Origin of the sequence: Odoribacter sp. Z80, assembly GCF_009935865.1 — a bacterium.
Taxonomy (GTDB): Bacteria; Bacteroidota; Bacteroidia; order Bacteroidales; family Marinifilaceae; genus Odoribacter.
In genome coordinates this window covers 1-115,343 of sequence record NZ_QWEL01000002.1, presented here as the reverse complement: position 1 = coordinate 115,343, position 115,343 = coordinate 1, and the positions used below count along the sequence as shown (strand labels likewise).

Here is a 115,343-nt window from a genome sequence, read left to right as displayed (position 1 = left end):
TACAGGAAAAGTATTTTCATCCAGGTTTAATGTTTGGAAAGCAGGTGGTAACCAGGCTCCGATAGCTTTCAAATGGGCGGTACAGGCTTCTTCCATTTCGATTTGAACGGAGCGGTTGCGCGGGTCCACATAATCGAACTGTTTTTCTCCGGAGAGACGGTAGTCGTCTTCCTCTACTGCATATAAAAATTCGGGCAGATGAAAAATCCGGCCTTTTTGGGAAATCTTTAACCTTAAGTCGTAGAGGGCGGCATAATGATAATCCCGTTTCATGTTTTGCACTGCTTCAGAAAAAGCTGCTCTCCGGTAGAGCAGGAGAGGACCGAAATGAAAATCGTCCCTTACGCTTCCGGTTTGATATTCTATGGTGGGTTGGGGGAGGAGTTGTCCTTCCCTGATTTTGTAGTAATCAGAATAAATCAGGTCTGCCTGACTCATCTGTGCCGCTTGTATAAGCCGTTCGGCGGCTTGCGGTAAGAGACGGGCAGGTGTTTTTCCCAAATACAGCAGGATATATTCCGTTTGGGCTTCCGCAGCTATTTTGCGGAGAAGGGTGGTATCCGGCAGACGCTCTGAAATGGTCATGGAATGAAACGTGTCTGCCGGCAGAAAGTCTTTTTTCAGAAAAAAAGCATGAATCAGGCACATGTTTACTAATTTTAGTCCAAAACTATAAAAAATACGAAACAGAAACTAATTTTTGGCTGGCTTGTCAGTGCGAAATTTCAGTTGCAGGTGAAGGTTACTTACCGTATATCCGTCTTTTATTCGTCATCTGAAGGAAAAGCCGGGTTGAGCCGGTTGATGCAATGAATGACTGTGTCGTAATCAAATCCTTTGCCTAAAGCGAAACGCATCAGCTTTCCTTTTGTTTTATAAGGTTCTTCCGGAGGCAGTGTCCTGAGTTTTTGCCGCAGGATTTCCAGGCAATTTTCGGCATAAGCGGCAGGGGCTATTCCGGAAAGTGCTTCGGTAATGATTTCTCCCGGGATGCCTTTTTGCCGGAGCATCCGGGTTATTTTTTGTTTTCCCCAGTGATTAAAGCGAAACTTATCTTCCGCATAGATTCTGGCATAACGACGATCGTCAATAAATTGATGCCGGATGAGAAAATCCATGATTTGCGAAATGTCTTTTTCCGGAAGTTCCCAATTCTGGAGTTTCTCACGGATGGCCTTGCTGCAATATTCTTTTTTGCTGCACAGGCTTGCTGCCAGATTCAGGGCTTTTTCCGGGTGTATCTGTTTCATGGTTAGAGGTCGTTTTTCTGTGCTCTGAGCATTCTGTCTTTGCCGTAGAGGTCTTTCCGGAGTTCGATGTTCCGGTAGTCATAATGTTTTAACAACTCTACGGTTTCCTGCCCGAAAGCTTCGTTGATTTCAAAAAATAATTCTCCGGATTTTTTTAAATATTTGTTTCCGAATTCTGCTATTTTACGGTAAAAGAGCAAGGGGTCCCGGTCCGGAACAAACAGGGCTGCGGAAGGTTCGTAGTCCACTACCCGGCTGGCCATATCCGCTTTTTCACATTCCCGGACGTAGGGAGGATTGCTCACGATGCAATCGTAGATGTCCCAAGAGTAAAGTTCGTAGTGCAGGATGTCCCTTTGGAGAAACCGGGTTTTAACTCCTTGTAAGCCGGCATTTATGCCGGCTGTTTCCAGAGCTCCGGACATTACATCTATGGCTGTGACTTCGGCAGCAGGGCAGAGCCGGGCCAGGGTGATGGCTATGCAGCCGCTACCTGTGCCTATATCCAGCAGTTTTTTCCCTGCTGTGAGAGATTCGTTTACCCAGTAGACCAATTCTTCGGTTTCGGGCCGGGGAATTAAGGTGGAGGAATTCACTTTAAAGGTTTGTCCGGCAAATATGGTGGTGCCCAGGATGTATTGCAACGGTTGGCCGGATTTTAATAAACCGATAATTTCGTAAAATTTATTTATAAAGCTTTCCTTTAAAATTTCGTTTTTTCTCAGATGGATATCTATATTTGTAAACTGTAAAACATCCATATAGATAATTTTACAGAGCCATTGGATTTCATATTCGGAATATGAATCTTTTAGTTCTTGTAAAGCGTATTGTGATAATTGACGAATTGTATGATTCATAATACAAAGGTAAAATTTATTGGAAGACACTGAATCGAAAGAGCAGGATAAAATTGAAATATGCCCTGGCTGAAAATAACCATATCTGTTTTCGTTGCTTTATATTTTCTGACTGTAGCGAGTGTTGTATTCAATGTTATTTTGGAGAACCGTAATCCTGTGCGTACTTTGGCGTGGATTATCGTTTTGGTGACCATCCCTTTAATCGGCTTTGTGTTTTATTTGTATTTTGGGGTAAACTACCGGAAGAATAAGATGTTTTCGATGAAGGGGCTGGGAGATATGAAATGGCTGCAGTATATGAGTGAGGACCAGAAACAACTGCTCCAGAAATCGGAATTTTTAAAAAGGCGGGAATCTGTGGAAGTGAAGAAGTTGATGACTTTGCTGCTCAATAACAGCAAGGCTTTGCTTACCCGTTACAATCAGGTGGAAATCCTGAATAATGGTGAGGAGACTTTTCCGGCCTTGTTTAAAGCTTTGTTGCAGGCCCGGAAGTTTATTCATCTGGAGTATTATATTATCGCGGAAGGAAGTTTGGCTACCCGTCTGAAAGAAATATTGCTGCAGAAGGCTGCAGAAGGAGTGGAGGTGCGGGTGATTTATGACGATGTCGGTTCGTGGAGTTTATCTAAATCTTATCTGAGGGAGCTGCGGGAGGCTGGAATCCAGATCTTTCCTTTTTTACCGGTGCGTTTCCATCATTTCGCCAATAAGGCGAATTACCGGAATCATAGGAAGATTGCTGTGATAGACGGAGAGGTGGGGTTTGTCGGAGGGTTGAATATTGCCGACCGGTATATGGATGGAGTGGCGGAGATCGGAGTATGGAGGGATACTCATTTGCGGGTGGTTGGTGAGGTGGTGACTTCCTTGCAGGTGATTTTTTTGATTGACTGGTATTTCGTTCGTCGGGAGTTGTTGCTGGATAAGGACGAATATTTGCCTTATGTCCGGACTGAGGGGAATGTAGTTGTACAGGCAGTGACTTCCGGGCCGGATAGTGACTGGGCTTCGATACAACAAGCTTATTTCACATTGATTAATATGGCAAAGAAATACGTTTTTATTTCTACGCCTTATTTTATGCCGGGCGAGACGACTTTGAATTGTTTGAAAACGGCTGCTATGAGTGGAGTGGATGTCCGTATTTTATTGCCGCATAAGTCGGATTCCTGGCTGACGCATTGGTGTACCCGTTCTTTTGCGGAGGAACTGCTGGAAGCGGGAGTGCGGATTTATTGGTATCAGAAAGGGATAAACCACAGCAAGGTTATTGTAGTGGATGGTATTGTGGCGAGTGTGGGGACCGCTAACATGGACCTCAGGAGTTTTGAACAGAATTTTGAGGTGAGCCTGATTATCTATGACCGGGAAGTGGTGAAACGTTTGGCTGCCGATTTTATAGAAGATTTAAAAGTGAGTTCGGAAGGAACCATACAACGGTGGAAATTCCGGCCGAAAAGAAATAAAGTGCGTGAATCCATTGCCCGTTTATTTGCTCCGGTTTTATAAACAGGTAAAAACAGTAGTTATAAAATGATGTATTGCAGTAAGGAAATTGCAGAAATCTTGAATGGCAGGGACTGTCAGGCGGGAGACTCCAAAATAGTAGAAGTGAGTGTGGATAGCCGTTCGGTGAATAAGCCCGGATCCACCTTGTTTTTTGCTTTGAAAGGAGTGAATCACGATGGTCATGATTATGTGAAAGAGTTGTACGGCCGGGGAGTCCGGCATTTTGTGGTGGATGAGAAACGGGAGGCAGACGTATATCTTGAAGGAGCCTGCTTTTATGCTGTTCCCGACGTCTTGGCGGCTTTACAAAGATTGGCGGCCTGGCACAGGAAACATGCTGCGGCAGAAGTGGTGGCCATTACCGGCAGTAATGGCAAGACGATTGTGAAGGAATGGTTGTATCAGCTGTTGTCGAACGAGCCGGGCATTTATCGCAGTCCCCGCAGTTACAATTCTCAGGTTGGAGTTCCTTTGTCCCTGCTGGGTATAGAGTCCGGCACAAGGTTGGCAGTGATTGAGGCGGGCATCTCTTTGCCCGGGGAAATGATAAAATTGCAGCAGATGATTTGCCCTCAAATCGGTATATTTACCCATTTAGGTGATGCTCACGGGGAAAATTTTATTTCCTCTCAGCAAAAACTGGAAGAGAAAGCTTTGTTGTTTCGTGATTGTGAGGTGATTATCGGCCGTGAAGGGGAAGTGTTGGATTATGTCTTTTCAGTTGCGAAACCGCAGGTCCGGAGAATGACCTGGGGAGAGAGTGAGGGGGCTTCGGTGAGGGTAGTGAACCAGCAGGTTGCCGGTAATTTCCGGGAGGTTACCCTTGACTACCGGCAGCAAAGAATTGTGTTACAGCTTCCTTTTGCTGACGAGGCTTCGTTTGAAAATTGTATGAATGCTGTCTGTGTTCTATTGTTAAAGGGGAAAACGGCTGAATACATTGCAGAACGGGTGAAGCAGTTGCAACCTATTGCCATGCGGATGGAAATCAAGGAAGGCATCAACCATTGTGTTTTGATTAACGACTATTATAATTCGGATGCCGCTTCTTTTCAATTGGCCCTGAACACCCTGTCTATGCAGGATGCCGGCCGGGAAAAAGTGGTGGTTTTGTCTGATTTTATAGATACCGGGACGGATGAAAAACAATTGTACCGGGAGGTGGCTTCTCTTTTGCGGAAGGCCGGAGTATCGGTATTTATCGGCATCGGTGAGGCAATTCTCCGGTATAAAGCTTATTTTTTAGTACCTCATTGCCGTTTTTATAAGGACACCGGACAATTCCTGCGTCAGGAAAACCGGGATGATTTTAAAGAACAGGTTATTCTGATTAAGGGAGCCCGGAAATTCAGGTTTGAGTACATTGCCGGTTTTCTGCAAAAGCAATCTCATTCTACGGTGTTGGAAGTGGATTTGGATGCGATGGTGCATAATTTGAATTATTTCCGTTCACTTCTTCCGGAACGGACCAAGATGGCAGTGATGGTGAAAGCTTTTGCTTATGGCAGTGGAGCCGGGGAAATAGCAAGTTTGTTGCAATATCAAGGGGTGAATTATCTGATGGTGGCTTTTGCTGATGAAGGGGTAGTGCTTCGGGCTGCCGGTATTCATATTCCGATAGGAGTGATGAATCCCGAGCCGGAGGCTTTCGATAATATGATTGAATTTAATCTGGAGCCGGAAATCTATTCCCTGGAATTGCTGGAAGGCTTTGACCGGGCTTTGGTGAAACACGGGATAGAACAATATCCCGTCCATTTGAAACTGAATACAGGGATGAACCGGTCCGGGCTCGATCCTGAGGAATTGCCGGCACTGCTGAAATTCTTTGGTGTGAAACGCAGGGTGATGCTTCGTTCCGTATTTTCTCACCTGGCAGGAAGCGATGAGGCGGTACATGATGATTATACTTTATTGCAAATCAATCGGTTCAGGGAGATGACGGAAGAGATACAGAAACATTTCGAATATCCGATTATCCGTCATATTTTGAATTCTGCGGGGATAGAACGTTTCGGACAGTATACTTTCGACATGGTGCGTCTCGGAATCGGACTGCACGGAATCAGTGCTGTCGGGGCTCCGCTGAAACCGGTAAGCTCTTTTAAGACTTATATTGCTGTCATCCGTCAGGTGAAGGCGGAACAGACAGTCGGGTACGGGAGGAAAGGTGTTCTGTTGCGGGACTCCCGTATTGCAGTTATTCCGGTAGGGTATGCGGACGGATTGGACCGCCATTTGAGCCGGGGTGTCGGGGAAGTGATGGTCAGGGGAAAGCGGGCTCCTATTGTAGGAAATATCTGCATGGATGCCTGTATGATAGATATTACGGATACGGATGCGCAGGTGGGGGATGAAGTGGAGATTTTTGGCAAGCACATACCGGTGACAGAACTCTCGGATAAGTTGGGAACTATTCCTTATGAAGTGCTGACCAGTGTTTCCCAACGGGTGAAACGAATTTATTTTAAAGAATAAAGCCGGAAGAGAGGCAACTATTTCTTATCAGGAAGATAGTTGCCTCTCCTGTTTTCAATCCAATGAGGATAAGTCGTTTTCCAGTTCTGTTATTGTGGTCGGTTTTGCGATGATGTGATCGTTTTCGTCAATCAGGAACATGGTCGGTGTGGCAAACAGGTTATATTCTTCTGCCAGGGGATTTTCGAAACTACCTTCAATGTGAGTGTTGACCCAGTCTAAGGGGTGGGTGGCTGAATATTTCAACCATTCTTCCTTGTTTTCGTCAATGGATATTCCGATGATTTTGACCTGATGTTTTTGGAATAACCCTTTTTGAATCAGTTCTGGTAATTTTTCCAACAGAGCCTGACAGTGGCCACAACCCGTATGCCAAAAGAGAATGAGCTGGTAGGGCTCCATGCGGCTGTATAGATTGACCGGGTTGTTGTTGATATCCAAGATGGTAAAATCCGGTACTTTTTGTCCGACGGCCATTTTCCGGTAGCCTTCCAGCCGGCGTTGAATCAATTCGCGGGAGCTGCCGCATTGTTGGATGTAATTGGCGGAAATGTGGGCCAGTACTTCTTCCATTTGCATGCTTTCAAAGCCGTTGATTAAAAATTGCAGCAAGTGTTGCTGGATGGCAGGGTTGATTTCCAGACGGGGGATAAGCCGGTCCAGGGCGCGGATGCAATTGGCTTCATTTTCCCGGAGTCCCGCCTCTCTTTTCATGTGCATTTGAATGTACTGGAAGACTTTGTCTGTGTAGACGTTGGTATAGAGTAAGGTCGTATCGTTGAAATCGATTTGGTCTAAGAACCGGGTGCGGAAAATAGAATCCCTTTCGGCGTTGGTCATCTGGTCGGCCGTGAAGGGAAGTTTCTGGTTTTTGATGATGCGGCCTGCTAAGGTATTCCGGTGGGAAGCATAGGTTTTGTCGATGAGTTTGCTCCGTTCTTGCTGGAATTTCCGGTAAAATTCCAATGATTTTAAGTAGAATCCGTCATGTTCCGGATAGTTCATGACGGTCTGTTCCAAAAGTCCCAGTTTTTTAAAAAACAGAAGATCCTTTTGGATAAAATCGTAATAAATCCGGTTCTCTTCTGATTCAAGAACTTTAGCTGTGCCTGCGGGATTCTGGTAGTCGGCGGAGATTTCTATATTTTCTCCGGTGAACAGGACATCTAATGATACGGGTTGGCTGTTCGTAAATTGAGCATAGGGAGGTATGCCCAGGATGGTCCGGAATAGGCCGTGCGGAGTATGGGAGGGAATACGGAAAGTCAAGGTAGAGGAATCCCGGACGGCGATGCTGTCGACAATAAAAGTATTGCCATTGTATACCCGTAACAGCATGGGGGTTGCATCTTCCGGCAGATGGGTGATGTGCAGTTTTAACTGGTAGTCTCCTGCATAGGAGCAGAGGGGAAAGAGAAGAACAATAAACAGATATTTCAGCATAGAATTTTTGTTTTAGAGTGTTGAATTAGACGAATACTAAGTTTTGAGGGGTATTGGCTAACCACATTTCAATATTTTTCACCACGATTTCCAGCCGGTTTTTAAAAGCTTCTTTTGTGGCGAATCCCATGTGGGGCAACATTAACAGGTTGGGGGCGTTGAATAGTTCGTCATTGGCCGGTAATGGCGGTTCCCGGTCATAGACGTCTACTGCCGCTCCTGCAATCCGGCCTTTTTTCAAAGCATTATACAGGGCATCTTTGTTGACAACCGGTCCACGGGCCGTATTGATCAATATGCAGTGAGGCTGCATCCGGGCAAAGTCGGAGGCAGTGATAAAATCCGCCGTTTCTGTAGTCAGGGGAAGGTGTATAGAGATGATGTCTGACCGGCTCAGAAGAGTGGGTTTGTCTACCTGGGTGATTCCTGTGATGTTCTTGTGGCTGCGATTATAGGCTAAGACTTGACAACCGAAAGCCAGGGCCAATTGTGCCACTCTTTGCCCGATAGCTCCCAGGCCGATAATGCCCACCGTTTTCCCGTAGAGTTCGCATCCTACGATGTTTTGGCGGCTTTCGCAGATGCGGGTGAGGGCATCTCCTCCTACGATTTTCCGGTATACTGCAATCATCATCCCGATGCTCAGTTCTGCAACCGCCTGGGTAGAGTAACCGGCGGCATTGCAGACCGCGATTCCCCTTTTCCGGCATTCTTCCAAGTCAATGTGGTCCACCCCGGTGAATGCAACTGATAGCATTTTCAGCCTGGGACAGGAGTCGAAAAATCTTTTACGAAGCGGGATATTGCTGACAACCACGATTTCTGCCTCTTTAGCCCTTTCGATTAGTATTTCTTCATTTTCGGTCCGGTCCGGATAACAGGTGATTTGATGGCCTTGCTGTTTCAGGTATTCTGTCCCGTTTTTTACGGCCTCTTCGCACACTCCTAAAGATTCGATGAATACAATGTTCATGTTTTAAATATTCTTGTTGTTCGGCAGCACTAAGGTAGGGAATATTTTTTTAAATGGTTTTCTCTTGTATTGAAATCATCGGGGGAAACTGCTTCGTATTTGTATTTTTTCCGAAAAAGTGTTGACTTTTATTTTTTCTTACGTATACACGGATAAAGTCAGAGTATTTAATTTATAAACAGGAGCATAATGAAACGGGAGGAATTGATAAAAAATATATCCGATACTTCAAAGGTTTGGGATATGGTAGTTGTCGGCGGGGGATCTACCGGTTTGGGGGTGGCTGTTGATGCTGCAGCCCGGGGATTCAGCGTTGCTTTATTTGAATGGGAGGATTTTGCCAAGGCGACTTCCAGCCGGAGCACCAAACTGGTGCATGGGGGCGTTCGTTATCTTGCTCAGGGAGATGTCTCCCTGGTTCTGGAGGCTCTTCATGAGAGAGGGTTGTTGAAGAAAAATGCTCCGCATCTTGTAAAAAATCAATCGTTTCTGATACCGAATTACAGCTATTGGGATAATTTTTTGTATACGGTCGGGCTTACTGTTTATGATATATTGGCCGGAGGACTTAGTTTGGGCCGTTCCAAATATGTTTCCCGGAAAAAGACAGAACAATATTTGCCGACAGTCCGGGTGGAAGGTTTGAAGGGGAGCGTTGTCTATCATGACGGGCAGTTTGATGATTCCCGGCTGGCTGTGAATCTGGCGCAGACTTGTGCAGAACGGGGAGGATGTCCGCTCAATTATATGAAGGTGGAAGGAGTATTGCATGGGGAAAACGGGATGGTAGCGGGAGTGAAAGTAAAAGATTTGATTTCCGGCAGGGAATATGAAGTGAGGGCCAAAGCAGTTGTAAACGCTACCGGAATTTTTGTGGATGGTATCATGGAAATGGATGTACCGACCCATGAGCATATGGTACAACCCAGCCAGGGGGTGCATGTCGTGTTGGATAAGACATTCTTGCAAAGCGATTATGCCATTATGATTCCTAAAACGGATGACGGACGGGTGTTGTTCGCTGTGCCTTGGCATGATAAAGTGGTGGTGGGAACTACCGATACGCTCCGGGAGAAGCCCGAGTTAGAGCCTCAGGCCCTGGATTCTGAGATTGAATTTATCCTGAATACTGCCGGTCGTTATATGAGTCGTAAACCGCAACGCAGTGACGTATTGTCGGTTTTTGCCGGATTGCGTCCTCTGGCTGCACCTAAAAAAGAAGGTAAAAGCACCAAAGAAATTTCCAGAAGCCATAAAATTTTTGTCTCTAAAAATAAGTTGGTTACTATAACGGGAGGGAAATGGACCACCTACCGGAAGATGGCGGAAGATACAGTGGATAAGGTGATCGGACTGGGGCTTCTCGAAAAAAGAGAGTGTGTGACTAAAAATCTGCAAATTCATGGTTATCAAACCAATCCGGATTTGAATGACCACCTGTATATTTATGGATCTGACCAGCAGGCTATCCGGAATCTGATGGCGTCGGATGAGACTATGGCGGAGAAGTTGCATCCCAGGTATGATTATACTGTGGCTGAAGTCGTATGGGCTGTCCGGGAAGAGATGGCGTTGACGTTGGAAGATATTTTGGCCAGAAGGGTGCGCCTGTTGTTTCTGGATGCCCGGGTTGCTGTGGAAGTTGCCCCTAAAGTGGCCGGAATTATAGCTGACGAATTGGGGCTGGGGCAGGATTGGGTTGAACGTCAGGTGGAGGAGTTTACCGAATTGTCTAAACATTATATTTTGTGAGCATGAAACAATATATATTATCGCTGGATCAAGGTACAAGTAGTTCCAGGGCTATTGTTTTTGATCAGAAAGGAGAAGTGAAAGCGGTTGCTCAGAAGGAGTTCAGGCAGATTTTTCCACAGTCCGGTTGGGTAGAACAAGATCCTCAGGAAATCTGGTCTTCTCAGGCATCGGTCATTGCCGGGGCGATTGCTTCCATTGGAATCAACGGGTTGGATATTGCAGCTATCGGAATCACCAATCAACGGGAAACGACAATTGTGTGGGACAGGGATACGGGGGAAGTGGTATATAATGCGATTGTATGGCAGGACCGGCGTACTGCTGCTTATTGTGATGCGCTGAAAGCTGAGGGGAAGACGGAGTTTATCCGGGAAAGGACCGGTTTGATCATTGATGCTTATTTTAGCGCTACCAAAATAAAATGGATTCTGGACCATGTGGAAGGAGCACGGCAAAAGGCTGAACAGGGGAGATTGATGTTCGGAACGGTTGATACCTGGCTGATATGGCGGCTTACCCGGGGAGAAGTACATGTGACGGACGTGACGAACGCTTCCCGTACGATGTTGTATAATATCCATCGGTTGTGCTGGGATGAGGATTTGTTGGATTTGTTTGATATTCCGGCGGCTATGCTACCGGAGGTAAAGTCTTCCAGTGAGATTTACGGGCATACGAAAACCACTCTTTTTGCTCATAAGGTACCGATTGCCGGCATTGCCGGAGATCAGCAGGCCGCTTTGTTCGGTCAGATGTGTGTTGATCCCGGGATGGTAAAAAACACTTATGGTACCGGTTGTTTCCTTTTAATGAATAGCGGGGATAAGCCGGTTTATTCAAAAAACAACTTGTTGGCGACTATTGCGTGGAAGATAGGAGATAAAGTGACTTATGCGTTGGAAGGCAGTATTTTTGTCGGAGGGGCTATTGTTCAGTGGTTGCGGGATGGATTGGGTATTATTCGCTCTTCTTCGGAAATTGAGGGCCTGGCTAAACAGGTACCTGATACGGGAGGCGTATATTTTGTGCCGGCATTGACTGGTTTGGCCGCTCCGTATTGGAATCAATATGTCCGGGGAGCCATTTCCGGTATTAGCCGGGGTACTACGGCAGCCCATATTGCCCGGGCTGCTTTGGAAGGCATCGCTTATCAGACGATGGATGTCGTGAATGCCATGCAAAAGGATTCGGAAATAGAATTGAAAGAACTCCGGGTGGACGGAGGTGCTGCGGCTAATAATCTACTGATGCAGTTCCAGGCTGATATTTTGGAATCTGTTGTTATCCGTCCGAAAATTATAGAGACGACAGCCTTGGGGGCTGCTTATCTGGCGGGTCTGGCTGTCGGGTACTGGCCCAGTATAGACGATATAAAGAAACAATGGCAGGCAGACCGCCGGTTTGAGCCTGCCGGAGAGCCTGAAAAAATGGATAAGGCTAAGGCGGGATGGAATAATGCCATAAGAAAGGTATTGAATCCTGATTGACGGTTGTACGAGGTTTTACTTGCTAAAGGGAATAAAATGATAGATTGTTCGTTATGCGTGAAAGCATGGTTTGAGTTTATCGGTACAGCTGTTTTGATTCTGTTGGGTGATGGGGTTGTCGCTTCCAATATTCTGAAAGGTTCGAAGGGATATAACGGAGGTTGGGTGGTGATTACAATGGCCTGGGGATTTGCTGTAATGTGCGGCGTATTTATTGCAGGTCCTTATTCCGGGGCTCACCTGAATCCGGCTGTTTCAATCGGACTGGCTGCTGCAGGGGTATTCCCGTGGGCTTTTGTTCCGGCTTATATTGCAGCCCAGTTATTGGGTGGTTTTGCCGGGGCTGTGCTGGTTTATCTTTTTTATAAAGACCATTACGATATTACCGATGACTCCGCTACTAAGCTCGCCACTTTTTGTACCATGCCTGCGATTATGAATAAACCCCGGAATCTGTTTTGCGAGGGGGTAGGCACTTTTCTGTTGGTTTTTGTGATTTTGGCTTTTACCATTGGTGAGAACACGCCTGAAATCGGGATGGGTTCTTTAGGGGCTTTTCCTGTTACTTTCTTGATTATGGCAATAGGCATGTCGTTGGGAGGGACTACCGGTTATGCTATTAATCCGGCCCGGGACCTGCCTCCGCGTTTTGCCCATTTTCTGTTGCCTATCCGGGGAAAGGGACCGAGTGGTTGGGAATATAGCTGGGTTCCTGTTGTAGGGCCTGTTTTGGGCAGTCTGATGGCTGCCGCAGCCTTTGTGCTGGTATTTTAAATCAAACAATAATTTTACTATGATGGAAATGTTCGTTAAAATTCGTAAAGCAGGGATAACCTTGGTTTGGTTAGTTACTTCCCTGATGTATGCGGGAGCACAGAGTTACAGTTATAAACCGGTAAAAGGTTTTTCCGATGAGACAAATGCTCAATTGGAAGCTTTTTTCGATTCTACCGTACCGATGAAAATCCGTAAAGTGGCTGTTTTCGACTGCGATGGCACCTTATTCGGGCAGGTTCCTTATTATCTGGCAGATGAAGCCTTGTATGAATTTGCTCAAAAAAACTATGCGGGCAAGTCCGATAAGAGGTCCAAAGAGAAGATGGCTATTGTAGATAAATTATTGCATGGAAATAATGTGGGGGTAGAGTATGTTCAAAACCGTATTCAATTTTTATCGGGCCTGACTCCGGAAGAGATTGCTGAAATCGGCCATGTGATGTTTCAGGAAAAATACCAGAATAAGATGTATCCTGAAATGAAGCAGTTGTTGGCTAATCTGAAGGATTATGATTTTGAGGTATGGATAGTGACCGCTTCGCCGGAGTTTTTGTATGAGAAATTTTGTGCGGAACAATTGGGAATACCGCAGGAACGTATTCTGGGGGTAAAATCTTTGGTCACGGCAGACGGAGTGACTACCGGACAGTTGGTCTATCCGGTTCCGCAAGATAATGGAAAAGCGGAGGTGGTGAATACGTTTATCAAAACCAAACCTTTGTTTGCAGGGGGGAACAGCCGGGGAGATATGGAGTTAATGAATACTTCCGTGGGGTTGAAACTGATTGTAAATCCGGATGACAAAAAGGTTGAAAAAGAGATGGGTAACAAGACCGTAAAGCAGTACTGGGACAACGATCCGCGTGCCATTACCGTGTATTGCAATGATGTGCCGGAGGGAGATTATCAGTATGTGACCGGTGAATGGGGGGTAAAGAAAAACGTTGCGAATGCGAAAACGGATAAAATTGTAATCGGGTATTGAGTATGAAAAAATTTGTGTTTGCCTCTGCTATATTATTGACGGGGACTTTGGCGTTCGGACAAGTCTTGCCGGAAAAATTGCAGGGGGTGGTGAGCGGACGTGTCTATTTTGACGGTACGGCATTCTTTAAAGATAAGACTCATTTGGGCAGCGGAGCTACGATCAGTGATTTGCGCCTGGGAGTGAGCGGGAAATACGGGGATTTTACCGGAAAGATAGACATCGGTTTTGCTAAGAAAGGGATTTCTTTGAAGGATATTTTTATTCAGTATAATTTTCAGGAAAATTCTTATGCCAGAGTGGGACATTTTGCAGAACCGTTCGGTATTGATTATATGGAAAGTTCGGGAAACATTCGTTTTATCAATGCCGGATGTGTGACGGAAGCTTTTGCTCCCGGCCGAAAACTGGGTTTGGAGTATATCGGATGGTGCAAGAATTTCTGGTATGCCGCCGGTGTTTTCGGAGATACCCATTTTGATCAGCGTCTGGATTATAAAGGGAATGACGGATATGCTGTAACCGCCCGTTTGGTGTATAACCCGTTGAAAGAGAGGGGTAAAATATTTCATGCCGGTGCTGCCGCCACTTTCCGGGTTCCGGATGCAACCAAGGATGGGGCGGTACGTTCGGTCAGTTATGGAGCTAATTTGGGCAGCATGGTGAACTCTACCAAATTTGTTGAGGCTACCGTTCCGGATGCTAAAAATTCGGTCAAGGCTGCCGGTGAGTTGATAGCGGCTGTGGGGCATGTCAGTTTGCAAAGTGAATATTTTTACGTGCAGACTGACCGGAACCAACACCAACCCCGGTACCGAGCCTGGGGGACTTATGCCCAGGTAGGAGTGATAGCTGTCGGTAACAGTTACGCTTATTCCACTTCCTGGGCCCGCTATGCATTGCCTGGGCCAGGCTCTTTGGAGTTTGCCCTGCGCTATTCTTGCCTGGACCTGAGCAATTCGAATGCAGAAATTTACGGTGGCCAGCAGCAACAGATAACGGTGGGGTGTAATTATTACTGGAAGGAGTTTATTCGTTTGCGTTTGAATTACAATTTTGCACACATGAATAAATGTGCTTTGAACGGTGAAGAAAATTTCAATTTTATTTCCGGACGTATTCAGGTATTCTTTAATTAACGAATTTTATTCAGGTGGTCAGACAAAGCCGTCGGAAAGGTAACCAATCCTTTTGGGCGGCTTTGGTGTTGGTAATATTCATAAATCCATATAACTTTGCGAAGTTTAATTAGTAAGGGGAAGGTGAATACAAAGGATTTACTGCAAGAATACCGGTTTGCAAAGGTCGTGGACAAACTGACTGCCAGGTTGGTTTCAGCAGGCGACAGGAAATATAAGCTGTTGAACAATGCCGGTTCTGTTACTCCGTTAATTATCGGGGCTATGCGGATAGCCCGTCCGGGACTCCGGGTTGTTGTTTTGAATGACCGGGAGGAAGCGGCCTATTTTTATAATGATGTACTTTCTTATGCCGAGGAAAAACAAGTGGTTTTTCTGCCTTCTTCTTACCGCCGGTTGATGCGGGAAGAGGAAAAAGACCATGATTCGGTGCTGGTCCGGACCGAAGTCCTGAATAATCTGAGCAAAGGGATGATAGATACCCTGATTACCTATCCGGAGGCGTTGGCAGAACGGGTGGTGGACCGGAAGATATTGGATGAGATGTCTATGGTGGTGCATCAGGGGGATAAATTATCCATTTCTTTTGTTGAAAGTCTTTTGATGGAGTATGGTTTTGAGCGGAATGATTTTGTGTACGAACCCGGTCAGTTTTCAATAAGGGGGTCTATTGTAGACGTTTATTCTTTTGCTGAAGAGCAACCGGTTCGCATAGATTTTTTTGGTGATGAAGTAGAGTCTGTCCGTTTTTTTGATGTGGAAACCCAGTTGTCTGCTCAACGGGTGGAGAAGGTCTCTGTGGTTCCTGATTTAAGCGGTAGTACAGAAAATGCGGCTTATCAGCAGACGGATTTGTTTGCGTATTTTTCGGAAAAGCCGGTTTGGTGGATAAAAAATGGTATGTTTCTGCACGACCGGGTAAAAGCGTTGCAGGCAGACGCGGAGGACGGATTGATTACCGGCAGTGAAGAGTTGATGCGTTATATAGACCTTTGTCCGGTGGTGGAATGGGGACCGGATGTGTATTTCCGTGGCGAGACGATTGATGTGGGATGTGAACCGCAGCCTCCTACTAATAAGCATTTCGATTTATTAGGTGAGACGTTGCAGTCTCGTCAGGCGAATGGCTATAAATTGTATATCTGTTCGAATAACGAGATGCAGATTCAGCGTATTCGTGATATTTTTGCGGATAAGGGTTTTGAAATCAATTTAACGTGGGTGGAAGGAGTAATTCATGAAGGATTTTCGGATGAAAATGAGAAGATTTGTGTTTACACTGAGCATCAGATTTTCGACCGTTATCATAAATACCGTTTGCAGACCACCCGAATCCGCCAAGGCAGGGAATCCATTACTTTAAGCGAGTTGCAGAATCTTCATCCGGGAGATTATGTGGTACATATAGACCACGGTATCGGGCGTTTCGGAGGTCTCGTAAAAATTAATAATGACGGTAACGAACAGGAAGCCATTCGGTTGGTGTACAAGAATAATTCGGAGTTGTATGTAGGATTGCATTCTTTACACAAAATCTCAAAATATAAAGGCAAGGATGGAGTGGCCCCGGTGGTCAATAAGCTGGGAGGAGATGCCTGGAATAAGCTGAAGCAAAAGACCAAGAGCCGGGTGAAGGATATTGCCCGTGAATTGATTGCTTTGTATGCCCGGCGGAAGCAGGAACCTGCTTTTGCTTTTTCTAAAGACAGTTATTTGCAGGAAGAGATGGAAGTTTCTTTTATGTATGAAGAAACTCCGGATCAGATGAAAGCGATTGAAGCGGTAAAAACAGATATGGAAAAACCCTTGGTGATGGACCGGTTGGTTTGCGGGGATGTGGGGTTCGGAAAGACTGAAGTGGCGATCCGGGCGGCTTTTAAGGCGGTTGCAGATAATAAGCAGGTGGCGGTGCTTGTGCCTACAACCGTATTGGCATATCAGCATTATAATACTTTCCTGAAACGATTGGAGGGTATGCCTTGCCGGGTGGAATATGTCAGCCGTATGAAAAAAAGCGGGGAGATAAAAAAGACCCTGAGTGATTTGAAAGCGGGGAAGGTGGATATTATTATCGGCACACACCGGCTGACAAGTAAAGATGTCGAATTCAAAGATTTAGGCCTGCTGATTATTGATGAAGAACAGAAATTCGGTGTGGGAGTGAAAGAAAAGTTGAAAAAGCTGAAGTTGAATGTAGATACTTTAACGATGACGGCTACTCCGATTCCCCGGACTTTACAGTTCTCGCTGATGGGAGCACGGGATATGTCGATTATCCGGACTCCTCCGCCTAACCGTTATCCTATCGTTACTGAATTGCACCGCTTTGACGAACAATTGATAAAGGAGGTTATTCTTTATGAGTTGTCCCGAAACGGACAGGTGTTTTTTATTCATAACCGGGTCGATACCATCCGGGATATACAGGGCATGTTGCAACGGATTATACCCCAGGTGAAGACGTGTGTTGCTCATGGGCAGATGGAGGGAGAAGAGCTGGAGAAGGTGATGCATGATTTTGTCCGGGGAGATTATGATGTGTTGATTGCAACGACTATTATCGAATCGGGATTGGATATTCCCAATGCTAATACTATGATTATTAATCAGGCCCAGAATTACGGGTTGAGTGATTTACACCAATTGCGGGGACGGGTGGGACGGTCCAATAAAAAAGCTTTTTGTTATTTGTTGACGCCGCCTTTGGATATGGTGAATCCGGACGCTCGTCGCCGGTTAAAAGCAATAGAAGATTTCAGTGGTCTGGGTAGTGGTTTTAATATTGCCATGCAGGATTTGGATATCCGGGGAGCCGGAAATATCCTCGGGGCGGAACAATCCGGTTTCATTGCCGAAATAGGTTATGAGACTTATCAGCGTATCCTGAATGAAGCCTTGCTTGAATTGCGGGAGGAAGAATTTCCGGATTTACAGTCTGAAAGCGGGGAGAAGCACAAGGCGTATGTCACGGATTGTGCCATAGAATCGGATTTCGAAGTATTGATACCGGATACTTATGTCGAGAATGTCAGTGAGCGTGTCCGGTTGTACCGCGAACTGGATAATATTCCTGACGAATCCGGATTGGCTAAATTTGAAAAAGAACTGAGGGACCGTTTCGGGGAGTTGCCGGTGCAGGTTCTCGGATTGATGGATGTAGTGAGGGTAAGACGCTATTGCCTTGATTTGGGAATAGAACGTTTGTTTGTGAAGAATGGCAGGATGACGATGTATTTTGTAGGAGAACAAACTTCTCCTTTTTATCAGTCTTCTGTTTTTTCAGGTGTCCTTCAATTTGTTCAAAAACAAGTATTGCCTTGCCGTTTGAGTGAACGGAATAATAAACTGATCCTTGTATTTACAGAAATAACCAATATATCCAAGATGGCAAAGTGGGTTGGGAAAATGTGGGAATTTATAAAGAATGCCTAAAAGAATAATGAAATATGAATTTAGTGGTGGATGTCGGTAATACGCGGATAAAATATGCTTTTTTTGAGGGAGGCCAGTTCCTGGAAGCAAAGTATCAGGCGGATGATTTGACGGAGGACCTCAAGAAATGGAAGAGCCGTGGTGTGCCCCTCCACTTGTTTTTGTCCGGAAGCGGTCAGATTACCCAGGAACTCCGGATGCTGTTGCAGAAATCTGCAGACAGTTATACGGAAGCTTCTGCTCATCTGAAGTTACCTTTGAGAATCGGCTATTCTACACCTGCGACATTGGGTTTTGACCGGATTGCAATTTGTGTGGGAGCTATGGCATTGTACCCCGGACAACCGTTGTTGGTCATTGATTCCGGTACTTGCATGACTTTCAATTATGTCAGTCCAGATGGCGTTTTTCTCGGGGGTAATATTTCGCCCGGGCTGGAAATGAGATTCAGGGGATTGCAGGAATATACGGCAAAGTTGCCTCTGGTGGCTCCCCGGATGGAATATGGGGGGATGGGGAAAAATACGGAGGAAGCTATCCGGAATGGAGTAATGGATGGTATGCTTTTTGAGGTAGAAAGTTATATCCGGCGGTTTAAGCAAGATAATGGAATAGGACAGGTGGTTGTGACAGGAGGGAATAACTGCTTTTTGAAAAAAGCGTTTTGCGGGGATGCCGTTTTTTGTGAGATCCTTGGATTTATAGGCTTAAACGGAATATTGAGTTTTATTAAAAATAACGACTAATTCTTAAATTATTTGTTTTGTCCGGCGGAAATTAAAAAAAATAGTAATATTTTTGCCCAATAGACGTTCTGGGGGGGAAGAGAAGATGAATAATAACACAATAATCAAGATTATAAAATAAGACGACATGAAAAAAATTGTTGCTTTAGCATTCGGATTTTGCTTGATGGGAGGAATGGCAAAAGCTCAGACTTTGGATGCAAAATATGGTCTGGATAGTGCGCAAACAATAGAAAATGCTTCCATTTACAATGAATTTGTGAAGCAAAAGAATTATAAAGATGCATTGCCTGCGTGGAGGTATGTGTTTCATAATGCACCGGCATTTCAGATGCGGACTTATTCGAGCGGAGAAGATATTCTGGCTTATATGTATCAGCAGACCAAGAATCCGGCTTACATTGACACGTTGATGATGTTGTATGATCAAAGGATTAAATATTTCGGGAACCATCCCCGTTACGGAGAGGGCTATATTCTGGGAAAGAAGGGTGCTGACTTGGTGCGTTTCGGCAAAAAAGACAGTCAGACCCAGAAGGAAGCTTACGGGTATTTATCCAAATCTTTTGAAATGGAAGGTGTGAAATCCCATCCGGTGACAGTACAGATGCTGTTTTTTGTAGCCGGTGATTTGTTGAAAAGTGAAGATTTGAGTAAAGACGATTATATCAATCTTTACATGAGGGTGGGTTCTTATATTGATGAGGCTTCTAAAAATAGCAAGAAACCGGAATCTTTTATGGAAATGAAAGAACGAATTAACGGTTTGTTTTTTAACTCCGGAGTTGCCGATTGTGAGACGTTGAACCGTTTGTTGTCGGAGAGTTTCGATGCAAAGCCCGAAGATGTGGAAAACCTGAAATCTATTTCTACCTTATTGCGGCGGTATGAATGTGTTGATTTGCCTTTGTATGCAAAGGTAGCTGAAAAATTATACTCTTTAGACCCCACTGCGGATGCGGCTTATAGTTTGGCTATGATGTTCCTGAAACGTCAGGAGTTTGATAAAACGGAAACTTATCTGAAAGAGGCTATTGATAAAGCAGAGGACTCGGATCCGTCTAAGGCTGATTATTATATGTGGATGGCTAAAGTGAAACAGGCCAAAAAACAGTATGTGGCAGCGAAAGCCAATTTGCTGGAAGTGTTGAAACTGAATCCGAAATCCGGACAGGCTTATATCATGCTGGGGAGAACTTATGCTTCCTATGCACCTCAATACGGAGAGGATGCTTTTGACCATGCTTCTGTTTACTGGCTAGCCGTGGATAAATTTATGAAGGCGAAACAGGTCGATCCTTCTGTTGCGGAGGAAGCGAATAAATTGATCGGCGATTATTCGCCCCATTTCCCCAGCAAAGAAGAGGCTTTCTTCCGGAGCATATCAGAAGGCTCTACCGTGAAGATTGGTGACTGGATCAATGAATCAACAGTTGCTCGCTTTAGAAAATAGGACTTTACTGGATGATGATTGTTTTTTTACGTATAGCTTATAGAGAAAGCATTACTGTTCTATTGGGAACAGTAATGCTTTTGTCTTGTAAGAATGACATTCAACAAGTAAAGCAGGTCATGGAGGAAGAGGTCAGACCCGAAATGACAGGAGATCATCTGGTGCTGATTTATTCTGATTCAGCCCGGATTCAATATAAAGCCTCTGCTCCTCAGTTTCTGAAGGTGACGAAAGGAAGCGAAAAATATGAAGAATATCCGAAAGGAATTCTGGTCATTTCTTATGATAAGGAAGGGAAAGAGCTGGGTTCCATAACAGCTAAATATGCGAAGAAACTGGAAGATGAGATGCTATGGGAAGCCAGGGATGAGGTGGTGATTGTAAATGCTGAAGGGAAAAAATTAGAGACGGAACAGTTGTTCTGGGATATGAAAAAGAAAATTATATATTCTGACCGTTATTCCCGATTGTCGGATAAAGGCCAGATTCTGGAAGGGAATGGTGGTTTTGTGTCTGATCAGAATTTGGAACATCCTGTGTTTAAACGGACAACAGGTCGGGTAGAGGTTGAAAAACAACAGCAAAAAGAATGACGACAACTATATTGGTGGTATTGATTTGTCTTTTATTATCCGCCTTTTTCTCAGGGATGGAGATTGCTTTTTTAGCCTCCAATAAATTAAGAATAGAAATAGATAAGGCCAATAAAGGGATTACACAATCTTTGATAGACTTGTTTGTTTCCCATTCGGGGATGTATATAACGACCATTCTGGTGGGAAATAATGTGGTGATGGTCATCTATGGAATTTTTATGTCTGAAATTCTGGGACCGCGTTTGGCTTCTTTGCATTTTTCGGTTGGAATGGAGTTGTTGGTGGAAACGATTATTTCCACACTCATCATTTTGATTTTTGCAGAATTTCTGCCTAAGACAGTTTTCCGGCTGCGTTCCAATTTATTTTTGAAAGTTTTTGCTGTTCCTGTTTTTTTATTTTATCTGTTGTTTTTCCCGCTGTCTTATTTTTCTGTTTGGCTGGGAGGGATTCTTCTGCGTCTTTTTACAGGGAAAAAATTGGGACAGAAAGAGCCTATCCGGGCTTTTGGAAAAGTGGATTTGAATAATCTGATTGAGGAGGGAGAAACCGGTAACCGCCAGAAAGAGGAAATTCATGAAATAAAGCTTTTCAGGAATGCATTGGATTTTTCGGAAGTGAAATTGCGGGAATGCATTGTGCCCCGTCCGGATGTGGTGGCTTTACCGATAGACAGTACAATAGAAGAGCTGACCCAATTGTTTATAGAAACCGGGTTGTCCCGGATATTGATTTACAAGGAAAGTATAGATGACATTATCGGTTATGTGCATGTTTCCGCTTTGTTCCACCAGCCCGATACTATAAAAAAGGTGTTGAGTAAAGTGCTCATCGTCCCGGAAACCATGCCAGCTCAACGTTTGCTGAATTTGTTTTTCAAGGATCAGAAAAGTGTGGCGGTGGTGGTGGATGAATTTGGTATTACGGCAGGCATTGTGACCATTGAGGACATTATGGAAGAAATTTTCGGAGAGATAGAAGATGAGCACGATCATTTGAATCTGAAGGAAATACAGGTATCTGATAGTGAATATATATTTTCCGGCCGCTTGGAGGTGGACTATCTGAATGAAAAATATCATCTGGGATTGGAGGAGCGGGAAGAATATGAAACCCTGGCTGGCTTAGTCCTCTATTTCAATGAAAGTATACCTCAGGAAGGAGAAAGTATTGAGGTGAATCATTTAGCTTTTAAGATTTTAAGTGTTAAAAATGCAAGAATTGAAGAAATCAAGGTGATGGTATGATTTTTTTTGCGTAGTTTTGCACTAAAATTGTATAACCTTTTGCAAAAAAATGGTTATTTTTACCGCAGCTTGCTAAACATAGGTAAGAGTAGTGAAGAAAATAGGCATATTGATGATGGTGTTGATGGCTGTAGGCCTGATTGTAAAGGCGCAGCAGGATCCGCAGTTTAGTCAGAATATGTTTAACCATATGACGGTAAATCCTGCTTTTGCAGGGCAACAAAACCGCTGGGTGGTTTCGGGAATTTACCGGAATCAATGGCAGGGTATGGAGGGAGCTCCTGAAACTTACGCACTGAATGTAGATGGTGCTTTAAGGATCGGAAAGACGAATGGAGGTGTCGGATTGAATATGTTGAGTGATAAGCTGGGATTGCAGACAACTCTGCAGTTGATGTTGAATTATTCATATCAGCAGACGTTACGTCTGGGGGTATTGAGTGTAGGTATAAAATTAGGTGTTTTAAACGAAAAGCTGGGGGCGGATTATTATTTTCCAGAGGGAGAAGATTATGAACCGAACGATCCTGCATTAAATAAGGAGGAGATGTCTAAAATGCTTTTCGATATGGGGATGGGGGCGTTCTTGACGGGTAAGAGCTATTATGCGGGGATTTCCGTTTCCCATTTGACAAAACCGAGGTTTACGGTGGGTGAGACCGGCGAATTTTTCTTTGCACCTCACTTGTATTTGACCGGAGGATATACCTTTCATCTTTCACCGCTTTGGGATTTACAACCCTCGGCTTTTGTAAAGACGGATTTTGTAAGTTCCCAGTATAGTATAAATACCAGTGCTGTGTACAAACAGTCGTACTGGGGCGGAATATCTTACAGATATGAAGAGGCTTTGATATTTATGGGGGGCTTGGAAATGAAGAACGGGATTATGATTGGATATAGCTATGACTTGAATGTAGCAAAAAATATTGGCAGGTACACCGGAGGCTCTCATGAAGTGACATTGTCATACAGTTTCGGGATGCAATTGGGAAAACGCCAAAAAATATATAAGAGTGTAAGATTTTTGTAAATTAATACATTATGTGCATGAAGTGGTTCGCTTTCATCTTTATTTTTTCGGTATTGTATTCTTGCTCGCCTTACCAGGGAGGGGGAGAGTTAACCGGAACGCGTAAAGCCCGGAAATGGTTTGAGCCTCAGCCTTATGGAATGGTTCTGATTCCGACGGGTAGCTTGAATATCGGGAATAATGATGAAGATATTACGTGGACGATGTCTGCTTCTTCCAAAACTATTTCTGTTCCGGCATTCTGGATGGATGAAACAGAGATTACCAACGATGAATACAGGCAGTTCGTTGCGTGGGTCATTGATTCAATCAAACGCCAGCGTTTGGCTGATGAAGGCATGGAAGAGTTTTTGATGCAAAGCCGCAAGGGAGAAGTAATGGATCCGCCGCGTTTGAATTATCAGACACGGATTGATATGCGAAAAGAAGAGTACAAGGATGTCCTGGCGGGTATGATGTACCAGGGGGATGACCGTATCACTGAAAACGAGTTGGATGTTCGTAAAGTGGAGTATTCTTATTCGTGGTATGATTTTGCGCAGGCTGCCCATAATGACCGTTTTTATGACCGGGAATCCGGTACATATAAGGGTGGCTTTGTGATTAACGCAGATGGAGAAAAGGAAGCAATCAAAGGACGTTCTTCTTTCATTTTAAGGAAAAAGGTGAAAATTTATCCTGATACGCTTTGCTGGTTGAAAGACCTTACTTATGCTTACAATGAACCTTTTGTAAGGGAATATTTCTCTCATGTGGGTTATGATAATTATCCTGTGGTTGGTGTGAATTGGCATCAGGCCCGGGCTTTTTGTAATTGGCGGACTCAATTTTTCAACAATTATGCGACTACCCGGGTGCAGGAGTGGCGTTTGCCCAATGAAGCAGAGTGGGAATATGCCGCACGCGGAGGGTTGAGTGGCGGAAAATATCCTTGGGGTGGACCTTATACCCGTAATAAGAAAGGGTGCTTCCTGGCTAATTTTAAACCTTTGAGAGGAAATTACGTGAGTGACGGCGGGTATACGACATTGCCCGTAGGAACATATGAACCTAATGGTTTCGGACTTTATGATATGGCTGGCAATGTGGCTGAATGGACCGGTGATGCTTTTGACGAATCCGCGTATCAGCAAACCAGCGATTTGAATCCTTATTATCAGGTTACAGCTAAAAAGACGGATAATAAGATTTCTAAACGGAAAGTGATTCGTGGCGGTTCTTGGAAAGATATCGCCTATTATCTTCAGTGCGGAGTACGGGATTACGAATATGAAGACTCTACAAGGTGTTTTATAGGTTTTAGAACAGTAAGGACAAGAATTGAATATTAAAATTAAGGGGCTATGAAAATATTGGAGACAAAAGCGTATAAAGTTATTATGGGGTATGTATACGGCTGGGGAGCTACAGCCGTGATTGTGGGTGCTCTTTTTAAGATTTTGCATTTACCGGGTGCTTCTTTGGTATTGATGATCGGAATGTTGGTGGAAGCTGCTATTTTCTTCTTGTCGGCATTTGAACCGCCTATGGAGCATTATGACTGGGCACGTGTTTTTCCTGTACTTGGAAGGAATGGTGCCAAGTTGGATGAAAAAGGGGGAAATATGCCTGTTTCGATGCCTGCTTTTCAGGGAAATGGTGTCGTATCATCGGCTACTGCTCCGGCAGGAACTACTAACATAAACCTGGGGCTGGAAAGTGAGGACCTGAATAAACTGAAAGCAGGTATCAATAGAATAGCTGAAACGGCTGATCATTTTGCCGGAATTGTGGGAGATGCTCCTGATGTTGCCAGAAAAATAGCAAAGGTAACCGATTCATTTGAAGAATTGGGCGAGTCTACTCAGCAAATGAGTAAAATCTTGCAACAATCGGTAGAAGGCATTTCTTCCGGTTATGATGAGGTAAGTAAAATGCTGCTGGAATCTACCCAGACTTTGACTGCGCAGATCAAGGGAAATTGTGAGAAATTGGCTAATGGAATGGGAGAATCTGCCTCTAAATTTAATTCTTTAAGTCAGTTGATGGAAGAACAATACCAGCAATTGAAAACAAATGCTACGGATTATTCTCAGCAAATTGCCGGAATGAATAAAAATATCGGGGCATTGAATGCTTTATATGAATTGCAGATGCAGGAAACCAAAACTTGTTTGGACTCTTTCCGGGGGATGCAGGGAGATATGGGCGAGATGCTTGAAAATGTTTCTTTGAGCCTTGATAGTACGAAGTTATTTAAACAGGAGGCTCAGCAGCTGGCTAATAATGTTGCTTCGCTGAATTCTGTATATGGTAATATGTTGAGTGTGGTGAATAATAATTAAGCTTATTTTCGATGGGAACGAAAAATTGTCCGGAAACACCGAGGCAGAAGATGATCGGGATGATGTATTTGGTGCTGACTGCTATGTTGGCATTGAATGTCTCTGCGGATGTATTAGATGCTTTTACTAAGGTGCAACATGGATTGACTTCAACAATCGGCAATTTCCAGCGGAAGAATGCCGAAATATACAATGATATTGAGATGGCCTATAACCTCAATCATAACAAGATGGCTCCTATTATGGAGAAATCCGGGAAGTTGAGGAAAGCTGCGAAGGAGCTTGTGGATCATATAGAGGGGTTGAAATACCGGCTGGTTGTTTTGGCGGATGGAGAGGAAGAGGCTGATGTCATGAATGTGAAAGCCAAAGATAATCTGGATATTGGTAGTCAGGTGATGATTCTGGAAGGGAAAGGAAAGGAACTTCGGGAGATGATTGCCGCTTACAGGGAGCTTGTATTGGGTTTTGTGTCTCCGAAAGATACAGTATTACGGAAAGCGATCAATATTTGTCTTTCGACTTCTGATACCAAACCGGGAAAGATGGATAATAAATCATGGGAGGTCGCTAAATTTGAAAGTGTGCCCTTGATTGGTGCTGTGACATTATTGACTATGTTACAAGCTGATGTGTTGAGAACGGAGGCTGATATTGTAAGGTATTTGTCCAATTCTGCAGATGCCGAATCGTTTAAGTTCAATAAACTGGAAGCTTTAGTGATTCCTGAATCCCGGTATGTACTGAAAGGAGAAACTTTCAAAGCCCGTATCATGTTGGCTGCTATTGATACGACCCAACAGCCCCAGGTGATTGCCAATGGCAGAAATCTGGCCTATAAAGGAGATATTGCAACTTATTCTGAGCCTGCAAATACAGTGGGATTCAAGAAATTAAAAGGTGTTATCAATTATGTGTCTCCTTCGGGAAAGACGTTGCCCCGTACGTTTGAGATGGAATATGAAGTTGCAGATCCGGCAGTAGTGATTTCTCCTACTAAAATGAATGTGTTTTATGTGGGGGTAGATAATCCGGTGTCTTTGGCGGCTCCTGGCATTTCTCCGGAGGCTATCGAAGCTCAGATTACAAACGGTACTATTCGGAAGCAGCCGGACGGTTCGTATATTGTACGTCCCTCTGTGGCAGGGAAGAACAGTTCCATTACGGTGTTTGCTAATGTCCAAGGCCAGAAAAGAGAATTGCAGACTCAGGTCTTTCGAGTGAAAGATGTGCCGGACCCGGTAGCAAAAGTAAATGGCTTGAGGGGAGGTAAAATCCGTAAGAATGTGTTGCTGGCATCAGGAAGAGTGGATGTGGAGATGGAGAATTTCGATTTTGATTTAAAATTCTCGGTAGAAAATTTCAGTGTATACAGTGTGATAGAAGGATATGTTGTGGAGGAGACCCGTTCGGATAAGGGGAAATTCAGTGATGCACAAATCAGAATGATCAATAAGCTGAAACGGAATCAGGCTTTGACGATAGAAAATATTATGGTAAAAGGCCCTGATGGCACAACCCGGAAATTGCCCTCAATTTCTTTTAGGATTGATTAATAAGGAATGGATTTAATTTAAGGATTATGAATAATAGGATTATACTCATTTTTTTAGCACTTCTATTGGTTGCTTCCTATGCAAAAGCACAGAACTCGAAGGCCTTTTTCGAGAATGTGATAAAAAATGAAGATAACTATGAGAGGACACCGATTGCGTTGCCGCATGTCGAGCCCTACAATATAGTATGGAGTAAGACGGTATGGAGGGAAGTAATCCTGCGGGAGAAAATGAATCTGCCATTATATTACCCTACCGTGCCCATGGATGGACGAATGTCCCTGGTAGATTTATTGATGGAGGGGATTGAGAAATCTTTTAAAACGGCTTATGAGGATGATGAATTGCAGACTCCCATTACTCTTTCCGAAATCAAGGCGAAGTTTGGGGCATCTGTGGATACGTTGAGAAGGCATAATGAGAGTACCGGAGAGTTGGAAGTCGTTACGGTGGCCAATGAGATTCATACGGATGAAGTGAAACGTCTGCAGGTGAAGGAAGTATGGTATTTCAATAAGCGTTCTTCCCGGCTGGAAGTCCGGATTATTGCCTTGTGTCCGATCCGGGAATATGTTAAAGATGATGCTGACGGCATTCTGAAACGGGAATTGTTTTGGGTGGATTACGGTGAATTCCGGGATTTGCTGGCAAAACGAAGAGTGTATAACTTTCAGAATGATGCTATGCGTTTGAGTTTTGATGACCTTTTCCTGAAAAGATATTTTAGTTCGAGGATTATTCGGGAGACTAATCCTTATGACAACCGTTCTATTCAGAGTTATGCCACGGGTATTGATGCTGTGCTGGAATCTGACAGAATTACGAATGAAATCTTTAATTACGAACAGGATTTGTGGGAATATTAAGGTTTTTCTTAACGTATAAAAAGTCGCCTCTAAAGGCGACTTTTTTTGTTGGCTTAATCAGAAGGTTATTTTTTCAACCGGAAGGTTTTTTCAAAACGTTTGATTTTATCTTCGTCTTTGCGGTGACAAATCATTAAATAATTGTCTTTTTCTGCTATGATGAGATTTTCAACACCCTGCACAATAACGTTTTTGCGTGCAGGCACGTTGACTATGCAATTTTGGGCGTCGTTCAGAATGACTTTATCGGAATTGGAGACATTGTTGAACTCGTCTTTTGGACAAAGGGCATGAAAAGCATGCCAGGTACCTACATCCGACCAGCCGAAGTTGCCTTTTAATACATATACATGCTGGGATTTTTCCATAATACCTACGTCAATGGAGATGTTATGGCATTGTCCGTACACGTTTCTTATGAAATTCGGTTCTCCCGCTGTGTTTAATTTGCAATCTGTATTAAAAAGGATATGGAGGTCGAACATGTGGGTTTTGAATTCCTGGATAATGTCTCGAGCGCTCCAGATAAAGATACCGGCATTCCAAAGAAACTCATCGGAATCAAAAAACATTTGAGCCAACTCTGCGTTGGGCTTTTCGGTAAAAGTCTTGACAGTGGAAATTTTTTGAGTGTTGTCTTTCGATTTCACCTGAATATACCCGTATTGGGTTTCGGCACGGGTGGGAGTGATTCCTATGGTCAGTAAACCTCCCTTTTGCTCCACGAAGCTGACCCCTTCTTGAAGGTCTTTCAAATAAGCAGCGTCATTGGTAATGAAGTGGTCGGAAGGGATGGTAACCATATAAGCATCGGGGTTTATGCCGTGGATTTTATAGGCTGCATAGGCAATACATGTTGCAGTATTGCGTACATAAGGCTCTTTCAATATATTGGAATCGGGAATTTCCGGGAGTTGTTTTTTGGTGATATCTCCGTATTCTTCGCCGGTAACAACAAAAATATGATTGTTGGGAAAAATCTGGGCAATTCGTTCATAGGTCTGCCGGATAAAACTTTTTCCGGTATGTAGGATATCTGAAAATTGTTTGGGACAGCGTTGATTACTGACAGGCCAGAAACGATTGCCGATTCCGCCGGCCATAATCACACAATAAGAGTTGGGGTTCATTCGTATGGTTTTAGAGTGTTTTTATTTTTTGTAAAAGGATATTCAAAATGTATACCAAATATAATGCTTTTTAGTTAAGAATCTGAAATATGAAATCGAAATTTATGAGGAGGTGAAAATGCCTTCCGGATTATGGAGTAAATTCCATGAATAATTTATATTTTTACCTTAAATTTCTGTCGGTTTTGGTTTCCGGCAGAAGTTCTACTGAATTTCCATGTCAGGAAATCAGGATTGAGGGTTGAGTTAACTGGGATATATATGAAGTTTTTGTATCATCTGGGCCAGTATATTACTTTTATCAGAAAAGCTTTTTGTAAGCCTGAAAAAATGAAGGTGTACAGCAAGGAAATGATTCTTGAATTCGAAAAGCTGGGCCTGAATTCTATTATGCTGGTCGTCATTATTTCCTTTTTTATCGGAGCAGTGTTGACTTTACAAACGGCTTATAACATGCAGAGTCCTTTGCTGCCCCGCTATTTAATCGGTTACCTGACCCGGGAAACCATGTTACTGGAATTTTCCTCTACCATTGTCAGTTTGATTCTGGCGGGAAAGATCGGGAGCAATATCGCTTCGGAAATCGGAAGTATGAGAATTACTGAGCAGATAGAGGCTTTGGAAGTGATGGGAGTGAATTCGGTTGCTTATTTGGTCGGACCCAAGATTTTAGCAGCGTTGGTGATCAACCCGGTTTTATATGTCTTCAGTGTTTTTATCGGTATTCTGGGAGGAATTATCTCCGGTATAATCAGCGGAGTGGTTAATTTTGAGGATTTTATTTATGGGTTGCATTTTTCATTTAATCCTTATTACGTGACTTATTCCATTGTAAAAACTTTGTTCTTTGCTTTTATTTTTACTTCTATACCTGCTTTTTATGGTTATTATGTCCAGGGAGGAGCCAGAGAAGTAGGGAAAGCCGGTACCAAAGCGGTGGTAGACAGTAGTATAGCCATTCTTACGGTAAACCTCATATTAACTCAAATTATGTTGTAATGATACGAGTCGAAGCTTTGAGTAAGTCTTTTGACCAGAAGATGGTATTATCGGATATTCAGGTAACTTTTGAGACAGGTAAAGTGAATCTGATTATTGGAAAAAGTGGTTCCGGTAAAACGGTATTATTAAAATCCTTGATTGGATTGAATCCGATAGAAGAGGGGCATATTTATTATGGGGACAGGGATCTGACAATAATGGATGCTTCTCAGATGAAATGTTTACGTCAGGAAATCGGAGTGGTATTCCAGGGAGGTGCTCTCTTTGATTCGCAGACTGTATTGGAAAATGTGATGTTTCCCTTGAATCTGTTTACTGAGTTGTCTGAACGGGAAAAAAGAGAGAGGGCTGTTTTTTGTTTACATCGGGTGGATTTACACGATGCAGAAAATCTTTTCCCTTCGGAAATTAGCGGTGGTATGAAGAAGAGGGTAGCCATTGCGCGGGCTATTGTGATGAATCCCAAATTTTTATTTTGTGACGAACCGAATTCCGGTCTGGATCCGCTTACTTCTATTGTTATTGATAATTTGATTTATGAGATTACTCATGAATACGGAATGACGACGGTGGTAAATACACATGATATGAATTCCGTTTTTGAGATAGGGGAGAAGATTGTTTTTATCCATGAAGGCCGGAAGGAATGGGAGGGGAACAAAGAGATGATAGCCCATACGGAGAATAAATATTTGAATGATTTTATTTTTTCTTCCAAACTGTTTAAGAAAATAAAAGAAGAGTTATGATAAGAAGTGTTTTGACCGGAGGAATCATAATTTGTGTATGGTGTATGGTTTTGGGGTGCCATCGTGAAAAACTCCCCCTGGATAAGGAGGAATTTACGGCGTTGTTGATAGATATGCATCGTATTGACGGAACTTTGGCAGCAAATCGTGGCATGGTCGGGAGTCATGAGTTGAAGAATTATGCTTATTACAATCACGTGTTTCAAAAATATGGTATCACACGGGCGGATTTTGATTCTTGTATGTATTATTATTCTGCACGAAACACAGAGTTTGTAAAGATGTATGAGGTGATTATTGATAGTCTGAACCGGCAAATGACTTCTATTGATAAAGTGTTGAGTGAATTGAAAATCAATGATTCTGTCAATTATTTCCCGGTAGTGGACACACTCCGGCTGGATTCGGTTTATACGGTAGTGATAGACAGTATAATCCCCGGACAATATAAGTTTCAGACCACTTTAAAATTTGATTCGGCAGCTTCTGTCAGAAATCGCCGTATTCATTCTTTCTTTTTGTCTGAAGATGAGAAAGATACTTTGCATGTACGGGACCTGATCGTACAATTCGACACAGTACCCCGGAAGTATAATTGGTCACAGTATACTGATTCGGTTTATACCCGTCTGGTAATCAGTTATCTGGATATTGTCCCTCCCCGGCAGCCGGTAAGTTCTGCTTTAAAAAGGCGGCAGTTGAAGCCCCAAACAGATAAACCCGTTGACCTGAAAAAATTTGGAGGACAGTCCTGGGATAACCAGTTGTTCCGTCCTTATATATCCCAGAGGACTGAGAAAAGATTGCAACAAGGATTGCCTCGCCGATAAAAAATGAGAAAAATAGCTGCTAATTATATTTTTCTGCCGGACTCTCCCTTGATTAAAAACGGGTATGTTGTTATAGAGCAAGGCGAGGTAAGGGTGGTAAATACCGGAGGACACATCCGGGAAATTGCCGGAATGGAATTCTATGGCGGACTGATTGTCCCCGATTATGTGATGACATATAAATGTTTATTCCAATCAGGCGATAAGATGTTGCCTCTTTTGGAGCGTTGGTTTGCTGAAAGAGGTAATCATTTTGAACAGGTTGCTCTGGTTGAGGGGGCAGATTTGCTTCATTTAACCTGGAGTGATGCCGCCAAAATCCGGTTGCTTTGATATTTTTCCCCGTGAAAAATATTCGGCTAAAAATTCAGGTGCGGGAAGGAATATAGAGATAAAAAATTAACTTTGCTAAGACTTTATTTAGAATGGCAGACGATAAATTTGATTAATAAAAATAGATATGAAAAAAGTATTGTTAATGATTTTAGATGGGTGGGGTATCGGTAAACAGGATAAGACGGATGCTATTTTTAATACTCCTACCCCTTTTATTTCGGCTTTAACTGAAAAATATCCTCATTCAACTTTGTTAACTTGCGGTGAGAATGTTGGTTTGCCCGATGGACAGATGGGAAATTCCGAAGTGGGGCATTTGAATATCGGTGCAGGTAGGGTGGTTGACCAGGATCTGGTACGGATAAACAAGGCTTGCCGGGATAATTCCATTCTTCAAAATCCTGAAATAGTGAGGGCTTTTACTTATGCTAAGGAAAATAAAAAGCAGGTTCATTTCATGGGGTTGGTGTCTGACGGCGGAGTGCACAGTTCTTTGGAACATTTGAAAAAATTATGCGATGTATCTAAGGAATTTGGTATTCAGAAGACTTTTGTACATTGTTTTATGGATGGCCGGGATACGGACCCTAAGAGTGGATTGGGATTTATCCGGGAATTGAAGGAACACATGGATAAGTCTACCGGGCGTATTGCTTCGGTTATCGGCCGTTATTATGCCATGGACCGGGACAATCGTTGGGAACGGGTGAAAGAAGCTTATGATTTGCTTGTAAACGGAATCGGAGCCCAGACTCAGCATGTGGAGGTTAGCATCCAGCAGTCTTATGATGAAGGAGTTACGGATGAGTTTATCAAACCGATTGTACATGTTGGAAGTGACCGTAAACCGGTGGGTGTGATAGAACCCGGGGATATGGTGATTTTTTTCAATTACCGTAATGACCGGGCCAAAGAATTGACGATTGCATTGACTCAACGCGATATGCCGGAACAGGAAATGCATACTTTGCCTTTGCATTATTGTTGTATGACTCCTTATGATGCGACTTTCCAGGGGTTGCATATCCTGTTTAACAAGGAAAATGTGGAGAATACACTGGGGGAAGTGGTCAGTAAAGCCGGATTGAAACAATTGCGGATAGCTGAGACGGAAAAGTATGCCCATGTGACTTTTTTCTTTAATGGCGGCCGGGAAGCTCAGTTTGAAGGGGAAAACCGGATATTGGTACCTTCTCCTAAAGTGGCGACTTATGATTTGCAACCGGAAATGTCTGCACCGGAAGTGGCTGAAAAATTAGTAGACCAATTGAAGGCCCGGTCGGCAGATTTTGTTTGTCTGAATTTTGCCAATGGTGATATGGTGGGACATACCGGCGTTTATGAAGCAATACAGAAAGCGGTGGCCACTGTCGATGCGTGTGTGGAGAAAGTGGTGAATGCAGCCCGGGAAAACGGATATGATGTTTTGATTATTGCCGACCATGGGAATGCTGATAATGCTGTGAATAGTGACGGCTCTCCGAATACTGCCCATTCTTTGAATCCTGTACCTTGTATCTGGATAACCGATGAACAGGGAAAATCTTTGCAGAACGGAGTGCTGGCAGATGTAGCTCCCACTGTTTTGAAAATTATGGGAATAACCCAGCCGGCAGAAATGACGGGAAAGAGTTTGATCGGGTAATTTGCCGGAAGATAAAAGAAAAGCGACCTGTTTCCGAGGTCGCTTTTTTTCGTATTTTTGCCCTTGTAAAAATGAAAATGATGCAAGTAAGAAAAATAGCCGGAAATATTTATACCGTATTGATATTACGGATGTTATTGGTGTATGGAATATATATGATTACCCGTATGCTGTTTTATCTGTATAATCTGAGTTTATTTGAGAACATCAGCCCCGGAGCTTGGCTGCGAATCATGGAAGGAGGAGTGCGTTTTGATACATCTGCCATTATTTATACCAATTTGCTGGTTATTGCTTTGCATATTCTTCCATTCCGTTTTCGGTATACTAACGGCTATCAGCAGGTTATAAAGTATATCTTTTATCTTGTGAATGGGATAGCCATTATCGCTAATATGGCCGATTCGGTTTATTATCGTTTTACTTTACGGCGTACGACCACTGCCGTTTTTGAGGAATTTCAGAATGAACAGAACGGAATAAGTCTTTTTTTTCGTTTTATCTGGGATTATTGGTATGTTACGCTGAGCGTGGTGGGATTGGTAGCGGGAATGATTTGGGTATACCGTAAGATTCGTATTGCTCAGCCTCTGATTCGGAATCCGTGGGTATATTATTCGGTGAATATTGCGGCATCTGCCTTGATTGTCCTATTGTGTTTGGGAGGAATGAGGGGTGGTTTTGCTCACAGTACCCGTCCGATTACTTTAAGCAATGCCACCGAATATATAGAGCGTCCGGATCATCGGGCAATTGTGCTGAATACTCCTTTTGCTCTGATTCGTACCATTGGGAAAACCACACTGCATAAGAAAGAGTATTTTCCGGAGGAACAGATTTCTGCTATTTTTAATCCGGTCTATGATCCTGTCTCCCCGACCGATCATTTGTATGGGAGTCTCAGGGGCAGAAATGTTGTGGTTATTCTGTTGGAAAGTTTTGCCCGGGAATATACAGGTGTTTTTAACCGACATTTCCAGGGGTATCAGAGTTATACTCCTTTCCTTGATTCTTTGGCAGAAAGAGCCTATCTCTTTGAAAGGGCTTTTGCGAACGGAAGAAAGTCAATTGATGCCATGCCGTCGGCTTTAGCCAGTATTCCGGCGATGGAAACCTGTTTTATACTTTCCCATTATTCGGGTAATGCTTTGAATAGCCCGGCTTCTTTATTGGCCCCTTTGGGGTATCGTACGGCTTTCTTTCATGGAGCTCCCAACGGGTCCATGGGCTTTAATTCATTTGTGAAACAGGCCGGTTACAAAGAATATTATGGTAAAGATGAATATGATAATAACGATGATTTTGATGGTATTTGGGGAATCTGGGATGAACCTTTCCTGTCTTATATGGCCGGGCAACTGAATGAGTTTGAAGAGCCGTTTTCAGTTGCGGTGTTTACCCTTTCTTCCCATCATCCTTATAAGGTGCCTGAAAAATATAGAGGCAGGTTTCCAATGGGGTATATTCCCAATCATCAAGTCGTAGGTTATACAGATTATGCCCTTCGTCAGTTCTTTCGCAAAGCTTCGTCGATGCCTTGGTTCCGGAACACACTGTTTGTTATTACGGCTGACCATTCCGCAGCTCATCATGAGGATGCCTATAAAACCGCTTTGGGCGATTTTGCGGTTCCCATGGTGTGGTATGCTCCGGGCAGCAATCTGGTGGGCTATAACGATTCGACAGTTGTGTCGCAATGCGATATTCTGCCGACTGTAATGGGATTGTTGGGATATGACCGGAAATTTGTGACTTACGGACGGAATATGTTTGATGCCGGAAAGGAACATTTTGCTGTTAATTTCAGGGAAGGGGCTTTTCAGATTACCGAAGGCGACTATTTTTTACAATATGCCAATGAAAAAGTAATTGCCTTTTATAATTACAAGGATGATCCGAAATTATTGAATAATCTGGCAGGCAAAGGTGGAGAGACAGAAAAGAAAATGCTGGATAAACTACGGGCAGTTATCCAGCAGTATAATGCGGGAATGATTGATAATAAGTTAGCCGTAGAAGACGGATTCTAAAAGGAATCTTGTCTGATAAGGTTTGCCGCTTTTATGGGGTCAGAGTAGTTTTATTTTGCCGGAGCATTTCCCGGCGTTCTTCCATTTGGCGGTTGTATCTTTCGCGGTTAATTTTTTTACTGTTTTGGTAAGATTCGGGCAGTTCCACTTGTTCGGGCAGGTTTATTCCCTTGTCAGTGATTCGGTTGTCCTTTCCGTCGCGGATGAGATAAAGTTCGTCATAAAGTTCATTTTTTTCTACTGTGAAAGAACGGTAGTGCAGGGTATCATTCCGGAGAGTGATGTACTGGTAAAGGTTTAAACCGGAGCCCAAACGGTCGTGGACCGGATTAAAACCGATGTTGTAATGTTTGGGAGAGCAGCTGCTGACAATATATACCGGGCTTCCCGGAATGCCGTTGTTTTTAGTGTTGATTCGGGAATAACCGTGGTCGTGGCCTTGTAAGACTAAATCTACGCCATATTTTTCATAAAGAGGTTTAAAGGTATATCTCACGTAAAAATTATTCCTGTGGGCGCGGACGGAGTAAGCAGGGTGGTGCATCATAACTATTTTCCATTTTTTGTCCGACTGAGCCAGAATTTCTTTTAACCAGACATAATGACGGTAAAGGGAGACCGGGCCCTGTATGCCGTCGCTGTCGATTACAATAAAACAAAGGTCTTTGAAGTGGACCACATAACTTTGTCCTTCGAAGTTTTTTGGGCCGTTGTGAGGATAGGAAAAAGTAGCAGTCCAACGGGAATCCAGGACTTTGGGCAAGCCTTTCAGGTATTCGTGGTTACCGGTTGCGGCCAGCAAAAGTTGGGAGGTGCTTACAGAATCCATTGTAGAGAACCAATAGTTCCAGTATTCATCGGTAGGGCGTTCGATGACATCACCTGCAAGTGCCCAGAAAGCAGTGTGAGGGTAGCGGCGGTGTAAGGATTTGAAAATAGCAGCTGTTTTTCCGGAGGCCGGGTCCTGGATGTCTCCAAAATAAATGAATGAAAGGGAATCCTTGCCTGAAGGAATGGAAAAGGAATACCAGGATGATTTCACTGTGTCGTTGATTACTCGGTAGAAGTAGGCACGGTCTGCCACCAAACCGGTGAGTTCTGCCTGGTAAAAGGCCGACTTTCCGGCCCGGGTTTGAACGATGTGTCCTTGTGCCGGGATTTGGGTTGTGTCCCGGGTTATGGAGTCTGTGTATTCTAAGTGAGCCTCGGAGAGCGTAGAATCACAACGCCAGCTTATTCTACGGGAAGTTTCTCCGTCTTCGCCGGCCGTCAGGGTTATTCGATCTTGAAAAGAAGGGGTGGAATAGGGGGCTTCCGGGGTATTTTTAAACCATGTGTCCCATTTCCAGAAGCATAAACATCCTCCGGTCAACAGAAGGAATAACGGTATAGAGTATCTTTTTTTCATAGAATTTATTTTTTGCGAAAGTAATAATAAATATATATTACGTGATTCTTTTAGGCTAAGGTATTATATTTGGCAGTTAAAAAATAAGGACGGTTTTATGATACAGATTGAAAATACGATTGTGAGCTTTGATGTTTTCCGGAAAAAATTTTGTTGTGATCTGGCTCAATGCAAAGGAGTGTGCTGTATTGAGGGAGATTCCGGTGCGCCACTGGAAGAAGGAGAGCCTTTGCGGATAGAAGCGAACTATGATGGGATAAAAGGGTATATGAAACAGAGTGGAGTGAAGGCGGTGGAAGAGCAAGGTTTTGCCGTGACAGACCAGGAGGGGGATTTGGTGACTCCTTTGATTGACGGCAGGGAATGTGCTTATGCGATAGAAGAGAACGGTAATTGTTGGTGTGCCATAGAAAAAGCCTGGAGGGAAGGGCATTCGGATTTCCGGAAGCCAGTTTCCTGTCATTTATATCCGATTCGGGCAACCCGTTATGAAGGATTTGAAGTTTTGAATTACAATGAGTGGAATATTTGCCGATGTGCTTGTCTGAGAGGAGAGAAAGAAAGTATGCCCCTGTACCGTTTTCTGGAAGAAGCGCTCATTGCCCGGTATGGCAGGGAGTGGTATGAACAATTGGAATATGCTGCTCATGAAATAGAAACAGGCCAGATAGAGATCCCTGACCGGTGAGTAGTATAAAATAAATCTTTTTTTTAGTTTTTTGTTTGTATAATCCGGGATTATCTCTATCTTTGCAGCGCAAAAGCAAAATGGTGGATGTAGCTCAGTCGGTTAGAGCGTCGGATTGTGGTTCCGAAGGTCGTCGGTTCGAGCCCGATCTTCCACCCTCAAAAACCACAGGGAAGAGGTTGTCAAACGACAACCTCTTTTTTTAGTTTATGTGGCCGATTCTCTTTAAATATTTTGGATAAAGATTTCCGACTGAGAAGGAAAAAACTTAATTTTACCTGTCTAAACGGAAACGTTTACAATAGAATGATCCATCAATATTAATACTAAAAATATGGCTAAAGAACAATTTATAACAAGACACGTCGGCCCGCGTTCGGAAGATGTGGAAGAGATGTTGAAAGTGATAGGCGTAAAGTCGGTTGACGAACTGATAGAACAAACCGTACCGGCTTCTATTCGGCTGAAAAAAACATTGGATTTACCGGAACCTTTATCGGAGGATGAATTTTTGGAAAAAGTGAAAGCAGTGGCTGCCAAAAATAAGCTTTTCCGTTCTTTTATCGGACAGGGGTATTACGACACGATTTCGCCGGCGGTGATTATCCGGAATATACTGGAAAATCCGGCTTGGTATACTTCTTATACTCCTTATCAGGCGGAAGTATCTCAGGGGCGTCTGGAGGCTTTGTTGAACTATCAGACGATGATTCTGGAGTTGACGGGTATGGAAATTACCAACTGTTCTTTGCTGGATGAGGCGACTGCTGCTGCCGAGGCCATGACAATGATGTTTGCTTTGCGGGGTAAGGAAATGAAAAAGGCCGGAGCTAATAAATTGTTTGTGGATGAAAAGGTTTTTGCCCAGACTAAAGACGTATTGATTACCCGTTCTGCTCCTCAGGGAATAGAATTGGTGTATGGGGATTATGCGACTTTTGAGTTTACCCCGGAAGTTTTCGGTGCTTTAGTACAATATCCGGCCTCTAACGGTGAGATCCGGAATTATAGAGCTTTTGCAGAGAAAGTGCATGCTAACGGTTCTTTATTGACGGTAGCTGCTGATTTGATGAGTCTGGTATTACTCACCCCTCCGGGAGAATGGGGTGCGGATGTGGTGGTTGGAACTTCCCAGCGTTTCGGTATTCCGATGGGATATGGAGGTCCTCATGCTGCTTATATGGCTACAAAAGAAGAATATAAACGGAATATTCCGGGCCGCATCATCGGTGTCACAATAGACGCCCAGGGGAATAAGGCTTTGCGTTTGGCTTTGCAGACCCGTGAACAGCATATCAAAAGGGAAAAAGCTTCTTCTAATATTTGTACGGCTAAAGCTTTAAACGCTACAATGGCCGGATTTTACGGAGCTTATCACGGTCGCGAGGGATTGCAACGAATTGCCCGCCATATCCATTCTGCTGCAGTCATTCTGGCAGAAGAAATTAGCAAATATGGTTATGAGCTGAAAATCAGCAAGTTTTTTGACACTCTTCGTTTTGAATTGCCGGAAGGAGTAACGGTGGAAACTCTGCGGGAAGTGGCTCTGGAACATGAAGTAAACTTATTTTATTGTGATTGCGGAACAGTCGGATTGTCAACCGATGAGTGTATCAGTGAAGCGGAATTGAATGTGATTGCGGCTATTTTTGCTGAAGCGGCCGGAAAAAAAGCGGAAAGAGTAAAATTTCTGGACGATTGCACCGTACTCAACCCGGATATGTTGCGGGATGATGAATTTATGCAACAACCGGTGTTCAATATCTATCATTCCGAAACGGCTATGATGCGGTATATGAAGAACCTGGAACGCCGGGATATTTCTTTGGCCACTTCTATGATTTCTTTGGGTTCTTGTACGATGAAACTGAATGCTGCCGCAGAAATGTTACCGATTACCTGGCCGGAATTCGGCCGGATGCATCCGTTTGTGCCGTTTGACCAGGCGGAGGGTTACCAGCAAATGATCCGGGAAACGGAACAGATGTTGACTAAAGTTACCGGTTTGGCTGGGTGCAGCCTGCAACCTAACTCGGGTGCAGCCGGAGAATATTCGGCTTTGATGGTTTTGAGGCAATATCACATTGCCCACGGACAGGGTAATCGGAATGTCATGTTGATCCCTGCCTCTGCCCATGGTACCAACCCTGCTTCCAGTACGATGGCCGGCTTGAAGGTTGTCGTGACGGCTACCGACCCGGAAGGAAATATTGATGTTGCGGATTTTCGGGCAAAGGCAGAAGCCAACCGGGAGAATCTTTTCGGGGCTATGATTACTTATCCTTCCACTCATGGAATCTTTGAGGAATCCATACGTGAATTAGTGAAGATTATACACGATAACGGAGGCTTGCTCTATATGGATGGTGCCAATATGAACGGACAGTGCGGTTTGACCAGTCCGGGAGAAATCGGAGCTGATGCCTGTCATTTGAATTTACACAAAACTTTTGCCATGCCTCACGGAGGCGGAGGTCCTGGTGTCGGACCGATTTGCGTGGCTAAGCATTTGGTGGAATTCCTGCCCACTCATTCGGTGGTGAAAACAGGTGGAGAACAGGGTATTCACGCAGTTGCTGCGGCTCCTTACGGTTCCGTCAGTTTACTGCCAATTACTTACGGTTATTTGCTGATGTTGGGCGGAGAAGGATTGAAAAAGGTAACTGAGATGGCCATCTTGAATGCAAATTACCTGGCATCTTCTTTTGAAAAATTGGGCTTTAAGATTTTATTTAAAGGAAAGCAGGGACGTGTCGGGCACGAAATGATTTGGGATTGCAGTGCTTTCAGCAAAGAATATGGTATTACCGAATTGGATATAGCCAAACGTCTGATGGACTTCGGTTTCCATGCGCCGACTCTTTCTTTCCCGGTACATGGAACCTTGATGGTGGAACCGACGGAAAGTGAACCGAAAGAAGAACTGGACCGTTTTATCGAAGCTTTGAAAACAATTCGGGAGGAGATGGTGGAAGTGGCAGACGGCAAGGCTGATAAAGAAGATAACGTATTGAAAAATGCTCCCCATACGCATCAGGTGTTGACTGCCGATGAGTGGACACACGCATACCCCAGAAGTAAAGCAGCTTATCCGCTGGCGTGGGTGGCTGAAAATAAATTCTGGCCGCAGGTGGGCCGGGTAGACGATGGCTACGGTGACCGTAATCTGATGTGTACCTGTGACCCCTTATATGTTTCTGACGACCAGGATTAGTTCGGTTCATTGGTAAATTAAAATCCTTCTGAAAATATTAAATTTTCAGAAGGATTTTTTTTATTGCATCATTCTGATAAAAAAATCAGGTATTTATATCATTTCGAGCGTAGCAGAAGAAAGAATCCTGGATTGGGTATAATGGTGTATATAAATACTTTGTAGAATTATGTTGAGGGACTTTCGTCGGAATAGCGGAAGAGGGAGAAGTTGACACTTCCGTATTGGCGATGTTCTGAGAAATGAGGGTGGGCAGAGAAGTCTATTTGGGCCGGATGTTCGATGATGGCAATGCCGTTAGGAGCCAATAACCCATTGGTGAAAATAGCTGCGGGAATTTCGGACAGGTTTTCTAAACAGTAAGGAGGGTCGGCAAAGATGATATCAAAAGGTTGGCCTTTTAATTTTTTGCAGGCAGCAAATGCATCGTTTTTGTATACTTTCATGGCTGAAAAGCCTAACTCTGTTGCTGTGCGTTTGATAAAAGCATAGTGCTTGTAATTTTGTTCGATGGAAATGACTTCCCGTGCTCCTCTGGAGGCAAATTCATAGCTGATACTACCGGTTCCGGAGAAAAGGTCCAATATCCGGCTTCCTGCAATGTCTGCATAGTTGTTCAGAACGTTGAACAAATTTTCTTTGGCAAAATCTGTCGTGGGCCGAGCACTGAAATTTTTATCGGGAAAAATCTGCCGGCCTCTGTGAGTACCGCTGATTATTCGCATTGGTGGACGTGTAATAAATGAATAAAACTGGAATTATTCAGTTCTTCGTTTTTGAGCAATTGGGATAATGGGGGATAGTTCAGAATGGAAATATTCGGAATGAACTTCCCTAAAGTCTCGCCCAGTTGAGGGTCATTGACCAGATTGCCTGATAGAGTGGTCTGAAGGTTTTCTTTATTGACATGACATTGTTGCAGGCAATTTAGGGCGTAATAGATAATATCGGTGACCGAACCGTAAGTGAATGAATTGAATAATAAAATGTCATTGCTGCGAGTCAGTAACACATCGATGTATTGGTCCTGTATGTCTATGAACAGATGGTTAGTATTAAACAAGATATTGGATAAGGAATGAACAATAAAAGGATAGGCACTGTTGACGATGCATAAAGACTGGAACCGGGAAGTCAGGAAAGTAACAAAACTACGCGGGAGGTTTTCCACGATATAACTTTCCATGATTTTGATTTTCCGGTAAAGCAAGGTATCGTTTTTCTGGGGTGACAGACAGATGCGATACAGGTCCGCCAGATGGGTTTTATTGAAAACGTGGGCTGGAACCAGGACCTTTTCTTTATTGCAGGGCAGGATATATACTTTTTTATATTTCAGGTTCAACAGCTCATTGTCCACTATGATTTTTTTGGTTTTGGCAATGACTGCATCGGCCGTATCCAGGTTGAAAGGCTGGAAATAAAATACTAAAAGTTTGTTGTTGTGGTCGTGAATGCAAAATGAAAATCCATCCGTTGAATAACGGATGGACAGAATATATTGCGAAGAATTTTCTTTTATAAAATTATTGTCAATATAATATACGTTTTGCATGTATGTGTATTATTCCCAGTTTCCTACGTTATTGTTTGCTTCTTTCAAATCGCCGACTTTCAGACCCGGATATTTGTTCAGACGTTTTCTTTCTCCGTTTTCTTCCAATAATTGGTCATTGTATTCATCCCGGATGTCTTCGAAAATTACCATGTTGGAGACGCGGGCTTCAAAGATAGGTACTTCTACACCGGAGTCTGTGAAAACAGAAGAAGCCCCCATTTTGAATTGATGTTTACGTTTGGTAAAAGGTACGTAACGCAGTTCATCAATCGGATAATCTTTGCTAAATACGGCTTCCAGCGCATTTACTTTAATGGTGTCCCGAATGATTTTACCTTCTTTAATGGCTTGGGCTTCCGTTACTCCTTTTTCCAGGTCGTCATCACTCAAAGAACCGATAGAGCGTACGTTTTTTACGGAGTCATATTTAATGAAGTTAATCAATGTATCAAAACTGCCGGTATATACGCCGTATACTCCTTTGTAGGCATCCTGGGCCGTACGGATATCGATTAAGCGCTGCACGATCCGTTCGTATCTTTGTTTTTTGATTTCGGTAAATCTCTGGGGAATCATAATGCTGTTATAGCATTTATAACCGAGAAATATGATAACCCCGGCAAGGATAATCTGGATGATAAGTTTTTTCATATTGAATGTTATTTTGTATGATATTAATACGTTTTTGAATCCGGGCTTCTCAGGTATGGAGGTAAATTTGTATCTTTACAGAAGAATTCAAACGTTATCAACACGCCAGAAAACCCTAATAATGCTTGCAAATTTAGGAAAAAATTTAGATTAAAAATACAATCCGCCATTAATTTTCGCGATGATTCAAAAACATTTTGAAGATATTGTATTAAAAAAGTTTGGTTTTGATTTTTCACCTACTCAGAAATTAGCTGTGGAGCGTTTCAGCCATTTTTTCTTTGCCCGTCAGGAGGATGGTTTGTTTTTGTTGCGCGGATATGCCGGCACCGGAAAGACTTCCCTGGTTTCTGCTATGGTAAATGCTTTAGTGGCACTCGGATATAAGGTGGTGTTACTGGCTCCTACCGGCCGGGCGGCGAAAGTGTTCTCGGGGTATGCCGGGCAGCCGGCTTTTACCATTCATAAAAAAATTTACCGGCAGAAAAAGGCCGATGACGGAGAAGGTTTTTTTAACCTGGGTTTTAACGGAGGGACGAATACGCTGTTTTTTATAGATGAGGCTTCTATGATTTCTAATGCAGATATGGAGGGGCATTTCGGGAGCGGCTGTCTGTTGGATGATTTGGTTGAATTTGTGTATAACGGGAAAAGTAACCGATTGGTATTGGTTGGGGATGTGGCTCAGTTACCGCCTGTCGGTTTGAATATCAGTCCGGCTTTGGAGTTGGAGGAATTGGAGGCTGCTTATTGCCTGAAAGTAACGCAGGTGGATTTGACGGATGTGATGAGGCAGGCGGAGACTTCCGGTATTTTATACAATGCAACTGAGGTGAGGAAGGTTATCGGTACAGGGGAAGAGCAGCTAAACCTGAAAACAATAGGGTTCCCGGATGTTTTCAGGATTACCGGAGCGGAATTGCTGGAAGAAATGGAGACTTGTTACGGTAAGTATGGAGAGGAAGAGACGATTGTGATATGCCGTTCCAATAAAAGGGCCAATCGGTTTAATGAAGGAATCCGGAGGAGCATTTTATATCGGGAGGAAGATTTTTGCAGTGGTGACCGGATCATGATTGTCCGCAATAATTATTTCTGGGGAACCGGTTATGAAAAAATTGATTTTATTGCCAATGGGGATATGGCTACGGTAGTTCGTGCCGGGAGACGGACGGAACTGTACGGGTGTCGTTTTTTGAAAGCTACTCTCAGGATTGACGGGTGTGAAGAAGAGATGGAAGCCTGGGTGATGCTGGACACGTTAATCTCAGATTTCCCGGCATTGTCTTACGAGCAAAGCAAAGAGTTGTACAGGGCCATTGAAGCCGATTATCATGATGTGGCCTCAAAGCGAAAGAGATTTGAGAAAGTGCGGGAGAATGAATATTATAATGCTTTGCAGATTAAATTTGCTTATGCTGTTACCTGTCATAAAGCCCAGGGGGGGCAGTGGGATGCCGTATTCATAGACCAGGGGTATGTGGGGGAAGATATGTGGGATGATGAATATTGGCGTTGGTTATATACAGCCATTACCCGTGCGCGGGAACGGGTGTATTTCATTAATTTTAAAGAAACCTTCTTTAGCACGCAGGAAAAAACAGACTGATGTACTGATGAATAGACATCAGCACATCAGTTGCAGTTCTGTTATCCGATTTTCAGGTCTGCCATCATGGCTTCGATTTTAGCGGAAGCTTCTTGCTGGGCTTTATGAAAATCTTCTGCACTTTTCATGTCGGCCCGGGCTTCAAAGTAAAATTTTATTTTCGGCTCTGTACCGGAAGGACGTACAGAAATCTTGCATCCGTCGGCCAGGAAGAATTGGAGTACATCGCTGGTGGTCGGGAAATTCATTTTTTGGGTATGCCCCGTAAGCAGGTCTGACTCGATTAAGTCGGCATAGTCTTTTTTGACGGCAACGGGACTGTGATTAATCGTTTTGGGAGTATTGTGCCGTAGGGCATTCATCATCTCCTGAATTTCTTGTGCTCCCGACAAACCTTTTCGGACGATGTATATCATTTTTTCCTGTGAGAAGCCGTAGGTTGCATAGATTTCCTTCAGGATATCGAACAGGGATTTGCCCTGGTCTTTGGCCCAGGCGGCAATTTCAGCCATCAAAGAAGTGGAGGAAACTGCATCTTTGTCCCGGGTGAAAGAGCCTGGCATAAAGCCGAAAGATTCTTCGCCGGCACCAATATAGCCTTCTGCTCCTTTCTGGCGAATCATATCGGCAATCCATTTAAAACCGGTGTATACATCGTAACAGGGTATACCGTTCTTTTCTGCAATTTCTTTGATTAATTCGGACGTGACAATGGTTTTTATGGTATATTCATTGCCTTTGAGCAATCCTGATTCTTTGCGGCGGCGGATAATGTACCATGTGAAAATGATGTTCGTTTGATTGCCATTGAGTAATATCCATTCTCCTTTATCGTCTTTTACGGCAATACCTATCCGGTCGCCGTCAGGGTCGCAAGCCATGGCCAGGTCTGCGTCTATTTCCCGGGCTTTATCCAGCGCTAATTTGAAAGCTGCCGGTTCTTCGGGATTAGCAGAGGCTACGGTCGGGAAATCTCCGTCGGTAATCATCTGTTCGGGAATAGTGGTGATGTTGGTAAATCCCCAATTCCGCAAAGAGGCGGGGACTAATTTGTATGTGGTGCCGTGTAAAGGAGTGAAAACAATCTTGAGGTCATGCTGATGCCGGATAGCTTCCGGAGAAAGACTCAGCGTTTTTACTGCTTCTAAAAATTTTTTATCAAAATCTTCACCCAGAATTTTGATTTTTTCCGGTACTGCCTGAAATTTAATTTCAGAAACTTTTACTTTTTTAACTTCTTCAATCACGTTTTTATCATGGGGAGGCACCAGTTGTGAACCGTCGTTCCAATAGGCTTTATAACCGTTGTATTCTTTGGGGTTATGGGAAGCCGTGATGATGACGCCCCCTTTACAACCTAATTCCCTGATGGCAAATGACATTTCCGGAGTTGGACGCAGGGATTCGAAAAGATAAGCTGTAATTCCATTGGCAGAGAAGATGGCTGCTGTCGTTTCCGCATAGTCCCGGGAATGATGGCGGCAATCATGTCCGATGCATACTGATTTTTCTTCATTCGGAAACATTTTGTTGATGTAATTGGCAAAGCCTTGGGTGGCGGTCCCTACTGTATATCTGTTCATGCGATTGCTGCCCGGTCCCATAATGCCTCTTAATCCTCCGGTGCCGAATTCCAGATCTTTATAAAAAGAATCGATCAATTCTGTCTGATCTTCAGAGTCGAGCATTTTTCTGACTGCTTCTTTGGTCGTTTTATCGTAGCTGTCGTTTAACCAGGTTTCCGCTTTGGCTCTGGATTGCCGGATGATTTCTGTATTTTCCATAATGCAACGTATTTGTTTTTTAAGGTTATTTGTTTCCCAAAAGTTTTCTATTCTTTACAAAATTATAAAAATAAAAAAGCCCTGCAATTGCAGAGCTTTTTTATTTTTAGTCAAAAATCTAATTTTAAGATCTTTTTTCCTTGATTTTTGCTTTCTTTCCGGTAAGTTTACGGAAATAGTAAATTCTGGAACGTCTTACTTTACCCACTTTGTTTATTTCAATTTCTTTGATAAACGGAGATTCGATGGGGAAAATTCTTTCAACACCGATGTTTCCGGACATTTTCCGGACGGTAAAGGTTTTGGTGGTTCCGGTTCCTTTAATCTGGATAACAACACCACGGAATACCTGAATACGTTCTTTGTTTCCTTCAATAATTTTGTAGTGTACACTTACTGTGTCACCAGTATTGAATGAAGGATGCTCTACAGGGTTCTCAGCAGCAAATGCCTGCTCTGCAATTTTAATTAAATCCATTCTATTCTTTATTAAGATTTATTTATCAGACACAGTATTACGATGGAGACTTTCATGTAAGAGACTGTGCATGTTTCAAACAGGCTGCAAATATAGAAAGTATTTTAGTGATATGCAAGAAATGATATAAAAAATAGATGTTTTGTCCGGGCGGGATGAGAAAGGAAAGTTGGTTTTGTCCGGAGAAACTTTATAAATTGAAAACGTTTGTTTAATTTTCTCCGAAAACTTTTTTTTTTCGGAAAAAGGTCTTACCTTTGCCTTCGGAGGTGAGGATTCCGAATAATTAATTTGGGATTCTTTTTAATAAAGGCACTTATTGGAGGATAAGTGTCATTTATTTTTTTTGTATAAAATAAACGCTTAAATATAACGGTTATGAGCAACAAAGTGTCTTATGTAACAAAAGAAGGATTGAAAAAATTGCAGGACGAATTAGAGCGATTGCAGAATGTGGAACGTCCGAAAATTTCCAAAGCAATCGGAGAAGCCATTGAAAAGGGAGATATTTCTGAAAATGCTGAGTATGATGCTGCTAAAGATGCTCAGGGCCTGTTGGAGGCTAAAATTGCTCAGTTGAAAGATACCATAGCCAGTTGCCGGGTGATCGACGAATCGCAGATAGATACTTCGAAGGTGCAGATGCTGAATAAAGTAACCATTAAGAATACGAAGACAGGCGCCACGATGACCTATACCTTGGTGTCGGAAACGGAAGCAAACTTTAAGGAAGGAAAATTATCTATCCATACCCCTATTGCTCAGGCGTTGGTCGGAAAGAAACTGGGGGATAAAGTCATGGTGAAGGTGCCAGCCGGAGAAATGGAATTTGAAATTATGGACATTAGTCTGTAAGTCACGAATAAACGGATTACGTTATGGCTTCAATTTTTTCTAAAATCGTCAAAGGCGAAATTCCTTCCTATAAGGTGGCCGAAGATGAGGATTATTATGCCTTTTTGGATATCAATCCTTTGCAGAAAGGGCATACCTTAGTTATTCCCAAGAAAGAAACAGATTATCTGTTTGAACTTCCGGATGAAGAATTGTCCGGGTTAATGGTTTTTGCCAAAAAAGTAGCTAAGGCTATCGGCAAAACAATTCCTTGTCAAAGAGTCGGTGTGGCTGTGTTGGGATTGGATGTGCCTCATGCACATATCCATTTGGTGCCTTTAAACAGTGGGGATGATTTGAATTTCTGTAATCCCAAAAAGCAATTTCCGGCGGAGGAAATGAAAGCGTGTGCGGAAGAGATTGCCCGGAATGTAGAATAAAAGTAATTGATTTCCTGAAATAGACCTCATCATGGACAAAGTGTCCGGATGAGGTTTTTTCATATTCGGCCTATTTTTTTTGTTTGTTAAAAAATTAATCATACATTTGTGGTGTATTAATATAGCAATACACTAAATCAATAATTTAAAAAAGTGATGATGATACGAATGAATCAACTGGATTTCAGTTACCGGAAAAAGAATGTATTTTCTGGTTTGAATCTGACTTTGTCTGAGGGCCATGTATATGGTTTGTTGGGAAAAAACGGAGCAGGAAAGAGTACTTTGCTAAAATTGATGTGTGGTTTGTTGTTTCCTGAGCGTGGAGAGATTAACGTTATGGGTTATTTGCCTTCTGCGCGAAAACCTGCGTTTTTATCCGAATTGTTTTTTATACCTGAGGAAATCTATTTGCCTGATTTGAAAATGTCCGCGTATGCAGAACTGCTTCGGCCGTTTTATCCGCGTTTTGACAGACAAATGTTGGAGGAGTATATGGAAGAGTTCGAGGTGTCGTTGGACGAGAGAATGAGCCGGATGTCATACGGACAGCGTAAAAAAGCCTTGATATGTTTGGGCTTAGCTTGCAATACCCGTTTGTTGGTCATGGATGAACCGACCAACGGTTTGGACATTCCTTCGAAAAGCCATTTCCGCTGTTTAATAGCTTCTGTCGCAACGAAAGACAGATGTATTATCATATCTACACATCAGGTGCGGGATTTGGATAATCTCATTGATGCCTTGGTGGTAGTGGAAGAAAGTAGAATATTGGTCAATGTGACGACTGACCGGATTACGGAAAAATTGGTTTTTAAGAATCTGGAGGAGGATGAATCGGCTTTGTTTGCAGAAGAATCCGTGAAAGGTCGCTGGGGAGTAGTGGTTAATGAAAATGGCGAGGATAGTAAGTTGGATATGGAACTTTTTTTCAATGCGGTTTTGCAACATCCCGAAAAGATACGGGCGATTTTTGGTAACGACAAGGTAAATGATTAATTGTGTAATGATGAAAGAAATTTTTGATATATGCCGCTTTAAGGCTTTGGCATGGAAATATTACCGGGAAAATATGAAAACCATATTGATTTTTCTCGGAGTGATGGTGGTGGTTACTTTTATGGTAGTATGTAAGTTTAATCCGTTCAGAATGGAGTATACGAGCTTGTATACCGGGTCGAATTATTTGGACCGTTATTATGGCATGTTCGCTAAAATATTTTGGGGATTATTGGGATTTTTTCTACTGTTTGCGGCGAGTTATTCGTTTGCGGATTTTATGTCCGGGAAAAAATCATTCGGGGCATTGCTGTTGCCCGCTTCTTCATTTGAAAAGTTGTTGCTGGCCATATTGAATTCCACTGTTGTGGTTTTCTTGCTTCATGTAGCCGTATTTTACAGTGTGGCCCATGTGGCCTGTTCTTATAAGTATACTGGTTTTAAAGAAGCCGATAAAATTGCTGTCGCGGAGTCATGGTCCGGTTTTTCCTATCCTGTACTGACATCGGGTGCGGAGATTGTACATCCGAAAGTGGGAAATGTTTTTTCTGTGGTGGACAGGTTTTCGGAATCATCGGCTTATACCCGGGAGGTTGAGGATGGGACGGGAGTGAGAAAAGAGAGAACGGTTTATTTTACTCCTTTTGTCGTATGGAATTTGCTGATTATGTATTGGCTCTATTTTGTGTTTGTATTTATGTGGGGCTCCATTACTTTCCGAAAACGTTCTGCTTTGCTGACCATACTTGTACACGGCCTGTTTTTTCTGTTTTTAGGTTGGTTGGTGTATCGGGTTGGAACAGTATTTTGGAAAATTCCGAGGGAGGAGGCCATGCTTTACGGGTTGTATTTCTATAATACCGGAGAACTTGTTCCTCTTTCAGCTTCATGGCTGTTGCTTTTGTATATTGTGCCTTTGACCTACGTGGGAATTATTTGGAAGAAATTAAAAAATAAACAAGTTTAACCGGAAAAAGACGATTATGAAAAAATATGATTTTTGTTTGTTGGCTTTATACGTTTGTTTAGTCGTGGTATTTTTTGTTATTGCATGGGGGTACGATCAGACCAGGCGACAGGAAAGGAGAAAAGGAATACAGTATTTTGAGGAAATTTACCGGACTCCGGTTAAAACAGTTGTTTTCCAAGATACGGATGCTGCGATTGTAGTGGATGGGGCCGTTCAGAATCAATTGGAAAACGGCCTGGAATTTTCGGGAAGTTTCGATGTCAGGTATGCGGCCTGTTTTAAAATATCGGGAGATACCCTGGTGTTTTCCGGAGGGCGGAGTAAACATAACGGGTCATATCCGGATATACATAATTTAAAATTGCATGTTACCCGCCATATCCGGGTGGATACGATAAATGCTCCCAATGTTAGAATAGAACGAACATTAACTGAACAAGATGGAATTTAAGGATACACAAGCGATTTATCTGCAAATTGTCGATTGGATGTGCGACAATATTGTCAAAGAAAAATGGAAGTCTGACGAACGGATTCCTTCTGTCCGGGAATTGGGCATTTTGCTGGAGGTGAATCCCAATACCGTAATGCGTGCATATGAATGTTTGCAAAATCAGCACATTATCTATAATAAACGTGGGCTCGGTTTTTTTGTCAGTGAGGATGCTTCCGTCCGGATTACGGAAAGGAAACGTACGGAGTTCATCGGACAAGTGTTGCCGGAGTTTTTCCGCCAGATGAAATTATTGGGTATTTCCTGGGAAGTTATTCACTGCGAATTTGAAAAATTGAACCGGGAGGAGGATTCTTGAAAAAATGCGTTATTTTTATCGGCTGATAAAGGAGTTGGTATGGAAAAACGTAAAATGTATAATGCTTATGCGGATTTGGAAGGATACAACTGTTTCGGTTGTTCTCCTTCTAATCCTTACGGATTGAAATGTGAGTTCGTCGATGAGGGGGAATATGTGACCTGTCATTGGCAGCCTACCGGAAATTATCAGGGATTTTTTCATATCTTGCACGGCGGAATCCAGGCAACCTTGATGGATGAGATTGCCAGTTGGGCTATTTTTTCTCATGAAAGGACGGCCGGAGTGACAACGGAAATGAAAATCACATACCGGAGGCCTGTGAGGACAGATGGGGGTGAGATTTGGCTCAGGGCAAAAGTAACGGAGGTGCATAAACGCTTGGTGACGGCGCGGGTAGAATTATTTAATGAGAAGAATGAGCTGGCTGCGGAAGCGGATGTGGTGTATATGGTTTATCCGGAAGAGATAGCCCGGAAAAAATTGGACTGGCCTGGTGTTGAGGCATTTTATAACTCAGAGAAATAGAACAATTGGAATTCAGACATGAAATATAAGAATATAGTTTGGGATTGGAATGGTACCTTGCTCAATGATTTGGAAGTAGGAGTGACAACTTTGAACGATATGTTGGGGCGAAGGAAATTGCCTTTGTTGACTTGCCGGCAATATAAAGATAAGTTCGGATTTCCTGTCGCGGACTTTTATAGGGAAGTAGGATTTGACTTGAAACAGGAATCTTTGCATGATGTGTCGGTCGATTTTGTAGAGACTTATAACCGGTATGCAGAAAAATTAGAGTTGAATGAGCAGGTTTACGAGGTGTTGGAAACAATTCAGGGAGCAAAGATAAAGCAGTATGTTTTGTCCGCTTTACGGGAAGATTTGTTGGAGCAGATGGTCCATGATTTTGATATTGCTGTCCGGTTTGACCGGGTTTGCGGGTCCGATAATATTTATGCGGAAGGAAAAATAGAACGGGGACTGCGAATGCTGGAAAAGTGTCCGGTTTGTTCTGCTGAAACCTTGATGGTGGGCGATACGGTTCATGATGCGGAGGTTGCCTGTGCTTTGGGATTTGATTGCATTTTATTTGCCGGAGGACATAACAGTGAATGGCGGTTGGCGGAAAAGGCTCCGGTTATTCATCAGATGAAAGAACTGCTTGAGAAGGTGATTCCATAGGTGTTTCCGGAATCAACCTTCTCAAGCAGATTACCATAGAGGCCATTGTTTATAGGGTGTATTGAAACAATTGAGCCAAGATGGTTTGGTATTCTTTTTCTATATCTAAGTAGTTTTGTATGCTTTCATAGAGCATATTGATTTCTACAAAATAATCCAGCATAGAGATTTGTCCGGCTTCCAATGCTTTGTTTAACAGGAGTTCGTTTTGTTGTGAGGATAGGGCTGTCTGATAGGCTTTTCGGGATATTTCCAATGCCTGAGCCTGCCCGTAGAGTTGCTGGAGTGTGATTTTTAAATTCAATGTATTGTCTTCCATATAGGCATTGGCATATTCGGCCTGTGCTTTGGCTTGCTTAACGGTGTTTTTGCTTTCCCATAAAGGAATGGACATGCCGATTTTAAAACCGTTCATTTTCTCTTCACTGCCTCCGTTGCGCCGATAGCCTATGTCAAACTTTGGCAGACTGAGTGCGCGGTTCACTTTTATTTCTTGTTCTGCGGTCCGGGATTCTTCGGCCAGGCTGTTTAGTTTCGGGTCTGCAGCAAGGTAGGCGGCTTCCAGTTGGGAAAATTCCGGAAGTGGTGGTAGAATGGGGAATATGGAGTCTGAAAATGAAATGACTACACCTCCGTTTAATTGCTGTAAAATATCCGACTGAGCTTGCAGATTGGCAGTATTGAGCCGGCTGGCATTTTCTGCATTGATTTTTTCTAACAGGATTTTGTTATATTCCAATTGGTTGGCATCTCCTGATTCCAGACGTTTTTGGTATAGTTGAGTCAACAATGCGGTGTTTTTCAAACGACGTTCCAATAGTCGTTTTTGTTGCTGCAGATAAATGATTTCCAGACAGGTCTGTTGGGCTGCCAACAATATTTCCTGACGGGTTGAGGCATATTGCAAATCTGATACAGTGTTTTGGGACTTGATCAATTTGTTTCGGTGGATATAGGCGGAAGGAAAGTCGAAGGATTGGACAACTGCCAGTTCATTTGCGTTTTTTCCTCCTCCGTTTTTTGCCCAAAGCTGGTTTAGTTCTACCGTCGGATTAGCCAGGTTGTTATTGGTTCGGTTTTCTAATTGTCGGGCTTGTTTTAATTTTTGTCCGGCCTGGATAGTTTTGTTATGAAGTTCGATGCTGTTCAATACTTCGCTTACGGTGCTTTGGGCAAATAAACCGGCAGGAAGGCTGAAGCATAAAATAAGGATATAGAGATTTCTTTTCATAATATTTTAATGGACTAATGTATTTGTTTGTTTTGAATTTTGGTTTAAAAGGTAATACACAACGGGTACTACAAAACCGTTCAGGAGGGTGGAACTTAGTAATCCTCCCAGAATAACCTGGGCCATAGGGCTCTGAATTTCATTGCCGGGCAAGTCTCCTCCTATGGCTAAGGGTATGAGGGCTAATGCGGAGGTGAGAGCCGTCATCAGAATTGGATTCAGCCGGTCCTGTGAACCCTGGATGATACTTTCCCGGAGATTGAATCCTTGTTTGCGGAGGGTGTTGTAGTGTGCAACTAAAAGTATACCGTTGCGGGTTGCGATACCGAATAAAGAGATGAAGCCGATGATAGAAGGTATGCTGATGACTCCCGAGGTGAACCAAATGCTGATGACTCCTCCGATAATGGCGAGAGGAAGATTCAGCATGATAATACCGGAAAGCGAAAGGCTTCTGAATTCATGGTAAAGGATGAGGAATATCAGCAGGATGGAAATCAGGGACGTCAGAAAAAGAGTGCGGGAAGCGGCAGCTTCGCTTTCAAATTGTCCGCCATATTCGATGTGATATCCTTCCGGCAGGGAGATCCGGTCGGCGATAGTGGCTTGTATGTCATTTACAACTCCTTTCAGGTCGCGGCCGGCAACATTGGCTGATACCACTATTTTGCGTTGTACATTTTCCCGGCTGATGGTATTGGGACCGCTCAGAGGAAGAATTTCTGCTATGTAATGGAGGGGGATTTTACGTCCGTTAGCATCCAGGGTTAATTCTCCGACATGTTCCATCGTAGCTCTTTGACTGTCCTCTACTTTCACAGTCAGGTCGAAAACCTTTCCTCCTTCGTTAACTTGTGAGATAACTTTCCCTGCTAAAGCTACCTGGATGAATTCCGAGAACTGGGGGAGGGTTATGCCGTATTTAGCCAATATATCCCGTTTGGGAATGATTTGTAGCTGGGGACGTTCAATTTGTTGCTCTAAGGTTAAGTCTGCGATTCCGTCGATATTCTGTATCGTATTTTTGATTTCATTTCCGAGGTTGAAAAGTTTGTTTAAATCTGCTCCGAACAGTTTTATGGCTATGTTTGCCTTTGTACCGGAGAGCATGGCATCAATCCGGTGGGAGATGGGCTGGCCGATTTCAATGTTGGCTCCTTTTAATTGTCCTAATTGTTTGCGAACATCGGCCAGAAATTCGTCCCGGCTTCGTTCCTGCAACACAAAAGGAGCTTCGATTTCGGAAGTATTCACCCCCAGAGCATGTTCGTCCAGTTCGGCACGTCCTGTTTTTCTGGCCACAGTTTGAATTTCCGGAATGTTCATCAAAACTTTTTCGGCCAGCAATCCCATTTTATCCGATTCTTCCAGGGAAATTCCGGGCATTGTACTTACATTGATGGTAAGCGAACCTTCGTTGAAAGGAGGCAGGAAGCTTCTGCCTAATTGAAAAAGCAGGATTAAAGTTATGATGAGTAGTCCGCCGGCAGTTCCCAGGATTATTTTTTTGTGGTGGAGGGCCCATTGGAGGGACTTTTGGTATATCCTTTTTAAGCTTCTGGAGACATAGGGCTCTTTTTCGCTTTTTTGTAATGCTTTGGGGGTTGCCAGTAAATAGCTGCAAAGCACGGGAGTAAGTGTCAAGGCTATGATGGTAGAAGCGAATAACGCGACAATAAAGGCGATACCTAAGGGAATCAGCATGCGTCCTTCCATACCTGAAAGGAAAAATAACGGCAGAAAGCATGCGACGATAATCAAGGTAGAGTTCAGGATGGGGGTGCGGACTTCTTTTGAACCTTCGAAGACGATTTTTAAAGTAGCTTCTTGTTCTGTTTTGGGCTTTAAGTGATTCTCCCGTAGCCGTTTATATACATTCTCCACATCCACAATGGCATCGTCCACCAATGACCCGATAGCAATGGCTAAACCTCCGAGACTCATGGTGTTAATGGTCAGCCCGAAAGCATGCAGAACGAGAATGGCCATCAACATGGATAAAGGTAAAGCGACTAATGAAATCAAGGTGGTCCGGAAATTCATGAGGAAGAAAAACAACACAATAACGACAAAAACAGCTCCTTCAAATAAAGCTTTTTGTATGTTATTGATGGAACTTGTGATGAAACGGGACTGCCTGAATATATCAGTGGAGACAGTAACATCCTGAGGCAGAGTTTTTTGCAATTCAGCGAGTGAAGCGTCTAATTTGTCCGTTAATTCCAGCGTATTGGTGCCGGGTTGTTTGGTTACGGTGATGAGGACTGCCGGCTGACCTTTTTCCGAGGCCAGACCTAATTTCGGAGTTTTGGCGCCTATACGGACTTCGGCAATATCAGCTATGGTGACAGGCAGATCATTCGTGGTTTTTATCACTGCTTTTCCCAATTCTTCCGGATGGGTTGTTGCCAGAGTGCCTTGAACGATATATTCGTTTCCATATTCATAAAGGATACCCCCTGTGGCATTTTGGTTCATATTTTCTACTACCGGAAGAATTTCGTCCAGACTAATGTTGTAGTGTTTCATCCGGATAGGGTCAAGAAGAATCTGATATTCTTTAATATCCCCACCAATAACGGCAACCTGAGCGACACCTCCGGTAGACAGGAGGCGGGGGCGTATGGTCCAGTCTGCAATGGTCCTGAGGTCCTGTAAAGAGGTTGTTTCGGCTGTCAGTCCGATAATCATCATTTCTCCCAGAATGGAAGACTGAGGGCCTAAGGTAGGGCGTCCCGCATTCGTGGGCAACGCATCTCCAAGGGTAGACAGTTTTTCAGATACGATTTGCCGGGCTGTATAGATGTTTGTTCCCCATTCAAATTCAACCCATACTACCGAGAAACCGGTGGTGGAGGAGGAACGGACCCGCCTGACATCTGTGGCCCCATTAACGGCTGTTTCTATGGGGAAAGTAACGAGGCGCTCCACTTCTTCCGGTGCCATTCCCTGGGCTTCTGTCATGACAACTACTGTGGGAGCATTCAGGTCCGGAAAAACATCAACCTCCATTTCATGGGCAGTAATACTTCCCCATATGAGTAGGGCGATGGCTGCTATCATGACCAATAGGCGGTTGTGTAGCGAATATTGTATGATTTTATTTAGCATAATGATGTATTCTTATAATTTCGAACAGATGATTTTAATGGGGTAGCTTTGAAGTAATATTGCTGAAATCTTGATTTAGTGTTCGTGGTTATGTCCCGGAATTGTTCCGGATGAGGCAGCCATTTTCACTTGGTAGGCACCACGGGTAACTACCCGCTCGCCGGGTTTCAATCCTTTCAATATTTGTACTTCCTTTCCGTCATTGACCCCGATTTCTACTTCTTGTTTCTGAAAACCTTCTTCATCCAATTGTTTGTAGACATAAAAATATCCCATTTCATTGGTTAAAGCACTCAGGGGGATATGGATGACATTTTCCATCGGAGAAGAAATAAGATAAATTTCGACAAAAGCACCGGGAATGATTTCTCCCCGATTGTCAAATTCGAAGGTCACCGGAATATAGAAACTGTTGTTCTCGGCAGTTTTGCCGGCTGACAAAAGTTTGCCGGCTAAATCGGACAAGCGGTACGTTTGGTTGTCGTAAGGAGTCCGGAAGTTTGCACTTTGGATACGATTCAGAGAACCGTAGTGTTTTTCGGATACATCGGCCCGCAAAATCAACCGTTTATTTTGGGAGATAGTAGCTACAGTCTGACCTGCAGTGACATACTCTCCGTCTTTTATAGCAATGTTTTTAATATATCCGGTTAAGGGGCTGGTTAGGCTTATTCCCTGAGAGGAGTGTTTGTCGGAAATGGCGTCATAAGCAATTCTGGCATTCTGGTAGTTCAGGCGGATTTCTTCAAATTCTTTCTGAGAAATGATTTTGTCTGCCACCAGTTTTTGTGCCCGTTCGTATTCTGCGGTTGTTTTTTCATAGTTGGCAGAAATCCGGGAATAGTAATCTCCTTCGCTGATGTTTTTGGAGGCAATGTGAAATAAGATTTGCCCTTTATGGACGGCACTGCCTGCCGTAAGTTTATGGTTGGCAAAGGAGATGATACCATTATTGGTCGCGACGAGCGCAGATTCATCTCCCGGTGCCGGAAGTATTTGACCACTGGTTTTTATGACCTGGTGGAAAACACCCGGTTGTATTTCTTCTACTTTAAAATCGGTTTGTGCTGCCTGTTTTTTTGTAAAGATAATTTCATCCCCGTGTCCGGCATTTTCATTTTCGTGGTTGTGACCTTCATGATTTTCTGTGATTTTATCTGAATGGTCATGAGTGGATGCGTTTTTACAGCCGTATAAAAATAGAACGGGCAAAATAATAAATATAATAAATGATTTCATGGTGGTGCATATTTGTAATGTTAATTTCAGAAATCCGATGAGTCAGGCATGTGCAAGTGACGGTACATGCTATGGACTGTATGGTTTGCTGACAGAAAATGATAGGGGGTCATTCACTTAACCCCGATATGGAGGGGCTCTGCCGGAAAAATCAAAAATAAAACAGGTCGCATGGAGTTTTTCCCGGTAGAAGCCGGAAAAAAGGAGTTTATTTTCGGCTTCTGATGAAAGAAAATTCAGTAGATCCGAAAGGACAAAGAAAGTTTCTATAAAATATTTTCCTTCATCCAAAGAATGGGATGAAGATGAATTCCGGATAGGCTGGGTTTGGAAAAGATTTCTGCCGCAACTGTGGTGTGTGTCTGGAATATTTTTCTCGGGGGTATGTCCCGGTATCGGAGCTCCGGACTCACAGTGTGTTGCTTCAAAACAGATATAATCTCCGTGGTGATGATGAGGTATTACAGCAAAAGCAAGCATGATGATGCTTGCGAAAGAAATAAAAAATATTGCTGTAAAGTTTTTTAAATTCATCTGCCGGATTTGATAAACAAATATAACTTTTTTATGGAGCAGCGCAAAGGTTTTCGTTTATTTTAATAAAAAATTCATATTTGTTTCATTCGCTTTTAACGAAAGGGGGAGGCGGTATTATTTTTTGTGGATTTCAAGAAAGCCTTGAATCATCATTTCTGCTGTGGATGGGTTGGTAGCAATGGGAACATTGTGTACATCGCAAACCCGCATCAGCATTTGTACGTCCGGTTCATGGGGATGTTTTCCCAGAGGGTCACGAAAGAAAATAACCATAGATACTTTATGTTCTGCGACCAGTGCGGCAATTTGTGCATCTCCCCCTAATGGCCCGGATAATAAACGCTCTACTTCTAATCCTGCATCTTGTGCATGTTTGCCGGTAGTTCCTGTTGCTACGATTTCTGTGCCTACAGATTTCAGAAAGTCCATGTGCTTGTTGAGAAAGGCAACCATTTCTGCTTTTTTCCCGTCATGGGCAATAACTGCAATTTTCATGGTAGTATTCAATTTTATTGGTTTGTTTTACGAAATTACACATTTTATTGTTGATATGAAGGATGAGCATAAAAATATTTACGTACTCGATTGCGGGAAAGACAGATACCTGTTAACTACCTAAAATAATTTGCCGGCTGCTGTTCCGATAATTGAATCGGTATCGTTGAAGAACTCTTTGTATAGAACTTTGTCCTGCTCACCCAATATTTGGGGGGCAAGGGGTTCAGGAATGACATAATATCTTCGGAGATGGTTATCAAGGGGGCGGTAGACATAATGGCTCAGATACCGCATCTGATAACGGGTGCGTCCATATATCCTTTTTAAGGTTAATTCTACGCTGATTCCGCCATTGGTGTGGCGTTTACTTTGGTTAGATACGAAATTACCGAGTGAGTAAACCGTAATACCGGTGGTGTCTTGGCCGCTTATGACATATTCCAGAGGTTGTACGACGTGGGGGTGTGAGCCGATGACGATGTCAACTCCCTGAGAATGTAGCCAATGGGCCAGCCGTTTTTGTGCCTGAGTGGGGGAGGTTTGATATTCAATGCCCCAATGTACAACGGCGATGATGTTGGTTGCTGAGTCCACTATGGCTTTGTTGATGTGTCTGAGCATGGTCAGAGTATCAATCATGGACACGACCTGGCCTTGGGTAACAGGGATTCCATTGGTTCCGTAAGTATAGCTAAGCAAAGCGATTTTAAAGGGATAATGCCGAATGTATAAAGGTGTTTGGGTGACCCATGAGATACTGTCGGTAAAAGTACCGGTGTGGGGGAGGTTCAAAGAATCCAGATAGTAGAGTGTTTGTTTTATGCCTTGAGCTCCTTTGTCACAACTATGATTGTTGTTGGTGGTCAGGATATTTACGCCGCTTTCTTTCAGGTCTCGTGCCAATTGCCAGGGGGCGCAAAACTGGGGATAGCCACTGAAGTTACGGTTAGAAAGGGTTGTTTCGAGGTTGGCAAAAACATAGTCTGCTTTTTTCCAGTAGGGACTGATGTATTGGAAACACGGCAGATAATTATAATCTTTTCGTAAGGTATCCCAGGCTCCTTTGATTTGAGGGGCATGTTGCATGACATCCCCTGTAAAAAAGAGAGTGAGGTCTTCCGAGGTAGTATTCCGGTCCGGATGAATCCAGGGCTGGCTGTATGTCGGATAAAACAGGAAACAAAATCCCAAGAAAAAGAGTAGCTTCATACGTGATAAATAAAAAGAGACAAAAACAGAAAATGGATTTCAGTCTTTGTCTCTATTACAGTAGTTTTGTCTGACTTATTTTTTCAAAACAAATTTAAAATCAGCTTCGGTGGGTGGGGTACATTGTCCCCCTGTACAAGCCATAAATTCAATGAAACCTACGAGATTGGCTTCCGGTTTGGTTACCTTTACCCGTTGTACGAAAGTCACTGAATTGGTGAAAAAACGCAGCTCCATGTCAAAAGCCTGGCTATGCTCGGTTTTTGGGGTGCTGGTTGCTTTGAAGTTTCCAACCAGTTCGATTCCGGAAGTTTCATCTTCATCGAGATTAAAACTGGTTGAAAGAGGACCTCCTTCCGGCAACTTCGTGTCATAAAGGTGCCAGGTGGCATCAATGGTTGCTTTGCATTCAATATCGTAAATGCCTTCACTGATTTGTTTGGTGTTAAATTGCCATTTCACCGGTTTTAAGATCTGGGCAGTTACAGTGGTGGTGAAAACTGCCGCTAACATCAATATTGCAAATCTTTTTTTCATTTCTGATTTCTTTAGTAATTACTTTATATTTAGACAAAGTAAAGAAATAAAATGCTAACCTTTATATCAAACAGGTGTTAAAAGTTACTTAATGAATAATTAAAGTGTTTTTTTCACTTCTACTTCCTGATAACCTTCAACAATATCGCCTACTGCGATGTCGTTGTAATTTTCGATATTCAGACCGCATTCGAATCCTTTGGCAACTTCTTTTACATCATCCTTAAAACGTTTTAAGGAACCGAGAGCTCCGGTATAGATGACAATGCCGTCCCGAATGACACGTACTTTTGCCGTACGGTTGATTTTTCCGTCCCGGACGATACAACCTGCGATAGTGCCTACTTTGGAAATCCTGAATGTTTCCAGTACTTCTACTGTACCAATAATTTCTTCTTTGATTTCCGGAGAAAGCATTCCTTCCATGGCTGATTTTAATTCTTCTATTGCCTGGTAGATGACAGAGTAAAGCCGGATGTCGATCTGTTCTTTTTCTGCTAATTTACGGGCGCTCATAGAAGGACGTACCTGGAAACCGACAATAATGGCGTTGGAAGCTGCGGCCAGCAATACATCGCCTTCCGTAATCTGTCCGACGGCTTTATGAATAATGTTTACCTGGATTTCATCTGTCGACATTTTGATCAGAGAATCGGACAATGCTTCGATAGAACCGTCTACGTCACCTTTCACGATGATATTTAGCTCCTGGAAGTTACCGATTGCAATACGGCGTCCGATTTCGTCCAGGGTAATGTGTTTCTGGGTACGCAGGCCTTGTTCTCTCTGTAATTGTTCCCGTTTGTTGGCCAATTGTCTGGCTTCCTTATCATCGGCCATGACATTGAATTTATCTCCGGCCTGAGGAGCTCCGTTGAGTCCCAAAATCAAAGTTGGTTCTGATGGACCTGCTTTTTCTATTTTTTCGCCTCTTTCGTTAAACATTGCTTTGATATGCCCGAAATACTGGCCTGCCAATACGATGTCTCCGGTTTTTAGGGTTCCGGATTGTACCAGTATGGTGGCAACATAACCACGTCCTTTGTCGAGAGAGGATTCTATGATAGATCCTGTCGCTTTTTTGTGCGGATTCGCTTTCAAATCCAGCAATTCGGCTTCCAGCAGGACTTTTTCCAAAAGCTCTTCAATATGAAGTCCTTTTTTGGCTGCTATTTCCTGGCATTGGTATTTACCGCCCCATTCTTCTACCAGATAGTTCATATTGGCCAGTTCCTCGCGGATTTTATCCGGATTGGCACCTGGTTTGTCGATTTTATTAATGGCAAATACAATGGGAACTCCGGCGGCACTTGCGTGGTTGATGGCCTCAATGGTTTGGGGCATGACGCTGTCATCCGCTGCTACAATGATAATGGCAATGTCTGTTACCTGAGCTCCACGGGCCCGCATGGCTGTAAAAGCTTCATGTCCCGGAGTATCCAGGAAAGTGATGGCCCGGCCATCGGCTAACTTCACATTATAAGCACCGATATGCTGGGTGATTCCTCCCGCTTCTCCTGCAATTACATTGGTTTTGCGAATGCTGTCCAACAGAGAGGTTTTACCGTGGTCAACATGTCCCATCACCGTTACGATGGGAGGACGCGGCAGCATGTTTTCTTCTGAATCATCTTCTTCCTCTTCGATGGCTTCTTGTATTTCCACACTGACGAATTCTACGGAATATCCGAATTCATCAGCCACGATATTGATGGTCTCTGCGTCCAGACGTTGGTTGATGGAAACGAACAATCCCAGGGACATACATGCCGAGATGACCTCTGTAACACTGATGTTCATCATGGTCGCTAACTCTGCCACAGTAACAAACTCAGTGAGTTTGAGAATGCTTTTTTCTTTTTCTTCCTGTTCTATTTCGGCTTGTAGCTTTTGTTGGGCAGCATCCCGTTTGTCCCGGCGGTGTTTTGCTGTTTGGGATTTTCCCTTGCTTCCTAAACGGGCAAACGTATCTTTAATTTGTTTGTCTATATCTTCTTCGGAAATTTCGGTTTTTTCGTTTTTCTTTTTCTTTAATTTCTTCAGTTTTCTCTTGTTTTCTTCAATTTTTGCGTTTTTATTGGGAGAGGGCAGTGGTTCTAACTGAACTTTTTCATCCTGACGGTGGATTCTTTTTCTTTTTTTCCGGATATCTGAGTCTTCCTCTCCTGCTATCTCGGACATATCCTGTGATATTGTATTTTCCGAGGTGGCAATAGGCTTGTTGCTTTTGCGGAGTTCTTTCCGGTCGCGTTCTTTTTCCTGCTTGCTTTTTTTAGGAGGTCGGGTCCGTTGATTGATGGCATCCAAATCAATGGTTCCGACAACCTTTACGTCTTTTAAAGCCGGCTGGGCTAATTTAAAAGGCGTACCGGGTTCTTGGGGTTCTTCCTTTACTTCAGGAATTTCCTCTTTCGTTTCTGATGCGGGCGTCTGAACTTCCGGCATTTCTTCTGGTTCTGAAGCCTGTTCGGTATTTTCCGTTATTTCAGGGGTCTCCGTAACAGAGGTTTTGTGGTCTAAATCAATATGATCCACTATTTTCAGTTTACTTTCCAATTTGACTTCATCCTTTATCGAGATGAAATCATCTTCAGATTTTTGTGTTTCTGTTTCCGTAGAGACGTTGCCTGCTTCATCCAATGTAACGGTCTCTTTTTTCTTTCGACTATTTTTTAAATCAACCAAAGAAGATTCTTTCTTCACTAAACTGTCGGATGAAAATTCCTTAGCCACTAACGCATAATCTTCGTCGGTTAATTTGGCATTGGGGTCTGAGGATATTTTAATCCCCTTGCTATGCAGGAATTCTACAATAGTAGAAAGTCCTACATTAAATTCTCGGGCTATTTTACTTAATCTAACTGCCATATTGTTCAATTGTAGATTTTAGATTTACGATTCAAAAATTTCATCTCTGTTCATTCCGCTGCTATCGTAAACCGTAAATCAAAAATTACTTCTTCGTTAATCTTCAAATTCTGCTTTTAAAATGCTGAGTACTTCCCTGATGGTTTCTATCTCCAGGTCTGTACGGCTTTCCAGTTCTTCTTCACTTAGTTCTAAAACGCTTTTCGCCGTATCACAACCCACACGTTTCAGTTCGTCAATGACCCATCCTTCAATTTCATCAGAGAATTCGTCCAAATTCACATCTTCTTCCTGGGTTTGGTCTAATTCCCGGTATACGTCAATTTCGTAACCGGTAAGCTGACTGGCCAGCTTGATATTGAGGCCGCCTTTACCGATCGCCAGAGAGACTTCTTCTGGATCCAGGTAAACATTGGCTTTTTTGTTTGCTTCGTCAATTTCTATGTTTTTTATTTTAGCCGGATTTAAGGCCCGGGTAATGTATAACTGTAGATTATTCGTATAGTTAATGACGTCTATATTTTCATTTCTCAGTTCCCGGACTATACCATGAATGCGCGAACCTTTCATCCCGACACAGGCACCTACCGGGTCTATGCGGTCATCATAAGATTCGACAGCAACTTTCGCTCTTTCTCCGGGCACGCGGACAACATTTTTGATGGTGATTAATCCGTCGAATATTTCAGGAACTTCATTTTCAAAAAGTCTTTCCAGAAAGACCGGAGAAGTACGGGAAAGAATGATATAGGGATTAGCGTTCCTCATTTCCACCCGGATGACAACCGCTTTAATGGAATCTCCTTTTTTGAAGAAATCGGTCGGGATCTGTTCCTGTTTCGGTAAAATCAATTCATTCCCATCATCATCCAGCACCAGCATTTCTTTTTTCCAGACCTGGTAAACTTCTCCTAAGATGATTTGACCGACTTTATCTTTATATTTGGTATAGATATTGTCCTTTTCCAGTTCGAGAATACGGGCCGACAGATTTTGGCGCAAAGCCAGTACAGAGCGGCGACCGAAATCTTTAAATTTCACTTCGTCGGTAACTTCTTCTCCTATTTCGTAGTCTTCATCGATTTTTTTCGCTTCACTGATGGTGATTTCGGTGTTGGGATTTTCCAGTTTGTTGTCTTCTACGACAGTCCGGTTTCTCCAAATCTCAAGGTCACCTTTATCTATATTGATGATGATGTCGAAATTTTCGTCTGTTCCGTATTTCTTTAACAACATATTTCTGAAAATGTCTTCCAGTACTCTCATTAATGTTGCCCTGTCTATATTTTTAAATTCTTTGAATTCAGCGAATGAATCGATCAGATTGATGTTTTCCATTTTGATGTTGAACTTTTATTATGTGATTATTGTATTTAGACTGACTTTAAAAGACGACAATGTCTTTTATTTCTTTTATTTCTTTCCGTGGAATTTGTTTTTCGGTTTTTATCAATTGTTTTTTCTTGCTTCCTTCTATCGTTTTCTTTTCTTCATATTCGATGGTTATGTTTTCGTCATCATAAGCCTTCAACGTGCCCGTGAGTGTCGTGTTATCGTTCGTTTTGACTTCAACAAGTTTATTCAGATTCTTTTGGAATTGTCCTTCCACTTTAAACGGGTATCCGATTCCGGCACTACAAACCGTTAGTTCAAAGTCTTCTTCGTCCCGGTTCAGGTGTTTTTCTATTTCACGGCTGATGTCTATGCAAGTTTGAATGTTTACCCCCGAAAGTGAATCTATAAGAATCTCTATTACATTGTTTTTAGAGAGGTTGAGGTCCACCAGGAATAATCCTTTGGACGTCAGGATGGGCAGGGCAATGTCTTTGATGGTTTCGCTTTTCATAAATCGGTTTGATTTTTTTTCGGTAACAAAGAAGAGGGGACCTCACTGTCCCCTCTTCTTAGCTGTTCGCTAAATCGCGACAAATATAGGATTAATTATTGAATTATAAAATATTGAGTGCCATTTTCTTTTGATTTTATGAAATACCCGAAAAAATAGAAAAACGAAGATTGGGAGTGGTGATAATGAACGGATCGGTAGTATTCTGCTGTGTAGTAGACAGATATGTAAAAAATAGAGTTTCCGCGACATAGTTAATTTTGAAACATATCCGCAATATCTTTATGAGTTACAAATAAAATTTGTAGATTTGCGAAAATTTTAAAATCATGGAATTTAAGGCAAAAGATATTGCAGCGTTGCTAAAAGGTGTGGTGGAAGGTGACGGTGAAGTGCTCATTTCCAATGTTTCTAAAATAGAAGAAGGAAAACCTAATACCTTAGCTTTTTTGGCTAATCCCAAATATGAACATTACATTTATAGTACGGCGGCTTCTGTCGTGTTGGTGAATCAGGATTTCTGTCCGTCGAGGGAGGTGCCCTGCACTTTGATTCGGGTGCCGTCTGCTTATGATGCTATTGCTTCGCTACTCTGTATGTATGAAGAGATGATGCGTCCCAAACCTCAGGGAATAGAGCAGCCTTCTTTTATCTCAGAAGGAGTTGCTTTGGGGGAATCGGTTTATGTGGGGGCCTTTGCTTATATCGGAAAAGGGGCAAAAATCGGTAACCGGGTAAAAATATATCCTCACGCTTATATCGGGGAGGGTGTCGTGATAGGAGACGATACGGTGATCTATGCCGGTGTAAAAATATATTACGGATGTGTTATCGGAAGCCATTGTACCGTTCATGCAGGGACGGTTATCGGTGCTGATGGTTTTGGTTTTGCTCCTGCGGGAGAGGACTATAAAAAAGTGGCTCAGATTGGAAATGTGGTGCTGGAAGATTATGTTGAAGTGGGGGCTAATGCCTGTATAGACCGGGCTACGATGGGTTCAACCCGGATAAAGAAAGGGGTGAAGTTGGATAATTTGGTGCAGATTGCCCATAATGTGGTAGTCGGGGAAAATACGGTAATGGCTGCTCAGTGTGGTATTGCCGGAACGACTAAAGTGGGGGCACATTGTATGTTTGGCGGACAGGTGGGGGTTGCTGGCCATTTGAAAATAGAAGACCGCACTATGCTGGCTGCCCAAACCGGAGTTACAAATGACGTAGCTGCGGGTTCTGTGTTTATGGGAGCTCCTGCCTTTGATGCGGCAAAGTATCGGAAGTGTTATGTCTTGTTCCGGAAATTGCCGGAATTGTACGGACAGCTTCGGGATCTGGAAAAAGAAATACAAACATTAAAGTTAAAACAATAATGTCAGTAAAACAGACAACATTAAAAGGAGAATTTTCCGTTAAAGGGAAAGGTTTACATACCGGAAAAGAAGTGGAAGCTGTCTTTAAACCGGCGGACGAAAATACAGGCTATCGGATTGTCAGAACCGATTTGGAGGGGGCACCTGAAATCCCGGCATTGGCTAAGTATGTGGAATTTGCTGATCGGGCCAGTTGTTTGCAGAAAGAAGATGTGAAGATTTTTACGCTGGAACATGCGATGGCTGCTTTATATGGTTGCGGAATTGACAACTGCCTGATTGAATTGAGCGGAGAGGAATTTCCTATTTTGGACGGGAGTGCTCGGTTTTATGTTGAGGGTATTGAAAAAGTAGGTATTGAAGAACAGCAGGCTGAGCGTCGTTTCTTTACAGTAAAAAAGAAGATAGAGTTTTATAATGAGGAAACCAATACTCGTATTACTTTGTTGCCGGATGAGGATTATAGTATTCATACTGTTGTTGCTTACGATTCGCCTTATTTGAGTTTACAGTATGCGTCTTATTCTGCTTCTGAAACGAATTTCAGTAAGGAAATAGCTCCTTGCCGTACTTTTGTTTTTCTGCATGAAGTAGAAGCTTTACTGGCGCATAATTTGATTAAAGGCGGGGATTTAAGCAATGCCATTGTTATCGTAGACCGTAAAATGGATCAGGAAGGGATTGACCGCCTGGCAAAATTATTTGGCTATGAAAATGTACAGGTGAAAGAAGGGGTGTTAAATAACCTGGAGCTCTACTTCAAAAATGAGCCTGCCCGTCATAAATTGCTTGATGTTATGGGTGATTTGGCTTTGTGCGGCCGCTTTATAAAAGGACGGGTGATTGCTGAACGTCCCGGTCATAAGGCGAATGCTTCCATGGCTAAGATGATGTATAAAGAGATCCTGGCAGAAGAGAAAGATGATGCTTATCCTTTCGATGTGGACATTAATGCAGAGCCTTTAATGGATATCAATAAAATCCGGACTTTATTGCCACACCGGCCTCCGTTTTTATTGGTGGATAAGATTTTCAAGGTGACTGATAATATGGTGGTCGGATGTAAAAATGTGACCATGAATGAACCTCATTTTGTGGGGCATTTCCCTGAAGAACCGGTCATGCCGGGAGTGTTGATTGTGGAAGCGATGTCCCAGTGTGGGGGAATTCTCGTATTAAGTGGTGTGCCTGACCCTGAAAATTATTCAACTTATTTCATGAAAATAGATGCGGTGAAATTCCGTAATAAAGTAGTGCCTGGCGATACGTTGGTGTTTAAGTTGATTACTACGGCTCCGATAAAGCGAGGGGTTGTGCAAATGAAAGGATATGCTTTCGTGGGGAAAAAGCTGGTGTGTGAAGGAGAATTTATGGCTCAGGTAGCAAAAACCAAAAACTTATAATTATATTTGCGGACTGAATGATTCAGATAAATATAGTATTCATTAAATAATAAACGAATGAAACAACCGTTAGCATATGTTCATCCGGAAGCTCAGGTTGCTGATAATGTGGTGATAGAACCTTTTGTGACGATTGACAAAAATGTGGTAATAGAGGAGGGAACGCGGATCGGATCGAATGTAACAATTCTGGAAGGTGCACACATCGGTAAAAATTGTAAGATTTTTCCGGGAGCAGTTATTTCTGCTGTTCCTCAGGATTTGAAGTTCAGAGGTGAAAAAACTACTGTAAAAATTGGGGATAATACCACTATTCGTGAATGTGCAACAGTTAACCGGGGAACAGCAGCTCGCGGAATCACAGAGGTCGGGAGCAACTGTTTGATCATGGCTTACGTTCATGTTGCACATGACTGTAAAGTGGGTGACAATTGTATTATCGGTAATGCCTGTCAGTTGGCTGGAGAAGTTTTTGTGGATGATTATGCCATTTTTGGCGGAATGACTGCTGTGCATCAATTCTGTCATATAGGAAAACATGTGATGATACAGGGAGGTTCCCTGATTGGTAAGGACGTACCTCCGTATGTTAAAGCCGGACGTTTGCCGCTGTCTTATGCCGGAGTAAATTCCATTGGCTTGCGTCGTCGCGAATTTACGAATGAAAAGATTAATGAAATTCAGGATATTTATCGCATCCTTTTTCAATCTGGTCTGAATGTGTCGGATGCAATTGAGCGGATAGAAGCTGAAATGTCTGCATCGAAGGAAAGGGATGAAATCATTATGTTTGTCCGGAACAGTAAACGGGGAATCATGAAAGGATATATGGGATAATCTTTCTTCTTCTCCAGAAGAATAAAAAAGATGTATGAAAACAATTTCATACATCTTTTTTTTATTTACAGCAGGAGGTTTGTTCTTCCAATAAATGCTTTAGCAGGCTGTCGAATGGTCATAAAGGATAGCCGGAAACAGAGACTCTTTAGTTGTTCATCTTCTCTTTTTTGTTTTTAATTATTGATTTAATTATTTATTTTTGTCAAAATTGCCATACAAAACGAAAAGGTTTTGAATGTAAAGTCTGTGTAAAATAGCGTTTCCGGCGTATAACAACTTGGTCTTATGCATATAGAAAGATTAGCAGGAACAGAGAGTCGTCTGTATCAATTGGTCGCTCCATTAGTTATGAAAACCAGTGTGTTGAGGCAAAATAATAATTACCCTTTTCGCACATCTGCTAATCACGTTTGGTTTGTTGCTTTGGAAGAGGAGAAGGTGCTGGGGTTTATTCCGGTTGAGGTGAAAGAGAAGGGTGCTGTTGTTAATAATTATTATGTGGTAGGGGATGATGGCTTTGTGTTGGCTTCTATACTGCAAGAGGTCATTAAAATTTATGGCATGGGATATAAGTTGCAGTCTGTTACTCACACTCGTCATATTCCTGTTTTTCAGGAAAATGATTTTGCTGTAATCAGAACATGGAAACTCTATGTGAAAATGGAATACCGAGGAAGAAGTCTTTGAATGTCTACGAACAGGCACAAATCCGTTTGGAAAAAATATTCAATACTTTTGACAATGTTTATGTTTCTTTTTCCGGGGGGAAAGATAGTGGTATGCTTTTGCATTTGTGTATCGATTATATCCGTAAGCATTGTCCTGGGCGGAAATTGGGGGTTTTTCACATGGATTATGAGGTACAGTATGGAGAAACGATTCGTTATGTCGACCAGGTGCTTGCTTCCAATTCGGATGTTCTGGAGGTATACCGGGTATGTGTTCCTTTTAAGGTATCTACCTGTACTTCGATGTTTGAAAGGTTCTGGAGACCTTGGGATGAAGAAAAAAAAGAGTGTTGGGTACGCAATATGCCTGACGGCTGTTATACCCGGAAAGATTTTTCTTTTTTTGGCCGGCGCATGTGGGATTATGAATTTCAATGGCGGTTTGCCCGTTGGTTGCATTTGCGGAAAAAGGCCAAGCGTACTTGCTGCCTTGTAGGAATACGGACCCAGGAAAGTCTTTGCCGTTGGCATTCGCTTCATCGTCAGGAATTGCATCGTTTCAGAGGATTAAAATGGATCAGGCAGATTGCTGTGGGAGTATATAATGCTTATCCTATTTATGACTGGAAGACAACGGATGTTTGGATAGCCAATGGTAAATTTTGTTGGCCTTATAATCCGATTTATGACCTTTACTATCGGGCGGGAGTACCTTTGGAGAAACAGAGGGTGGCCAGTCCTTTTATCTCGGAGGCTCAATCCAGCTTGAAGTTGTACAGGGCTATAGATCCTGAAATGTGGGGAAAGATGATAAATCGGATTAATGGGGTGAATTTTACGGCCATTTACGGAGGAACAACGGCTGTCGGGTGGCATAAAATGGTATTGCCTCCCGGTTTTACCTGGTATGGTTATTTACAATTCCTGCTGGGTACCTTGCCGGCGGAAACCCGGCTTAATTATCAGGAAAAACTGGATGTAAGTATTCGTTTCTGGCGGGAAAAGGGAGGTTGTTTGTCTGAGGCGACTATCGAAAAATTGAAAGAGGCCGGTGTTCAGTTTACCGTTGGGGAAAAAAGCAGTTATAAAACCAGTAAGAGACCGGTGAGGATGGAATACTTGGATGATATTCAGATTCCGGAGTTTCGTGAATTACCTACTTTCCGGCGTGTCTGTATTTGCATTTTAAAAAATGACCATACCTGTCGTTATATGGGATTTGCCCCTACTAAGAAAGAGAAAGCAAGAAGGGATATGATACTGGAGAAATACAGCTTTTTATTTTAATGTTATGAATGAGTATAAGAGTCCTGTTTATAAAGTGATAGCCGTACCTGTGGAAAAGGTGGTGGCCAATAATTATAATCCGAATGTGGTTGCACCTCCTGAGATGAAATTATTGGAGCTCTCGATATGGGAAGATGGTTATACTATGCCGTGTGTATGTTATTATATGGAGGACCAGGATTTGTATGAATTGGTGGACGGTTATCATCGCTATTGGGTCTTGAAGACTTCCAAACGTATTTTTGAGCGTGAAAAAGGATTGTTGCCGGTAACTGTTATTGAAAAGGATATTTCCAACCGGATGGCATCGACGATCCGGCATAACCGTGCCCGTGGCGTCCATAATATTGAGTTGATGAGTCATATCGTTTCGGAGTTGGTAAAGGCGGGAATGTCTGATCAGTGGATTAGAAAACACATCGGAATGGATAAAGATGAACTTTTACGTTTGAAGCAGATTTCCGGGTTGGCCGAGTTGTTTGCCGGACGTGATTTTAGCCTTTCGGATGAATAGGGATTTTGGGTATCAACCGGATAATATCGGAAATGAATCAGATAGAAAAGGAGTTTATCGAACAAATTAATCAGAAGCAGGCTGGTGTCTACCGGGACTTGTTCCGGATGTTTTATCGTTATCTGGTTCTGTATGCAATGAGGTATGTGCAGTTGCAGGAACCGGCAGAAGATATTGTTCAGGAGGTTTTTGTTGGTATATGGAAGGGAAACAGGGAGTATAATTCATTTTATGGTTTTCGGGCCTTTCTTTATGAATCGGTCAGAAATGGTTGTCTGAATTACCTGAAACATAAGAAACAGGAACAGCGTTATTGGGAGTATGTAAAAAGTATAGAGGGAGGAGGAGCGGCTGAAAATGAGAATTATGCGTTGATACGTGAAGAGGTTTACCGGCAGCTCTACCAGGTGATCGAGGAATTACCGGAGGGGTGTCGAAAAGTGTTTGAGCAGCACCTAGCCGGAAAAAAAAATGAAGAAATTGCTCAATTGTTCCAGATATCGGTCGGAACCGTGAAATCTCAAAAGAAAAAAGCCGTTCGTATACTTCGGGAACGGTTAGGAAACCTGTATTTATTAATGGTTTTGTAGAAAGTTTTATAAAATTTAAAAAAAATTATTCTTTCCGTACCCCTTTTTGAATTCTGTTTGTATTATATATACAAACAGAGAAAGTATGGAAAGTGATGAAATTATCCGGTTGATCCAATTGCGTCTGACGGGTGAATTAACGCCGGAGGAAAATAATGAACTGGAGTGTTGGGTTAGCGCGAGTGCCGTAAACCGGGATTTTTTGCATGCTGTTTTACAGGAAAAATTGCTTTCCCGGGAATATCCCCTTTACCATGGAATAGATGAAGAAAAGGCCATTCGGCGTTTTGAGGCGACTATTGGTAAGCATAAACGTAAATATATATCCTTTAAACATATTCTTCGGGCCGTTGCTGTTTTGGTATGGCCTCTGGTGATGGTTGTGGTGTGGCAATGGAAGGCGCCGCAACCGGAAAATTCTGTTACCGAAACGATAGTGCCGGGATCATCGAGGGCGGTATTGACATTGGCCGGAGGGGAGCAGGTGGAGTTGACGGGACAAACGGAGCAGGAAATCCTGGTTGCGCCGGAGATAGAAGTGAGGCAGAAGGCAGGAATGTTAGCCTACGATATGAAAGGAGGAGAGCGCACAGGAAGAGGGGGACAAAATGTTTTGGCAACAGGCCGGGGAGGAGAATATCGTCTGATATTGGCTGATGGAACGAGAGTATTTTTGAATGCGGCGACAATTCTTCGCTATCCGGTTGTCTTTGATGATGCGGTTCGCAGGGTGCAATTGGAAGGGGAGGCTTATTTTGAGGTGGCTAAAGATACGGGGCGTCCTTTTGTAGTTGAGACGCCTGGGATGGAAGTGAAGGTTTATGGAACCTCATTTAACATCAATACTTTACGTATAAATGAAATTCAGACGGTTTTAGTTGAAGGAAGCATTAGTATCTGTTCGGTTGCTGCTGGACGGGAATACCGGATGTGCCCCGGCCAGCTGGCACGTTGGGATAAAATCAGTAGTTCGGTGAAGTTACAAGAGGTGGATGTGTCGCTTTACACGGCCTGGAAGGAAGGTGTGTTCCGTTTCAGCCGGGAACGTCTGGAAGAAATCCTGGGTATATTGGCCAATTGGTATGATGTGAAGGTATTGTATCAGAATCAGGAAATTAAGGATTTGCATTTTTCCGGTTATATGGAGCGTTATGAGCGTATCGAAACCATTTTGAAGGCATTGGAGGAAGCTACCGGAGTACATTTCTCTGTCTGGGGAAAAACAATTACTGTATCTAAATAAAAAACGCAAGGTGTTGGAGCACCTTGCGCAGATAGATGTGCCTAAGCATATCATAATTTAAGTGTTATTAATAATTACAAATCTATGAAAAAAAATCGATCAGACCAGTGTTCGGTGTGTTGGCATTGGCAAAAGTTGTTGATGACGATGAAATTATTTGTAGTGTGCGTGTTGTTTTTTTCGTTGGGCTTGTCGGCCCGGACAATGGCGCAACAGGAACGGGTGACTCTGAATATGAAAAATGTGTCGTTTGAATCGCTTTTCAACGAAATTCAGCATCAAACAAAATTGTCTTTCCTTTTTAACCATGAATTGGTAGATCATTTAGGGAAAGTTTCTGTCAAAGCCAGCGAGGAGACTGTTGAAAAAGTGTTGAATTCGCTTTTTGATAAAACAGCTGTAACCTGGACTGTGCAGGGAAACATGATTGTAGTGAAGGAAAAAGCTGTGCAAACACCGCAACAGGCGGAAATGGTTAAAGTGTATGGAAAAGTATTGGATGAGAATGGAGTTCCATTGCCGGGAGCAACGATATTGCTAAAAGGTACAACTCTGGGTACATCGGCTGATGTGCATGGAATGTATAAGATGAATGTGCCGAAAGGGGAACATATTCTGGTATTTTCCATGATAGGAATGGGAAGTAAAGAAGTTGTTTTTCGGACGGGGCATGCTGTAGAAGCTGAAGTGAATGCAGTACTTACTCCTGTTGCCAGTGATATGGACGAAGTGGTTGTGACTGGTATCTTTAAAAAAGCGAAGGAGAGTTATACAGGAGCAGTGACTTCCGTGTCTAAAGAAGATTTGAAGATGTATAAGGGGCAAAATCTGCTGCAAACACTGAAAAACGTTGATGTGTCTATCAATATGGCCATGGACAACCTGAACGGAAGTAATCCGAATAATTTACCGCAAATCAATATCCGTGGTAATTCTTCTCTGCCGATGAGCGTAAAGGAATACAACCAGAGTGCCGACAATTCCGTGAATACTCCGTTGATTATTCTGGACGGTTTTGAAATTGCTTTGGAGCGTTTGATGGACTACAATGATGAGGAAATCGAATCCATCAACATTCTGAAAGATGCGGCAGCTACGGCTATTTACGGATCACGCGGCTCCAACGGCGTGATTGTAGTAGTGACGAAGCAGCCTGAAGTGGGTAAACTCCGGGTAAGTGCTGAGGTCGGAATGGACCTTGAAATACCGGACCTGACTTCTTACAATATGTTGAACGCTGCCGAGAAATTACAGTTGGAATGGGATTTGGGGTTATATAAGAGTGATTCTCCAAGTAATGATGTTTGGTTTAAGGAAGCTTATTCCAAGCGTTTGAGGGAAATTGCCGCCGGAACGGATACCGATTGGCTGGGCAAGCCTTTGCGGACAGGGGTAGGTTCTCATTATAACTTGCGTTTGGAAGGTGGTAGTGAAGAATTTCGCTGGAGTGCCACTGCCGGTTATAAAGATATCCGCGGAGCGATGAAGGATTCCCATAGAAAGGCGTTCAATGGTTCTTTGACGTTGATGTATAAGGTCAAAAATATTACTTTCAAGAATTATGCTTCTTATGGTGTGACCAAAAGCCAGGAAAGTAAGTATGGCAATTTCAGCGAGTACGTAAAACAACAGCCTTATAATGCACCCTATGATGAAAATGGCAAACTGATCCGGATGTTTGACGGTTTCCATGCTAATTATACAGGTTATCAGAATCCGCTGTATGATGCTACGCTGAATAGTTTCGATAAAGCGGACTACCGGACTTTGACCAACAATTTCTCGATTGAATGGCAACCTTTGACGGGTTTTATTGTTCGCGGACAAGTGGGAATCTCAGCCACTGACAATACGGCCGATAAATTTCTGCCTGCTGAGCATTCCAAATTTACGAATGATGAGTATTACCAATCGGGTGAAGGGTTCTTGCGGCGCGGTACTTACGATTATACTACCGGCAGGAGCAATACTTACAGCAGTAATGTTACCGTTTCATATTCCAGGACGTTTGCAGACAAGCATCAGGTATATGTAGGTGTAGACTATGCCTTAGAAGGAAAAAGCAGTTATGCTTATGACATTTCGGCGGAAGGTTTCACGGAAGAGAAAGTTAATTTTTTAGCGACAGCCCGGCAGTATGCCAAAGATGGAGGTCCTGCGGGAAGTCAGGCGAAATCCCGTCGTTTAGGACTTACAGGTAACGTGAATTACATTTACGATAACCGTTATTATGTGGATTTTTCAGCACGTGTGGACGGAAGTTCCACGTTCGGAAGCGAAAAGAAATATGCTCCGTTCTGGAGTGCCGGAATCGGTTGGAATTTGCATAATGAGCATTTCATGGAAGGATTTCTTGCCAATGTCCTCCGTTTGAAAGTTTCCTACGGACAAACCGGAATCCAGCAAGGATCCAATGGAGCCAATACGCTTTACAAATTTCTGACCGATAACTATTATATGAACTGGACCGGAGCAGAATTGCAGGGATTGGGCAATCCTTATCTGACCTGGCAGAAGACGGACGAATTTAACTTTGGTGTGGAATTCGGGCTTTGGAACAATCGATTCAAAGGAGAATTTAATGTTTACAGCAAGAAGACTAATAACCTGCTTTCTAACATGGATATGCCTCATTCAATGGGATTCTCGTCTTTCGTGGATAATGTCGGGGAGGTGAAGAACAATGGATGGGAAGCTTCCGCCAGTGTTTATGTGATGCGTGATGCAGAGCGGGACATCAACTGGATGGTCAGCGGACAATTGAGCTATAACAAAAATTATGTCTCTAAATTGTCGGAGGCCATAAAAAAACAGACTGAGTCTTATTTACAGGAAGATGTGGATGTGTCTAACCTTTTCTATGAAGGTCGTCCGCAGAACGGTATTTATGTGGTGCGTTCTTTGGGTATAGACCCCAGCAACGGAAAGGAAATCTATCTGGACAAAAATGGTAACCGTACCGACATCTGGAAAGCATCAGACAAAGTATATGTTGGGCAATCCGATCCGAGATACCGGGGTATTGCCAATACGATGTTTATGTGGAAAGGACTGACTTTTAATCTTTCAATGGGATTCCACTGGGGAGGTAAAGTATATAACCAGACCATCGTTGACCGGGTGGAAGTGGACCGAACTACACTGATGGCGCAGAATGTGGATGCACGGGCTTTGTATGAACGCTGGCAAAAACCCGGTGATGTGGTGGCATTCAAAGGATATAACGGGATAGAAACCCGGGCGACTTCCCGTTTTGTGATGAACGATAGGGTATTGGAATTGCAATCCGCCAGCATACAATGGAAATGGGACAATGATTGGGTAAGGAAAAACCTGCGTGCCACTTCCGTTACATTCGGTGTGAATATTTCTGATTTGTGGTATTGGTCCACCGTGAAGATGGAACGGGGTATCACTTATCCGTTTGCCCGTAATGTACAAGGAAGCATTAAATTCTTGTTTTGATAAACCGATTAAACTTGGAAGATATGAAGAAATATAGATTCATATTATTATATGTGATTTTGGGGTGTCTGTCCGTTTCGTGCAATGATTGGCTGGACGTGAATCCTGAAACGGAACAGAAAGAAAAAGAGCAATTCTCTTCTTACAGAGGATTCTGTACGGCCTTGACCGGATGTTACATGGCGATGGGAAATACGGATGCGTACGGACAAAAACTGACGATGAGCCATATCGAATCGTTGGCTGGTTTGTGGTATATCAAAGAAGAGTCCTACGGTGACCAATCGGCGGATTATTATTTAAAGGCACATGATTACGAGCAGGATGCGGCACGTAAAGCCATACAAGCCATTTACTCAAAACTGTTCAATATTATTGTACAGGCAAACAAAATCATTGCGAATGCGAAGACAAATGCAGGTGTATTTCCGGATGAGGCCACCCGGTCGGTGATTATGGGAGAGGCGTATGCCATCCGTGCCTATTGTCAGTTGGATGTGCTCCGCCTGTTCGGTGAGGTGCCTGGCGGAAACAGTGGAAAAGTCAGTCTGCCTTATTCTGAAGTCACGGCTTTCAACGACCAGAGTATGCGGTATGATTTCGACAGTTATACAGAAAAACTGCTGTCTGATTTGAAGCAAGCAGAAACTTTGCTGAAAGATAACGATCCTGTTTTCAGTCATACATTTGAGGAATTGAATAGTCCGGCTGACATAGAACTGGACGATACCTATATGGGATATCGCCAGTCCCGCTTGAATTATTGGGCGGTAAAGGCATTGCAGGCGCGGGCTTATCTTTACTTGGGACAGAAGGAGGAAGCATACATGACGGCAAAAGCGGTAATTGATGCTACTGATGCTGATGGGGAACCGGTGATGGAACTGACCGGCGATGAGGACCGCACGGCCGGTTATAATGCTTGTCCGAACGAATGTCTTTTCTACCTGAGCAAATATGACGTCAAGACGGTGGCCCAAATATTAATCGGGGGGGCTGATGTTGATGCCCGTGCCAATAATTTGTATACCACTTTGGATTGTTTGAATGAACTGTTTCCGAAAAACAAAGATTCAGATACCAGGTACACGACCGGATGGAACAAGAATCTGAAAAGTTATGGTCGTGCGGGATTTGCGGCCATTAAAAAGTATTGGTTTGCCGATGATGCCGAAGATTTGGCCTTGTATTATCAAATCATTCCGATGTTGCGTATGGCCGAAATGTATCTGATAGCTATAGAAACGACTACTGATGTGGAGGAGGCTAACAATTTGTATGCGGATTATCTGCTATACGGGTGTGGGGTGGCATTGGATGAGAATGCTTTTGATGTTCAGACTAAGCGGACAGACATTTTATTGCCGGAGTATCGTCGGGAATTCTTTGCCGAGGGACAAATGTTTTATGCCTACAAACGGACAGGTGCATCGGAAATGTTGTGGTGTGACGATGAAATCACCGATGAGGTATATGTGCTTTGGAATTGTGTAAACACGGAATTTAATCCTTAATCCATGAAACGTATTGTTATGAAACTTTCAAATTTATTATATGCAGGAGGATTGTTGTTACTGGCAACCGCTTGCGAAAAAGACCTCCCGAAATTTTCGGATGAAGAGTGTATGCTGACCTTTCATTATGGAGATGGCCTGACAACGGCTGGTGTGAAGGATGGAATGGGAAGCAGAAGCCATTCCTTTAAATTGAATTCTGCGGAAGGACAGATGAGAGATACTGTCTGGCTGAGGGTGAATACTATGGGTAAACTTTCTGCAGATAGCCGGCCGCTTGCTTTGATGCAGGTAGAGGATACGACGCAGGGGGTTGTCAATGCCGTTGCCGGCAAACACTACGTGGCTTTCGATGAGCCATCGCTGGCTGCATTGTACCAGGTCCCGGGCGATTCGGCGGCTGTGAAGGTGCCGGTAGTGGTACTTCGTGATGCATCGTTGGAAGCAGAGGGGGATGTTGTGTTGAAAATTACATTCAGGGACAATGGGTGGTTCAAGGCCGGCTATCCGGAGTTTGCAACCTACACGCTGACTATTTCTGATCGTCTCACGAAACCGGAAGCATGGGATAAGTTTTCTTTAAATTCTTATTTCGGTACTTACGGACCGCAGAAACATGAATTAATGATAAAATGGACGGAGAAATCCTGGGATGATGAATATATCAGTACTCTTTTTTATGAATATTTTCAGGGGTATTTCGCTCCGAAAGATGAAGCTTACATTGCTTACCTGGGCCAATGGTTTGCAGAGCGTTTAGAAGAGGAAAATGAGGAACGTCTGGCAAATCCGGAAATTGGAAAAGTCTGGGAAGAAGAAGACGGTCCGGTGGATTTTACTCCGGTGGCGAATGGTTATTAATCGACTTAAAATAGAACGGATATGAAAAAATATATATGGCTTTTATGTTTATGTCTGATGGCATGTTTGAGCGGTTGTTTCGATGACGACAGCACAGTAGCGACAGAGGCGAACCGGGCACATGAGATTAAGGTGGAAGGCTTGCCTCAGGACACTTCGGCAGTGGCTTTTAGCTCAGTATTGGAACTTACTCCAGTGGTGGAAGGATTTGCAGATGATGAATTGTTGTTTAACTGGTATATTTATGGCGGACAGTTCGGGCAAAAAGGTGAGTACCGGAAAAATAAAATCTGGGAAGGGAAAAAGCTGGCTTACCCTGTCGAACTGAAAATTGGTAAGTATTCGGTTATCTGTGAGGCTACACACAAGGAAACGGGCTATTTTGGTTTGGTAGAGTTTTCTTTGGACGTGACTTCTGCCTTCTCCAATGGTTTCTATGCTTTGAAAGAAACGGCAGATGGCAACACTGAGTTGGATTTTTACAACTATCAGGAGAAAATAACACGTAATGATTTGTTGACCGAAAATTATGGCGCGCCGCTGAATGGAAAGCCGCGTAACATGAATCCGGTGTATAAAAAAATTCATATGGATTCGGAGACGGCAACTTCTACGTATGCTACCGGCATGTTTTTAGCATATGGGAAAAATAATTTTGCTGTGTACAATACGGTAGATATGTCGCTGATGTTTGACCGTAGCAGTTTGTTTTATGCTACGATGGAAGAAGATGAAATTCCTTATGCTATGGCAACGACAGGAGAGTATAACCACTATTTTTCCAATAAAGGAATTTGTTATGAAAGTGTTGGCGGTGGTTTTTTTGCCAGTGAGTATGCTACGGGCAAATTGGTTACGCCCGAAGGTTGCGGAGGCAGTACTTTTGTCCAGGCTTTTAACGGAAGGGAATTGTCTTATTGGAGTGAAAGTGAACATTGTCTGATGTGTACAGACGGACGTGAAATCGAATATAGAGATGGTTATGCCGGAGTACGCGTTCCTTTTGAGAAGGCTGAGGCAGTTGCTACCGGCTGGAATTGGAATTCAGGGGATAATGCTGTCTGGTATCTGTTCGATGTGAAGGGGGACGGACGTTATTTGGTAATTCTGGAAAAGGAGACTATTTCCGAAGTCTGCCGGCTGGATGCCGAGAAACTTGCTTCGGCTGTTGTCATTGCCGGTAAGGGGTTGAGAGGAAGTTTTATTTATTCGGTGAAGGACAACCAATTGTATCGCTATAGTATGAAGGAAAAAGTGGAAACTGCTTTGTCGGTGGCTTCCCTGCCGGCCGGAACGGTTACTTATATGGCTAATCTTTTTTATGAAACAGCTTTTGACTATTTGGTGATAGGAGTTCAGAATGGAGGAAAATACACCGTAGCGATGTATGAAATGCAGGGGGGGCAGCCTTTCGGAGAACCGAAGCATACATTTGAAGGAACAGGAATTTTGAAAAAGTTATGCTATGCCATTCCCATGTCGGATTATTCTCCAATGTCCCCTAATTTATATGCCTTTTTGTATGATTGGGCCTCTCCGACTTTTCCTTATTAATGAAGTTAGTTTAAACGATTAAATTTACGATAAGATGAAAAGAATAGCTTTATTTATATTATTGACCGTAATGGCCTTTCCTTTGGCGGCACAGATTAATTTCCGCGAAGGTGGTTTCAGTAAAGCGTTAGAGGCAGCTAAAGCTGAAAATAAATTGGTGTTTATGGATTGTTACACCAGTTGGTGTGGTCCTTGCAAACTGATGGCCTCCAAAGAATTTGTGCAAGAGAAAGCGGGCAATTATTTCAATCCCCGTTTCGTATCGGTGAAAATAGACATGGAGAAAGGGGAAGGTGTGGAATTGCGGAAAAAATATGATGTGAATGCTTATCCCACCTTACTTGTGTTGAATGCACTGGGGGAGTTGTTGTGTCGTCATGCCGGTTATCTGAGTGTGGATGAATTGATAGACTTTGCGGAGAATGGCGTGAAGGGAGGGGGGCTGACAGATATGCACAAACGCTATGCGGCAGGAGAACGCTCTTTGGAGTTTATCCGCGACTACCTGTCGTTGCTGGACGATGCTGCCATGTCGGGAACCGTGCGTACTGTAGCCGATGATTTCTTGAAAGATAAGGCGGATGCCGTATTTGCAGATACGAATGTATACCAGATGTTCCGTACCTATGCTACTCCGGATTATGCTGTGTTCCGTCCGGTATATGCCCGTAAGTCGGAATTAGTGAAACGTTACGGCGAGAAAGCCGGCCTGCATTTGGAGAAAGTGTGGGAGGCGGGAGCAAAGAAGTTTCTCAAACGGGAGGCTAAGAGAATCGTAGGATATGATGCTGCCGGTCTGGAAGCCTATTATGCTTTCATGAAAGAATGCGGAGTGCCGGAGGCCGATGGCATTCGTGCAGCGGCTTTGGTGGACGGCGCTGCCGGAGCGAAGGAATGGTCATTGCTTTTGGAAGCTTTGGTTACTTATAGCCATTTTAGCCGTATGATAGAGGACCAGGTATATTATGCGTGTAATTCTTTATTTTACGGGCAGGGTGCACAGGGATGGAAAAATTCCGGGGAACGCAAAAAGTTCGCTGCTCTCCTGAAAGAACGCGTCAAAGCGCTGAAAGGTAAAAAAGATACTTCCGGCAGGACAATGACGGCGAATGGTAAAACAATGCCTATTATGGAATATTACTGTCAGTCGTATGAAGAGATGCTGGAGGAAGTGAAGTAATCCGAAGGTCATAAAAAAAGAACCGCCTGATGTAAGTCAGGCGGTTTCTTTATTTATGTCGTTTTAGAGTTTCGGACCTGCCGTAACCAATGCTTTACCTGCTGCGTTTCCTTCAAATTTTTTGAAGTTTTTAATGAAACGTTCTGACAAATCCTTTGCTTTGGTTTCCCATTCGCTGACATTTGCATAAGTGTCGCGAGGATCCAGAATATTCGGATCTACTCCCGGCAAAGTTGTTGGTACTACGAAATTGAAGTATGGAATAGTTTTGGTCGGAGCTTTATCAATGGAGCCGTCCAGGATGGCGTCAATGATACCACGGGTGTCTTTAATGGAAATCCGTTTGCCTGTACCATTCCAACCGGTGTTTACCAAGTATGCTTTGGCTCCTGATTTTTCCATCTTCTTCACCAGTTCTTCTGCATATTTGGTTGGATGCAGTGACAAGAAAGCAGCTCCGAAGCAAGCAGAAAATGTAGGAGTCGGTTCAGTGATACCACGTTCCGTTCCGGCTAATTTAGCAGTAAATCCGGACAGGAAATAATATTTTGTCTGTTCTGCATCCAGGATAGATACCGGAGGCAATACGCCAAAGGCATCAGCAGACAGGAAAATCACCTGTTTTGCAGCCGGTCCTTTGGATACCGGTTTTACGATATTTTCAATGTGATAAATAGGATAAGAAACACGGGTGTTTTCGGTTACTGATTTATCGTTGAAGTCAATTTTACCCTTTGCATCAACTGTTACGTTTTCGAGAAGGGCGTCACGTCTGATGGCATTGTAAATATCCGGTTCGCTATCTTTGTCCAGATTGATAACTTTGGCATAGCAACCGCCTTCATAGTTAAATACTCCTTCATCGTCCCAACCGTGTTCGTCATCCCCAATCAACAAGCGTTTCGGATCGGTGGATAAAGTAGTTTTGCCGGTCCCGGACAAGCCGAAGAAAATAGCGGTATTTTTTCCTTCCCGGTCTGTATTTGCTGAACAGTGCATGGAAGCAATACCGCGTAATGGGTTCAGGTAGTTCATGATAGAGAAGATACCTTTTTTCATTTCGCCGCCATACCATGTATTCAGAATCACCTGCTCTTTGGTTTTCAGGTTAAATACAGTAGCCGTTTCAGAATTTAATCCCAATTCTTTATAGTTATCCACTTTTGCTTTTGCGGCATTGAAAGAAACGAAATCCGGCTCTCCGTAATTTGCCAATTCTTCTTCAGTCGGACGGATAAACATATTTTTTACAAAGTGTGCCTGCCAGGCTACTTCCATGATAAAACGAACTTTCAGTCGAGTTCCTTCGTTAGCTCCGCAGAAAGTATCTACGACATACAATTTCTTGCCAGATAATTCTTTTACAGCTTTGGCTTTCAGGTCTGCCCAAGCTTCTTCGGAACATGGTTTGTTATCGTTTTTGTATTCTTCAGAAGTCCACCATACGCTGTCTGCACTGGCTTCGTTCTTTACAAAGAATTTATCTTTCGGAGAACGACCTGTATAAATACCGGTCATTACATTTACTGCGCCCAATTCTGTCACCTGACCTTTTTCATAGCCTGTTAAAGAAGAATCAGTTTCTGCTGTAAATAATTCGTCATAAGAAGGATTGTGAATAATTTCTTTGACGTTTGTAATGCCATACTTGCTTAAATCTAATTTCGACATAATGGTAATAATTTTATATTAGACGATTTTTATTAATACTTTTTTTCCGTAATTATTTTACAAATGTAAGAAAGATTTCTTATTTAAAATCTTTTCTGAAAGATTAAAACTTACGTTTAACATTTATTAAGTGTTGAAACGATAGCGTTCTGCCATTAATTGTACATATTTATCCGGGAAATTCCGGTTGACGACAGAAGTGAAAAATGTTTTTGTAATGTAAGGATCTTCTTTATAAAGAATAAGATGTCTTGCCAAGGCGGTAAGCATGGCTGTCTGTTGATAAGGAATTCCGGAATCCAGCCAAGGAATAGCAAACTGAATCAGGTCTTTTCGTTTGCAGAGGCATAGGGAACCTAAATAACCGGCGATTTCGAAACTAATACATTGGGTGATTAATTGCGTAATTTTTTCTTTATTTATATCCCAGGGCAACAGCAGACAAGCCATAATTTGTTCTTCTCTTTTTTGGGTATTCCACAGTAAAATGGCCAAAGATTCGTCCGGAGAATAGTTTTCAGCTAATTGCTTTAAAGAAACATAGCTTGCACCAATTTGACGGGAGGTGTCGGCGCCTATATTTTTCAGGCTGTCAATTGTACCTCCGCTTTGTAGACGGTGGATGCGTTGCCGGATTTCTTTAAAGCGGTTCTCCAGTTCTTTGTGTATGATTTTAAAATCGTCCATGATTTTTTGAAAAGAAGTGGTTTATCTATCCTGTTTTCTGTGTGTTTTGGCAAAATTAGCAAATGTTTTTGTTTTGATACTCTTTTTTTTTATCATTGTACTTTTGGAAAGTTTAATATTTAATAAAGTATGCGTATGATGAAATTGGTGTTATTGGGAGTTATTTGGGGATTGGTTATACCCTTGTTCGGACAAAAGGCAAATTACCGACAAGCTGAAAAGTTCAGAAAAGCAGCATGGGAGACAGGTTCCCTCAATGTACGACCACATTTTCTGGAGAATAGCGATAAGTTTTGGTATTCTTATAAGACTGAAGATGGGACCCGTTATTATTTGGTAGACCCTGCAAAGAAAACTCAGGATTTCCTTTTTGAAAATGAGTATATGGCGCAGGAATTGACAAAGATAACTTCAAAGCCTTATTCCATAAAATCTTTGCCCCTTAAGGATTTAGAGTTTAATAAAGATGGGAAAACCTTGAAATTTAAAGTGGATGAGTTTCATTATGAATATAATGTGAAGACCCGCTTGCTGGAGCAGAAGGATTCGGTAAAAAATAAAAAAGACGAAAATTATTGGGCTAAATATTCGCCGGACAGTACTTATATTGTATTTGCCAGGAAGCATAATCTTTACCTGATGAAGGCCAACGACAAGGATTCTGTGGAGATTCAGTTGACAGAAGATGGAGAGCCTTTCTATTCTTATGCATCCAACAGCAGGGATACCAGTAGTAAAAGGACCTGGGCAAGGGCTCACTGGTTGAAAGATTCTAAAAAGTTATATGTTGTGCGCTCCGATGAAAGAAAAGTAAAGGATTTGTGGGTGATTGATGTTTTGTCAAAGCGTCCGAGACTGGAGGAGTACCGCTATACGATGCCGGGGGATAAAGAAGTGGCCCAGCATGAATTACTGATTTTTGATGTGGTCTCCCGGGAGAAAATAAAAGTAAATACAGAAAAATGGCCGGATCAGTCATTGAGGATTCTTCATACGGGGAAATCTACGGACCGGCTTTTTTTCCAACGAAAAAAGCGTACTTGTGACGAATTGGAAATTTGTACGGCCGATCTGGAAACCGGGGAGGTGACGGTGTTGATTCAGGAAAAGTCGAAACCTTATTTTAATGACCAGCTTTATCATTTTTCTGTATTGGAAGAGGGTAAAGATCTGATATGGTGGTCAGAAAGGACTGGTTGGGGACATTTTTACCATTATGATGGAAAGGGGACTTTGAAGAATGCCATTACTTCCGGGGAATGGGTTGCCGGTAAGATGTTGCGTGTAGATACGGTTGGCCGTACTATTTATTTTGAAGGGTATGGACGTGAAAAGGGCCGGAATCCCTATTACTCTTGTGTTTATAAAGCAAGTTTGGATAGAGAAGGTGTGAGTTTGTTAACGCCAGAGGATGCCAATCATAGTGTAACGGTTTCGAAATCAGGGAAGTATCTGGTGGATAATTATTCCCGGGTGGATTTAGAACCGCGTTCTGTATTACGCGATAATAAGGGAAAAGTGATTCTGGAACTGGCTCGTCCTGACCTGCGGCGTTTGTATGAGATGGGTTGGAAAATGCCGGAGCGCTTTACGGTCAAAGCCAAAGATGGAGTGACCGATTTGTATGGGGTGATGTGGAAACCGGTAGATTTCGATTCTACGAAGACTTATCCTGTGATATCTTATGTATATCCCGGACCTCAAACGGAAGCTGTACCTTTTGATTTTTCCGTTTCAGGGGTTTATAACTGTGCTTTGGCTCAGGTAGGTTTTATTGTGGTGAATTTTGGACACAGGGGAGGAAGTCCCCAACGGGAAAAATGGTATCATACTTACGGATACAATAATTTGAGGGATTATGCTTTGGCGGATGATAAGTATGGAATAGAACAATTGGCAGACCGTTATCCTTTTATAGATTTGAAGAAAGTCGGTATCTTCGGGCATTCAGGAGGTGGATTTATGTCTACGGCTGCCCTTTGTATGTATCCTGATTTTTATACAGCCGCAGTATCTTCTTCTGGTAACCATGATAACAATATATACAATCAGTGGTGGGGCGAAACCCATCATGGGGTGAAAGAAATAAAAAAGACGGTGAAAGATACCGTGAAGGGAGACCGTGAAGAAATTTCCTTTGAGAGTAAGATTGCTACTAATTCGCAACTGGCATCGAATTTTAAAGGGTATTTATTGTTGGTGACCGGCGATATAGATAATAATGTTCATCCCGGAAATACTTTGCGTATGGCGAATGCTTTGATACAGGCGGGAAAGAATTTCGACCTGATCATGTTGCCCGGGCAAAGACATGGATATGGTGGCAGAGCCAATGATTTTTACCAATACAGAATGTGGTTCCATTTTGCAAAATATTTGCTGGGTGATGCCAGCGCCGACTATTTTTATGAAATAGATGGATTTGAAAAAAGGCATTAATCACCATGTCGCGGATGCAATTGTGTTTTCTTTCAGTACACCTGTGGGAAAATATGATTGTATCCGGATGTGAATTGTCTGAAACGGTTTCTTGGGAATGGGATAAGAATTGTAACAAAAACGTTTTAGCTTCGTTTATAGCCATACATAAATGTTTAAATTAAAGTATTTTGTTATGGCTGCAAATATTGGATTAAATGAAGGTCAGGTAAAAGCGAGTAAAAACGTTTTGAATAATTTGTTGGCGGACCATTTTGTATTGTTGGCAAAAACCTGGAATTATCATTGGAATGTAAAAGGGGTTAGCTTCCATTCCTACCATGTGTTCATGGAGGATTTATACAATGGTTTGATTGAGGATATTGATTCCATTGCTGAGCGAATCCGTTCTTTGGATGAGCGTCCTGTCGGTTCTCTTGCAGGTTATCTGGAACATAACCGTATTAAGGAGCATTGTGATTCGGAGCCACTGCCGAATGCTAAAGAAATGCTGGCCATTTTGAGTGAAGATAACGATACTCTGATTCGGGAAATCCGAAAAGATATTGAACAATTGGAAAAAGAGGAAGAGACGGATGATGCAGGAACAACCAATTTTCTGGAAGACATGATTGAGAAAAAAGAAAAAATAGCCTGGATGATCCGGGCTTATCTGGAAAAATAAACAGGAAATAAAATGAAGTTGTCCGGAAAATCTTTTGGGGACTATCTTATCACCTTATGCAGGGGGTAGGCCAAAAGATTTTCCGGACATTTTTATTGTTTTATAGACAGTTCTTTTTGTGTAACAAAACAATGTTCTCCACATGATGGGTGTGGGGAAACATATCAACCGGTTGTACGGTTTTTACTTCATAGGCTTCTGACATAAGCTGGAGATCCCGGGCCTGGGTGGCTGAATTACAACTAACGTAGACAATCCGGTGCGGAGCGGCGTTCAGGATCGTTTGAATGACATCGGGATGCATGCCTGCCCGTGGCGGGTCGGTGATGATCACATCAGGGTGACCGTGTTGACTGATAAAACCGGCATTCAGGACCTCTTTCATGTCTCCGGCATAAAATGCGGTATTATGAATACTGTTGATTTCTGAATTGACTTTTGCATCCTCAATGGCTTCAGGTACATATTCTATTCCGATGACTTTTCGGGCCTTCCGGGCTATGAAATTAGCGATAGTGCCAGTGCCAGTGTACAAATCATAGACTGTTTCCTCACCTGTCAGGGCTGCAAGTTCACGGGTTTTGCTGTAAAGGTGGTAGGCTTGTTCTGAGTTAGTCTGGTAAAAGGATTTTGGACCTATTTTGAATTTCAGGCCCTCCATTTCTTCAAAAATATAATCCTGTCCGTAATAACAGAGAATCTGTTGGTCTGTCAGATTATCATTCAGTTTTTCGTTGATGACATACAGGAGGGAAGTGATTTGCGGAAAATTATTTTTCAGTGCTTCGAGCAAGGCCTCCCGGGCTGTAGGCTCTTCTTGTCCGAAAGCCAGAATAACCATAATTTCTCCCGTGGAAGCAGTTCGGATAATCAGGGTTCGTAAAAATCCGTGTTGTTCCCGGATATTGTAAAAACGGAGTCCGTGTTCTACTCCATATTGTCTGATAAAATTTCTGATTTCGTTGGAAAGAGAACCCTGCAGGCAACAATGAGTAATGTCTACTACCTTGTCAAATAACCCGGGTACATGAAATCCCAGGGCGGGAGTCCGCTCTAAATTTGTTTCCTGCCTGATTTCTTCCCGGGTTAGAAATCGTTTATCAGAAAAAGTGAACTCTAATTTGTTCCGGTAATAGAATTGCTGGGCAGAACCAATAATCGGACGGATGTCTTGTGGGGTGACTTTACCGATTCGTTGCAGATTGTCGGCGATTTCCTGTTGTTTGAATTCCAGTTGTTTTTCGTAAGGCAGATTTTGCCATTTACATCCTCCGCAGACTCCGAAATGAGCACAGACGGGGGAAATGCGTAAATCCGATTCCTGGTGCATGTGGGTAACATATCCTTCCAGAAAACTTTTTCGTTTTCGGGTTACCTGAACATCAACAATGTCGCCTGGAACGGTGTTGGGGACAAACAGGACTTTGTCATCAACATAAGCGATTGATTTTCCTTCTGCAGCAATTTTACTGATTTTGACTTTTTCCAGTAAAGGTTTTTTTCCTCTTCCCACTGTTTTTATTCTTTTAGGTTTAGCACTTTCCCAATAATATTTTTTGCAATTCTTTTACACCTTCTGAGGCTTCTTTTTCAATGAGGTAGAAACCCCGGTGACGGGCTTCTGCCGGAATGCAGGGATCTATGACAAATACCGGGATGCCTTCGGGTGCATAATGTAATAAGCTGGCAGCCGGATAAACGGCTAATGAGGTTCCGATAATGACGAAAAGGTCGGCTTGGCGGAGGACTTCGATTGCCGGTTCCATATTAGGTACTGCTTCTCCGAAAAATACGACATGAGGACGAAGCGGGGAACCATCCTCGCAAAGAGTCCCCGGCTTCAATTCCCAACCTTCGAGGTCATAAATCAACTCCGGATTTTTACTGCTTCGCACTTTTTTTAATTCTCCGTGCAAATGAAGAACCTGCCGGCTACCGGCCCGTTCGTGCAGGTCATCAATATTCTGGGTAATGATTTTTACATCAAAATATTTTTCCAATGCCGCCAGGCCTTTATGTCCTGTATTCGGTTGGGCTTCGTAAAGTTGCTTCCGCCTTTCATTGTAAAAGTGATTGACGGCAGCCGGGTTGCGGGCTAAGGCTTCAGGGGTACATACATCTTCGATGCGGTAGTTTTCCCACATACCATCGCTGTCCCGGAAAGTTTTGATACCGCTTTCAGCGCTCATGCCTGCTCCTGTCAGAACAACCAGTTTCATTGTTGATATTTTGATAAAAGCAAAAAGTTTACCGGAGTTCTGCCAATTGAGCCTCTATGGCTGCAATTTTAGCTTCTGCATCGGCTTGTTTCTTGCGTTCGTTGTTCACCACCTGTTCCGGTGCTCCGTTCATGAACTTTTCATTACTTAATTTTTTCATGACAGAGGCCAGGAAACCTTTGGTATAAGTTAATTCTTCTTCCAGTTTGGCTTTTACTTCTTCGGTATTTACCTGCCCGCTTGCCGGAATGAAGTATTCTACGGTATCTGCGATAAAACTCCAGGCACCTTTTACAGTTTCATTGACCGTTTCGATGGACTGGATATTTCCCATTTTGCTGATGATGCTGGTCTGGTCGGATGGATAACGGTCGTTTGACTTGATTTTCAGTTCCAGGGCATCTTTAAAGGCCACGTTGTTTTGTTTGCGGACATTGCGAATTCCTACAATGATGTTTTTCACAGCTTCAAACCGGGTTAATAAAGACTCGTCATATGCAGATGTTCCGGGCAATAAAGAGACCATAATACTTTCCCCGTCTTGTCTGTTCCGTAATTTTTGCCAGATTTCTTCTGTAATAAATGGCATAAACGGATGGAGCAACTGGAGTAAATGCTCAAAAATACGGAGTGTTTGTTCGTATGTGGTCTGGTCAATGGGTTGTCCGTAGGCCGGTTTGATGATTTCCAGCAACCAGGAAGAAAACTCATCCCGGAATGTGGTATAGATGGTCATCAGAGCTTCTGAAATCCGATATTGTTCAAATTGAGTGTTCAGGAGCTCGTTTGCTTTGTTCAGGTATTGTTCAAACCACTGGATGGCTAAACGTGAATGTTCAGGCTGTGGCTGGTCGGTCACTTCCCATGATTTTACCAGTTTGAAAGCATTCCATATTTTGGTAGCGAAATTTCTTCCTTGTTCCGGAAGGCTTTCGTCAAACAACAGGTCTCCGCCTGCCGGGGCACACAGTAGCATGCCCACACGTACACCGTCTGCTCCGTATTTGTCGATTAAATCCAGAGGGTCTGGAGAATTGCCCAGTGATTTTGACATTTTCCGTCCCAATTTGTCTCTTACAATGCCGGTGAAATAGACATTCTTGAACGGCATTTTTCCGCGATACTCATAGCCGGCCATAATCATACGGGCAACCCAGAAGAAAATAATATCCGGGCCGGTTACCAGGTCATTGGTCGGATAGTAGTAATTGATTTCGGGATTATCCGGGTGATTTATACCATCGAACAGGGAGATGGGCCATAGCCATGAAGAAAACCAAGTATCCAGACAGTCTTCATCCTGACGTAAATCGGCTTGTGTCAATGTTTTATTGCCACTTTTTTCTTGTGCCAGACGAAGTGCTTCTTCTGCTGTCGTAGCTACTACATATCCTCCTTCGGGCAGATACCATGCAGGTATACGGTGTCCCCACCACAATTGACGGCTGATGCACCAGTCCTTGATGTTTTCCATCCAATGCCGGTAGGTATTTTTGAATTTGGCAGGGAAAAAACGAATCTCATCCTCCAGAACAGGGTTTAATGCAATCTTAGCCAAATGCTCCATTTTCAGGAACCATTGCATGGAAAGTTTAGGTTCAATGGGAACATGGGTACGCTCGGAGAAACCGACATTATTGGTATAGGCTTCTACTTTTTCAAGCAGACCAGCTGTTTTCAGGTCTTCTTCAATTTGCTGGCGTACGGCAAAACGATCCATGCCTACATATAATCCGGCAGCTTCACTGATTGTTCCGTTGTCGTTGAAAATATCGATTGAAGGTAAATTGTATTTTTCGCCCAGCATATAGTCGTTTACGTCGTGCGCCGGAGTGACTTTCAAACAACCTGTACCGAACTCAATATCAACATATTCGTCCTCAATAACAGGGATTACCCGGTTCACTAACGGAACAATTACTTTTTTACCTTTTAAATGTTGGTTTTTGGGGTCTTTGGGGTTGATACACATGGCAGTATCTCCCATGATGGTCTCCGGCCGGGTCGTGGCAACGATGGCATAACCATCTTCTCCTTCAATCTTGTAGCGGAGGTAATATAATTTACTGTGTTCTTCTTTATATACAACTTCTTCGTCTGAGAGAGCGGTTAAAGCGGCCGGATCCCAGTTCACCATTCTGACTCCCCGGTAAATCAGGCCTTTGTTGTAAAGGTCTACGAATACCTTAAGCACGCTTTCACTTCGTAATTCATCCATGGTAAAAGCTGTACGGTCCCAATCACAGGAAGCTCCCAGGCGGCGGAGCTGTTTAAGGATAATTCCGCCGTGCTTTTCCGTCCATGCCCAGGCATGTTTCAAAAACTCTTCCCGTGTCAGGTCGGTCTTCTTTATTCCTTCGTCCTGAAGTTTGGCTACTACTTTCGCTTCGGTAGCGATAGAAGCATGGTCTGTACCAGGAATCCAACACGCGTTTTTCCCTTGTAACCGGGCACGACGCACCAAAGCATCCTGTATGGTATTGTTCAGCATATGTCCCATATGAAGCACTCCGGTGACGTTGGGAGGCGGAATGACGACGCAATATGGTTCTCTGCTGTTATCCACTTCTGAATGAAACAATTTATGGTCCATCCAGTATTTGTACCATTTTTCTTCGCTTTCTTTCGGATTGTAATTTGTAGCAACCATTCTGTTTGATTTTATAGATATTGCAATAAAAAAGCTGCCTAAGCAGCTTTTTTTATTCTTCTGTTTTTTTCACCTTCCTCCCTTTTTTCTTCTGAGATTCCAGTGCGGATTCCAAATCTGCTTTCTGCATGCTGCCGTCATAGTCGCAGATATATTTGTCAATCAGGATACGTCCGCAATATTCACAGACGATGATTTTTTTTCTGGACCGGATATCCAATTGCCGCTGTGGGGGAATTTTATTGAAACAACCACCGCAGGCATCACGGTCAACGGTGACGACTGCCAATCCGTTACGGGCATTCGAGCGGATTTTACGGTAAGCTGTCAACAGGCGTTCTTCAATATTTTGGGATAATTCTTCTGATTTTTGCATTAAACTTTCTTCGTCTTTATGCGTTTCAGCAATGATGTCGTCCAATTCGGCTTTTTTTGCGTCTAAGTCTGTTTTTTTCTCCTCGTACTGTTTGGAAGAGGCTTCCAGGCTGACTTCTTTTTCTGCTTTCGTCTTTTGGGCTTCCCGGATACGCTTGTTCTGTAATTCGATTTCCAGCTTTTGGAATTCAACTTCTTTCGTTAAAGCGTCGTATTCGCGGTTATTTCTTACATTATCTAATTGTTCACTGTATTTCTTGATCAGTTCTTCTGATTTGGCGATTTCGTGTTTTTTGGCAGTTACGCTTTTATCGGCTTCACTGATTTCATTTTTCAGGTTTTCAAGACGGGTCTCCAGGCCGGCAATTTCGTCTTCCAAATCCTGGACTTCTAAAGGAAGTTCTCCCCGCAGAGTCCTGATTTTATCAATTTCTGTATCTATGCGTTGTAGTTCGTAAAGATGCTGCAATTTTTCTTCAACAGAAAGTTCCTGCAGTTTTTCATTGTTGTTTGTTGCCATATAAATTGTCGTTACAAGTTAACAAGTTACAGATTCCGGTCCCTCGCCGTTTAAAGTAAATAATGAACAGGGTTGGTGGTGACCTTCGAAAACTGGATTGCAAAGTTAGATAATTTTTTTGTAACTAACTCATAAAAAATTTCTTTTGTGTATTGTTCGCTTTCGTAATGTCCGATGTCAGCAATGATAATTTGATTTTCCGCTTCAAAAAAATCATGGTATTTATAGTCGGCACTAATGTATATGTCTGCTTTTTGTGCAATAGCATCCCGGGTTAAAAAAGCCCCGGAACCTCCGCATACGGCAACTTTTTCAATGACCGGTTTGCAGATAGGGGAGTGGCGGAGTCCGGAACAATGAAAAATTTCTTTTACTTGCCGAAGAAAAGTAAGGCTGTCTGCCGGCTGGGGAAGTTCTCCGATGATGCCTAAGCCTGTTATGGGGTTAGCCTTATCCAGTTCTGTTATATTCCAGACGGGTTCTTCGTAAGGGTGGGCGGCAAGGAGTGTGCGGATGCTTTGGTTCAGTAAATGCTGGGGTATGGTAAGCTCTGTTTTGACCTCTTGTTCTTCATGGATTTTGCCAATTTCGCCGACATAAGGTCGGGCTCCCGGGTGAGCCTGGAATGTGCCTTTCCCTTCGGTGTTGAAAGAGCAATGGCTGTATTGACCGATATGTCCGCCTCCTTCGGCCAGAATTGCTGTCCGTACCCGCTCGGCATCTGCGAGAGGGGTATAAAAGGAAAATGTATAAAGTTTTCCGGCCGGATGAAGTATTTTTTGATGGATTAATTCCAGCTTGTCTGCCATGCGTGCGCTTACGCCGTGAGGGGCCATATCCAAATTGGTGTGGGCGGAATAGATATTCAGATTGTGTTGTATGGCTTTGACCAGACAACGTTTGACGTAATTGTCAGGAAGCAGGTTTTTGATGCCTTGGAAAATGAGGGGGTGGTGGGAAATAATCAGATTATGCCCTCCTGCGATTGCTTCATCGATAACTTCTTCTGTAATGTCGATGGTCAATAAAACAGAGGATATCTGTGCTTCCGGATTTCCGCAAACCAATCCGGCATTATCATAACTTTCCTGTAAACATAAAGGTGCGAACTCTTCAATGAGTCTGGTGATGTCTTTAACTGTTGTCATGGGTTTCGGGGCCGGTTTTCGGAAAGATGTCAGGAGAGCTGTTCTTTTATGGAGAGCAACTCTTGTTTGATGATTTTCAGGCGTTTGACAACTTCGAAGTTTACTTCTGTGTCGGTCTTGTTTTCTCTCAGTTTCATCTGGGCACCTCGTAAAGTCATCTTTTTTTCTTTGACTAAATGATATATCAGATGAAAATTATCAATATCGGCTTTGGTAAACTGCCGGTTGCCTTTTTTATTTTTATGGGGTTTGATAATGTCGAACTCTTTTTCCCAAAAACGGATCAGAGAAGTATTCACCCCGAACATATCGGCGACTTCGCCAATTGTATAGTAGACTTTTAAAGGTTGTTTTTCTTGTTCCATAATTTGTCGGATTAATCCATGGTTTGACCGTTGTTGTTGGCTTCGGTTACCAATTGATCATATTCGTCGGCAGTCAGGTCGTTGAAGTAATAATTGATCGGGTTTACCGGAAGTCCGTTTTTTTTGACTTCGTAATGTAGATGTGGTCCCGTAGACATACCGGTGTTGCCCATATATCCGATGATGTCACCCCGTTTTACCTTTTGGCCCGCTTTTACATTGTAGGCGCTCATGTGGGCATACAGAGTCTGATAATTAAAGCCATGGTCTATGAGGACGCATTTTCCATATCCCTGGTGGATTTCAGCATATACTATTTTTCCGTTGCCGGTAGCATAAATGGGGGTACCTACTGCCCCTGAAAAATCCATGCCGGCATGTAATTTTACCGTTTTGTAGATGGGATGGATCCGATAGCCGAAAGAGGAAGAAAAGCGAGTCTTTTTATTTTTCAGGGAAACCGGTAGGATGGTGGGGATAGAAGCCAGCATTTCAATTTTATTTTTAGCCAGGGTTTCTATCTCGTCGTAAGATTTGCTTTGGATATAAATGGCTTTGGCCAATTCGTCCAGTTTTTTACTGGTGTTGATGATTAATTCCGCATTATCCATGTTTTTCAGGGATTCGTATTTGTTGATTCCCCCGGAGCCGGCTCTGCGGATAGAAGCATCAATGGGTTCTGATTCAAAGATAACCCTATAAATGTTATCATCCCGGGTTTCCAGGTTTTTCAATACTTCGTCTAAACGCTCCAGCTCATTGTTCAGAATATGGTATTGGGCCAGGATTTCTTCCTTTTCCCGTTTTAAGGCTTTTTCTTTTGGAGAATCAATAACGGCAGAAACCCCCAGAAAAATGACCAGTGCGAGCGATAGACTGGAAAATAATTTGATAAGCCAGGACCAGAGTTTTGCTTTAAAAGTGATATGTATTTTGTCGTAAGACAGCGTTTCGGGATTAAAACGATAACCTGTTTTCGCCATTTTATAATAAAATTGAAATTTTCGATGCAAAGTTAAAGAAATAATCTAATTTTGCAATTCTGTTTTTTGCAACTTTATGAGTTAAAGGAGGATATATTCACAGATACGCAAAATAGCTATGAGGATAGGAAATATGTTCGCTGGCGTACCGTTTGTGCAAAAAGCAGTCCTGAATAAAATTATAATTATATGAAATCGGAAGAGATCAGACAACAGTTTCTGGATTTTTTTAAGGGCAAGGAACATACTATCGTACCTTCTGCCCCTATGGTTATTAAAGACGACCCTACGTTGATGTTTACTAATGCGGGAATGAATCAGTTTAAAGATATTATTCTTGGTAATATAAATCCCAAATATTGTCGTGTTGCGGATTCTCAGAAATGCTTGCGGGTTTCGGGTAAGCACAATGATTTGGAGGAGGTAGGGCATGACACTTATCATCATACCATGTTTGAGATGCTGGGAAACTGGTCGTTTGGAGATTATTTTAAAGAAGATGCCATTGCCTATGCCTGGGAATTTTTAACGGAAGTGATGAAACTGGACAAAAACCGATTGTATGCGACTGTGTTTGAAGGGAGCCGGGAGGAAGGGTTGGAAGAAGATACAGAGGCCCGGAAGATATGGTTGAATTACCTGCCGGAAGAACGGATTTTGTTGGGAAATAAAAAAGATAATTTCTGGGAAATGGGGGATATGGGGCCTTGCGGGCCTTGTTCTGAAATTCACATCGACCTGCGTCCGGAGGAGGAACGTAAACTGAAACCGGGACGGGAACTGGTGAATAAAGATAATCCTTTGGTGATAGAGATCTGGAACCTGGTATTTATGCAATACAACCGGAAAGCTGACGGCAGTTTGGAGAATCTTCCCAATCATCATGTGGATACGGGTATGGGATTTGAGCGTTTGTGTATGGCAGTACAAGGAAAGACCTCCAACTATGATACGGATGTGTTTACACCTCTTATAGATGAGATTGCCCGGCTGAGTGGAATAAAATACGGGGTGGCTCAGGAGTCTGATGTGGCGATGAGGGTGATTGCCGACCATTTGCGTACGGTGTCTTTTTCGATTACAGACGGGCAGTTGCCTTCCAATGTGAAAGCCGGTTATGTTATTCGTCGTATATTGCGGAGAGCGGTAAGATATGCTTATACTTACCTCAACCAGAAGGATGCTTTTATATATAAACTGGTGCCGGCTTTGGTTAAGGTCATGGGAAAACATTATCCGGAATTGGGTAATCAGCAGGAAATGATAGAGAAAGTGATCCGGGAAGAAGAAAATGCATTTTTACGTACGCTGGATAAGGGTATACGTTTGTTAGACCAGATTATTGCCAAAACGAAAGAGGAAAATTTTCTGACGATTCCGGGGAATGTGGCTTTTGAATTGTATGATACTTATGGTTTTCCCCTTGATTTGACGGAGCTGATTCTGAGAGAACAGGGACTGGTAGTAAATCGCCGGGAATTTAAGGCAGAAATGGAAGCGCAGAAAGCTCGCTCACGTTCTGCTGCCACTGTGGATACGGATGATTGGATTGAATTGAGCAATGACCATGAACAGGAGTTTGTGGGGTATGACTATACGGAGGTAGAAGTGAGAATCACCCGTTACAGGAAGGTGACGGCTAAAAATAGAACGTTGTATCATTTGGTATTTAATCTTACGCCTTTTTACGGAGAAGGCGGAGGACAGGTGGGGGATAGCGGGATCCTGACCGGAGAGAAGGAAACAATCCGGATCGTGGATACCAAAAAGGAAAATGGGTTGACTATCCATATCGTAGAAAAGTTGCCGGAGGATGTGACGGGGACTTTTGTGGCCAGGGTGGATGAGCATAAGCGTATCCTGACAGCTAATAACCATAGCGCAACCCATTTGCTGGACTATGCTTTGCGCAAAGTGTTGGGAAATCATGTGGAGCAAAAAGGGTCGTACGTGAGCGATGAACATTTACGCTTTGACTTTTCTCATTTCCAAAAGGTTACGGATGAAGAGCTGACAGAAGTCGCTGCAATTGTAAATCGTTTGATCAGACGCAATATTCCTTTGGAGGAGTTTCGTTCCATACCTATTGCAAAGGCACAGGAGATGGGAGCTATTGCCATATTCGGAGAGAAGTACGGAGATTTGGTCCGGGTCATCAAATATGGTGATTCTATAGAGTTGTGTGGAGGTACTCACGTTGCAGCTACCGGTCAGATAGGGTTCTTTAAGATTTTATCGGAAAGTTCCGTTTCGGCAGGTGTGCGGCGAATCGAAGCCATCACTGCTGATAGGGCGGAAGAATTTATTAATAATTCTTTTCATCTTATCCGGGAGATGGAGAAAATGTTTAAAAGCAACAAAAATCTGATGGAGTGTGTAAAAGGCATTCTGGAAGAAAACGAAGGACTGAAAAAAGAAACTGAGAAGTTTGCAAAAGAGAGCTTACATCTGCTGAAAGAACGCTTGAAAAATGAAAAGAAAGTATATCGGGATATAAATGTTATTGCGGTGCAACTCCCGCTTCCGGCAGCTCAGGTAAAAGATATGGCTTTCCAGTTGAAAGGCGAATTGGAAAAACTGGTATTTATTGCCGCAGGAGTGACGGAGGGAAAACCGCATTTGACGGTTATGATTAGTAACGAGGTTGTGGCGGATTTTGGCTTGAATGCCGGACAAATCGTGAGGGAAGCTGCCCGTGAGATAAAAGGCGGGGGAGGCGGTCAACCCTTCTTTGCTACTGCCGGCGGTTCAGACCCTGATGGGATTGGGAAGGCGCTGGAATATGCTGAGAAGATGATTATGCATAAAATCCAGGTAGATTGAAATATCGATTAATTTTTAATATTTTTTTCCATGACCAGTATGTTTTAATATTTTTTATTACATTTGCTCGACTTATTAAGAACCAATTAATATTTAAGAATAAAAGAAATAGATTATGAAAAGAACATTGAGAACTGTTGCTGTATTAACATTGGCAGGGATTGTTATTTCATCTTGCGCATCTCTGAAGAAGATGAAGAAGATGGAGAAAAACATTGCTTATAAGGTGACTCCCGAAGTTTTGGAAGCTAAAGGAGGAAATGTAGATGTGAAAATTGATGCTACTATTCCTGCTAAATATTTCAATAGAAAAGTGACATTGGTGGCTACTCCTGTGTTGAAGTTCCAGAACGGAGGAGAGAAAGCTTATGAACCGAAAACTTTCCAGGGTGAAAAAGTACAGGGAAATAATGAAGTAGTTCCTTACGCTTCTGGTAAGACCGTTTCTTATACCGGTTCCGTACCTTTCGAAGAAGCTATGCGTGTTTCCGGATTGTATGTTAAGTTTGTTGGTTCTAAAGGGGCTAAATCTGTGGATTATGAATCTCGTAAAATTGCTGACGGCGTATTGGCAACCTCTACTATGGTAGAAAATACTCCGGCTGCTGCTATCGGTGCGGACCAATTCCAACGGATTACGAAAGAAGAACAGGAAGCAGCTATTTATTATCTCATTAACTCTGCTCAGATTCGGACGAAAGAAATGACATCCAAAGAGATTAAGGCTATGGAAAAATTCATCAAAGATGCCAAAGCTGCTGAGGATATGGTGTTGAAAAACATTCAGATTCAGTCTTATGCTTCTCCTGATGGTCCTGTTTCTTTGAATGAAAAACTGGCTGATAATCGTGAAGGTGCTGCTGATAAGTTTATGAAAAACAACATGAAGAAAATTAAAGTGGATGAATATAAAAATCTGGATTTCTTCAAGAAATATGTTGTAGCTGAAGACTGGGAAGGATTTAAGAAAGCGATGGAAGAATCTAATATCCGTGACAAAGAATTGATTCTGCGGGTATTGGCTATGCACTCTGATCCTGAAGTAAGAGAAAGAGAAATCAAAAATATTTCTTCTGCTTATTCAGTAGTTGCTGACCAAATCCTGCCGAAACTGAGACGTTCTAAATTTGTTGTAAATGCTGAACGGATTGGAAAATCTGACGAGGAAATCCGTGATTTAGTGAAATCTGATCCTACTGCATTGAATGTTGAAGAAATGTTGTATGCTGCAACCTTGTTCGATAACAATGGTGATAAATTGATGATTTATAAAACTGCTATGAGCCAGTTCCCGAACGATTGGAGAGGTTTCAACGATGCCGGTATGATTGAGTTCGAATTGGGCCAGGTGAATGAAGCTAAAGCTAACTTTGAAAAAGCAGACAAATTATCTGCTAATAATAAAGTGGTGAAAAATAATTTGGGTGCCATTGAATTGAAAAATGGTAACGTAAAAGAAGCTGAAGTATTGTTTGGTGCTGCTACCGGTGCAGGTAACGAAGTAAACTACAACAAGGGAATTGTTGCTATCATGAAAGGCGATTACAAAGCTGCTGTTGACTATTTCGGAAAATGTAACTGTGAAAATGCTGCGTTGGCAAATCTGTTGGCAGGCAATAATAATGAAGCTGCTAAGAAATTGAACGAAGGCAAGAGCGATTCTGCATTGTCTGATTACCTGAAAGCTATTGTAGCTGCTCGTAACAATGACACGAATGCTGTTTTGGCAAACCTGAAAAATGCTTGTGCTAAAGATGCTAATCTGAAAAAAACAGCTGCTACTGATCTTGAATTTGTGAAATTATTTGAGAATGCTGATTTTAAAGCAATCGTAAAATAAGAGATTGGTGAATAACCATGGAAAGGTCGCGGATGTACCCGCGGCCTTTTTATTTTATATTTATTTAACATGGCTTCTGGGGTTCTTATTCTATATTTGTTAATCTAAGTGAGGAGGAAATCTAAAAACAGCAAATCCATGAAAAGATTATTGGCCTTTTTTCTACTGGCGGGAATATTTTTTTCCTGTACCCGGAATGATTATGTTCAGATTAGCGGGAGGATGGAACATGGAGATTCCATTGTCAGTATATGGGTGGAAGATAGTATATACAATTTCCCTTTAGATGAAAATGAATATTTTTCTGGGAAAATACCTTTAAAGCATAATGGCTATGCAACTTTTTTGCATAATTCGTTAAATTTATATTTAAATCCGGGAGAAGACCTGGAAATATATGTTGATGCCTTGAATTTTTCCAGTTCCTTGTATTTTAGAGGAAGTTTAGGAGGTATCAACAGTTATATGAAGGAACAGGAAGTGGCTGTTTTTTTTGATAAAGATTATTATGCCCTGGAAGAAGTTGAGTTTGTTGATAAAATGCAGGAATTAATAGACGAAAAGACTCAGTTGTTGGAAGCAAAGAATTTTGATGAATCTTTTACTCGGCTGGAAAAAGAGAGAATCCGTTATTCCGTAGCGGAGAGGGTGTCTTTTTATCCTGTTTACCGGAAGCGGATGTATCCTCAGGAAAATTATCGTCCGGGACCTGTTTTTACTGATTTTTTATCTTCTTTTTCTTTAAATAATGAGGCTCTCTTTGGGGCAAACGATTACCGGGCTTTTTTGTTGAATTATGTCTATTGGCAAGGGAGCAAAGGACATGGTACCAGCGAGAATTATTCGGATGGTATTGCAGACTATATATTATCGAAAGTGACTAATTCTACCATCAGGAATTTCCTTTTAACGGAGATTGTATATCGTCATATCTGGGAAAATAACGGATTAAATGGGGCAGATTATCTGTTGTCCGTATTTCATCGGGAATGTACGAATAAGAACACGATAGCTTATATAGACGAAATGATTAAATACTGGGAAAGGCTTTTGCCTGGCCGTACAGCTCCTTCTTTTACTGTGATTGACCGGGAGAAGGATTCGGTGAGATTGGAGGATTTCCGGGGTTCTTATTTATATGTTACAGTGTGGGCCACTTGGTGTGTCCCCTGTAAAGGAGAGCTGCCTTATCTGGATCAATTACAAAAAGAATATATCGGAAAAAATATTCAATTTCTGACCATAGCTACGGGAGAGTCTACTGATCGTCAGGAATGGAGGAAATTCCTGAATCAGAATTTTCATGCCGGAGTTCATACGCTGGATAGCAGTGGCGGGTTTAGCAGGGATTATATGATTATTAGTGTGCCCCGTTTTATTTTGATAGACCCAGAAGGCAAAATAGTTGATTCCAATGCGCCACGTCCGTCTGGTCATATTCGTCAGTTATTGGATTCTTTGGTTTTATAATTGTAAACTTTGCTTTAAAAACTCTTGCTTGATTTAGTTTTTTGCTATCTTTGCATAAGATAGGATAAAGAATTAAAAAATAGAATAAAATGAAGAGAATTTGTTTATTTTTAGTAGCTGTTGTGCTATTGATGAGCGGATGTAATTCTAATAAAGTAAAAATCCGCGGCGAGGTGACCGGTTTGAACGGAACTGTAAAATTGATGGCTGAACTGCCTGGCCAGGATGGAATGGTTGTTTTGGTTCAACAGGATGTAAAAGACGGGAAAATTGATTTACAAACGGAAAAATTGCAGATTCCGGCTCGCGTGTGGGTGGATATTGCAGGGAAAAATACATTAGAGTTTATCGTAGATACCAAAGACCAGATTTGGATTAAAGGAAAGAGTAAATTTCCCGATCAGATTGAGGTGAAAGGTTCCGGATTGGATATAGAGTATGCTAAGCTTAAAAAATTATTTAAGGAGAAATACGAAGGACCTCTGGAGCCTATTGATAAATCGATTCAGAAAATCCTGAGTAAGGAGAAGAGAAGTACAGACGATGAAGTGATGTTGAGCGTTTATCAGTTACAGAGATTGCGTTATATCAGGGCAAGGGCAAATTATGCTAAAAATTTGATAGAGGCTAATCCTACGAAAGAATTGTCTCTTTTCTTATTGCAGGATGAATTGCGTGATAGTCTGGATTTACAAAAAAGACTTTTCCAGAAACTGACTATTGAAAACAAAGAAAGTAACGTTTACAAAACAGTTGCAGGGAAAGTACAATAAGAGGGAATCAGTAATGTTTTTTTTAGGGGTGCCGTATAGGTACCCCTTTTTCATAAATATGGATTTTGATTATAATGGAAGAAGTATTATTTTTACAAAATCTATATCCGGATTATGATAAAAAAAATAATTATCAGGATTTTATTAGTCGTTATGCTTGCTGCTTTTACGGCGGTGGTGGTGGTGCAGTGGCTATGGATTAAATATGCAATCCGGGAAAGGGAGAATAAGTTTACCTCCCAGGTGTATGATGTGCTTAACCGGGTGGTGAACCGGATTGATGAATTCAATTATATTCAATACCGCAGGGCGATGAACAAGCAATTGGGGGAAATAAAAAGTTATAATGACCTCATTGCTTCTCAGCAAGGAAATGTGCCTTCTGCTTGGACGGACAATTTGTTTAATTTCCTGAATGAAGATTTGAAAAAATTGTATGGAGCCCGCTCTTATTTATCTTCGCCGTCCATGCCTTATTCCCGGTCCGGAATGAGTAAGATGGTGGACCAGGAATTTATGATACAGACAATTCGTTCAATGGATTTTCCTCAGAAAGATTCAACTTCCCGGGCTAATTTTTATTATCAGATGGGACAAAAGTTACAGGAATTTATGCTGAGGTTGGTGAAAGAAAAGGACCCGGAAAATGTTTCTGTCACACAACGTTTGGCCAATATTGATTTGAATGACTGGTTGGTGAATTATTTTCGTGCCTATAATATTCATCTTCCTTTTACTTATGAGATTATGACGAAGCAAAGCCTCCTGAATAATGTAAAGGCAGGCCGGACGAAAAATTTATATTATGTCGATCTTTTCCCGCAGGATTTAGTGAAAAAAGGGTATTATCTGGGAGTACGTTTTGAATCGGTACAGCCTGTTTTACTGGAAAATATGGGGTGGTTGTTTCTTGCCTCCGGTTTTTGTATTTTTGGTTTGCTTTTTGTTTTTACTATTACTATTGTGATTATCATGCGCCAACAGAAGCTTTCTGTGATTAAGAATGATTTTATCAATAATATGACGCATGAATTTAAAACTCCTCTGGCTACTATTTCTCTGGCAACTGCAGCTTTGATGAAAGAAAAAGTATTGGGTGACCGGGAACAGATTCTGAAATTCAATGCCATGATAAAAAGCGAGAACAATCGCATGAATAAATATGTGGAAAGGATATTGCAGCAGGCGAAACTCGACCGGAAAGAGTTACAATTGAATAAAGAAGAGGTTGATATCAATGAAATGGTCCGAGAGGCTACGGAACATTTTATGCTATTGGTGCAGAATGCAGGAGGTAATCTGCGTTTGCATTTGGACGCAGAACGTTTTGTCATGAATGTGGATGAAGTGCACCTGATGAATGTTGTATGTAATTTAATTGATAATGCGATTAAATATTCCGGTGCTCAACCTGAAATAGAGGTTTATACAAAGGAAAGCGGGGAGGCCTTTTTTATTGGAGTGCGGGACCATGGAATTGGTATTTCGAAGGATGCCCAGAAAAAAGTATTTAAACGGTTTTACCGGGTACCGAATGGAAACGTACATAATGTAAAAGGATTTGGACTGGGACTTAGTTATGTAAAATCCATTGTGGAATTACACGGCGGAATTATTCACCTGGTCTCTAAAAAAAATAAAGGTACTTTAGTAGAGATTGAATTGAGGAAAGAAGAAAGATGATAATTACGTGAAATTAAAAACCAGAGAATATGGCACAAAAAATATTGTTAGTGGAAGATGATCCTTGTTTCGGATCGGTTTTGAAATCTTATCTGGAGTTATCGGATTATGATGTAGTTTTATGTGTGAATGGAAATGAAGGGTTGGAAGTTTTCCGAAAAGGTAAATTTGATATTTGTTTATTGGATGTGATGATGCCTGAGATGGACGGGTTTACCTTGGGAAAGAAAATCCGGGAAATAAATTCTACTGTCCCTTTTGTGTATATTACTGCGAAAAACATGAAAGAGGATATGAAGCAGGGGTATGAAATCGGAGCGGATGATTATATTGTGAAACCTTTTGATTCTGAGGTTTTGATTCTGAAAATGAAAGCTATCCTAAGCCGTAGTAAACACGAAGAACCTGAACCTCAGCCTAAATTTATTACGATTGGAGATTATGTGTTTAATACGGAATTGAGAATCATATCTAAAAATGATGAACAAATAAAGTTGACTCCTAAAGAGGCTAAATTATTAGAATTGTTGTATCATCATAAGGATGGACTTTTGCCGAGAGATAAAGCTCTTACCGAAATCTGGGGTACGAATGATTATTTTACTGCCCGTAGTATGGATGTATATGTGACCAAGTTGCGTAAGTATTTTAAGGAAGATGATAAAATCAAAATAGAGAATGTACACGGCTCTGGCTTCCGTTTAGTGATTGAAGAGTGAGAATACGGGGCTGCTTTTTCAGGCAGCCCCGCTTTTATTTCAAGGATTCACTACAATCTTTTCTGCATTACTGAAAGCATTGTATTCAGGAGCATAAATGCTTTGGAATGTGGCTATCCCATCCTGATAGCTCCCGGCTTGACTGACCCATACAGGATATTCAATTACATAGGTACCCCGGGCAAGAGAGTGGAAAAAGAAATTAGTGACTGCGTCTTTTATTTCCTGATAGTATACACTTCCGAATTGCCAGTGATTTCCTGAAAGTTGATTTGATGGTTCAAAACAACCAGCCCTTAAGTCTTTCAGGTGCAGATAGTCCATATCCCGGTCCAGGGATAATGTCAAGCGTACAATCACTTTGTCTCCGATTTTTAAAGTTTGGCCTTGCAAAGGTAAAATGACGGGGGCGCCTTTATCGTTCTTTTTTTCTACAAAGAGTTTTTTCCCGACACTCAGAGCATTTTGACTTTTCTTTACCTGGTTGAGTTTTTCAAAATATTGCAGATAAAGACCACCCCAGGTGGGTGTGTTTTTTTCTTTGGTGATTTTGACTTGAAGCATGTCTGGTTTAATTTCTGAGGCGGGATAAGATATTTTCAGATAGCCCAGTGGGTTTGTTGCAGAGGTGGTGGGAACGGGACGATTTCCTAAAGTGAGTTGCAGGCTTTCTTCTTTGTTCAGCCAGTTACTTCCCGTGAGGAGTAAGGCATGGATAGCGTTTATGGTAGAAGGTACGTTGCCCCAGTCTTGGACCTGTTTTTGACGTAACAACCATTGCTTCATTAAATCAAGCTCAGGTGTGTTTCCGTCTATTTCATAAAAGGCTTCCATGATGGCAGTATGTTCCAGTAAAGCAGAGTTACGGTAATAGGAGTTTCGGTTATTGGGCCAGAACATACCTGAGTCGGGTGTGACTTCTGCATATTGACGTAAGGACTTTAAAATGTCTCGGGCATTTCCGGAGAAACCGTAACGATGAAAGACAACGGCTATCAGGGCTTTTTCATACAAGGAAAAGCTGCCCCATTTTTTTTGAGCTATGGCCATAAAATGCTTATGAGCTTCCAAAGCATCTCCTAACGGAATATCCTGATATGCGCTTCGGCAATAGAGATAAAGAATTTGTTCATATCCCAATTGTTTCGGACGTTCGGAAAAATCTTTGTTAATGCCGTTGTCTAAGTATCGGAGGGCTTTGATTTGCATTTGTTTTTCCTCCTCTCCGTATTCTTGTTCCCCTATGTTTATACAGCGAGCCATCATGGTAAGTACGTTGGAAGTCATAAAACGGCTGGCTGGCATTCCTTTGAACCAGCTCCAGCCTCCTTCCTGGGTCTGAAGGTCAGATAGTTTTTGTAAGGCTTGCTTTTGTAAATGCTGCAGCCGGTTAGGTTCAAATAGTTGGATTAAGGTGTGAATCCGTTCCGTTTCGTTTCCGGCTTCTAACATCCACGGGGTGGCTTCCAGTAAAATAGATTTTAATTCCTGGTTGCGTTTCAGTGGAGAAAGTTGCTCCGGAGTATTTTTTGTCTTGTCCCATTGGCGGATAGTGGAGATGATTTTGGGATTGGAACGGGCAATATGGGCTGTAAGGGTATTTACATAGTAGGAGGCTGAAATGTCGGTGACATTCTCTTGGCGGGGTTCCTGCAGGGAGGGTAAGGCTTGTACGGCATACCAAACAGGATTCGCCGTTAATTCCAGGGTTAAACGGTAATCCTGCTGCTTGGGAGAAGTATTTTTTAAGTGATAGGAATATGTTCCGGATTTGGCTGCATAGATGGGCAGAGTCTCAGTGAGGAGGGTTTTATCCGGGAGTATGGCTATCAGATGTTGTTCTCCGTCACTGAAGTTCGGAGCAATGGCGGAAATGCGGCATCCGACCAAATCCGTGTTTTGCGGGACTTCCAGTTCAAAACTGACTGTTTGGCTGGAGTTGGCAGGAATTTTAAATGTGCTTTTCCGTGTAAGCAGAGTTTGCTGGCCTTGAGGAGTAAATAATTCCAGTTGGGCATAACCTTCTTGCAGGGTTTCCGAAAGATTGCTGATGGTAGCCTTTATGATGGTCTGGTCGCCGCTCCTGAAAAAGCGCGGGAGATTAGGGCGGACAATGAAAGGTTGGGAGGTGGTAATGGTGCGTACCAGTTGGTTATAGGCTAATTCCTGTGTATAGGCTAATACTGTGAATTTCCATTGAGTGAGAGCTTGGGGCATCTTAAACCGAAGATTAATATTGCCGGATGAGTCTGGCTGGAGTTGAGGATAGAAAAAGGCTGTTTCTTGAAAGTTTTCTCTGAATTCAATTACAGGCTGGAGAGCGCCTGCTCCTGTTTCTGCCTCGTTGTCGCTTTCGGTTTGTTGGTCTAAAGAGGTACCGCGCATGGAAATGGAAGCATTTTTTTGTGCAGGGGCCTTGCCTGTGACCATGATTTCGGAACCGTAATCGGCAAGTTCTGCTCCGCTTGCCTTATTAAACAGATATTGGTTAAGTTCTCCGAATTGAAAAGGAGGAATAAAATATTTTTTTTGTGTAAAGCCCCATACACTTCGGTGTTTCTGAGCACTATAGATGTAAGAAGATTGCCATGTAAATCTGAATTCCGGAGTCAGATAATCGGGGTGGAAGTAGATATTATTTTTTTCAAATTGTTCAAGAGAAGCGTCATACATAAAGGCTAAAGCTTGTGCAGCAGCAGGTTGCCCTTGTTCATTGAGAATACGGATTTGCCACTCTTCCGACTGACCAGGTTGTAGTTTGTCCCGGAAGACAGAGGTGTGAATGGTTAAAGTCCGGTTATCCCTTCGTCTGCGGACAGGGATGACTTCTTGTATATAATTTTTGTCTTTTACATAATTGATGGCGACCCATATCTGATTTCCATATTCTGTACGATAGGGAATATCAATGGGAAGAATTTCGTTGGATAATATTGTTGTTGCCTTTTTTAACAATTTCTGATTAGTGAAGATTTCGTAGGTAAGATAGACTTCCCGGGCAGATGTGCCGAATAAGATACGGGCTGTTTCTCCGGGGTAACATTCGGTTTTTTCTTTGACAATCCATTGATAGGTTGGGATAGGTGGTTTTTTATCCCGGAGAGAATAGAGGTAGAAAATCTGTTTGCTTTGAGCGGAACCATTTTTTACGGAAAAAAGATAAGCACCTGAAGGTTGATGGCTCAAATCCGGGAAGATGGAATCTTTTTGGGCAATTTTCAGTTGACCTTCAGAAATGATGTTCTCAATGAGAGTGTCTTTGCTGAAAGGAGCCATAGAGATACCTGCCGGAGACTTTAATTTAGAAATGGTATAGTATACAGTGACAGGGGCTTCTTTGGGCGATCGGTTTTCAAGTTGGATAATGAAAGGTTGAGAGGCTTGCTTGTTGATTTGTTCGGGGATTTGAAGCAGCGGAACACTCGAACCTGTATGTACAGGTATGTAAGTGGAGCGTTCTTGTGTTTCACCTTTGGCATCTGTTGCTTTTATAGTCACTTGATAGGAAAGGATGCGGAAAGTGTTATGAAGCGGAATATTTTTGTCGGTAGGAATGCTGAGGTTGAATTCTCCCATGGTATTGGTTTGGGCAACTCCCTGAATTTTGTTATATGATGGGGAAAAACGGGTAAAGGGGGTGTGTGGGAGGATTTCGTACTGAATCTCCTGATTGGCCAGGGCTATGTCTGTAAAACTGTTTATTTTTCCCAGGAGTTGGATGGTATCGCCGAGATAATAGGAGCGTTGAGGTGTTTCGAAAGTAATGGAAAAATCGGGACGTTTATAGTCTGCTATAATAATGGTGGTACTGCCTTGCGGAGAAGTAAGGCTGAAATTACCATTGAGAAGCTGAGATGGAATCACAAAATGGCCTGAAAAAGTCCCGAATTGGTCCGTGACGCTTTTTTGTTCGGACAGGATTTTGCCCTTTGGGTCTCTGAAAGCAACCGTTGTCTGTCTGTTTTGGGATGGGTACAGAGAATCAGGAGTTTCCGTCCAGCTTATTCCTTGGAAATAAACCGTTTGTCCGGGGCGATATATTTTGCGGTCTGTAATGAGAGTGGTGTAATTTAAGTGATTTTCCTGATAAAACATTCTGTATCCGGAAAAAATATAACCATTCGGATTGTTGTTGTCCGTTACTTCATAATAAAAATTATTTTGCTTTGAAGGAAGGGAAAGCGTGGCTATGCCTGTGTTGTTGGAATAACAAGAAGAATAGGCAGTAAATAGGCTTTGATTTTTCTTATAGAGCGATACTTTTGCATTTTTTACGGGCTTTCCGCTTTTCCAGTCCCGTATATGGAAGAAACATTGATTATTTCTGACCTGGACAGTGCTGAACAATTGGCTGCATACAAAAACATCGGATATGGGATGTTTTGCCTCTGGCGTGGTGATGACTATTTTATAAAATCCAGATGTGGATACGGGTATAGAAAGCAAGGTATCTTGCCGGACAAGTTCTTGCCGGAATACAAAGTTTTTTTGGAATAAAGAGGTGCCGGGGATTTGGTGTTTCTTATCGTCAGGAGTGTTCCAATAAGATGGTGTGTCGGTTTTTAGCCGGTATAGGGTTAGTTGTGCATTTTTTGTATTTTTAAAAGAAGCATTAATTTTAAGAGAATCGCCGGGATAGATGAACTGAGGTATGGAAACGCTGAATTCAGGGGTACGGAGATCTTGTATGATGTTATGTAAAAGGTTAATTCGTTTGTAGTCTGGGTATTGTTGTATGCCTTTTTCACAGATATCCAATACTTCCCGGATCACTGGCAGGGGAGGCTCTGGTTGTTTTTTTAAGAGAAGCTGGACTTCTGCTACCAGTATTTCTACTACCATGGGAGTGCTGGAATATGTTTTTTCCATTTGTTTTAAAGAACTGAGGTAGAGGGAATCCTTTTGGGGAAGGGCTGAAATCCGGTTTGCATAGCGAAGTCTGTCTAAATTACACATTAAGAGTGCATCCGGATATTTTGACTGCATGTGAAAACGCAAAAGGTTTTGCCAGAATTGAAGGATATAGCTTTGGTTGTTGTCGGGTTTCAGCGGAATGGATAGGTTTATGAAAATGTCGGGCGAGGCCAGAAGAGCTGCCTGGTTATTTGGAGAAGAGGGGAAGTAATAATCGCTTTCTTGTAATAAACGAATTGCCCGGTAAGATAATAAATCGTATAGTGTGGGCCGTAGACTGTCGGTACTGCCTGGCAGGATGATTTCTTTGTAAGAAGATACTGGGGTTTGCTGGAGTTCTTCTGTTGCTGAAACAGAAGAACTGAAATGGTAGAGAATCTTTTTCTGAAAGATATTACTGCTCCATTCGGCCATGTTTTGTGGTATTTCGCCTTGAAGTTGCTTGCGGTCGCGGATGTCCCACGAGTGGGTCTGATAATACCGGAGATAATTTTGGCCGATATAGGAGTGCAAAATACTCTTGGCTACTGCATCTTTTATTGTGTTTAGGTGTTTTTCCAGTTCTTCTATGATTAAAGGGTAGTTATCGTTATTGGCCAGAAGAGAAAAGTGAGCTTTTTGTATCAATGCTTTTACAAGCTCAGGCTGGTTGTTTGTGCGGATAGCTTTTTGATACAACTCTTCTGCATTTTTGATGCCTTCCTGGGGATATTTGTAGTAATGCTGGAGCAGACTGTCGTTAGTGGACGATTGAGCCCATGTTGATGTTCCGATGAATATAAAAAGGATTGCCAGTAAATTTACTATTTTCATGATTTCTGATTTTTTTGTTTCTACGGAAATGCTGTCCAATATATTGGGTAACTCTGAAATAAGTTCGATAAATCTAAAAATTATTTATGATTAAAAAGAAAAAATTTGGGAAATAGCGTAAGTAGATTTATCTTTAGGCTTTATGAAAGAAGAAAATAATACGATAAAGAGCAAACGCTTAAAATTCATCCGGACTTTAATGTATCTGGATGCTCTATTGATATTGTTGAGTTTTATGATGCTGGACGTACGTAATTTTTCTTTTACACTTCATTCCGGAATTTGTGTACGTATAGGAGTATTGGTTGTAATATTCGGTGTATTATTAGCTATAGAAAAGAATTTGAGTCGGTATTTGCGTAAGCACCGGAATAAATGAGGGAAATAAAGCCGGATGAATATTTTTATTCATCCGGCGGGATTTAGTTTTTCTTTTGGGAATTTTCAAAGTCTCCCAATTTCAAAAATTCGGTAGCGGCTTCTATGTCTTTATACATTACCCGGTCCTGTTGATTAAAAGGAACGATACTACGGAATTCTTTCAGGAAATTTTCCAGATAAGGAGAAGTTTTGGTTGGGCGTTGAAGGTCTATGGCCTGGGCTGCGTTGAGCAATTCTATTGCCAATATACGTTCTACATTTTCTGCTACCTGAACTGTCTTTGTTGCTGCGTTGCCTCCCATACTGACATGGTCTTCCTGTTCGTTAGACGAAGGGATGGAATCTACAGAACACGGAGTACATAATTGTTTGTTTTTGCTGACAATAGCTGCTGCCGCATATTGGGGGATCATAAAGCCGGAATTTAAACCGGGGTTGGCGACCAGGAATTCTGGGATGTGGCCACGGTCACCCGAAATCAAACGATAGGTGCGGCGTTCTGATATGCTTCCTAATTCTGCTAAAGCAATGCTTAAAAAGTCAAGTACCAAAGCTAAAGGCTGACCATGGAAATTTCCTCCGGAAATGATAAGGTCATCTTCTGTGAAAATAGTCGGGTTGTCTGTGACAGAATTAATCTCCCGTTCCACTACTGAGGCAACATACATGATGCTATCTTTGCTGGCACCGTGGACCTGGGGTATACAACGGAAAGAATACGGATCCTGTACCCTGACTTTTTCTTTTTTCTGAAATTCGGAATCGTTTAATAAAGTCCGGATGTTACGGGCTGTTTCAATTTGTCCCGGATGAGGACGTGCCTCTTGAATCTGAGGTAGGAAAGGGTCTATACGGCCATCATAAGCATCTAACGAAAGAGCTCCGATAATGTCGGCGTATTTGGCGATTTTAAATGCCTTTAATAAAGCATATACTGCATGGGAACTCATGAACTGAGTGCCATTCAGCAGAGCAAGTCCTTCTTTGGCTCCTAAAGCAATGGGAGTCCAGCCAAATTGTGCATTGATTTCTTTGGCGTCGCGGATTTTGCCTTTATACCATACCTCTCCTTCACCAATTAAAGGCAGGAAGAGATTAGCCAATGGGGCAAGGTCACCGGAGGCTCCCAATGAACCGAGCTCCCGCACCACAGGAAATACATTGTGGTTGAACAGGTCAATGATACGCTCTACAGTTGCCAGTTGTACTCCCGATTTCCCCAAAGAAAGTGCGTGGGCTTTTAGCAACAGCATTAAACGAATAATGTCTGTGTGAATGGGTTTTCCTACACTACAAGCGTGTGACATGACCAGATTCGCCTGCAATTGGCTTAAATCTTCTTTCGGGATGCTGATTTTACATAAGGAACCAAAACCTGTCGTAATGCCGTATAATGGTTTTGCGGAGGTTTTTATTTTGTGGTCCAAATAGGCTTTGCAGTCGTTGATGAGTTTTTTACTTTCTTCAGAAAGTGCTAATTTACAGTTTTTCTTTAATATTTTATCTATGACCTCAAATGTCAGAGGGGCTGGAGAAATATAATGTACCATAATGTTTATTAAAATTATAACATAAATTGGAAATATATAATTACATATATATCCGTCAATAGATTTGCGAAAGATGACGAATGGGTAGATTTGCTGTCAATTCTTTCGTTAAGGGCATCTGGAGTCGTAACCATGACTTTTTAACGGACGGTGTTCTTTTCTGTATATTCGCATAAACAAATGGTCTTTGTTGCTTGGTGTTTTTTCTGAGGTGTTTTGTTTATTTAAGCTTGCAGACGGTGAATGACTTCTTCTATGGTCATATTGGTTTGTTCGCCGGTGAGCATGTTTTTCAATGATACTGCTCCTTCCTGCATTTCGCTTTCCCCTACAAGGGCCACGAAAGGAATACCTTTTTTATCTGCGTAGGTCATTTGTTTTTTCATCTTGGCTGGTTCCGGATAAATTTCTGCATTGATACCGTTTGAACGCAATTGTTTCAGTAAGGGCAGGCAGAATTTTTCTTCTTTATTACCGAAATTGACAAATAGGATTTGCGTTGTGGTCGTGTTGTTTTTCGGGAATAGATCCAATTGATTCATAACATCGAAGATGCGGTCGGCTCCAAAAGAAATGCCTACTCCGGACATGTTCTTTAAACCGAAAATTCCTGTTAAGTCGTCATAGCGTCCCCCTCCGGTGATGCTTCCCATTTCGGCGTCTAATGCTTTTACCTCAAAAATGGCTCCAGTGTAATAACTTAATCCGCGTGCCAAAGTCAGGTCTAATCTGATTTCTGTTTTTATATCCAGTTCTTTGAGGTAGTCAAATACTGTGGTCAGTTCTTCTATTCCTTTCAAACCGATGGGGCTATCTTTCAATATATCCTGTAGCTTTTCCAGTTTTTCCTGGTTGCTGCCTTGTAAATTCAGAATAGGCTGAAGTTTGTTAATTGCTTTTTCGCAGATGCCTTTTTCCCGCAATTCGGCATTGACATTGTCCAGACCGATTTTGTCCATTTTGTCAATGGCGACGGTAATGTTTGTTAGGTGGTCTGGATAGCCAATGGTTTCAGCAATGCCTGCCAGGATTTTACGGTTGTTTATCAGTAGGCGCACGTTGATTTTTAAGCAACGGTATACTTCATCTACGATTTGTATCAGTTCTACTTCGTGTAGTAAAGAATCGCTTCCGACCACATCTACGTCGCATTGATAAAATTCCCGATAACGTCCTTTTTGCGGTCGGTCGGCCCGCCATACTGGCTGAATTTGGTAACGCTTAAACGGAAAAGTTAGTTCGTTTTGGTGTTGGACTACAAAACGGGCAAATGGTACGGTGAGATCATACCGCAGCCCTTTTTCTGAAATTTTATTCGTTAGCTTTATGCTGTTCTTTTCAAGTAGTTCGTTTTCCGGTATGTTGCTGATGAAATCCCCTGAATTGAGGATTTTGAACAGTAATTTGTCGCCTTCATCTCCATATTTACCCATGAGCGTGGATAAATTTTCCATCGCCGGCGTTTCTAAAGGCATATAACCATATAACCTGAAGACATTTTTTATCGTGTCGAAAATATAGTTGCGCTTCACCATGATTTCCGGTGAATAATCTCTTGTCCCTTTGGGGATAGAAGGAGTTTGTGCCATAATTTAATTGTCGTTTTCTTATTTTTAGTATGCCTAACAAAGATGAAGTTTATTCTTTAAATTACCAAGCATGAATGATCTTTACGCAATAAAGTTTTACAAAAATGGTGGATAGATGATGAAATCCAATGCAGAATAGTAACAAACTTTTGGGTTTTGCTTCTAATGGGCGTTTTTATTTTGTTCTTTAATTTGGTATTTATTATATATGTTTACACAGAATGTTCATATTCTTTCGTCGTTTTATCGATTCCTCTGTCGCCGGTATAACTTTTAACATTGTGCCGGCGGAAGCGAAGTCCGGGATGGTTTTTGAAACATTGTGGAGAGGGTATGTTTTGTTTTTCTGCCGGAACGGTCAATCGGTGGATGTCGGAGCCGAGCGAGTTTCGCCGGTTAGTGAACGGAAGAGATTACAAAAATGGTGGTAGGAATCAGTTTTCAAAACTATTTCGGATTTAGCGGAAGAAATGAAGCATGGGGGGAGTGCAGGGAACTGTGAATAATGTACTGCAGATATTGTTCCATATTTTATTTGCAATTTTCCTATTTGCAGTTTAAGTCATCTTCCCTCTTTCTTTGTTTTAAGTATTGTAATTTTTCTGGCATTCACCCGTATTCCTGTTTATTGATACATTTCTGTCTACAGTTGCTTTTATATTGGTATGGCAGGATAAATGTGGAATGCAGTGTTGTGTGTGTCGTATTATTCGTGAATAATTTAGGTGAAGGGGAATGTATATAGTCTGACGGCCTATTGGAGCAATGTCCGGAGTATTCTGTGTATCCATGTGCCTAAATCTTCTTTTGTTAAAGGTTTGATAATGAGTAGATTTTGATTGATTTGTAAAATTTCTCAAAAAAAACAGAGAGTTTCTTTGTTTATAAAAATTATCGTATTACTTTTGCATCCGCTTTGGATGTGGGGGTGTTTACATAATGGTATGTAAAGGAGTCTCCTGGTGATGTTGGTGTGTGAGGCGGGCTTGTCCATAGCGTTTTGTTCTGTTCATATATTGTTGATGTGTGTTGGAAATACCTCAGGATAAGCTTCTAACGTTTTTGTATTGAAAAAAGTTAGAAAAAAGTTCTGAAAAAATTTGGAGATAATATATGTGAAGTATTATTTTTGCATCCGCTTTTGCTTCCGGTCTGGAGGTGTAAAGCGAGTAATGAGATAAGAGTTCTTAAAGATATTGAAAGGTTTGAAACAAACAGCAAGTGCGAGTCCTTGGAAA

At 42.5% G+C, this 115,343-nt stretch carries 91 protein-coding genes and 1 tRNA gene (1 of these 92 running past the window's edge); 58 read left to right on the top strand and 34 right to left on the bottom strand.

The window, feature by feature from the left end:
- The 3 genes from D1136_RS02260 to prmC all read right to left on the bottom strand — a co-directional run.
- Window positions 1-648 carry the 5' end (the start) of a glycosyltransferase gene (locus D1136_RS02260; protein ID WP_161876007.1) on the bottom strand. 750 nt of this gene lie to the left of the window's left edge, so the window shows 648 of its 1,398 coding nt (coding positions 1-648); it begins with the start codon at window positions 646-648; its stop codon lies beyond the left edge, outside the window.
- Between the two features lie 116 nt (window positions 649-764).
- Window positions 765-1,250 carry a regulatory protein RecX gene (locus tag D1136_RS02255; protein WP_202623040.1) on the bottom strand — a complete coding sequence of 162 codons (486 nt, stop codon included), beginning with the start codon at window positions 1,248-1,250 and terminating at the stop codon, window positions 765-767.
- 2 nt (window positions 1,251-1,252) lie between these two features.
- Window positions 1,253-2,110, bottom strand: a complete 858-nt coding sequence (gene prmC, locus D1136_RS02250) for a peptide chain release factor N(5)-glutamine methyltransferase (protein WP_161876006.1) — start codon at window positions 2,108-2,110, stop codon at window positions 1,253-1,255.
- 60 nt (window positions 2,111-2,170) lie between these two features.
- On the opposite strand from prmC, the gene cls reads away from it, so the two are divergent.
- Both cls and D1136_RS02240 read left to right on the top strand, forming a co-directional pair.
- A complete protein-coding gene (cls, locus tag D1136_RS02245; RefSeq protein ID WP_161876005.1) occupies window positions 2,171-3,625 on the top strand; it encodes a cardiolipin synthase in 1,455 nt (484 codons plus the stop codon).
- A gap of 24 nt (window positions 3,626-3,649) precedes the next feature.
- Complete coding sequence (locus D1136_RS02240) at window positions 3,650-6,103, top strand: bifunctional UDP-N-acetylmuramoyl-tripeptide:D-alanyl-D-alanine ligase/alanine racemase (protein WP_161876004.1); 2,454 nt, start codon at window positions 3,650-3,652, stop codon at window positions 6,101-6,103.
- Between the two features lie 54 nt (window positions 6,104-6,157).
- Here D1136_RS02240 and D1136_RS02235 read toward each other — a convergent pair whose 3' ends face one another.
- Both D1136_RS02235 and D1136_RS02230 read right to left on the bottom strand, forming a co-directional pair.
- Complete coding sequence (locus D1136_RS02235) at window positions 6,158-7,546, bottom strand: thioredoxin family protein (protein WP_161876003.1); 1,389 nt, start codon at window positions 7,544-7,546, stop codon at window positions 6,158-6,160.
- Window positions 7,547-7,571: 25 nt separating this feature from the next.
- Window positions 7,572-8,519, bottom strand: coding sequence for an NAD(P)-dependent oxidoreductase (locus D1136_RS02230; RefSeq protein WP_161876002.1), 948 nt, complete (start codon window positions 8,517-8,519; stop codon window positions 7,572-7,574).
- A gap of 189 nt (window positions 8,520-8,708) precedes the next feature.
- Here D1136_RS02230 and D1136_RS02225 point away from each other — a divergent pair, with 189 nt between their 5' ends.
- The 15 genes from D1136_RS02225 (at window position 8,709) to gldN (ending at window position 27,915) form a co-directional block, all read left to right on the top strand.
- Window positions 8,709-10,271, top strand: coding sequence for a glycerol-3-phosphate dehydrogenase/oxidase (locus D1136_RS02225; RefSeq protein ID WP_161876001.1), 1,563 nt, complete (start codon window positions 8,709-8,711; stop codon window positions 10,269-10,271).
- Between the two features lie 2 nt (window positions 10,272-10,273).
- Window positions 10,274-11,761, top strand: coding sequence for a glycerol kinase GlpK (gene glpK, locus D1136_RS02220; protein ID WP_161876000.1), 1,488 nt, complete (start codon window positions 10,274-10,276; stop codon window positions 11,759-11,761).
- A gap of 36 nt (window positions 11,762-11,797) precedes the next feature.
- Window positions 11,798-12,535, top strand: a complete 738-nt coding sequence (locus tag D1136_RS02215) for an MIP/aquaporin family protein (RefSeq protein WP_202623039.1) — start codon at window positions 11,798-11,800, stop codon at window positions 12,533-12,535.
- A gap of 22 nt (window positions 12,536-12,557) precedes the next feature.
- Window positions 12,558-13,523 carry an HAD family phosphatase gene (locus tag D1136_RS02210; RefSeq protein ID WP_202623050.1) on the top strand — a complete coding sequence of 322 codons (966 nt, stop codon included), beginning with the start codon at window positions 12,558-12,560 and terminating at the stop codon, window positions 13,521-13,523.
- 2 nt (window positions 13,524-13,525) lie between these two features.
- A complete protein-coding gene (locus D1136_RS02205; RefSeq protein ID WP_161875998.1) occupies window positions 13,526-14,662 on the top strand; it encodes an OprO/OprP family phosphate-selective porin in 1,137 nt (378 codons plus the stop codon).
- A gap of 123 nt (window positions 14,663-14,785) precedes the next feature.
- On the top strand, window positions 14,786-18,094 hold the full coding sequence (gene mfd, locus D1136_RS02200; RefSeq protein WP_161876236.1) for a transcription-repair coupling factor: 3,309 nt from the start codon (window positions 14,786-14,788) through the stop codon (window positions 18,092-18,094).
- A gap of 14 nt (window positions 18,095-18,108) precedes the next feature.
- Window positions 18,109-18,840 carry a type III pantothenate kinase gene (locus tag D1136_RS02195; protein WP_161875997.1) on the top strand — a complete coding sequence of 244 codons (732 nt, stop codon included), beginning with the start codon at window positions 18,109-18,111 and terminating at the stop codon, window positions 18,838-18,840.
- Between the two features lie 127 nt (window positions 18,841-18,967).
- Window positions 18,968-20,293 (top strand): lipopolysaccharide assembly protein LapB, encoded by a 1,326-nt coding sequence (locus D1136_RS02190; protein WP_161875996.1) that lies wholly within the window; start codon window positions 18,968-18,970, stop codon window positions 20,291-20,293.
- A gap of 11 nt (window positions 20,294-20,304) precedes the next feature.
- Entirely contained in the window at window positions 20,305-20,886 is a 582-nt protein-coding gene (gene lptC / locus D1136_RS02185; protein ID WP_237566956.1) for an LPS export ABC transporter periplasmic protein LptC, read from the top strand.
- On the top strand, window positions 20,883-22,136 hold the full coding sequence (locus D1136_RS02180) for a hemolysin family protein (protein ID WP_161875995.1): 1,254 nt from the start codon (window positions 20,883-20,885) through the stop codon (window positions 22,134-22,136). The genes lptC and D1136_RS02180 overlap by 4 nt, the downstream gene beginning before the upstream one ends.
- A gap of 91 nt (window positions 22,137-22,227) precedes the next feature.
- Window positions 22,228-23,169 carry a type IX secretion system membrane protein PorP/SprF gene (locus D1136_RS02175; protein ID WP_161875994.1) on the top strand — a complete coding sequence of 314 codons (942 nt, stop codon included), beginning with the start codon at window positions 22,228-22,230 and terminating at the stop codon, window positions 23,167-23,169.
- A 17-nt stretch (window positions 23,170-23,186) separates the two neighbouring features.
- Window positions 23,187-24,500, top strand: coding sequence for an SUMF1/EgtB/PvdO family nonheme iron enzyme (locus D1136_RS02170; RefSeq protein WP_202623037.1), 1,314 nt, complete (start codon window positions 23,187-23,189; stop codon window positions 24,498-24,500).
- A gap of 12 nt (window positions 24,501-24,512) precedes the next feature.
- Window positions 24,513-25,493, top strand: coding sequence for a gliding motility protein GldL (gldL, locus tag D1136_RS02165; RefSeq protein ID WP_161875992.1), 981 nt, complete (start codon window positions 24,513-24,515; stop codon window positions 25,491-25,493).
- 11 nt (window positions 25,494-25,504) lie between these two features.
- The gene (gene gldM / locus D1136_RS02160; protein WP_161875991.1) at window positions 25,505-27,049 is read left to right on the top strand and encodes a gliding motility protein GldM; all 1,545 of its coding nucleotides are present in this window, start codon (window positions 25,505-25,507) and stop codon (window positions 27,047-27,049) included.
- Between the two features lie 26 nt (window positions 27,050-27,075).
- Entirely contained in the window at window positions 27,076-27,915 is an 840-nt protein-coding gene (gene gldN, locus D1136_RS02155) for a gliding motility protein GldN (RefSeq protein WP_161875990.1), read from the top strand.
- 65 nt (window positions 27,916-27,980) lie between these two features.
- Here the strand turns inward: gldN and D1136_RS02150 are convergent, their stop codons facing one another.
- Window positions 27,981-29,045 carry a mannose-1-phosphate guanylyltransferase gene (locus tag D1136_RS02150; protein ID WP_161875989.1) on the bottom strand — a complete coding sequence of 355 codons (1,065 nt, stop codon included), beginning with the start codon at window positions 29,043-29,045 and terminating at the stop codon, window positions 27,981-27,983.
- A 261-nt stretch (window positions 29,046-29,306) separates the two neighbouring features.
- On the opposite strand from D1136_RS02150, the gene D1136_RS02145 reads away from it, so the two are divergent.
- From D1136_RS02145 to D1136_RS02120, 6 genes are all read left to right on the top strand, one after another.
- Window positions 29,307-30,044, top strand: a complete 738-nt coding sequence (locus D1136_RS02145; RefSeq protein ID WP_161875988.1) for an ABC transporter permease — start codon at window positions 29,307-29,309, stop codon at window positions 30,042-30,044.
- On the top strand, window positions 30,044-30,796 hold the full coding sequence (locus tag D1136_RS02140) for an ABC transporter ATP-binding protein (protein ID WP_161875987.1): 753 nt from the start codon (window positions 30,044-30,046) through the stop codon (window positions 30,794-30,796). Before D1136_RS02145 ends, D1136_RS02140 begins: the two co-directional genes overlap by 1 nt.
- Complete coding sequence (locus D1136_RS02135) at window positions 30,793-31,626, top strand: DUF4296 domain-containing protein (protein WP_161875986.1); 834 nt, start codon at window positions 30,793-30,795, stop codon at window positions 31,624-31,626. The genes D1136_RS02140 and D1136_RS02135 overlap by 4 nt, the downstream gene beginning before the upstream one ends.
- Window positions 31,627-31,629: 3 nt before the next feature.
- Complete coding sequence (locus tag D1136_RS02130; protein ID WP_161875985.1) at window positions 31,630-31,959, top strand: hypothetical protein; 330 nt, start codon at window positions 31,630-31,632, stop codon at window positions 31,957-31,959.
- A 127-nt stretch (window positions 31,960-32,086) separates the two neighbouring features.
- Window positions 32,087-33,607, top strand: a complete 1,521-nt coding sequence (gpmI, locus tag D1136_RS02125; RefSeq protein WP_161875984.1) for a 2,3-bisphosphoglycerate-independent phosphoglycerate mutase — start codon at window positions 32,087-32,089, stop codon at window positions 33,605-33,607.
- An 80-nt stretch (window positions 33,608-33,687) separates the two neighbouring features.
- On the top strand, window positions 33,688-35,637 hold the full coding sequence (locus D1136_RS02120; RefSeq protein WP_161875983.1) for an LTA synthase family protein: 1,950 nt from the start codon (window positions 33,688-33,690) through the stop codon (window positions 35,635-35,637).
- A gap of 31 nt (window positions 35,638-35,668) precedes the next feature.
- Here D1136_RS02120 and D1136_RS02115 read toward each other — a convergent pair whose 3' ends face one another.
- Window positions 35,669-37,045, bottom strand: coding sequence for a metallophosphoesterase family protein (locus tag D1136_RS02115; protein WP_161875982.1), 1,377 nt, complete (start codon window positions 37,043-37,045; stop codon window positions 35,669-35,671).
- Window positions 37,046-37,142: 97 nt separating this feature from the next.
- Here D1136_RS02115 and D1136_RS02110 point away from each other — a divergent pair, with 97 nt between their 5' ends.
- From D1136_RS02110 to gcvP, 3 genes are all read left to right on the top strand, one after another.
- Complete coding sequence (locus D1136_RS02110) at window positions 37,143-37,733, top strand: DUF3109 family protein (protein WP_161875981.1); 591 nt, start codon at window positions 37,143-37,145, stop codon at window positions 37,731-37,733.
- A gap of 82 nt (window positions 37,734-37,815) precedes the next feature.
- Window positions 37,816-37,891 (top strand) — tRNA-His (locus tag D1136_RS02105).
- 176 nt (window positions 37,892-38,067) lie between these two features.
- The gene (gene gcvP, locus D1136_RS02100) at window positions 38,068-40,947 is read left to right on the top strand and encodes an aminomethyl-transferring glycine dehydrogenase (protein ID WP_161875980.1); all 2,880 of its coding nucleotides are present in this window, start codon (window positions 38,068-38,070) and stop codon (window positions 40,945-40,947) included.
- A 167-nt stretch (window positions 40,948-41,114) separates the two neighbouring features.
- Here the strand turns inward: gcvP and rsmD are convergent, their stop codons facing one another.
- From rsmD to D1136_RS02085, 3 genes are read right to left on the bottom strand one after another with little or no spacing between them, the layout of a single operon-like run.
- On the bottom strand, window positions 41,115-41,672 hold the full coding sequence (gene rsmD, locus D1136_RS02095) for a 16S rRNA (guanine(966)-N(2))-methyltransferase RsmD (RefSeq protein WP_161875979.1): 558 nt from the start codon (window positions 41,670-41,672) through the stop codon (window positions 41,115-41,117).
- Window positions 41,663-42,502: a DUF3822 family protein gene (locus D1136_RS02090; protein WP_161875978.1), complete on the bottom strand. Its 840-nt coding sequence runs from the start codon at window positions 42,500-42,502 to the stop codon at window positions 41,663-41,665. The genes rsmD and D1136_RS02090 overlap by 10 nt, the downstream gene beginning before the upstream one ends.
- 9 nt (window positions 42,503-42,511) lie before the next feature.
- Complete coding sequence (locus D1136_RS02085) at window positions 42,512-43,156, bottom strand: hypothetical protein (protein ID WP_161875977.1); 645 nt, start codon at window positions 43,154-43,156, stop codon at window positions 42,512-42,514.
- 181 nt (window positions 43,157-43,337) lie between these two features.
- On the opposite strand from D1136_RS02085, the gene D1136_RS02080 reads away from it, so the two are divergent.
- Window positions 43,338-44,765: an ATP-dependent RecD-like DNA helicase gene (locus D1136_RS02080; protein WP_161875976.1), complete on the top strand. Its 1,428-nt coding sequence runs from the start codon at window positions 43,338-43,340 to the stop codon at window positions 44,763-44,765.
- A 41-nt stretch (window positions 44,766-44,806) separates the two neighbouring features.
- Here the strand turns inward: D1136_RS02080 and D1136_RS02075 are convergent, their stop codons facing one another.
- Both D1136_RS02075 and rplS read right to left on the bottom strand, forming a co-directional pair.
- Complete coding sequence (locus tag D1136_RS02075; RefSeq protein WP_161875975.1) at window positions 44,807-46,549, bottom strand: phospho-sugar mutase; 1,743 nt, start codon at window positions 46,547-46,549, stop codon at window positions 44,807-44,809.
- 124 nt (window positions 46,550-46,673) lie between these two features.
- The gene (gene rplS, locus D1136_RS02070) at window positions 46,674-47,027 is read right to left on the bottom strand and encodes a 50S ribosomal protein L19 (RefSeq protein ID WP_161875974.1); all 354 of its coding nucleotides are present in this window, start codon (window positions 47,025-47,027) and stop codon (window positions 46,674-46,676) included.
- Window positions 47,028-47,405: 378 nt separating this feature from the next.
- Between rplS and greA the strand changes: the two genes are divergently transcribed.
- The 8 genes from greA to D1136_RS02030 all read left to right on the top strand — a co-directional run bounded on the left by greA (window position 47,406) and on the right by D1136_RS02030 (window position 52,267).
- Window positions 47,406-47,882 (top strand): transcription elongation factor GreA, encoded by a 477-nt coding sequence (greA, locus tag D1136_RS02065; protein ID WP_161875973.1) that lies wholly within the window; start codon window positions 47,406-47,408, stop codon window positions 47,880-47,882.
- Window positions 47,883-47,905: 23 nt separating this feature from the next.
- Window positions 47,906-48,301: an HIT family protein gene (locus D1136_RS02060; RefSeq protein WP_161875972.1), complete on the top strand. Its 396-nt coding sequence runs from the start codon at window positions 47,906-47,908 to the stop codon at window positions 48,299-48,301.
- A 159-nt stretch (window positions 48,302-48,460) separates the two neighbouring features.
- On the top strand, window positions 48,461-49,300 hold the full coding sequence (locus D1136_RS02055; protein WP_161875971.1) for an ATP-binding cassette domain-containing protein: 840 nt from the start codon (window positions 48,461-48,463) through the stop codon (window positions 49,298-49,300).
- A 10-nt stretch (window positions 49,301-49,310) separates the two neighbouring features.
- The gene (locus D1136_RS02050; RefSeq protein WP_161875970.1) at window positions 49,311-50,267 is read left to right on the top strand and encodes a hypothetical protein; all 957 of its coding nucleotides are present in this window, start codon (window positions 49,311-49,313) and stop codon (window positions 50,265-50,267) included.
- Window positions 50,268-50,283: 16 nt separating this feature from the next.
- On the top strand, window positions 50,284-50,721 hold the full coding sequence (locus D1136_RS02045) for a hypothetical protein (protein ID WP_161875969.1): 438 nt from the start codon (window positions 50,284-50,286) through the stop codon (window positions 50,719-50,721).
- The gene (locus tag D1136_RS02040) at window positions 50,711-51,082 is read left to right on the top strand and encodes a GntR family transcriptional regulator (RefSeq protein WP_161875968.1); all 372 of its coding nucleotides are present in this window, start codon (window positions 50,711-50,713) and stop codon (window positions 51,080-51,082) included. Before D1136_RS02045 ends, D1136_RS02040 begins: the two co-directional genes overlap by 11 nt.
- 39 nt (window positions 51,083-51,121) lie before the next feature.
- Window positions 51,122-51,610, top strand: coding sequence for a PaaI family thioesterase (locus tag D1136_RS02035; RefSeq protein ID WP_161875967.1), 489 nt, complete (start codon window positions 51,122-51,124; stop codon window positions 51,608-51,610).
- 18 nt (window positions 51,611-51,628) lie between these two features.
- A complete protein-coding gene (locus tag D1136_RS02030) occupies window positions 51,629-52,267 on the top strand; it encodes an HAD family hydrolase (RefSeq protein WP_161875966.1) in 639 nt (212 codons plus the stop codon).
- 49 nt (window positions 52,268-52,316) lie between these two features.
- Here the strand turns inward: D1136_RS02030 and D1136_RS02025 are convergent, their stop codons facing one another.
- From D1136_RS02025 to rimP, 10 genes are all read right to left on the bottom strand, one after another.
- Complete coding sequence (locus D1136_RS02025; protein ID WP_161875965.1) at window positions 52,317-53,498, bottom strand: TolC family protein; 1,182 nt, start codon at window positions 53,496-53,498, stop codon at window positions 52,317-52,319.
- A gap of 6 nt (window positions 53,499-53,504) precedes the next feature.
- A complete protein-coding gene (locus D1136_RS02020; protein ID WP_161875964.1) occupies window positions 53,505-56,609 on the bottom strand; it encodes an efflux RND transporter permease subunit in 3,105 nt (1,034 codons plus the stop codon).
- A gap of 75 nt (window positions 56,610-56,684) precedes the next feature.
- The gene (locus tag D1136_RS02015; RefSeq protein ID WP_161875963.1) at window positions 56,685-57,848 is read right to left on the bottom strand and encodes an efflux RND transporter periplasmic adaptor subunit; all 1,164 of its coding nucleotides are present in this window, start codon (window positions 57,846-57,848) and stop codon (window positions 56,685-56,687) included.
- A gap of 117 nt (window positions 57,849-57,965) precedes the next feature.
- Window positions 57,966-58,382 carry a DUF6769 family protein gene (locus D1136_RS02010; RefSeq protein ID WP_161875962.1) on the bottom strand — a complete coding sequence of 139 codons (417 nt, stop codon included), beginning with the start codon at window positions 58,380-58,382 and terminating at the stop codon, window positions 57,966-57,968.
- A gap of 117 nt (window positions 58,383-58,499) precedes the next feature.
- On the bottom strand, window positions 58,500-58,880 hold the full coding sequence (locus tag D1136_RS02005; protein WP_161875961.1) for a methylglyoxal synthase: 381 nt from the start codon (window positions 58,878-58,880) through the stop codon (window positions 58,500-58,502).
- Window positions 58,881-59,000: 120 nt separating this feature from the next.
- Complete coding sequence (locus D1136_RS02000; protein WP_161875960.1) at window positions 59,001-60,092, bottom strand: CapA family protein; 1,092 nt, start codon at window positions 60,090-60,092, stop codon at window positions 59,001-59,003.
- Window positions 60,093-60,167: 75 nt separating this feature from the next.
- Window positions 60,168-60,629 carry a protein-disulfide reductase DsbD domain-containing protein gene (locus D1136_RS01995; RefSeq protein WP_161875959.1) on the bottom strand — a complete coding sequence of 154 codons (462 nt, stop codon included), beginning with the start codon at window positions 60,627-60,629 and terminating at the stop codon, window positions 60,168-60,170.
- 99 nt (window positions 60,630-60,728) lie between these two features.
- Window positions 60,729-63,497, bottom strand: coding sequence for a translation initiation factor IF-2 (gene infB / locus D1136_RS01990; protein WP_161875958.1), 2,769 nt, complete (start codon window positions 63,495-63,497; stop codon window positions 60,729-60,731).
- A gap of 96 nt (window positions 63,498-63,593) precedes the next feature.
- Window positions 63,594-64,835, bottom strand: coding sequence for a transcription termination factor NusA (gene nusA, locus D1136_RS01985; protein ID WP_161875957.1), 1,242 nt, complete (start codon window positions 64,833-64,835; stop codon window positions 63,594-63,596).
- A 46-nt stretch (window positions 64,836-64,881) separates the two neighbouring features.
- Window positions 64,882-65,343 (bottom strand): ribosome assembly cofactor RimP, encoded by a 462-nt coding sequence (gene rimP, locus D1136_RS01980; RefSeq protein ID WP_161875956.1) that lies wholly within the window; start codon window positions 65,341-65,343, stop codon window positions 64,882-64,884.
- A 329-nt stretch (window positions 65,344-65,672) separates the two neighbouring features.
- Between rimP and lpxD the strand changes: the two genes are divergently transcribed.
- The 13 genes from lpxD to D1136_RS01915 all read left to right on the top strand — a co-directional run bounded on the left by lpxD (window position 65,673) and on the right by D1136_RS01915 (window position 81,829).
- On the top strand, window positions 65,673-66,710 hold the full coding sequence (lpxD, locus tag D1136_RS01975) for a UDP-3-O-(3-hydroxymyristoyl)glucosamine N-acyltransferase (RefSeq protein WP_161875955.1): 1,038 nt from the start codon (window positions 65,673-65,675) through the stop codon (window positions 66,708-66,710).
- Window positions 66,710-68,113, top strand: coding sequence for a bifunctional UDP-3-O-[3-hydroxymyristoyl] N-acetylglucosamine deacetylase/3-hydroxyacyl-ACP dehydratase (locus D1136_RS01970; RefSeq protein ID WP_161875954.1), 1,404 nt, complete (start codon window positions 66,710-66,712; stop codon window positions 68,111-68,113). Before lpxD ends, D1136_RS01970 begins: the two co-directional genes overlap by 1 nt.
- Window positions 68,114-68,170: 57 nt before the next feature.
- Entirely contained in the window at window positions 68,171-68,950 is a 780-nt protein-coding gene (gene lpxA / locus D1136_RS01965) for an acyl-ACP--UDP-N-acetylglucosamine O-acyltransferase (protein WP_161875953.1), read from the top strand.
- Window positions 68,951-69,238: 288 nt separating this feature from the next.
- Window positions 69,239-69,640, top strand: a complete 402-nt coding sequence (locus D1136_RS01960) for a hypothetical protein (RefSeq protein ID WP_161875952.1) — start codon at window positions 69,239-69,241, stop codon at window positions 69,638-69,640.
- Window positions 69,595-70,908 carry a DUF3440 domain-containing protein gene (locus D1136_RS01955; RefSeq protein ID WP_161875951.1) on the top strand — a complete coding sequence of 438 codons (1,314 nt, stop codon included), beginning with the start codon at window positions 69,595-69,597 and terminating at the stop codon, window positions 70,906-70,908. The genes D1136_RS01960 and D1136_RS01955 overlap by 46 nt, the downstream gene beginning before the upstream one ends.
- Before the next feature lie 4 nt (window positions 70,909-70,912).
- Window positions 70,913-71,422: a ParB/RepB/Spo0J family partition protein gene (locus D1136_RS01950; protein WP_161875950.1), complete on the top strand. Its 510-nt coding sequence runs from the start codon at window positions 70,913-70,915 to the stop codon at window positions 71,420-71,422.
- Between the two features lie 32 nt (window positions 71,423-71,454).
- Entirely contained in the window at window positions 71,455-72,012 is a 558-nt protein-coding gene (locus D1136_RS01945; protein WP_161875949.1) for an RNA polymerase sigma-70 factor, read from the top strand.
- Window positions 72,013-72,097: 85 nt separating this feature from the next.
- A complete protein-coding gene (locus D1136_RS01940; RefSeq protein ID WP_161875948.1) occupies window positions 72,098-73,255 on the top strand; it encodes a FecR family protein in 1,158 nt (385 codons plus the stop codon).
- Between the two features lie 84 nt (window positions 73,256-73,339).
- Complete coding sequence (locus D1136_RS01935; protein WP_161875947.1) at window positions 73,340-76,720, top strand: SusC/RagA family TonB-linked outer membrane protein; 3,381 nt, start codon at window positions 73,340-73,342, stop codon at window positions 76,718-76,720.
- A gap of 23 nt (window positions 76,721-76,743) precedes the next feature.
- Window positions 76,744-78,234 (top strand): RagB/SusD family nutrient uptake outer membrane protein, encoded by a 1,491-nt coding sequence (locus D1136_RS01930; protein WP_161875946.1) that lies wholly within the window; start codon window positions 76,744-76,746, stop codon window positions 78,232-78,234.
- A gap of 3 nt (window positions 78,235-78,237) precedes the next feature.
- Window positions 78,238-79,095 (top strand): DUF4843 domain-containing protein, encoded by an 858-nt coding sequence (locus D1136_RS01925; RefSeq protein ID WP_161875945.1) that lies wholly within the window; start codon window positions 78,238-78,240, stop codon window positions 79,093-79,095.
- 21 nt (window positions 79,096-79,116) lie between these two features.
- Window positions 79,117-80,649 (top strand): PKD-like family lipoprotein, encoded by a 1,533-nt coding sequence (locus D1136_RS01920; protein ID WP_161875944.1) that lies wholly within the window; start codon window positions 79,117-79,119, stop codon window positions 80,647-80,649.
- A gap of 34 nt (window positions 80,650-80,683) precedes the next feature.
- Window positions 80,684-81,829, top strand: a complete 1,146-nt coding sequence (locus D1136_RS01915; protein WP_161875943.1) for a thioredoxin family protein — start codon at window positions 80,684-80,686, stop codon at window positions 81,827-81,829.
- A gap of 63 nt (window positions 81,830-81,892) precedes the next feature.
- Here D1136_RS01915 and pckA read toward each other — a convergent pair whose 3' ends face one another.
- Window positions 81,893-83,500, bottom strand: coding sequence for a phosphoenolpyruvate carboxykinase (ATP) (gene pckA / locus D1136_RS01910; RefSeq protein WP_161875942.1), 1,608 nt, complete (start codon window positions 83,498-83,500; stop codon window positions 81,893-81,895).
- 126 nt (window positions 83,501-83,626) lie between these two features.
- On the bottom strand, window positions 83,627-84,187 hold the full coding sequence (locus D1136_RS01905) for a hypothetical protein (protein ID WP_161875941.1): 561 nt from the start codon (window positions 84,185-84,187) through the stop codon (window positions 83,627-83,629).
- A gap of 135 nt (window positions 84,188-84,322) precedes the next feature.
- Here D1136_RS01905 and D1136_RS01900 point away from each other — a divergent pair, with 135 nt between their 5' ends.
- Window positions 84,323-86,626 carry a DPP IV N-terminal domain-containing protein gene (locus tag D1136_RS01900; RefSeq protein WP_370461306.1) on the top strand — a complete coding sequence of 768 codons (2,304 nt, stop codon included), beginning with the start codon at window positions 84,323-84,325 and terminating at the stop codon, window positions 86,624-86,626.
- A 175-nt stretch (window positions 86,627-86,801) separates the two neighbouring features.
- The gene (locus D1136_RS01895; RefSeq protein WP_161875939.1) at window positions 86,802-87,290 is read left to right on the top strand and encodes a Dps family protein; all 489 of its coding nucleotides are present in this window, start codon (window positions 86,802-86,804) and stop codon (window positions 87,288-87,290) included.
- Between the two features lie 100 nt (window positions 87,291-87,390).
- On the opposite strand, the gene rlmD is transcribed toward D1136_RS01895, so the two are convergent.
- The 7 genes from rlmD to D1136_RS01860 are packed head-to-tail and all read right to left on the bottom strand — an operon-like array spanning window position 87,391 to window position 95,550.
- Window positions 87,391-88,803 carry a 23S rRNA (uracil(1939)-C(5))-methyltransferase RlmD gene (rlmD, locus tag D1136_RS01890; RefSeq protein ID WP_161875938.1) on the bottom strand — a complete coding sequence of 471 codons (1,413 nt, stop codon included), beginning with the start codon at window positions 88,801-88,803 and terminating at the stop codon, window positions 87,391-87,393.
- A 19-nt stretch (window positions 88,804-88,822) separates the two neighbouring features.
- A complete protein-coding gene (locus D1136_RS01885) occupies window positions 88,823-89,509 on the bottom strand; it encodes an NAD-dependent deacylase (protein WP_161875937.1) in 687 nt (228 codons plus the stop codon).
- A 28-nt stretch (window positions 89,510-89,537) separates the two neighbouring features.
- Window positions 89,538-92,159, bottom strand: a complete 2,622-nt coding sequence (locus D1136_RS01880) for a valine--tRNA ligase (protein ID WP_161875936.1) — start codon at window positions 92,157-92,159, stop codon at window positions 89,538-89,540.
- A gap of 52 nt (window positions 92,160-92,211) precedes the next feature.
- Window positions 92,212-93,054, bottom strand: a complete 843-nt coding sequence (locus D1136_RS01875; RefSeq protein ID WP_161875935.1) for a zinc ribbon domain-containing protein — start codon at window positions 93,052-93,054, stop codon at window positions 92,212-92,214.
- Between the two features lie 50 nt (window positions 93,055-93,104).
- The gene (locus D1136_RS01870) at window positions 93,105-94,202 is read right to left on the bottom strand and encodes a Nif3-like dinuclear metal center hexameric protein (RefSeq protein ID WP_161875934.1); all 1,098 of its coding nucleotides are present in this window, start codon (window positions 94,200-94,202) and stop codon (window positions 93,105-93,107) included.
- A gap of 29 nt (window positions 94,203-94,231) precedes the next feature.
- Window positions 94,232-94,567, bottom strand: a complete 336-nt coding sequence (locus D1136_RS01865; RefSeq protein ID WP_161875933.1) for a MerR family transcriptional regulator — start codon at window positions 94,565-94,567, stop codon at window positions 94,232-94,234.
- An 11-nt stretch (window positions 94,568-94,578) separates the two neighbouring features.
- Entirely contained in the window at window positions 94,579-95,550 is a 972-nt protein-coding gene (locus D1136_RS01860; RefSeq protein WP_161875932.1) for a M23 family metallopeptidase, read from the bottom strand.
- Window positions 95,551-95,739: 189 nt separating this feature from the next.
- On the opposite strand from D1136_RS01860, the gene alaS reads away from it, so the two are divergent.
- The 6 genes from alaS (at window position 95,740) to D1136_RS01830 (ending at window position 104,858) form a co-directional block, all read left to right on the top strand.
- Window positions 95,740-98,373, top strand: a complete 2,634-nt coding sequence (gene alaS / locus D1136_RS01855; RefSeq protein WP_161875931.1) for an alanine--tRNA ligase — start codon at window positions 95,740-95,742, stop codon at window positions 98,371-98,373.
- Window positions 98,374-98,488: 115 nt separating this feature from the next.
- Window positions 98,489-100,213 carry a tetratricopeptide repeat protein gene (locus tag D1136_RS01850; RefSeq protein ID WP_161875930.1) on the top strand — a complete coding sequence of 575 codons (1,725 nt, stop codon included), beginning with the start codon at window positions 98,489-98,491 and terminating at the stop codon, window positions 100,211-100,213.
- 138 nt (window positions 100,214-100,351) lie between these two features.
- On the top strand, window positions 100,352-101,683 hold the full coding sequence (locus D1136_RS01845) for a TlpA disulfide reductase family protein (protein WP_161875929.1): 1,332 nt from the start codon (window positions 100,352-100,354) through the stop codon (window positions 101,681-101,683).
- Between the two features lie 89 nt (window positions 101,684-101,772).
- Window positions 101,773-102,456 carry a hypothetical protein gene (locus D1136_RS01840; RefSeq protein ID WP_161875928.1) on the top strand — a complete coding sequence of 228 codons (684 nt, stop codon included), beginning with the start codon at window positions 101,773-101,775 and terminating at the stop codon, window positions 102,454-102,456.
- 114 nt (window positions 102,457-102,570) lie between these two features.
- Window positions 102,571-104,139, top strand: coding sequence for a sensor histidine kinase KdpD (locus D1136_RS01835; RefSeq protein ID WP_237566955.1), 1,569 nt, complete (start codon window positions 102,571-102,573; stop codon window positions 104,137-104,139).
- A gap of 29 nt (window positions 104,140-104,168) precedes the next feature.
- Window positions 104,169-104,858, top strand: coding sequence for a response regulator transcription factor (locus D1136_RS01830; RefSeq protein WP_161875927.1), 690 nt, complete (start codon window positions 104,169-104,171; stop codon window positions 104,856-104,858).
- A 39-nt stretch (window positions 104,859-104,897) separates the two neighbouring features.
- Here the strand turns inward: D1136_RS01830 and D1136_RS01825 are convergent, their stop codons facing one another.
- The gene (locus tag D1136_RS01825; protein WP_161875926.1) at window positions 104,898-110,585 is read right to left on the bottom strand and encodes an alpha-2-macroglobulin family protein; all 5,688 of its coding nucleotides are present in this window, start codon (window positions 110,583-110,585) and stop codon (window positions 104,898-104,900) included.
- Window positions 110,586-110,727: 142 nt separating this feature from the next.
- Here D1136_RS01825 and D1136_RS01820 point away from each other — a divergent pair, with 142 nt between their 5' ends.
- Window positions 110,728-110,964, top strand: a complete 237-nt coding sequence (locus D1136_RS01820) for a hypothetical protein (protein ID WP_161875925.1) — start codon at window positions 110,728-110,730, stop codon at window positions 110,962-110,964.
- A gap of 43 nt (window positions 110,965-111,007) precedes the next feature.
- Here D1136_RS01820 and hutH read toward each other — a convergent pair whose 3' ends face one another.
- Together hutH and hisS are read right to left on the bottom strand one after the other, a co-directional pair.
- Complete coding sequence (hutH, locus tag D1136_RS01815; protein ID WP_161875924.1) at window positions 111,008-112,516, bottom strand: histidine ammonia-lyase; 1,509 nt, start codon at window positions 112,514-112,516, stop codon at window positions 111,008-111,010.
- A 224-nt stretch (window positions 112,517-112,740) separates the two neighbouring features.
- Window positions 112,741-114,105, bottom strand: a complete 1,365-nt coding sequence (gene hisS / locus D1136_RS01810) for a histidine--tRNA ligase (RefSeq protein WP_161875923.1) — start codon at window positions 114,103-114,105, stop codon at window positions 112,741-112,743.
- Between the two features lie 221 nt (window positions 114,106-114,326).
- Between hisS and D1136_RS01805 the strand changes: the two genes are divergently transcribed.
- The gene (locus D1136_RS01805; protein ID WP_161875922.1) at window positions 114,327-114,536 is read left to right on the top strand and encodes a hypothetical protein; all 210 of its coding nucleotides are present in this window, start codon (window positions 114,327-114,329) and stop codon (window positions 114,534-114,536) included.
- The last annotated feature ends 807 nt before the right edge of the window (window positions 114,537-115,343 follow it).

Bases quoted from the DNA above. Each gene is read 5' to 3' on its own strand.
- D1136_RS02255 (WP_202623040.1), bottom strand. From the start codon at position 1,250: ATGAAACAGATACACCCGGAAAAAGCCCTGAATCTGGCAGCAAGCCTG.
- prmC (WP_161876006.1), bottom strand. From the start codon at position 2,110: ATGAATCATACAATTCGTCAATTATCACAATACGCTTTACAAGAACTA.
- cls (WP_161876005.1), top strand. From the start codon at position 2,171: ATGCCCTGGCTGAAAATAACCATATCTGTTTTCGTTGCTTTATATTTT.
- D1136_RS02240 (WP_161876004.1), top strand. From the start codon at position 3,650: ATGATGTATTGCAGTAAGGAAATTGCAGAAATCTTGAATGGCAGGGAC.
- D1136_RS02235 (WP_161876003.1), bottom strand. From the start codon at position 7,546: ATGCTGAAATATCTGTTTATTGTTCTTCTCTTTCCCCTCTGCTCCTAT.
- D1136_RS02230 (WP_161876002.1), bottom strand. From the start codon at position 8,519: ATGAACATTGTATTCATCGAATCTTTAGGAGTGTGCGAAGAGGCCGTA.
- D1136_RS02225 (WP_161876001.1), top strand. From the start codon at position 8,709: ATGAAACGGGAGGAATTGATAAAAAATATATCCGATACTTCAAAGGTT.
- glpK (WP_161876000.1), top strand. From the start codon at position 10,274: ATGAAACAATATATATTATCGCTGGATCAAGGTACAAGTAGTTCCAGG.
- D1136_RS02215 (WP_202623039.1), top strand. From the start codon at position 11,798: ATGATAGATTGTTCGTTATGCGTGAAAGCATGGTTTGAGTTTATCGGT.
- D1136_RS02210 (WP_202623050.1), top strand. From the start codon at position 12,558: ATGGAAATGTTCGTTAAAATTCGTAAAGCAGGGATAACCTTGGTTTGG.
- D1136_RS02205 (WP_161875998.1), top strand. From the start codon at position 13,526: ATGAAAAAATTTGTGTTTGCCTCTGCTATATTATTGACGGGGACTTTG.
- D1136_RS02195 (WP_161875997.1), top strand. From the start codon at position 18,109: ATGAATTTAGTGGTGGATGTCGGTAATACGCGGATAAAATATGCTTTT.
- D1136_RS02190 (WP_161875996.1), top strand. From the start codon at position 18,968: ATGAAAAAAATTGTTGCTTTAGCATTCGGATTTTGCTTGATGGGAGGA.
- lptC (WP_237566956.1), top strand. From the start codon at position 20,305: ATGATGATTGTTTTTTTACGTATAGCTTATAGAGAAAGCATTACTGTT.
- D1136_RS02180 (WP_161875995.1), top strand. From the start codon at position 20,883: ATGACGACAACTATATTGGTGGTATTGATTTGTCTTTTATTATCCGCC.
- D1136_RS02170 (WP_202623037.1), top strand. From the start codon at position 23,187: ATGAAGTGGTTCGCTTTCATCTTTATTTTTTCGGTATTGTATTCTTGC.
- gldL (WP_161875992.1), top strand. From the start codon at position 24,513: ATGAAAATATTGGAGACAAAAGCGTATAAAGTTATTATGGGGTATGTA.
- gldM (WP_161875991.1), top strand. From the start codon at position 25,505: ATGGGAACGAAAAATTGTCCGGAAACACCGAGGCAGAAGATGATCGGG.
- gldN (WP_161875990.1), top strand. From the start codon at position 27,076: ATGAATAATAGGATTATACTCATTTTTTTAGCACTTCTATTGGTTGCT.
- D1136_RS02150 (WP_161875989.1), bottom strand. From the start codon at position 29,045: ATGAACCCCAACTCTTATTGTGTGATTATGGCCGGCGGAATCGGCAAT.
- D1136_RS02145 (WP_161875988.1), top strand. From the start codon at position 29,307: ATGAAGTTTTTGTATCATCTGGGCCAGTATATTACTTTTATCAGAAAA.
- D1136_RS02140 (WP_161875987.1), top strand. From the start codon at position 30,044: ATGATACGAGTCGAAGCTTTGAGTAAGTCTTTTGACCAGAAGATGGTA.
- D1136_RS02135 (WP_161875986.1), top strand. From the start codon at position 30,793: ATGATAAGAAGTGTTTTGACCGGAGGAATCATAATTTGTGTATGGTGT.
- D1136_RS02130 (WP_161875985.1), top strand. From the start codon at position 31,630: ATGAGAAAAATAGCTGCTAATTATATTTTTCTGCCGGACTCTCCCTTG.
- gpmI (WP_161875984.1), top strand. From the start codon at position 32,087: ATGAAAAAAGTATTGTTAATGATTTTAGATGGGTGGGGTATCGGTAAA.
- D1136_RS02120 (WP_161875983.1), top strand. From the start codon at position 33,688: ATGCAAGTAAGAAAAATAGCCGGAAATATTTATACCGTATTGATATTA.
- D1136_RS02115 (WP_161875982.1), bottom strand. From the start codon at position 37,045: ATGAAAAAAAGATACTCTATACCGTTATTCCTTCTGTTGACCGGAGGA.
- D1136_RS02110 (WP_161875981.1), top strand. From the start codon at position 37,143: ATGATACAGATTGAAAATACGATTGTGAGCTTTGATGTTTTCCGGAAA.
- gcvP (WP_161875980.1), top strand. From the start codon at position 38,068: ATGGCTAAAGAACAATTTATAACAAGACACGTCGGCCCGCGTTCGGAA.
- rsmD (WP_161875979.1), bottom strand. From the start codon at position 41,672: ATGCGAATAATCAGCGGTACTCACAGAGGCCGGCAGATTTTTCCCGAT.
- D1136_RS02090 (WP_161875978.1), bottom strand. From the start codon at position 42,502: ATGCAAAACGTATATTATATTGACAATAATTTTATAAAAGAAAATTCT.
- D1136_RS02085 (WP_161875977.1), bottom strand. From the start codon at position 43,156: ATGAAAAAACTTATCATCCAGATTATCCTTGCCGGGGTTATCATATTT.
- D1136_RS02080 (WP_161875976.1), top strand. From the start codon at position 43,338: ATGATTCAAAAACATTTTGAAGATATTGTATTAAAAAAGTTTGGTTTT.
- D1136_RS02075 (WP_161875975.1), bottom strand. From the start codon at position 46,549: ATGGAAAATACAGAAATCATCCGGCAATCCAGAGCCAAAGCGGAAACC.
- rplS (WP_161875974.1), bottom strand. From the start codon at position 47,027: ATGGATTTAATTAAAATTGCAGAGCAGGCATTTGCTGCTGAGAACCCT.
- greA (WP_161875973.1), top strand. From the start codon at position 47,406: ATGAGCAACAAAGTGTCTTATGTAACAAAAGAAGGATTGAAAAAATTG.
- D1136_RS02060 (WP_161875972.1), top strand. From the start codon at position 47,906: ATGGCTTCAATTTTTTCTAAAATCGTCAAAGGCGAAATTCCTTCCTAT.
- D1136_RS02055 (WP_161875971.1), top strand. From the start codon at position 48,461: ATGATACGAATGAATCAACTGGATTTCAGTTACCGGAAAAAGAATGTA.
- D1136_RS02050 (WP_161875970.1), top strand. From the start codon at position 49,311: ATGAAAGAAATTTTTGATATATGCCGCTTTAAGGCTTTGGCATGGAAA.
- D1136_RS02045 (WP_161875969.1), top strand. From the start codon at position 50,284: ATGAAAAAATATGATTTTTGTTTGTTGGCTTTATACGTTTGTTTAGTC.
- D1136_RS02040 (WP_161875968.1), top strand. From the start codon at position 50,711: ATGGAATTTAAGGATACACAAGCGATTTATCTGCAAATTGTCGATTGG.
- D1136_RS02035 (WP_161875967.1), top strand. From the start codon at position 51,122: ATGGAAAAACGTAAAATGTATAATGCTTATGCGGATTTGGAAGGATAC.
- D1136_RS02030 (WP_161875966.1), top strand. From the start codon at position 51,629: ATGAAATATAAGAATATAGTTTGGGATTGGAATGGTACCTTGCTCAAT.
- D1136_RS02025 (WP_161875965.1), bottom strand. From the start codon at position 53,498: ATGAAAAGAAATCTCTATATCCTTATTTTATGCTTCAGCCTTCCTGCC.
- D1136_RS02020 (WP_161875964.1), bottom strand. From the start codon at position 56,609: ATGCTAAATAAAATCATACAATATTCGCTACACAACCGCCTATTGGTC.
- D1136_RS02015 (WP_161875963.1), bottom strand. From the start codon at position 57,848: ATGAAATCATTTATTATATTTATTATTTTGCCCGTTCTATTTTTATAC.
- D1136_RS02010 (WP_161875962.1), bottom strand. From the start codon at position 58,382: ATGAATTTAAAAAACTTTACAGCAATATTTTTTATTTCTTTCGCAAGC.
- D1136_RS02005 (WP_161875961.1), bottom strand. From the start codon at position 58,880: ATGAAAATTGCAGTTATTGCCCATGACGGGAAAAAAGCAGAAATGGTT.
- D1136_RS02000 (WP_161875960.1), bottom strand. From the start codon at position 60,092: ATGAAGCTACTCTTTTTCTTGGGATTTTGTTTCCTGTTTTATCCGACA.
- D1136_RS01995 (WP_161875959.1), bottom strand. From the start codon at position 60,629: ATGAAAAAAAGATTTGCAATATTGATGTTAGCGGCAGTTTTCACCACC.
- infB (WP_161875958.1), bottom strand. From the start codon at position 63,497: ATGGCAGTTAGATTAAGTAAAATAGCCCGAGAATTTAATGTAGGACTT.
- nusA (WP_161875957.1), bottom strand. From the start codon at position 64,835: ATGGAAAACATCAATCTGATCGATTCATTCGCTGAATTCAAAGAATTT.
- rimP (WP_161875956.1), bottom strand. From the start codon at position 65,343: ATGAAAAGCGAAACCATCAAAGACATTGCCCTGCCCATCCTGACGTCC.
- lpxD (WP_161875955.1), top strand. From the start codon at position 65,673: ATGGAATTTAAGGCAAAAGATATTGCAGCGTTGCTAAAAGGTGTGGTG.
- D1136_RS01970 (WP_161875954.1), top strand. From the start codon at position 66,710: ATGTCAGTAAAACAGACAACATTAAAAGGAGAATTTTCCGTTAAAGGG.
- lpxA (WP_161875953.1), top strand. From the start codon at position 68,171: ATGAAACAACCGTTAGCATATGTTCATCCGGAAGCTCAGGTTGCTGAT.
- D1136_RS01960 (WP_161875952.1), top strand. From the start codon at position 69,239: ATGCATATAGAAAGATTAGCAGGAACAGAGAGTCGTCTGTATCAATTG.
- D1136_RS01955 (WP_161875951.1), top strand. From the start codon at position 69,595: ATGGAAACTCTATGTGAAAATGGAATACCGAGGAAGAAGTCTTTGAAT.
- D1136_RS01950 (WP_161875950.1), top strand. From the start codon at position 70,913: ATGAATGAGTATAAGAGTCCTGTTTATAAAGTGATAGCCGTACCTGTG.
- D1136_RS01945 (WP_161875949.1), top strand. From the start codon at position 71,455: ATGAATCAGATAGAAAAGGAGTTTATCGAACAAATTAATCAGAAGCAG.
- D1136_RS01940 (WP_161875948.1), top strand. From the start codon at position 72,098: ATGGAAAGTGATGAAATTATCCGGTTGATCCAATTGCGTCTGACGGGT.
- D1136_RS01935 (WP_161875947.1), top strand. From the start codon at position 73,340: ATGAAAAAAAATCGATCAGACCAGTGTTCGGTGTGTTGGCATTGGCAA.
- D1136_RS01930 (WP_161875946.1), top strand. From the start codon at position 76,744: ATGAAGAAATATAGATTCATATTATTATATGTGATTTTGGGGTGTCTG.
- D1136_RS01925 (WP_161875945.1), top strand. From the start codon at position 78,238: ATGAAACGTATTGTTATGAAACTTTCAAATTTATTATATGCAGGAGGA.
- D1136_RS01920 (WP_161875944.1), top strand. From the start codon at position 79,117: ATGAAAAAATATATATGGCTTTTATGTTTATGTCTGATGGCATGTTTG.
- D1136_RS01915 (WP_161875943.1), top strand. From the start codon at position 80,684: ATGAAAAGAATAGCTTTATTTATATTATTGACCGTAATGGCCTTTCCT.
- pckA (WP_161875942.1), bottom strand. From the start codon at position 83,500: ATGTCGAAATTAGATTTAAGCAAGTATGGCATTACAAACGTCAAAGAA.
- D1136_RS01905 (WP_161875941.1), bottom strand. From the start codon at position 84,187: ATGGACGATTTTAAAATCATACACAAAGAACTGGAGAACCGCTTTAAA.
- D1136_RS01900 (WP_370461306.1), top strand. From the start codon at position 84,323: ATGATGAAATTGGTGTTATTGGGAGTTATTTGGGGATTGGTTATACCC.
- D1136_RS01895 (WP_161875939.1), top strand. From the start codon at position 86,802: ATGGCTGCAAATATTGGATTAAATGAAGGTCAGGTAAAAGCGAGTAAA.
- D1136_RS01885 (WP_161875937.1), bottom strand. From the start codon at position 89,509: ATGAAACTGGTTGTTCTGACAGGAGCAGGCATGAGCGCTGAAAGCGGT.
- D1136_RS01880 (WP_161875936.1), bottom strand. From the start codon at position 92,159: ATGGTTGCTACAAATTACAATCCGAAAGAAAGCGAAGAAAAATGGTAC.
- D1136_RS01875 (WP_161875935.1), bottom strand. From the start codon at position 93,054: ATGGCAACAAACAACAATGAAAAACTGCAGGAACTTTCTGTTGAAGAA.
- D1136_RS01870 (WP_161875934.1), bottom strand. From the start codon at position 94,202: ATGACAACAGTTAAAGACATCACCAGACTCATTGAAGAGTTCGCACCT.
- D1136_RS01865 (WP_161875933.1), bottom strand. From the start codon at position 94,567: ATGGAACAAGAAAAACAACCTTTAAAAGTCTACTATACAATTGGCGAA.
- D1136_RS01860 (WP_161875932.1), bottom strand. From the start codon at position 95,550: ATGGCGAAAACAGGTTATCGTTTTAATCCCGAAACGCTGTCTTACGAC.
- alaS (WP_161875931.1), top strand. From the start codon at position 95,740: ATGAAATCGGAAGAGATCAGACAACAGTTTCTGGATTTTTTTAAGGGC.
- D1136_RS01850 (WP_161875930.1), top strand. From the start codon at position 98,489: ATGAAAAGAACATTGAGAACTGTTGCTGTATTAACATTGGCAGGGATT.
- D1136_RS01845 (WP_161875929.1), top strand. From the start codon at position 100,352: ATGAAAAGATTATTGGCCTTTTTTCTACTGGCGGGAATATTTTTTTCC.
- D1136_RS01840 (WP_161875928.1), top strand. From the start codon at position 101,773: ATGAAGAGAATTTGTTTATTTTTAGTAGCTGTTGTGCTATTGATGAGC.
- D1136_RS01835 (WP_237566955.1), top strand. From the start codon at position 102,571: ATGATAAAAAAAATAATTATCAGGATTTTATTAGTCGTTATGCTTGCT.
- D1136_RS01830 (WP_161875927.1), top strand. From the start codon at position 104,169: ATGGCACAAAAAATATTGTTAGTGGAAGATGATCCTTGTTTCGGATCG.
- D1136_RS01825 (WP_161875926.1), bottom strand. From the start codon at position 110,585: ATGAAAATAGTAAATTTACTGGCAATCCTTTTTATATTCATCGGAACA.
- D1136_RS01820 (WP_161875925.1), top strand. From the start codon at position 110,728: ATGAAAGAAGAAAATAATACGATAAAGAGCAAACGCTTAAAATTCATC.
- hutH (WP_161875924.1), bottom strand. From the start codon at position 112,516: ATGGTACATTATATTTCTCCAGCCCCTCTGACATTTGAGGTCATAGAT.
- hisS (WP_161875923.1), bottom strand. From the start codon at position 114,105: ATGGCACAAACTCCTTCTATCCCCAAAGGGACAAGAGATTATTCACCG.
- D1136_RS01805 (WP_161875922.1), top strand. From the start codon at position 114,327: ATGTTCATATTCTTTCGTCGTTTTATCGATTCCTCTGTCGCCGGTATA.